The organism is Paenibacillus castaneae (assembly GCF_002884445.1).
GTDB classification, from domain to species: Bacteria; Bacillota; Bacilli; order Paenibacillales; family Paenibacillaceae; genus Pristimantibacillus; species Pristimantibacillus castaneae.
This window is the reverse complement of the sequence record NZ_KZ614144.1, coordinates 72,772-160,271: the sequence shown is the minus strand read 5'-3', so window position 1 is coordinate 160,271 and position 87,500 is coordinate 72,772. Positions and strand designations below refer to the sequence as shown.

At 44.3% G+C, this 87,500-nt stretch carries 77 protein-coding genes, 2 tRNA genes, 1 rRNA gene, 1 other RNA gene and 1 riboswitch (1 of these 82 running past the window's edge); of the genes, 27 read left to right on the top strand and 54 right to left on the bottom strand.

Going from position 1 to position 87,500, the window contains the following annotated elements; all coding sequences use genetic code 11:
• From dnaX to rpoE, 10 genes are all read right to left on the bottom strand, one after another.
• Positions 1-1,698 carry the 5' portion of a DNA polymerase III subunit gamma/tau gene (gene dnaX, locus CEF13_RS00760; RefSeq protein WP_102716133.1) on the bottom strand. 81 nt of this gene lie to the left of the window's left edge, so the window shows 1,698 of its 1,779 coding nt (coding positions 1-1,698); its start codon is at positions 1,696-1,698; its stop codon lies beyond the left edge, outside the window.
• A gap of 226 nt (positions 1,699-1,924) precedes the next feature.
• An RNA gene (gene ffs / locus CEF13_RS00755) (signal recognition particle sRNA large type) lies at positions 1,925-2,193 on the bottom strand.
• Between the two features lie 70 nt (positions 2,194-2,263).
• Positions 2,264-2,677, bottom strand: a complete 414-nt coding sequence (locus tag CEF13_RS00750) for a hypothetical protein (RefSeq protein WP_102708974.1) — start codon at positions 2,675-2,677, stop codon at positions 2,264-2,266.
• A gap of 83 nt (positions 2,678-2,760) precedes the next feature.
• Positions 2,761-2,958 carry a 50S ribosomal protein L31 gene (gene rpmE, locus CEF13_RS00745; protein ID WP_102708973.1) on the bottom strand — a complete coding sequence of 66 codons (198 nt, stop codon included), beginning with the start codon at positions 2,956-2,958 and terminating at the stop codon, positions 2,761-2,763.
• Positions 2,959-3,083: 125 nt separating this feature from the next.
• Positions 3,084-4,346, bottom strand: a complete 1,263-nt coding sequence (locus tag CEF13_RS00740) for a radical SAM family protein (RefSeq protein ID WP_102708972.1) — start codon at positions 4,344-4,346, stop codon at positions 3,084-3,086.
• Between the two features lie 21 nt (positions 4,347-4,367).
• Positions 4,368-5,702 (bottom strand): transcription termination factor Rho, encoded by a 1,335-nt coding sequence (gene rho / locus CEF13_RS00735; protein WP_102708971.1) that lies wholly within the window; start codon positions 5,700-5,702, stop codon positions 4,368-4,370.
• Positions 5,703-5,833: 131 nt separating this feature from the next.
• On the bottom strand, positions 5,834-7,084 hold the full coding sequence (locus CEF13_RS00730) for a UDP-N-acetylglucosamine 1-carboxyvinyltransferase (RefSeq protein ID WP_102708970.1): 1,251 nt from the start codon (positions 7,082-7,084) through the stop codon (positions 5,834-5,836).
• Between the two features lie 391 nt (positions 7,085-7,475).
• Positions 7,476-7,874 (bottom strand): response regulator, encoded by a 399-nt coding sequence (locus CEF13_RS00725; protein ID WP_102708969.1) that lies wholly within the window; start codon positions 7,872-7,874, stop codon positions 7,476-7,478.
• 154 nt (positions 7,875-8,028) lie between these two features.
• On the bottom strand, positions 8,029-9,633 hold the full coding sequence (locus tag CEF13_RS00720; protein WP_102708968.1) for a CTP synthase: 1,605 nt from the start codon (positions 9,631-9,633) through the stop codon (positions 8,029-8,031).
• Positions 9,634-10,060: 427 nt separating this feature from the next.
• Positions 10,061-10,636, bottom strand: a complete 576-nt coding sequence (rpoE, locus tag CEF13_RS00715) for a DNA-directed RNA polymerase subunit delta (protein ID WP_102708967.1) — start codon at positions 10,634-10,636, stop codon at positions 10,061-10,063.
• A gap of 459 nt (positions 10,637-11,095) precedes the next feature.
• Between rpoE and CEF13_RS00710 the strand changes: the two genes are divergently transcribed.
• On the top strand, positions 11,096-12,241 hold the full coding sequence (locus tag CEF13_RS00710; protein ID WP_102708966.1) for a S8 family peptidase: 1,146 nt from the start codon (positions 11,096-11,098) through the stop codon (positions 12,239-12,241).
• 33 nt (positions 12,242-12,274) lie between these two features.
• Here the strand turns inward: CEF13_RS00710 and argS are convergent, their stop codons facing one another.
• The 5 genes from argS to speE form a co-directional block, all read right to left on the bottom strand.
• Positions 12,275-13,954: an arginine--tRNA ligase gene (argS, locus tag CEF13_RS00705; protein ID WP_102708965.1), complete on the bottom strand. Its 1,680-nt coding sequence runs from the start codon at positions 13,952-13,954 to the stop codon at positions 12,275-12,277.
• Entirely contained in the window at positions 13,954-14,418 is a 465-nt protein-coding gene (locus CEF13_RS00700; protein ID WP_102708964.1) for a YwiB family protein, read from the bottom strand. The genes argS and CEF13_RS00700 overlap by 1 nt, the downstream gene beginning before the upstream one ends.
• A 79-nt stretch (positions 14,419-14,497) precedes the next feature.
• Positions 14,498-15,010, bottom strand: a complete 513-nt coding sequence (locus CEF13_RS00695) for a DNA-deoxyinosine glycosylase (RefSeq protein WP_244917030.1) — start codon at positions 15,008-15,010, stop codon at positions 14,498-14,500.
• A 173-nt stretch (positions 15,011-15,183) separates the two neighbouring features.
• Positions 15,184-16,053: an agmatinase gene (gene speB, locus CEF13_RS00690; protein WP_102708963.1), complete on the bottom strand. Its 870-nt coding sequence runs from the start codon at positions 16,051-16,053 to the stop codon at positions 15,184-15,186.
• Positions 16,054-16,089: 36 nt separating this feature from the next.
• Entirely contained in the window at positions 16,090-16,917 is an 828-nt protein-coding gene (speE, locus tag CEF13_RS00685; RefSeq protein WP_102708962.1) for a polyamine aminopropyltransferase, read from the bottom strand.
• 1,250 nt (positions 16,918-18,167) lie between these two features.
• Here speE and CEF13_RS00675 point away from each other — a divergent pair.
• The 6 genes from CEF13_RS00675 (at position 18,168) to cyoD (ending at position 25,132) form a co-directional block, all read left to right on the top strand.
• Positions 18,168-20,267: a transglycosylase domain-containing protein gene (locus CEF13_RS00675; RefSeq protein ID WP_102708960.1), complete on the top strand. Its 2,100-nt coding sequence runs from the start codon at positions 18,168-18,170 to the stop codon at positions 20,265-20,267.
• Between the two features lie 180 nt (positions 20,268-20,447).
• Entirely contained in the window at positions 20,448-20,735 is a 288-nt protein-coding gene (locus CEF13_RS00670) for a hypothetical protein (RefSeq protein WP_102708959.1), read from the top strand.
• Positions 20,736-21,074: 339 nt separating this feature from the next.
• Positions 21,075-22,067 carry a ubiquinol oxidase subunit II gene (gene cyoA / locus CEF13_RS00665; protein WP_102708958.1) on the top strand — a complete coding sequence of 331 codons (993 nt, stop codon included), beginning with the start codon at positions 21,075-21,077 and terminating at the stop codon, positions 22,065-22,067.
• Between the two features lie 122 nt (positions 22,068-22,189).
• Positions 22,190-24,160, top strand: coding sequence for a cbb3-type cytochrome c oxidase subunit I (locus CEF13_RS00660; protein ID WP_102708957.1), 1,971 nt, complete (start codon positions 22,190-22,192; stop codon positions 24,158-24,160).
• Positions 24,160-24,801 (top strand): cytochrome o ubiquinol oxidase subunit III, encoded by a 642-nt coding sequence (gene cyoC, locus CEF13_RS00655; protein WP_102708956.1) that lies wholly within the window; start codon positions 24,160-24,162, stop codon positions 24,799-24,801. The genes CEF13_RS00660 and cyoC overlap by 1 nt, the downstream gene beginning before the upstream one ends.
• A 1-nt stretch (position 24,802) precedes the next feature.
• Positions 24,803-25,132, top strand: coding sequence for a cytochrome o ubiquinol oxidase subunit IV (gene cyoD, locus CEF13_RS00650; RefSeq protein WP_102708955.1), 330 nt, complete (start codon positions 24,803-24,805; stop codon positions 25,130-25,132).
• Positions 25,133-25,295: 163 nt separating this feature from the next.
• Here the strand turns inward: cyoD and CEF13_RS00645 are convergent, their stop codons facing one another.
• From CEF13_RS00645 to CEF13_RS00625, 5 genes are all read right to left on the bottom strand, one after another.
• Positions 25,296-25,961: a hypothetical protein gene (locus CEF13_RS00645; protein WP_102708954.1), complete on the bottom strand. Its 666-nt coding sequence runs from the start codon at positions 25,959-25,961 to the stop codon at positions 25,296-25,298.
• Entirely contained in the window at positions 25,958-27,124 is a 1,167-nt protein-coding gene (locus tag CEF13_RS00640) for a hypothetical protein (protein ID WP_102708953.1), read from the bottom strand. Before CEF13_RS00640 ends, CEF13_RS00645 begins: the two co-directional genes overlap by 4 nt.
• A 43-nt stretch (positions 27,125-27,167) precedes the next feature.
• Positions 27,168-27,773, bottom strand: coding sequence for a hypothetical protein (locus CEF13_RS00635; protein ID WP_102708952.1), 606 nt, complete (start codon positions 27,771-27,773; stop codon positions 27,168-27,170).
• Positions 27,770-28,222: a sigma-70 family RNA polymerase sigma factor gene (locus tag CEF13_RS00630; RefSeq protein WP_244917029.1), complete on the bottom strand. Its 453-nt coding sequence runs from the start codon at positions 28,220-28,222 to the stop codon at positions 27,770-27,772. Before CEF13_RS00630 ends, CEF13_RS00635 begins: the two co-directional genes overlap by 4 nt.
• 301 nt (positions 28,223-28,523) lie before the next feature.
• Positions 28,524-29,048: a YwhD family protein gene (locus CEF13_RS00625; RefSeq protein WP_102708950.1), complete on the bottom strand. Its 525-nt coding sequence runs from the start codon at positions 29,046-29,048 to the stop codon at positions 28,524-28,526.
• 105 nt (positions 29,049-29,153) lie between these two features.
• Between CEF13_RS00625 and CEF13_RS00620 the strand changes: the two genes are divergently transcribed.
• Positions 29,154-31,169: a M1 family metallopeptidase gene (locus CEF13_RS00620; protein ID WP_102708949.1), complete on the top strand. Its 2,016-nt coding sequence runs from the start codon at positions 29,154-29,156 to the stop codon at positions 31,167-31,169.
• Between the two features lie 27 nt (positions 31,170-31,196).
• Complete coding sequence (locus CEF13_RS00615; RefSeq protein WP_102708948.1) at positions 31,197-32,009, top strand: hypothetical protein; 813 nt, start codon at positions 31,197-31,199, stop codon at positions 32,007-32,009.
• Here CEF13_RS00615 and CEF13_RS00610 read toward each other — a convergent pair.
• Entirely contained in the window at positions 32,004-32,213 is a 210-nt protein-coding gene (locus CEF13_RS00610; RefSeq protein WP_102708947.1) for a hypothetical protein, read from the bottom strand. The genes CEF13_RS00615 and CEF13_RS00610 overlap by 6 nt on opposite strands.
• Before the next feature lie 613 nt (positions 32,214-32,826).
• Positions 32,827-32,978: riboswitch (cyclic di-AMP (ydaO/yuaA leader) on the top strand.
• Positions 32,979-32,981: 3 nt separating this feature from the next.
• Here CEF13_RS00610 and CEF13_RS00605 point away from each other — a divergent pair.
• A complete protein-coding gene (locus tag CEF13_RS00605) occupies positions 32,982-33,458 on the top strand; it encodes a C40 family peptidase (RefSeq protein ID WP_424991996.1) in 477 nt (158 codons plus the stop codon).
• Positions 33,459-33,710: 252 nt separating this feature from the next.
• Here the strand turns inward: CEF13_RS00605 and CEF13_RS00600 are convergent, their stop codons facing one another.
• On the bottom strand, positions 33,711-34,943 hold the full coding sequence (locus tag CEF13_RS00600) for an MFS transporter (RefSeq protein WP_102708946.1): 1,233 nt from the start codon (positions 34,941-34,943) through the stop codon (positions 33,711-33,713).
• Between the two features lie 117 nt (positions 34,944-35,060).
• Here CEF13_RS00600 and CEF13_RS00595 point away from each other — a divergent pair, with 117 nt between their 5' ends.
• A complete protein-coding gene (locus CEF13_RS00595; protein WP_243864886.1) occupies positions 35,061-35,588 on the top strand; it encodes a GNAT family N-acetyltransferase in 528 nt (175 codons plus the stop codon).
• 88 nt (positions 35,589-35,676) lie between these two features.
• Here CEF13_RS00595 and CEF13_RS00590 read toward each other — a convergent pair whose 3' ends face one another.
• A complete protein-coding gene (locus CEF13_RS00590; protein ID WP_102708945.1) occupies positions 35,677-35,970 on the bottom strand; it encodes a hypothetical protein in 294 nt (97 codons plus the stop codon).
• Positions 35,971-36,151: 181 nt separating this feature from the next.
• On the opposite strand from CEF13_RS00590, the gene motA reads away from it, so the two are divergent.
• Positions 36,152-36,952 (top strand): flagellar motor stator protein MotA, encoded by an 801-nt coding sequence (motA, locus tag CEF13_RS00585; RefSeq protein WP_102716129.1) that lies wholly within the window; start codon positions 36,152-36,154, stop codon positions 36,950-36,952.
• A complete protein-coding gene (locus CEF13_RS00580) occupies positions 36,936-37,781 on the top strand; it encodes a flagellar motor protein MotB (RefSeq protein WP_102708944.1) in 846 nt (281 codons plus the stop codon). Before motA ends, CEF13_RS00580 begins: the two co-directional genes overlap by 17 nt.
• Positions 37,782-37,861: 80 nt before the next feature.
• On the opposite strand, the gene rluF is transcribed toward CEF13_RS00580, so the two are convergent.
• The 3 genes from rluF to CEF13_RS00565 all read right to left on the bottom strand — a co-directional run bounded on the left by rluF (position 37,862) and on the right by CEF13_RS00565 (position 41,232).
• Positions 37,862-38,563, bottom strand: coding sequence for a 23S rRNA pseudouridine(2604) synthase RluF (gene rluF / locus CEF13_RS00575; protein WP_102708943.1), 702 nt, complete (start codon positions 38,561-38,563; stop codon positions 37,862-37,864).
• 7 nt (positions 38,564-38,570) lie between these two features.
• Entirely contained in the window at positions 38,571-39,281 is a 711-nt protein-coding gene (locus CEF13_RS00570; protein ID WP_279589022.1) for an NAD(P)H-binding protein, read from the bottom strand.
• Positions 39,282-39,405: 124 nt separating this feature from the next.
• A complete protein-coding gene (locus tag CEF13_RS00565; protein WP_243864884.1) occupies positions 39,406-41,232 on the bottom strand; it encodes an ATP-binding protein in 1,827 nt (608 codons plus the stop codon).
• A gap of 254 nt (positions 41,233-41,486) precedes the next feature.
• On the opposite strand from CEF13_RS00565, the gene tadA reads away from it, so the two are divergent.
• The gene (gene tadA, locus CEF13_RS00560; RefSeq protein ID WP_102708941.1) at positions 41,487-41,951 is read left to right on the top strand and encodes a tRNA adenosine(34) deaminase TadA; all 465 of its coding nucleotides are present in this window, start codon (positions 41,487-41,489) and stop codon (positions 41,949-41,951) included.
• On the opposite strand, the gene CEF13_RS00555 is transcribed toward tadA, so the two are convergent.
• Positions 41,952-42,146 (bottom strand): aspartyl-phosphate phosphatase Spo0E family protein, encoded by a 195-nt coding sequence (locus tag CEF13_RS00555; protein WP_102708940.1) that lies wholly within the window; start codon positions 42,144-42,146, stop codon positions 41,952-41,954.
• Between the two features lie 601 nt (positions 42,147-42,747).
• Here CEF13_RS00555 and CEF13_RS00550 point away from each other — a divergent pair.
• From CEF13_RS00550 to CEF13_RS00525, 6 genes are read left to right on the top strand one after another with little or no spacing between them, the layout of a single operon-like run.
• On the top strand, positions 42,748-43,932 hold the full coding sequence (locus tag CEF13_RS00550; protein ID WP_102708939.1) for a carboxylate--amine ligase: 1,185 nt from the start codon (positions 42,748-42,750) through the stop codon (positions 43,930-43,932).
• A 42-nt stretch (positions 43,933-43,974) separates the two neighbouring features.
• The gene (locus CEF13_RS00545; RefSeq protein ID WP_102708938.1) at positions 43,975-45,459 is read left to right on the top strand and encodes a UDP-N-acetylmuramoyl-L-alanyl-D-glutamate--2,6-diaminopimelate ligase; all 1,485 of its coding nucleotides are present in this window, start codon (positions 43,975-43,977) and stop codon (positions 45,457-45,459) included.
• A gap of 28 nt (positions 45,460-45,487) precedes the next feature.
• Positions 45,488-47,329 (top strand): asparagine synthase (glutamine-hydrolyzing), encoded by a 1,842-nt coding sequence (gene asnB, locus CEF13_RS00540; protein WP_102708937.1) that lies wholly within the window; start codon positions 45,488-45,490, stop codon positions 47,327-47,329.
• A gap of 43 nt (positions 47,330-47,372) precedes the next feature.
• Entirely contained in the window at positions 47,373-48,452 is a 1,080-nt protein-coding gene (locus tag CEF13_RS00535; protein ID WP_102708936.1) for a C39 family peptidase, read from the top strand.
• Positions 48,453-48,488: 36 nt separating this feature from the next.
• Complete coding sequence (locus CEF13_RS00530; protein ID WP_102708935.1) at positions 48,489-49,202, top strand: aspartate/glutamate racemase family protein; 714 nt, start codon at positions 48,489-48,491, stop codon at positions 49,200-49,202.
• A 25-nt stretch (positions 49,203-49,227) separates the two neighbouring features.
• Positions 49,228-49,428 carry a hypothetical protein gene (locus CEF13_RS00525; RefSeq protein WP_102708934.1) on the top strand — a complete coding sequence of 67 codons (201 nt, stop codon included), beginning with the start codon at positions 49,228-49,230 and terminating at the stop codon, positions 49,426-49,428.
• Between the two features lie 64 nt (positions 49,429-49,492).
• On the opposite strand, the gene CEF13_RS00520 is transcribed toward CEF13_RS00525, so the two are convergent.
• The 9 genes from CEF13_RS00520 to deoB form a co-directional block, all read right to left on the bottom strand.
• Positions 49,493-50,587, bottom strand: a complete 1,095-nt coding sequence (locus CEF13_RS00520; RefSeq protein WP_102708933.1) for a tetratricopeptide repeat-containing glycosyltransferase family 2 protein — start codon at positions 50,585-50,587, stop codon at positions 49,493-49,495.
• 69 nt (positions 50,588-50,656) lie between these two features.
• Positions 50,657-53,548: a BclA C-terminal domain-containing protein gene (locus CEF13_RS29415; protein ID WP_208414801.1), complete on the bottom strand. Its 2,892-nt coding sequence runs from the start codon at positions 53,546-53,548 to the stop codon at positions 50,657-50,659.
• Between the two features lie 438 nt (positions 53,549-53,986).
• On the bottom strand, positions 53,987-55,147 hold the full coding sequence (locus tag CEF13_RS00505; RefSeq protein WP_244917028.1) for an HD domain-containing phosphohydrolase: 1,161 nt from the start codon (positions 55,145-55,147) through the stop codon (positions 53,987-53,989).
• A gap of 138 nt (positions 55,148-55,285) precedes the next feature.
• A complete protein-coding gene (locus tag CEF13_RS00500; protein WP_102708930.1) occupies positions 55,286-56,572 on the bottom strand; it encodes an NCS2 family permease in 1,287 nt (428 codons plus the stop codon).
• 99 nt (positions 56,573-56,671) lie between these two features.
• A complete protein-coding gene (locus tag CEF13_RS00495; RefSeq protein ID WP_102708929.1) occupies positions 56,672-57,625 on the bottom strand; it encodes an ABC transporter permease in 954 nt (317 codons plus the stop codon).
• Positions 57,626-57,628: 3 nt separating this feature from the next.
• A complete protein-coding gene (locus CEF13_RS00490) occupies positions 57,629-58,699 on the bottom strand; it encodes an ABC transporter permease (RefSeq protein ID WP_102708928.1) in 1,071 nt (356 codons plus the stop codon).
• Positions 58,692-60,227: an ABC transporter ATP-binding protein gene (locus CEF13_RS00485; RefSeq protein ID WP_102708927.1), complete on the bottom strand. Its 1,536-nt coding sequence runs from the start codon at positions 60,225-60,227 to the stop codon at positions 58,692-58,694. The genes CEF13_RS00490 and CEF13_RS00485 overlap by 8 nt, the downstream gene beginning before the upstream one ends.
• Positions 60,228-60,289: 62 nt before the next feature.
• Entirely contained in the window at positions 60,290-61,345 is a 1,056-nt protein-coding gene (locus CEF13_RS00480; RefSeq protein WP_102708926.1) for a BMP family lipoprotein, read from the bottom strand.
• A gap of 56 nt (positions 61,346-61,401) precedes the next feature.
• Positions 61,402-62,586: a phosphopentomutase gene (gene deoB, locus CEF13_RS00475; RefSeq protein WP_102708925.1), complete on the bottom strand. Its 1,185-nt coding sequence runs from the start codon at positions 62,584-62,586 to the stop codon at positions 61,402-61,404.
• A 140-nt stretch (positions 62,587-62,726) separates the two neighbouring features.
• Here deoB and CEF13_RS00470 point away from each other — a divergent pair, with 140 nt between their 5' ends.
• The 5 genes from CEF13_RS00470 to CEF13_RS00445 all read left to right on the top strand — a co-directional run bounded on the left by CEF13_RS00470 (position 62,727) and on the right by CEF13_RS00445 (position 69,114).
• Positions 62,727-63,443 carry a Crp/Fnr family transcriptional regulator gene (locus CEF13_RS00470; RefSeq protein ID WP_102708924.1) on the top strand — a complete coding sequence of 239 codons (717 nt, stop codon included), beginning with the start codon at positions 62,727-62,729 and terminating at the stop codon, positions 63,441-63,443.
• Positions 63,444-63,627: 184 nt separating this feature from the next.
• Positions 63,628-64,332 (top strand): purine-nucleoside phosphorylase, encoded by a 705-nt coding sequence (gene deoD, locus CEF13_RS00465; protein WP_102708923.1) that lies wholly within the window; start codon positions 63,628-63,630, stop codon positions 64,330-64,332.
• 1,326 nt (positions 64,333-65,658) lie between these two features.
• The gene (locus CEF13_RS00455; protein ID WP_102708922.1) at positions 65,659-66,612 is read left to right on the top strand and encodes a helix-turn-helix transcriptional regulator; all 954 of its coding nucleotides are present in this window, start codon (positions 65,659-65,661) and stop codon (positions 66,610-66,612) included.
• 28 nt (positions 66,613-66,640) lie between these two features.
• The gene (locus CEF13_RS00450; protein WP_102708921.1) at positions 66,641-67,510 is read left to right on the top strand and encodes a DNA polymerase III subunit gamma/tau; all 870 of its coding nucleotides are present in this window, start codon (positions 66,641-66,643) and stop codon (positions 67,508-67,510) included.
• Between the two features lie 11 nt (positions 67,511-67,521).
• Positions 67,522-69,114: an ECF transporter S component gene (locus tag CEF13_RS00445; RefSeq protein ID WP_102708920.1), complete on the top strand. Its 1,593-nt coding sequence runs from the start codon at positions 67,522-67,524 to the stop codon at positions 69,112-69,114.
• 524 nt (positions 69,115-69,638) lie between these two features.
• On the opposite strand, the gene CEF13_RS00440 is transcribed toward CEF13_RS00445, so the two are convergent.
• The 6 genes from CEF13_RS00440 to CEF13_RS00415 all read right to left on the bottom strand — a co-directional run bounded on the left by CEF13_RS00440 (position 69,639) and on the right by CEF13_RS00415 (position 75,497).
• Complete coding sequence (locus CEF13_RS00440; RefSeq protein ID WP_102708919.1) at positions 69,639-69,854, bottom strand: hypothetical protein; 216 nt, start codon at positions 69,852-69,854, stop codon at positions 69,639-69,641.
• Positions 69,855-69,998: 144 nt separating this feature from the next.
• Positions 69,999-70,547 (bottom strand): hypothetical protein, encoded by a 549-nt coding sequence (locus CEF13_RS00435; protein WP_102708918.1) that lies wholly within the window; start codon positions 70,545-70,547, stop codon positions 69,999-70,001.
• A gap of 330 nt (positions 70,548-70,877) precedes the next feature.
• Positions 70,878-71,936 (bottom strand): hypothetical protein, encoded by a 1,059-nt coding sequence (locus CEF13_RS00430; RefSeq protein ID WP_102708917.1) that lies wholly within the window; start codon positions 71,934-71,936, stop codon positions 70,878-70,880.
• Positions 71,937-72,017: 81 nt separating this feature from the next.
• Positions 72,018-73,808 carry an ATP-dependent nuclease gene (locus tag CEF13_RS00425; RefSeq protein ID WP_102708916.1) on the bottom strand — a complete coding sequence of 597 codons (1,791 nt, stop codon included), beginning with the start codon at positions 73,806-73,808 and terminating at the stop codon, positions 72,018-72,020.
• 597 nt (positions 73,809-74,405) lie between these two features.
• Positions 74,406-75,110, bottom strand: coding sequence for a hypothetical protein (locus CEF13_RS00420; protein ID WP_102708915.1), 705 nt, complete (start codon positions 75,108-75,110; stop codon positions 74,406-74,408).
• A gap of 312 nt (positions 75,111-75,422) precedes the next feature.
• Positions 75,423-75,497: transfer RNA gene (locus CEF13_RS00415), tRNA-Arg, on the bottom strand.
• 630 nt (positions 75,498-76,127) lie between these two features.
• Here CEF13_RS00415 and CEF13_RS00410 point away from each other — a divergent pair.
• Together CEF13_RS00410 and CEF13_RS00405 are read left to right on the top strand one after the other, a co-directional pair.
• Entirely contained in the window at positions 76,128-76,514 is a 387-nt protein-coding gene (locus CEF13_RS00410) for a YhjD family protein (protein WP_481850194.1), read from the top strand.
• A gap of 207 nt (positions 76,515-76,721) precedes the next feature.
• Positions 76,722-77,081 carry a DUF4870 domain-containing protein gene (locus CEF13_RS00405; RefSeq protein WP_244917027.1) on the top strand — a complete coding sequence of 120 codons (360 nt, stop codon included), beginning with the start codon at positions 76,722-76,724 and terminating at the stop codon, positions 77,079-77,081.
• A 55-nt stretch (positions 77,082-77,136) separates the two neighbouring features.
• On the opposite strand, the gene CEF13_RS00400 is transcribed toward CEF13_RS00405, so the two are convergent.
• From CEF13_RS00400 to rrf, 12 genes are all read right to left on the bottom strand, one after another.
• Entirely contained in the window at positions 77,137-78,192 is a 1,056-nt protein-coding gene (locus tag CEF13_RS00400) for a hypothetical protein (protein ID WP_102708913.1), read from the bottom strand.
• Between the two features lie 147 nt (positions 78,193-78,339).
• Entirely contained in the window at positions 78,340-78,492 is a 153-nt protein-coding gene (locus tag CEF13_RS00395; protein ID WP_102708912.1) for a small acid-soluble spore protein P, read from the bottom strand.
• A gap of 30 nt (positions 78,493-78,522) precedes the next feature.
• Positions 78,523-78,699, bottom strand: a complete 177-nt coding sequence (locus CEF13_RS28645) for a hypothetical protein (RefSeq protein WP_166742958.1) — start codon at positions 78,697-78,699, stop codon at positions 78,523-78,525.
• A 15-nt stretch (positions 78,700-78,714) separates the two neighbouring features.
• A complete protein-coding gene (locus CEF13_RS00390) occupies positions 78,715-79,062 on the bottom strand; it encodes a hypothetical protein (RefSeq protein WP_102708911.1) in 348 nt (115 codons plus the stop codon).
• A 122-nt stretch (positions 79,063-79,184) separates the two neighbouring features.
• Positions 79,185-79,273 (bottom strand) — tRNA-Ser (locus CEF13_RS00385).
• Positions 79,274-79,352: 79 nt separating this feature from the next.
• The gene (serS, locus tag CEF13_RS00380; RefSeq protein WP_102708910.1) at positions 79,353-80,636 is read right to left on the bottom strand and encodes a serine--tRNA ligase; all 1,284 of its coding nucleotides are present in this window, start codon (positions 80,634-80,636) and stop codon (positions 79,353-79,355) included.
• A 60-nt stretch (positions 80,637-80,696) separates the two neighbouring features.
• Positions 80,697-81,281, bottom strand: a complete 585-nt coding sequence (gene pdxT, locus CEF13_RS00375) for a pyridoxal 5'-phosphate synthase glutaminase subunit PdxT (RefSeq protein WP_102708909.1) — start codon at positions 81,279-81,281, stop codon at positions 80,697-80,699.
• A gap of 77 nt (positions 81,282-81,358) precedes the next feature.
• A complete protein-coding gene (pdxS, locus tag CEF13_RS00370) occupies positions 81,359-82,240 on the bottom strand; it encodes a pyridoxal 5'-phosphate synthase lyase subunit PdxS (RefSeq protein ID WP_102708908.1) in 882 nt (293 codons plus the stop codon).
• Between the two features lie 128 nt (positions 82,241-82,368).
• On the bottom strand, positions 82,369-83,658 hold the full coding sequence (locus CEF13_RS00365; protein WP_102716125.1) for a D-alanyl-D-alanine carboxypeptidase family protein: 1,290 nt from the start codon (positions 83,656-83,658) through the stop codon (positions 82,369-82,371).
• Positions 83,659-83,854: 196 nt separating this feature from the next.
• The gene (guaB, locus tag CEF13_RS00360) at positions 83,855-85,312 is read right to left on the bottom strand and encodes an IMP dehydrogenase (RefSeq protein ID WP_102708907.1); all 1,458 of its coding nucleotides are present in this window, start codon (positions 85,310-85,312) and stop codon (positions 83,855-83,857) included.
• A 144-nt stretch (positions 85,313-85,456) separates the two neighbouring features.
• The gene (locus CEF13_RS00355) at positions 85,457-86,650 is read right to left on the bottom strand and encodes a GNAT family N-acetyltransferase (protein ID WP_244917026.1); all 1,194 of its coding nucleotides are present in this window, start codon (positions 86,648-86,650) and stop codon (positions 85,457-85,459) included.
• A 100-nt stretch (positions 86,651-86,750) separates the two neighbouring features.
• Positions 86,751-86,867, bottom strand: a 5S ribosomal RNA gene (rrf, locus tag CEF13_RS00350).
• Positions 86,868-87,500 lie beyond the last annotated feature (633 nt).

The window sequence follows — 87,500 nt, the reverse complement described above, 5'->3', positions numbered from 1 at the left end:
TTGCGAAACTTCTGCAGACTCAGGCTCTAGCTGAAGAGTTTCCGTTTGCTGCGTACTGGCGCCTGCTGCTGCTGCTTGCCAATCCTTCAGCATAACGGTAACAAGTCGTATTGGACTGCCAAGCACAGACTGCATGACCTTCTCTATAATATCACGATTTGCCTGTTTCTCGGTTGTTTCTCGATGCATTGTATTTTTGAAACCAACGAGAATCGAATCATTGGCAGCTGCAACAGGTTCTCCATCCTTCAACCATGCATGAACGGTTATTTTGGCTTCTTTCACGCCCTGAAGCACATCATTCCATTTCATTCGATACTGATTGAATTCCGGACTTCCTGCCGCCGCCAGATAGGCGTCAAGCTTAACAGCTGATCGCGCTATTCCTCCTGAACTGCCTCCAAAGGAGCTGCGAACGGCATTAGAACGAGCAGCCGGTTGACGAGCAGAGCTCTCAGCCGAAGCCGGGTTGGCAGAGGCTGCAAGCCCATTCTGCATAGCCTGCTCCAATTTGCGTTCCAATGCTTCTATCTGCTGTCGCAAAAGATTAACCTCGGCCGGTGCCGCTGAAGCAGCGGCACTATTCGATGAGGTTCCACCAGCAGCCTGATCCTCGCTTAATGTACAAAGCTTCATTAATGCGACTTCAAATAGCGTTTGAGGCTGTGAAGCATGCTTGAGCTCAACCTGATAACGATTAAGCGTGTCGATCATCGCAAATAGCCGCTCGGAAGAGAAGGAGTCCGCCATCTGGCGGAATCTTTCCGGGTCAACCACACGTTCCGTAACGGCCCCGCCCTGCGGCGCCAGCTTCAGAACGAGCAAATCACGGAAATAATAAATTAGGTTTTCCATACATTTATCTGCGCTCTTGCCAGCCTGCATCAAGTTTTCGACTAACGGCATGACCGCTGCTACATTACGATCCTTAACAGCCTCGGCTAAGGAATAGAAATGATCAGCCGCCATTCCTCCCGTTACATCTACAGCCGCTTCAAGAGTAATACTGCCTCCGGCGAACGCAGAAACCTGCTCGAGCAAGCTGATGGCATCACGCATACCACCTTCTGACAGTCTCGCAATATAAGCTATTGCATCCTCATCAGCTTGAATGCCTTCTTCAGTACAAATCTTTAACAAATGCTCCGTTTGCTCTTCAAGAGAAACCTGGCGAAAGTCAAATCGCTGACAGCGTGAAATAATCGTCGCAGGGAGCTTATGAGGTTCAGTAGTCGCCAAGATAAAGATCACATGCCCCGGTGGCTCCTCCAATGTCTTGAGCAAGGCATTAAACGCCTCAGCCGTAAGCATATGTACCTCATCTATAATATAAACCTTGAACCGCACTTCAGAAGGGGCATACCGGACTTTATCACGAATATCACGAATTTCATCGATACCTCGATTGGAAGCAGCATCAATTTCAATTACATCCATAATATGTCCCGCGGTAATTCCTATGCAAGCATCACATTCATTACAAGGCTCCTCTGCCGGGCCTCTTTCACAGTTAACCGCTTTCGCTAAAATTTTCGCTGCACTTGTTTTCCCTGTTCCCCGAGGACCGTTGAAAAGATAAGCATGGGATACGCGCTGCTCTCGAATGGAATTTTGGAGTGTTTGTATAATATGTCGTTGACCAACCATGTCCTGAAACGTCTGCGGACGCCAGGCTCGGTATAAAGCGATATGTGACACGCAGACCTTTCCTTTCATGTTGCCATTTAATTGCATTAATTTTATTTTCTAATCCTTATTATACAACAACTATGAGGCAAGCAAAACTTCTTTTGCCCTTCTTTCCCCAATAAGATCGAAAGATTTGCAAACAAAAACACCTGCATTCGCTAATTCCGACTAAAAAATCGAACAGCGTACACAGGTGCTACGTTTGTTGTTGGTTATTAAAATGAAAATTTTAGTACCGTGCACCTACTCCTGATAAATGCGACCCAGGCGACATCCTTGTACTACAGCTCGAGTCAGGCACTCCCCCGGCACATGAACTAATTTGCTTATGGCTGCTTCCTTCCGGACCTGACCGGGTTCACAAACGTCCATTGCGGAGGACCCAACTGTCAACACTGCTCACAAGTGCCAAGACCCTACATCGGCATAACCTCAAGTAGGAATTCAACCTCGCTACAGCGGATTGCGAGTTACAGGGCACCGCTACCTCCCCATCTAGCACGGCAAAAATAAGTATAGCCGATTCCGCTAGAAAGCGCAACTTCAGGTTATTGGAATTTATATATTTAACTCATTACTTTTTTGTTTTTACATGCACTTTGTATCTTTGCATATTATGTTGAACAATGTTTTCCGCTTTCGTCCGAAGCTCTTTGACCTGAGCAGCGGAAAGGTTTTTATTAACCTTCAACGTCACATACATCGTTGTGCCGTTGAAATAAACTTGCGTGCGCTCAATGCCACTAAGCGGCTTCAGCACCGTATTAACCATATTTCCATCTGATTCATAATTCAAGGCCATATGCCGTCCAGGTAAGTTAGGGTTGCTGTTCGAGTAGCCCATATATCCATCATGACCATACGTCCTCGTATGCTCGTCTTTGCTGCTGCCGCAGCCCCCTGCAATTAATGCAAATAAGCAAAGCAATAGAAGCGGCATCCATTTTAAGTGCCAAGCATTTCTTTGCTTCAATCCTTTGTCATGCAATCAAAAAACCTCCCTTCTATCCAATAGGATGGCTGAGGGAGGCTCTTGTATTCTGCCAAATAAAGGCGGAATGATTTGTAGGATTAGATACCGTATTTCTTCTTGAAACGGTCGACGCGGCCGCCGGCATCCAGGAACTTTTGCTTACCCGTGTAGAATGGGTGGCATTGGGAGCAAACCTCTACGCGAAGGCTCGGTTTAATCGAACCTGTCTCAAAGGAATTTCCACAAGCGCAAGTTGCTGTAATGACGTGGTATGTCGGATGAATAGCTTGTTTCATCTCGTTCACCTCTTTCTGCCCTGAATCGCATGCGGACCCAGAGTTAAATCGCACATATCGGATTATAGCACGAACTGTTTTGCTGTTGCAATGAATAATCTCTCATATGTTGCTATTTACGAAATTTACCTTAAAGTGCGAAGCATGGATGCAGGCGGGACATGTGTGTACGAACCAATCACTACATCAGGCAGCTCATCACGGAAAATCTCAAGCATTTGCTTCATTCCATAAATTTCTCCCTGTGCCTTTGGTATGATCGCCAAGTAGCTTTCAGGATCAATATTCAAATTCCGCATCTGGATGAGTTTAAGGCCCGTACGTTTCACAAACCCAATCATAGCTTCAATTTCTTCCTCGCGGTCTGTAACCCCTGGGAATATCAAATAGTTAATCGAGGTATATACACCATTATCAGTTGCATATTTAAGCGACTTCTCAACATTTTTCAGTGTGTATCCACGCGGCTTGTAATATGCATTATAGTGATCATCAAGCGCACTTATCGTACTAACACGCATCAGGTTGAGACCGGCATCAACGATCGCCCGCATGAAATCAGTTAATCCAGCATTGGTATTTATATTGATATAACCAAGGGAAGTCTGACTGCGCACGCGCTGTATCGCTTCAACGATGATTTTCGCTTGGGTCGAGGGCTCGCCTTCACAGCCTTGGCCGAAGCTGATGATCGATTCCGGCTTGCGTAAATGCTCCAGCATAATCTCAACCACTTCATCCACCGTCGGCTTGAAGTTCATCCTTGTCTGAGGAGCTACGAAACCACTATCATCCGGCTGTTCAGAAATACAACCAAAGCAGCCTGCATTACAAGAATACGACACAGGCACAGCGCCTTCCCAGCGTCCAAGAAACGTGTTGGAAGATGTAAGACATTCATACCCAAGCGCACAATTGGACAGATGCTTGTACAAGCGATTTTCTGGATATTTGGCAAGCAAACGCTCCACCTGTATGCCAAGTTCGCCGCGATCGCAATTAAGCGGATCCCATCTTTCAGGATCATCTGATTGCTCAGCCGTCACATAAAAGCCGCCATCCTTCCAGACAACAGCCGTATAGCCAAATAACGGAAGCTTTTCGTTCTTATCCGCTTTGACATATCCCGGCAAGCATAGACGCGTGAAGCCTTGCGGCAGCAAGGCACCAACTGCCTGCGCGCCGCCTTGTATGACCTGCATCTCACCTGTATCTGGATTCAGACCGATTGGTCTTGTGAATGGCAGACTGACTAACGTTGCTCCATTAGGCAGAGGAATCAATTCATCATCCATAATTTCGACGATCATATCGCCGCTTCTTCCCAAAGCAACAAAATTAGGATGATCAAATACATTTCCGTGTTCATCCGCATATACGAGATTCATGTTGTTCTCCTTCCAGCGGTCTTACGACCCTTGCGTCGTTCTAGGCGCAGGTCGTCTGCTCGCCGTTGAAGTATTGCTTTTCATAGCGGACCGCTCTGGTTTCACTTCTGGCGTTGTATCAAGGGACATAAGAAACTGCTCGTTGTTCTCGCTGTCCTTTAGTTTCTTCAAGAAATTATCAACATAATCAGGTGTATCTGTCATGTTTCTGCGAATGGCCCAAACTTTATCAAGCTCTTCCTTCGTCAGCAGCATTTCCTCGCGTCTCGTTCCCGATCTGCGCAGATCAAGAGCAGGGAAAATACGGCGTTCAGACAGCTTGCGGTCAAGATGAAGCTCCATATTGCCCGTACCTTTAAATTCTTCATATATAATATCATCCATACGCGAACCTGTTTCAATTAATGCAGTTGCCAGTATGGTTAAGCTTCCGCCCTCTTCCACGTTGCGCGCAGACCCAAAAAACCGTTTCGGGCGATGGAACGCAGCTGGATCAATACCGCCGCTGAGTGTCCGGCCAGATGGAGGAATAACCAAGTTATACGCTCTCGCAAGACGCGTAATACTATCCATCAAGATGACAACATCTTTCTTATGCTCTACAAGGCGAAGCGCTCTCTCCAGTACAAGCTCAGCAACCTTAATATGATTTTCCGGCAGCTCATCGAATGTCGAGGCAATAACCTCTCCTTTAACAGAGCGCTGCATATCCGTAACTTCCTCGGGGCGTTCATCAATGAGCAGAACAAACAATTTGATATCAGGCCGGTTTTCTGAAATGCTGTGGGCGATTTCCTTGAGAAGCAAGGTTTTACCTGTTTTGGGAGGCGCAACGATCAATCCGCGTTGTCCAAGCCCGACGGGTGCAAGCAAGTCCATCATACGAGTGGAAAGCTTCGACTGCGTCGTCTCAAGCACCAGCTTCTTTTCTGGATAAAGAGGAGTAAGCGCAGGGAAATGTAGACGTTCAGATGCCGTTTCAGGGTTTTCGCCATTGACGGCATTTACCTGGAGCAATCCGAAATAACGCTCATTTTCTTTCGGCGGCCGGCATTTGCCTGATACGAGATCACCGCTCCGTAGGTCAAATCTGCGAATTTGTGAAGCCGAGATATAAATATCTTCTTTGCTTGGCAAATAGTTAATAGGCCGTAGAAATCCGAAGCCCTCTGACAAAATATCAAGCACGCCTTCCATAAACATAAGGCCGCTTTTCTCCGCTTGCGCACGCAAAATAGCGAATATTAGTTCTTTTTTCTTAAGTGTGCCGTAGTAGGGAACTTGAAATTGCTTCGCTAGTTTGTACAACTCGGTCAATTTCAATTCTTCTAAATCGGCGATTTGAAGATCTGTCATATTCTCACCACTTTATTCAGTTTTCATTATGAGTTTTTAATAGTTTTAAATGCCTGATATCCATCATTGCCGAATTAGACGCCGTCTATTCCACAGCGTCTGCATCGCCAAATCCATTTTCCTAAGAAAACTTATGTCTCACGCCATACATCTGCGCCTAGCAGGCGAAGATTTTCCACTAGATTATCATAACCGCGGTCAATATATTCCACACCCGTAATTTCGGTTACGCCATCCTCAACGGTCAAAGCAGCTACTACAAGTGCTGCTCCTGCACGCAAATCAGCCGCGCGAACCTTAGCAGCATTAAGCTTGCCGCCTTCAATGATAGCCGAGCGTCCCTCAACGCGAATATTGGCTCCCATTCGCATGAGCTCCGGTACATGCTTAAATCTTGTCCCATATACATAATCGGCTAAAATGCTGACCCCTTCTGCTTGCGTAAGCAAGGTTGTCATTGGGGATTGCAAATCGGTTGGAAAACCGGGGTAGACCAAAGCTTTCACATCGATGGGAGTGTAATTAGAACGTCCGATTATTCGAATCGATTCATCCATCTCAATTACTTCTACACCCATTTCTTCAAGCTTCGCCGTCATAGCTTCCAAGTGCTTCGGTATAACATTGTCAATGAGGACATTGCCGCGAGTTGCGGCTGCTATAATCATATACGTACCTGCTTGAATTCGATCGGGAATAATGGAATGGCGGCAGCCGTGCATCCTGTCGACCCCTTCAATCCGAATCGTCTCTGTTCCGGCACCTTTAATTTTTGCGCCCATGGCATTTAGAAGAGTAGCTACATCTATAATTTCAGGCTCTTTTGCCGCATTTTCGATAATGGTTAACCCTTGGGCCCGAGAAGCCGCCAGCATAATGTTTATCGTTGCTCCGACACTTGCCACGTCCAAATAAATTTTCGCGCCGCGCAGCTGCTTGGCGGAAATCCGAATAGCTCCATGTTCATTCGTTACCGTTGCGCCCAATGCCTCAAAGCCTTTAATGTGCTGGTCAATCGGTCTTGGCTCAAAATTACAGCCGCCAGGCAGCCCAATCATCGCCTCACCGAATCTGCCGAGCATCGCGCCCATCAAATAATAAGAAGCGCGCAATAGCTTCACTTTTCCGTTAGGCATCGGTCTCGAGGTAAGATCCGCAGGATCAATTCGCATCATATCGCCATCGCGAGTAACGACAGCACCGAGCTCTTGCAGAATCTCGCTATAAACAGCCACATCACTAATCGAAGGCAAATTGTCCAAAATAACTTCTGATTCTGCTAATATAGCAGCAGGTACAAGTGCGACTGCACTATTTTTTGCTCCGCTGATTTGAACGGAACCGCTAAGCGGCCGTCCTCCGCGTATCATTAATTTTTCCATCTAATTATATTTCCTCCCGTAGATTGGAAGAGAATAAAGGAAAAACCGCCAAAGCAAGTGATTCTTATACCCACTTGCCCTTACGAGGCGGTTTATGATCCCTTGCTCCTGTTGTTACGCTTGGTTGTTACTTCCGAACAAGCGGATTTTCTCTTGGATTTAAAGCTTTTATCGACAAATGAATCTTCTTGTTTACACATTACAGCATCGGCTTTATCAGCACTCAAGCTATCCTATATTTCAAGATGCTAGTCTTAAGCACGTCCGACAAGTCATTCTGAGTCATTATAACATATCATGCCTTGAAATAGTAAAGCTTGTTTTGACTACACGATTTCAAACAAAAACGACACCGTCTTTATTAAAGCGACGATGCCGTTTCTAACCCGAGTTAAGAACCTATTGCAAAACGACTTGTTGAATTGCCGCCGTGGAGCTGCATATTTACTGCTATTCGCATCTCATCAATATCGAACGGCTTCGTAAAATGCATTAATGCGCCAAGGTCGGTTGCTTCTTTTATCATATCTAATTCACCATATGCTGTCATCATGATGACTTTAATGTTTCGGTCAATGGCTTTCACATGCTTCAAAATTTCCAAACCGTCCATGCCAGGTATTTTCATATCCAGCAGCACCAGATCAGGAGCGTCCTTCTTGACAATTTCCAAAGCCAGTTTGCCATTAGAAGCTTGAAACGTGTTATAACCCTCACTGCTAAATACTTCCATCAACAGCACGCGGATACCGTTCTGATCATCCACGATCAATACCTTTTTCTTCTCCAACTTCATATACCTCCCGCGACTGAGTTTAACCAACAAAATTGGCCAACTCTTCCATAATCGTTAATATATTCGCTTAGGTGGGTATATAATCCTTCTCGTCCAAAAAAAACTTATCAGATGTTGTCAAAGAATGTGTCATCAATTAAAACAACTCTTATTTCTCCGAATAGTTAAGCGCCGCTTGAACAAATCCGCGGAATAATGGTTGCGGACGATTCGGTCTAGAAGTAAATTCTGGATGGAATTGAACGGCCAGGAACCATGGATGCTCAGCAAGCTCCACCATTTCGACAAGGCGGCCATCCGGCGATGTTCCGGAAACTGTTAAACCAGCAGCTTCAATTGCTTCGCGGTATTCATTGTTGAATTCATACCGGTGGCGATGACGTTCATATACAAGCTCGTCGTCATATTCCTTAGCGGCAAGCGTGCCTGGAATAAGCTTACAAGGGTATAGGCCAAGGCGCATCGTTCCGCCCATATCTTCAACGTCCTTCTGATCCGGCAGCAGATCGATAACCGGGTACGGAGTAGACGGATTAATTTCCGAACTATTTGCATTCGCAAGTCCAACAATATTGCGAGCATATTCAATAACAGCAACTTGCATGCCAAGACATATTCCGAAGAACGGAATGTTATTCTCGCGAGCGTATTTGATTGCAGTAATCTTGCCTTCAATACCGCGATCGCCAAAACCGCCTGGTACGAGAATACCGTGAATGCCTTGCAATTGGTCACCAATATTTTCCTCAGTAAGCTCTTCCGCATTGACCCAGCGCAGCTTCACTTCAGAGTCCGCCGCAATACCGGCATGTCCTAATGATTCTACAATACTGAGGTATGCGTCATGCAGTGCTACATATTTGCCGACAATGGCAATTTCAGTCGTTTTGTGAAGCGACTTCACACGTTTAACGAGTTCTTCCCACTCGCGCATATCCGGCTGATCTACGTTTAGCTTCAGGTGGTTGACAACAATCTCGTCAAGTCCTTCTTCGCGAAGCATTAACGGTACTTCGTATAGTGTCGAAGCATCACGGCATTCCACAACTGCGTTCGCATCAATATCACAGAATAATCCGATTTTCCGCTTCAATTCTTCAGCAAGCGGATATTCTGTGCGGCATACGATTACGTTTGGCTGGATACCGATACTGCGCAATTCTTTAACGCTATGCTGCGTCGGCTTTGTTTTCACTTCGCCTGCAGCTTTAATATAAGGAATGAGCGTAACATGGATATACATCACATTGTCACGTCCGATATCGCTCTTAATTTGACGAATGGCTTCTAGGAAGGGCAAGCTCTCGATATCTCCAACCGTGCCGCCGATTTCCGTAATGACAACGTCAGAACCCGCTTCTTTGCCTGCACGGAAGACACGCTCTTTAATTTCATTCGTAATATGGGGAATAACTTGTACCGTGCCACCCAGATAGTCGCCGCGGCGTTCTTTGGTAATGACGTTGGAATATATTTTGCCTGATGTTACGTTGTTGTTCTTTGATAGATTGATATCGATGAAGCGTTCATAGTGACCAAGATCCAAATCTGTTTCTGCGCCGTCATCTGTGACGAATACTTCGCCGTGCTGATAAGGACTCATCGTTCCCGGGTCCACGTTGATGTAGGGATCAAATTTCTGAATCGTTACTTTGAGGCCCCTGTTCTTCAGTAATCGGCCGAGTGAAGCTGCCGTTATCCCTTTGCCCAAGGACGACACTACGCCGCCGGTTACAAATATATATTTAGTCACTGTGCTGATACCCTCCAAGCTCTTATGATTATATTTAGGTTTGCCCATTTACTCGATAAACATGGATGCAGATACACTCTGCTTATCCATCCAGATTATGGGGATGTGTCCTACAGACCAATCCCGCACAAACAAAAAAAGTGACACCCGTAGCAACGGGGCACTTTTTTATTTTTTGGCATATACAAAATATAAGACAGCATAAGGGTTTGAAGTTTATACTTTGCTTATATTTCAACACGAAACGATCCTTTGCCGCTAAAACTCTGCAACAACCGTTTACGCTTGTATGCGTTATTTGTTAACCGAATCTTAAGCCCATGAGATAGTTTACTCTGCGCTTGTAGGCCCTGTCAAGCGAAAACGATAGGATAATCCATAAGCTGCATGAAGGGTTGTGACCACTTAATGGAAGCTTAGGTTATTACTACTTATCGTCGTCCTCATCTTCATCATCAAATTCATCATCATCTTCAGAATCGTCATCATCGGATTCCAGATCGGCATCAACTTCTCCATCGATCTCTTCGTCCTCGATGACAGCATCCTCATCGACTTCCGCTTCTTCTTCGGCTTCTTCGAAGTCTTCGCGATCCTCATCGAATACGTCGTAGTCCTCTTCCTGCTCTGCGTACGTTTCCTCTTCCTCGTCCGCAAATGCATCGTCATCCTCAAGATCATCATCATCATTGATGATACGAGTACGCTTCGCATTGCCAACAGGATCTTCTGAACGCTCAACCGGATACCAGCGCTTCAGTCCCCACATATTGCTGCCTACGCAAGCAAAGCGGCCGTCAATGTTGATTTCTGTATAAACTTGAGCGATAAACTGGTTGATTCCATCCGCGGAAAGACCGCGTATTTTAGCGATCTCCATCATTAGATCGCGATAATAATAAGGTGTATTAGCCGCTTTCAGCACTTCAAAGGCCAAATCGACCATAGGCATTTCCTTAATACGTTCAGGATCCAGCTTCAAGGTGAAATTGCTGCTGCTCATATGGACACATCCTCTCTTGCCAATCAAATTAAGTACGTAATCGTTCTTTTGAAATTTAAGATTATATACGTTTTTCCCTCGTACTCCGCTTACATCTCATCGCGCAGCATACGATTGCCGCCAGTGGCTGGCATCCGTTGATTACGCTAGTCAAAGTATAGTAAAACCTATTTCTTGCAAAAAAGCAAGCCGCCTATGCGGTTGCCAATATAGCTTGGACATAAATGCAAAAAACGAAGGGAATATCCCTTCGCTCTGACTGTATCCATCCGGCCTCATACTCACTTACGTATGATGGACGTAAGAGCCCCTGAGAACTCTTTGTTCATCCTATGTCCTTCCTAGATTTTTGACACGGTTCAGCGCCTATTTATACGAAAAAAGGCAAGTTGCTCATACGGCTTGAGTTCCCCCTTCATACAATACTTCAGCATGGTCCGTCAGGAGGGGAATCCAAATTTGGACACCGCCGCTTTAATCCGATTAGTGGAGGATACGATGGCTTGTACGGACACATCGGCAGTAAAGCGAATCATTCGCTTTCAGCATGTCAGCGACTATCGATACTTCCTAAAGCAATTGTCTGTTCGCCCTTCATCATCACTGCCTAAACAAAGCATAAGAAAGATGCCTATTATTCACGGCATATCCTGCCTTCTGCCGGAACAGGAAACGCTTGAGCGCTTCGGAGGCAGTGTATGGATTGAGCAGGACAGCAAAATCAGCGTACACGCAACTCCACAGAAGTCTGTTATTTGGGAGAAGGGGATTCCGGGGATTCCTTGGGGCGTCAATCAAATTAAAGCGCCGCAAGCATGGAGCACAACAACTGGTCACCGAGTCAGGGTCGGTGTTATTGATACCGGAATTGATTTCAGCCATCCTGATCTTCGCCAGTCGGTGATCAGAGGTATTAATTTGCTTAATCGAAGCATGCTCCCTCACGATGATAACGGTCACGGAACCCATATCGCCGGTACAATTGCGGCTGCCAATCAGCTGCAAGGCATGATCGGTGTTGCTCCGCGTTCATTAATCGCTCCCGTCAAAGCTTTCGATCACAACGGGAGTGCCTATGTGTCTGATATTATTCTTGGCATCGAATGGTGCATTCGCAATCGAATTCACATCATTAACATGAGCTTTGGGATGAAGAACCGAAGCAAAGCACTGCTCGGCGCCGTCATAAACGCACATAATGCTGGTGTCATTATCGTGGCTTCATCTGGAAATGATGGAAAGCGGCGTGCTGTCGATTATCCTGCTCGATATCCTCAAACGATTTCCGTAGGGGCAACGACGAAGCTCCGTCGTCCGGCTCCATTCAGTAACCGCGGTTCATATATTGATATATATGCGCCCGGGGACAAAATCATTTCTGCATGGCTTCGCGGTAAATATAACGAAATGAGCGGCACTTCAATGGCTACCTCGCATGTCAGCGGCGCTGTTGCTCTTCTGCTTGCTTATAAACCGGGGCTCACGCCAACCGAAATCAAAGCCATTATCAAAAAGTCTATTCAACCCCTAAGGGGCAGCAAAGCCCGCCGAACCATCGGCGAGCTTGATATCCAGCGTATGATGCAAGCCGCGGATAAAGTATGAATCCTCGGCTTGTTTGCTTTTGTTTTCCTGAGACTACATCCGATCCGGCGCCGATACGCCGACAAGGCGCAGTACATTCGCAATCGTTAGACGGAGGGCGCCCAGCAATGCAAGACGTGCTTGCGTCTGCTCAGAATCCTCTGTAATGACACGCTCAGCTCTGTAATAGCTGTGGAATTGGGATGCTAAATCATATACATATCGAATGAGGCGGTGCGGCGCATATTGTGCGGCAGCCTCGGATACCTCCTGAGGAAGCTCTCCAATTTTGCGTAACAGGTCAAATTCCGTATCAGCGGTCAGCTTGGTGAAATCGATCTCGGATGTTTTCTTGAGAACAACCCCTTGCTCCTCCGCTTGTCTGAATATGCTGCAAATACGCGCGTGCGCATACTGTACATAGAAGACCGGATTTTCATTGGATGTAGAAATCGCAAGGTCCATATCGAAATCCAGATGCGAATCCATGCTCCGCATCGAGAAGAAGTAACGAATAGCATCTATGCCTACCTCGTCCATCAAATCCTGCATCGTAACCGCTTTGCCCGTCCGTTTCGACATTTTCATCTTTTCGCCATTCTGGAACAAGCTAACCATCTGAGCAATAAGCACGGTTAGTTTCTTAGGATCATTGCCAAGCGCCTCCATCGCCGCTTTAACACGCGGAATGTAGCCATGGTGATCAGCTCCCCAAATGTTGATCATTTGGTCGAAGCCGCGGCCGTATTTATTACGGTGATAGGCGATATCCGGTGTCAAATACGTATATGATCCGTCATTTTTTACAAGAACGCGATTTTTGTCGTCGCCAAATTCCATGGTATTCAGCCAAGTTGCGCCTTCTTCTTCATACACATGACCGGTCGCTTTAAGTGCTTCTAAGCCCTGCTCGACTTGCCCGCTTTCATAAAGCGCGGTTTCACTGTACCAGACGTCAAAACCAACACGGAAACGGCCTAAGTCGCGCTTAATTTTCTCAAGCTCTCGCTCTAAACCAAACTCACGGAAAAACGTATAGCGTTCCTTATCTGATAGCGCGAGGAGCTTATCTCCCTCTTGTTCCACAAGCAGCTTCGCGAAACCGATAATATCTTCACCATAATAACCGTCCTCTGGCATTTCCGCTGCTTGTCCAAGCGCTTGACGATAGCGTGCTTCAATCGATACAGCGAGATTCTCAACCTGCTTGCCTGCGTCATTAATGTAGTATTCACGCGTTACTTCATATCCCGCGAAATCAAGCACATTGCACAAAGAATCGCCTACAGCCGCTCCGCGCGCATGTCCAAGATGCAGGCTGCCTGTGGGATTCGCGCTTACAAACTCTACTTGAACCCGTTTGCCGCTGCCTTCCGCAATCCGTCCATAATTGTCACCAGCTTCAAGCGCTGCGCTTACTACCGGATAAAGGTAGCTGTTGTCCATACGGAAATTAATAAAGCCCGGGCCTGCGATCTCAGCCGATTGAATCGATGCCTGCTTGGTATCAAGGTGAGCGATAATCGCTTCAGCAATTTGGCGCGGGTTTTTCTTCGCCAGCTTCGTGAGCTGCATAGCTGCATTAGTTGCTAAGTCACCATGCGATTTATCCTTCGGCACTTCCAGCACGAATGCGGGAAGCTCTTCACGTGCTGCAAGGCCAGCCGCTACTGCTGCATCGGTGATTGCTGCCTTGACCTGCTCATACATGTTCTCAAGTACATTTGCGTTCATTAATTCATTTCCTCCTGTATATGGAGCCGAATATGGAAAAGGCCCGACATTTGATCACTGACATACATCTCGTACTGCCATTCTATCGAAAAAGGCAGCTGCAACGGCAGCTGATCCGCGCCCCCGGCGGTCGCCTGAGAACCATGCAGCGCTAGCTGCTTCGTATCCGTCTCAAGAGAAAACGACGTCACTGGCGAGCGGTAAAAGCCTTTCTGCCTATGGCCAAGCATGAAAAGCTGCTCCGATTGAATGGCACCCCGCCGGACGATGGATAGTTCATTCGGCCGATAACGCACAAGCGTACGTACCTCACCCGCATTCGGATCGCCTTCTATTGCGGGCTCGCTATAACGTATAAATACGGACTTTTCCTTGCGGAACCATTCGCCCTCGTAAGAATGGCTTTGCGAGTTTCCGTCAAGCGCGCTCTCCAAAGTAATGGTTACTTTCCTGCTTTCAGTCATAGCCTTGCTCCTGTTATCAGTGTAATCTTATGTAACTACTATATACAGGAAGCCTGTTAATTTCAACGCTAGAGCGCGGTTAAGTTACGGTAAATGGTACAATAACGCTCCATGCCTCTACCCGATCCTCCAGCGTTCGCATGCGCGGGGTCGGAATTGGACTTGATGAAGGAAGCTTAAGCAGCGTAATATTTCGAAAGCATTCATGCCCGCGATAAAACTTTTGAAAAGTATCATAAGCCTTTGCGCCGTTAAAGGCGAAGCAGCGCAGCTGTGGGTATTGGGCAATTAGGTCCGGCAGCTTCTGAGGAACGATATCCCGTATATTCACATCAAGACTGCCTTCCCGCTCGCAAGATTCAATCACATCCCACAAAGCTAGACGGTGCTTATGCAAGTATGAGAGTCGATTCTCATAAACGGGATCAACTTCTGACTCGCTGAACAAACGATAAAGGATACGCCACATGAAGTTTTGCGGATGTCCATAAAATTGTCCATGCTCAAGCGATTTCACGCTTGGCGCTGTCCCTAGGATCAATACGCGAGCCTGTTCATCAATGACCGGCGGGAAAGAATAGATACGCATCATAACATCCTCCTCAATCAGCTTCATTCAAAAATGGATCACATACATAGGCTAAGTCTAACCTTTATTGTAGGGAGGCATCCTTGAACCGAAGGAGCGGACGCTTCCTGTATAGGATACAAAAAAACCGCAAGGCATACCCCGGCGGTTATTGTGATTGAATTGTATTCTACCCTTTATTTCAAGAAACCAAGCAGCATTTCGCGAATTACTTTCGCCGCTACGATCTGTGTTTGCTCCGTTGGATCATAAGCAGGCGCAACCTCGACAAGGTCAAAGCCTACAATATTAACGCCGGAACGCGCAATCGCATGAACGGATTCGATAAGCTCCTTCGATGTAATGCCGCCTGCTTCCGCTGTGCCTGTACCTGGCGCTGCGGATGGATCAAGCACGTCAATGTCGATTGTCAAATAAACTGGACGGCCTTCCAGCTCAGGAAGCACCTTCTTAAGCGGCTCAAGTACTTCAAATGGATGGAAATTAATGTTCTCGCGTGCATACTGCCATTCCTCGCGGGAGCCTGAACGAATACCGAATTGGTAAATATTTTGTCCGCCCATTAGACCAGCTGCTTTGCGCAGCGGCGTAGAGTGGGACAACGGCTCGCCTTCATACGATTCGCGCAAATCAGCGTGAGCGTCGAAGTGAATGATCGCAAGATCAGGATATTTCTTGTACACCTCTTGGAATATCGGCCAAGAAACGAGATGCTCGCCGCCTAGACCTACAGGTATTTTCCCATCATCTAGAACGCCGCGAACAAATTCACCGATAATTTCCAGGCTGCGTGCTGCATTGCCGAACGGCAGTAGCAGATCGCCAGCATCGAAATATTCGATATCTTCTAGGCTGCGGTCTAAATAGGGGCTGTATTCTTCGAGCCCGATTGACACCTCGCGTATGCGTGGAGGGCCAAAGCGTGAGCCTGGACGGAAGCTAACAGTGAAATCCATTGGCATGCCGTAGATAACTGCCTTGGAAGCTTCATAGTTCTCAGAACTCAGAATGAAGACATTGCCGGAATATTTTTGATCCAATTTCATGAGGCTTGTCCTCTCTTTCCTGTAGCGTAACGTATATTACTTCACAAGGTCTTCAACGAATTTCGGCAGCACAAATGCTGCTTTATGAAGACGCGGTGTGTAATATTTGGTGTCGATTTCTGGGATTGCTGTTTCGTCAACCGCAAGTGGATCATGCTTTTTGCTGCCCATAGTGAACGTCCATAGACCGCTTGGATATGTTGGGATGTTCGCACCGTATACACGAACGATTGGGAATACTTCCTTCACGTCTTTGTTTACGCTTTGAATCAGATCAGCCTTAAACCATGGATTGTCCGTTTGTGCAACAAAAATTCCGTCTTCCTTCAATGATTCGTAAATCCCTTGATAGAAGCCTTTAGTGAATAGGTTGGCAGCAGGACCAACTGGTTCTGTAGAGTCAACCATAATAACGTCATAGCTGTTTTTATGATCATGAATATGCATAAAGCCGTCGTTTACAAGCACTTCAACCCGCGGGTTGTCGAGCTCGCCAGCGATGGTTGGCAAGTATTTTTTGGAGTATTCAATAACTTTCCCGTCAATATCGACAAGAACAGCCTTTTTCACCTTTGGATGCTTCATCACTTCGCGAATAACGCCGCCGTCGCCGCCGCCAACTACCAATACGTTCTCTGGATTCGGATGCGTGAAAAGGACTGGATGCGCAACCATCTCATGGTATACGAACTCATCCTTAACCGTAGTCATTACCATGCCGTCAAGTACGAGCATTGTTCCGAACTCTTCCGTTTCAATCATATCAAGCTGTTGAAAATCCGTTTGTTCATTTACATAAGTTTTAGTAATCTTCGCCGTAATGCCGAAGCTGTCTGTTTGTTTTTCTGTATACCACAATTCCATGTCGTAAATCCCTTCTTTCCTTCATTGGTTCAACCTGTATTATATTCAAATTATCCAATGACTACAAGTATTCTATTCCGTGCGTAATATTAAGGTTTTTAGAATAATCTAATATAAAGATTCTATTGTATACCCCATTATTCTGTACAGTATGTGTGAGCAAATATTTGAGCAATTAGTTATTATATGAGCTGTCGTTTAGTCGAACAAGATATTCATTTATGTGTTATATTCTTATTTCATGTGTAATAAAATTATTACATATGAAAAACCACTTATCAGGTGATGAATTATGAAATGTTCTAGATGCGCTGTCAAATCCTTATCGGCTTACATATTGATTACCCAAACGGCAAATAGTTTACCCATAAAAAAATTAACTATTTTCCTTACTGAAAATAGATACAGTTGACGGATAGCATTATTACGAAGTTCCCAGGATAAAGCATTTTGCATATAGAAAGAGGGAAATCACAAATGAATCCAGCAAGTCCAATCGCCATGCTAATTCAAATCATTCTCCCAATGGGTCTGGCCTTTCTATTTGTATACAAGTACATTGATATCCGTACAAAAACTACACATTTTGTTTGTCCGGTATGTAGTTGTAGTTTTAAGCTATCTAAACTTAATTTCGCATTTGCACTAAAGACAGGATTATTAAACGAACGTATAGTTACTTGTCCTGTTTGTGGATACAGAGGCAGGATGCCCGTAGTAAAAGATTAGGCAGAAATTCTTAAATTCAAAAAGGGTGTCCCTAAAGCCATAGGCTTTAGAGGCACCCTCTTCTTTTTATTTGTCTGCAAAAGTTAATGGACACAGGAACCCTTATTTGCTGCAAAAATCACTTTTTCGAGCTGCTTACGGACCTCAGAGCCTTTATTGGCCCGAAAAGTCCCAATTATGACCAGTTCCAAGGGCAATAACGGCTCTCATGTCCGTAAACTTTGCTTTTACAGCTAATTCACTGATACAACGTACCTCATGTCCGTAACTACTCGGAACAGTTCAACATTTCGGTTCGAAGTGAGCTATCTCTCCAGCGAAGTTCATGCTTTTGGGACACCCTCTTTTCCCATGGTGGGGTTGATAGAACTTAATGTTTTTTTAATATCATACATTAATAGCAAATATACCAACCAAACCGCACAAAATTTTTCCATTTGCCAACTAATCATGAATAGGGTGTTCCTCATTCTTCCATACTAAGGAAAAGTGCAGCTTTAGCACGGAAGGGAGCATGTTTTATGAATAAGCCTTCCAAAAAAATGGGGAAACCCCGGCTACGTCCCTATTTTCCCATTCTAACGGAGAAATTTCTCCACCCTATTCTTAAAATAAAGAAATGGCTGCGCTATACTGCTGCCGTATTCATGGTGTTCGCTCTCATCGTCGGCGGCATGATTATTTATTTGCGCACCCAATCGCTTCCCGTTGCTGCCATTAGCCAAACCTCGCAGATGCTGGATCTGCAGGGCCATGTAATAGACACCTTTCATGCAGGGGAGAATCGCCGATCTGTACCTCTTGCGGAAATTTCCCACTACGTTATTGATGCGACCTTGGCAATTGAGGATCGTCGCTTCTACGACCATCGCGGCTTTGATATGAAGGGAATGGCGCGTGCCGTGATGGTTAACGTTCAAAGCTTATCCACAAGGCAAGGCGCCAGTACGCTGACGCAGCAGCTCGCACGAAATTTATATTTGACGCATGAGCGAACTTGGCAGCGCAAGATGAAGGAAGCCATGTACACCGCTCAACTGGAGATGCGCTATTCAAAAGACGAAATTTTGGGTATGTATTTAAATCAAATTTATTATGGCCACGGCTCTTATGGAATAGAAGCCGCAGCCATGATGTACTTCAACAAGCATGCTTCCGAGCTATCGCTCGCGGAGAGCGCCATGTTGGCCGGTATTCCGAAAGGACCCAAATATTATTCTCCTTATTTGGACATGAAGAATGCAAAGGATCGGCAGCTCACGATTTTGCAAGCTATGCTTGAAGGCGGCTCTATCACATCCGAGCAGGCGGACGCCGCTTATGCGGAGGTGCTGAACTTTCAAGCGCTCGGTTCTGGCGAACAAGAAGGATTCGCACCTTACTTCCGCGACTATATCAGATATATAGCAGTAGATAAGCTGGGCATTAACGAGCAGATGCTTAATGAAGGCGGAATTACCATTTATACGACGCTGGATTCCGTTGCACAGGCCGCCGCTGAGGAGGTTATCGCCAAAGGGATTCCCGAAAGCTCGGAGCAGCAGGCCGCTTTAATCGCCATTGACCCGCGCAGCGGGTACATTAAAGCGATGGTCGGCGGACGAAGCTATAAGAAGAACCAATTCAATCGCGTGTTTGCCAACACGCGCCAGCCCGGCTCGTCGTTCAAGCCGCTCTTGTACTTAACAGCTCTGCAAAGCCGGTTCATGACGCCTGCTACCCGCTTCAAGAGTGAGCCGACCATATTCTCCTATGATGAAGGACGCAAAACATATGAGCCGCATAATTACGGCGATAAATATGCAAACGACCTCATTGATATGCGGAAAGCAATTGCGAGTTCAGACAATATTTACGCGGTGAATACGATTATGACCATCGGCGCCGACAAAGTAATCGATACTGCGCGAAAGCTTGGCATTAAGAGCAGCATGCAGCCGGTTCCCTCCTTGGCACTTGGAACGTTTCCAGTTAGCCCATTCGAAATGGCTTCTGCGTTCGGAACATTTGCGAATGGAGGCACTCATGTCGAACCCATCGCTATTTTGCGAATCGAAGATCGCAAGGGACAGGTATTATATGAAGCGAAACACAATGCCGTACAAGCCATCGCCCCGGCCGAGGCTTATGTAATGACCAGCTTAATGGAAAGTGTGTTCGAGGAAGGCGGTACCGGCTCCCGTGTCTCTTCTATTATTAAACGGCCAGTCGCAGGCAAGACCGGCACGACTCCGACGGATGCTTGGATGGTAGGATATACACCGGAGCTGGCGACCGCTGTATGGGTTGGCTATGACAAGGACCGTAAGCTGACGGTTGCGGAGGCCTACCGGGCAGCGCCTATGTTTGCCAAGTTTACGGAACAGACACTCGCTTCAGTACCGCCCAAAATATTCCCTATCCCTGAGGGAGTAGTCAATGTGTACATTGACCCTGAGAGCGGGAAGCTGGCAGCAGCCAGCTGTGCGAATAGGCGGCTGGAGGCTTTCCTTAGCGGAACGGAGCCTACTGAGGTATGCGGCGAACCCGCTGCGGTCGACGATAGGAATGAGAAGGACGATGTAAAAGCAGAAAAAAGTCGTTCCTGGTGGTCTGATTTGAAACGCTGGTGGACAGACTAAGGTGCACGCTCTCCTCTATTTCCAATCCATAGTGAGCTTCTTCTGCTCATAGCTTGGAGGTGACCTTCGCACATTTTTGTCTGAATTATGATCAAAAAGTGAAATTTCTTTGAACAAACGTAGATTGTTGTGTTATAGTAAACATAAGGAAAACACTTACAATAAGCAGAGGTGTTCATTATGATAACCAAAACAGCAATAATCAACCAAACGAAGCCAACCAAATCGGATGTCAAGCGTTTAGTCAAAGTAATGACTGCAATTGCTTGGGGCGTACTCGGTATCGGCGTTCTGCTTTGCTTAATAAATTTAAGTCACTTCAGTGATAAAAATGTCGGATTAATGGTCGGCATCGGCTTCCTAATCGGCAGTGTTCATATTTATGTTATTGGAACCGCGATTGGACTTGTTCATGCGAGACGCAACGAAGAGCAGACTTTCATTGACGCAAGCGAACAACAGATATAGACTACGGAACTAATGAAGAGGCTGTCCTTCAGGTAGATCATTCTACTTGTGGGGCAGCCTCTTTTCTATTCCGCTTCGTCTTTATGGGACAAAACAGGATTTAGTGGGTACTAATGGATATGAAAATAAAGCCAGAATAATAGGAAGAGCCAAGAAAAATGTCATATTTTCGGCTGAAATTCACTTGAAAAAATGAAGCCTGAATCAATGTTGTCTAAGCAGTGAACTTTCTATTACAGAATAAAGACGAATTCTTGACGTAATTGTTAACCCCGCAGTCATTGCGGTTTATATCTGCTATTGTAATCTTAAGCAGTAATTTTGAGGAGTTGAACCGAAATGAGACCGTTTATTCGCATGCTTACCCCCGTACTCTTTTTGCTGATGGCCTTTACGCTTTCTGGCTGCGGCGAGCAATTTATCGTGCTCGATCCAAAAGGACCTATCGGCGAGTCTCAGAAAGACCTTATTTATATTTCCACCATTATTTGCTCGGTTATTATTATTCCCACACTAATACTGACTGCCATTATCGTCTGGCGCTACCGGGATAAGAAAGGAAGAAAAGCTTCATACACTCCAAACTGGGAGCATAGTACGAAGCTGGAAGTTACATGGTGGTCTATACCGATCATTGCCATCATCATTCTAGCAATTATCACGGTCAGATATACTTATGCGCTTGAGCCTTCTAAAGCTATTGTTTCGGAGAAGGAGCCGATTACGATCCAAGTAACGTCCCTTGATTGGAAATGGCTGTTTAAATATCCTGACGAGGGCATTGCTACCGTCAACTATATTAAAATCCCTGCTGATGTTCCGGTTAAATTCCAGCTTACATCAGATACGGCGATGAACTCCTTCTGGGTACCGCAGCTTGGTGGACAGATCTATACCATGTCAGGCATGGCGATGACGCTCTTCCTGCAAGCTGATGAGCAAGGCAGTTATTTTGGCTCGGGAGCCAACTTTAACGGGCAGGACTTTGCACAAATGCGGTTTAAGGTCGATGCGACGACAGAAGAAGAGTATCATTCTTGGATCAAACAAGTGAAAGATACGTCTCCTGCTCTTACTATGGAAGGCTTCGAAAAACTGAGAGAGCCTGGCTCTTCTGAGAAACAGCTGTTCTCAAGCTTCCCAGCCGGATTATTCGATAAGATTGCTATGCAATATGTAAATGGCGATGGCGGCGGTCATCATCACGGCGGCGCAGCGTCTGAGCCTGCGGCTAATAAGGATGAGTCCCATCCAGACAGCAGCACCGATGCTCATAGTCATATGGATATGGATATGGGTGACATGGGCATGGATATGGACATGGGCAAATAATCTCAAGCCAACCATTCTTTTTGAGCATCTTCACTTCACCAAACTAATCGTATGCTTTCGATATAAGTTTGCTTATGCTTTCGGAGCAAGTTTTGCTTCACAAAACTTTTAGGAGGTCCCTTATGTTAGACAAAATTAAAGACTTCGCTTCCGAATTTTTTGTTACTGGCGATCCGCTTATTTTAGGGGCTCAAGTATCTATCGGATTATCGGTAGTTGCCATTATATTTACGCTAACCTTTTTCAAAAAATGGCGCTGGTTATGGACGGAATGGCTGACTACGGTCGATCACAAAAAAATCGGGATTATGTACGTTATCGCTTCTTTACTCATGTTGTTCCGCGGCGGTGTTGATGCGCTGCTCATGCGGGTGCAGCTCGCTGCGCCGCAATTAGATTTCCTGCAAGCAGAGCATTACAATCAGATATTTACTACTCATGGCGTTATTATGATTTTGTTCATGGCCATGCCGCTCATGTTCGGTTTGTTCAACCTTGTCGTGCCATTACAGATCGGTGCACGTGACGTTGCCTTTCCGTTCCTGAACTCACTAAGCTTCTGGATGTTCTTCTTTGGAGCTATGCTGTTTAACGTATCATTCATTATCGGCGGCTCGCCGGATGCGGGATGGCTTGCTTATCCGCCACTTTCCGAGCTGTCAGGCAGTCCAGGTCTTGGACAGGACTTCTATATCTGGGGTATTCAGATTTCTGGTATCGGCTCCTTAGCAACAGGGATCAACTTTGTTGTCACGATATTGAAAATGCGTGCGCCAGGCATGAAGCTAATGAAAATGCCGATGTTCGTATGGTCGGTTCTCTCATCATGTATTACGATTATGTTCGCATTCCCAATTCTTACCGTAACATTATTCCTGCTGTTCATTGACCGTTACTTGGGCGCGCACTTCTTCACGCTTGACGGCGCAGGTAATCCAATGATGTACATCAACCTCATTTGGATGTGGGGACATCCCGAGGTATATATCATTGTTTTGCCGGCATTCGGTATATTCTCAGAAGTTGTATCAACTTTCTCGAAGAAAAAACTTTTCGGCTACAAGTCCATGGTATTTGCACTTATGTCGATCAGCTTCCTCTCATTCTTCACATGGGCGCATCACTTCTTCACGATGGGCTCCGGTGCAAACGTCAATGCGTTCTTTGCCTTAACGACTATGCTTATAGCCATCCCGACGGGGGTGAAGGTCTTTAACTGGCTGTTCACGATGTTCCGAGGGCGTATTACCTTTACAACTCCGATGATGTGGGCGGTCGCATTCATACCGTGCTTTGTCATCGGGGGTATGACTGGTGTTCTTCTTTCTGTTGCGCCAGCCGACTTCCAGTTCCACAACAGCTACTTCCTGATTGCGCATTTCCATCAGGTGATTATCGGCGGCGTTGTGTTCGGTTTTTTCGCAGGCCTCTATTATTGGTGGCCGAAGGTGTTCGGCTTCCGCTTGCATGAAGGCCTTGGCAAATGGGCATTCTGGTTCTGGAACATTGGTTTCTATGTCTGCTTCATGCCGCAGTATGCGCTTGGTTTAATGGGCATGACTCGTCGTGTCAACACATACGACTTCGATATGGGCTGGCAGCCGCTTAACGTGGTTTCTACAGTCGGCGGATTCTTGATGGGTATCGCATTCCTATTCCAAGTATGGCAAATTGCTCATAGCATTCGGTTTTATAAGAAAGAGCAGAATGGCGATGCATGGGATGGCCGTACGCTGGAATGGTCGATACCATCACCTGCGCCGCTTTATAACTTTGCTCGTCTTCCACAGGTTACGGATCAGGATGATTGGTGGGAAGAGAAGCAGCGCATCGCCAGAGGCGAGCCTGTCAAGCCTCTTACACCGCTCGAGCCGATTCATATGCCAAAAAACTCAGGCATCCCTTTCATTATGTCGTTATGCTGGTTCACCGCCGGCTTCGGCTTCGTATGGGATTGGCTGTGGATGGCTATACCGGGTCTGATCGGCGTAGCTATTTGTATGCTTGTTCGTTCATTCTCCTATGACACCGATTATTATATTTCGGTACAAGAGATTGAGCGCACGGAAGCAGCTTTAAGGGGGTCAAAATAATGGCACATGCAGTTTCCAGAACAGCAAACGCGCATGGCGGACACGGAGCTGGTCACGGCGGCGGTCACCATGACGAGCACCATGATCAAGAATCGTTGAAAACATTTGGCTTCTGGCTGTTTCTTATCACAGACGTTATCTTGTTCGGTACCTTGTTCGCTACCTACGTCGTCCTCCGTTTCAGTACGGATGGGGGCCCTACAGGTGCGGAGTTAATTGAAATAAACGGCATTATCGTTTCGACATTTATCCTGCTGACAAGCAGCTTTACGAGCGGAATAGCCGTACTCGAGATGAACAAAGGCAATAAACGCGGCCTCATCGGCTGGCTGGCGATAACTGCCTTGCTCGGAGCATCCTTCGTTTTCTTGGAAGTAAACGAATTTATGCACTTGGTGCATGAGGGAGCAACGATTGGTACGAGCGCGTATTGGTCCGCCTTCTTCACCTTAGTAGGCATACATGGTCTTCACGTTTCGCTTGGACTTGTCTGGATGATCTCCATTATGCTTCAGCTTGGTCGCCGGGGCATCACGCCGGTAACAAAGCGTAAAGTCAGCATTATTAGCTTATACTGGCATTTCCTTGACGTTGTATGGATCTTCGTATTTACGATCGTTTACTTGATGGGGGTGATGTAGGATGGAGAACCATAACACGCATGCACAGGATGCGCACGGCTCTCATGGCGGATCGATGAAGTCATATGTCATCGGCTTTCTGTTCTCAATTATCCTTACGATTATTCCACTCGTTGTCGTGTTGAATGATATGCTGAGCAAAAAGGCTACGACGGTACTCATCCTCGTGATGGCGATCCTGCAGTTTGCCGTACAGCTCCTCTTCTTCATGCATATTCGCGACGAGGAGAAACCGCGCTTCAACCTTATGGCGCTAATATTCGGTCTCGTCATTCTGTTGACCATCGTTGCAGGCTCAATCTGGATTATGACCTACAATACGGTTGGATAAGTAAAACGACTTAAAAATAAAGCTTTTTCATTAGAAAACAGCCGAGCAGGGTTTATACCTGCTCGGCTGTTTTGCTTCTTTGGTCTATTGCTGCCTGATCCCAGCCTAATACGATTTAACATCAGAATATGAAATAATTTAAACAATTCGGCCTGCGACCGTGCTATAAGCCTCGCTGAACGATCTCTATATCCTTAGGCAGCACTAACGTCAACTGCGGGTCTACCGTATCGGATACAAAACCGCCATCCCTTCGCTCCAGAGCGCCGATCATGACATACATCGTTGTGCCAATCGTCTTGGTTTGCAGCATGTCCATTTTGTCGAGCTTCTCTGCCGACCAATAGCGGACCTGACCGATAAGCTGAACCTCATGTGTATCCGTCTCGCCTAGCTCTATCCTGTTCAATGAATGAACAACAATCTTCTGAATAGATGCCGGTACTTCGACAGCATTGGTCTCGATAAATGCCGAGCGCTGCGTCATGTTCAATCCCCTTTGCAGCTCATCGAACAAGCCAGTTGACATAAGCAGCGCAAGACCAATACTTGCTGTTCCAATAACTCCAACAAAGAATACGCTGATCCAGTCGTAGCGTACAATCGTGCGTTCACTTCCCGAAAATTTCAAGTAAAGCAGCAACTCGGCGCCCAGCATAACAAATACGATGGGCGCTATCCACATCAGCACTTCGTACGCCTCGAGATTTTGCCAAAGCGATACAGCAAGTGCCGTCCCCATCAGTACGAGTGTCACGCCCATTGATAACGAGCCTACGCGCCAAGTGCGGATTGTTGCCGGTTCATGAATAAGGTCTGCTTGGTTCATTTGCTTCCCTCCTCCTTGCGTTTATAAACTGGAGGCGCGAGCGGCGGCGGCACTGCCCGCTTCGAATCCGCAGTTTTGCTGCCAAATGTTAAACGCAAACCGATAAATATGAGCACAAAGGAAACGACAACTGTAGGAATTACATAGATGACGCTCATATAAGCTTCATACATTTGTCTGGTGAAATTTTTCATAACCATATCGGCAACCACACGATTTAACAAATAATAGACACCAAAGCCCATCAAGGCGATGCCAAACCAGCGCTGATAAGGAACAAATTGCTTCAAAATTGGCTCATCTGTCAGCTCATTGCGCTCATAACGTGTCGTTTGCTGCAGCGCATCAAAGAATGCGAAGCACCAGAACAGCGGCAGCAGGAAGAAGAACAGCGACAAACGCATATTATCCATAATGTAAATCGCCAGCAGGAAGCCTCCCATTAATTGCAGCCCCCGCTTCTGCAGCCCTAAGTAAAGGTGGCCCGCTCCTGGAAAAATAGATAACGCGATAGCAAGCACTTTGTTCTTGCGTCCTGAGGAGATATGAGCCTCCAAATCTTCAAATATAGCATGATCCACGAGCTGTTCGCCCCGTTGCTTCGCATGCAGATGCTGGATCGTGTCGAACATGCTGTACACCCATATCACAGGCAGAATAAATAAGAAAATAAGCAAAGCTCCTGTATTCATAATGATGCTGAGAAACACGATAATCGCGAATAACCCTACAAATGATATAAGAAACGTAATGCCGCGCTGCATAAGTCCAAGACTCATATGCCCTAGTCCCGGAAGGAAGGAGAGCATGATTGTGCGCGACTTCTCCCTCTGCTGCTCATACGACAACGGCATATAGCCAGCCGTTGAATCCGAATACGCACCATAGTTGGGATTTGAAGCGTGCAAGCCCGGGGTTTTACCTGAAACAAGAGAAATGATCATATCGATCATATTAATTAGCCAGCTGAATGCAGCAACGAACACGAAGAAAAAAACAAATTCTTCTTTACGTGAATGGGATATTAATATAAGAAATGCTATTAAAGACGATCCAAAGAAAGCTCCTCCATACAATACGGTGCGGAAAGGCCTTCCCAGATACGCATGTCCTGCGCCGGGTATAAACGCAAGCATTAACGCGATTAACGGACTTTTGTTCATTGATCATTCATTCCTTTCATTCATTGATTCTTTCTAGCTTTCATTATTTAAAACGGATCGCTTGCAGTCCATCAAGCCACGAGCCGGTCTGATCGACTATTTTGTCCGACCACGATTCCGTTTGTACATCTGCCGGGGCTGATATTGGCGGAATCGACTTGTGCGCATTTGCATCTAGATCAAGCTGCGCGAGCTTCTGCGAGAATGAAACAAAGGTACCGCTGCCAAGCAGAAGCAGCGTAATCGACGCAGCAACCGTGTAATGCGTAGCCGGATGCTGCATCCAGGAGCTTCTGCGGAAGGATTTCTCCTGCTCGACAATCGTCGGAACCGGACGTATCCCGTCTGCTCGATCCAGCTTCTGTTGTTGCTGCTCAGCCATTAGCTGCGATACGACTCGCTCTTCGAGCAGTTCCATATCAGGCAATAGCATCTTTGGATTCTGGACCGTCTGGGCAGCGTCTGCCCCCTCCGACTCAACGGCTGCTATGAACAGCTCCAAGCAAGCATCGCTTGCTTCTATTTGCTGCTCTACCTGTATGCGCTCATCTTCAGGCAATAGACCGCGCACATAAAGTTTCATTTGTTCCGCAGTGATTCTATCATTCGCGTTCACGTGTTCATCTTTCCGGTCGATCTCGTCATTCATTCGAAATCCTCCTTTCGCCAGTGGCGCTTCATCCAATTTCTTGCTCGGTAAAGTCTGGACTCCACGCTTTTGCGTTCCAGCCCTGTTTCCGCGGCAATCTGTTCATAGGATTTGTCTTCCATATAATAAGCCGTTACAACTTCGCGATAGTTATCCGGCAGCCTGTCCACCTGTACTTGTACGTGCCGCTTATCCTCTTGCTCGATAGCCAGCGTTTCCGCCGCGGGGTTTGCAGACACGCCCTCTTGTTTCCTCTGCGGCGCAGCTTCATCGCCTATCAGTTCTTCAGGTCTGCGTGCTTGGCTTCGCTTGAAATCAATGGCCCGGTTGACGGCAATGCGGGTTATCCATGTCTTCAGCCCGTCCAATCGGCAATCCGGGAGGGAGCGATAAATTTGCAGCAGCACTTCCTGTGTAATATCCTCCGCATCATGCTGCGAATGAAGCACTGCAAAGATTGTTCTATATATATAAGGACCATAGGCTTGTACGAACGGTCGATAATGCTCGGGCCCGCCGCTTTGTACCGCTTTGATCCAATCCTCGTCTTGAATGTCGCTCCCCTCCTTCCCAATCTAATAGACGACAACCAATCTCTTTTACCCTGCACTTTTTCAAAAAAATATTTTTGCTGTCCCCTATAACAAGAAAAACCTCATCATTCGCAGAAAAAGCTTCACGAATGATGAGGTTCTCATCATTGAAATTGAACTTTCTTATAGTTAAGCCGTGTACCTTGGGAAGCTTCCGTTATACATCAAGCGATTGCTTCAGCTCGTCAGGCGAGCGGTCCCACCACTCCAGATTATGCTCCATAAGCAGCTTGCGAAGCGCTGCTCTGTCTACATCGCCCAGCTCCGTCAAATTATAACGGCGTTTAAGTGATTGATCGAGCTTATTTACATGATCGGCAAGAATTTTCCAGCCGCGGCGCGCTTCCGTATCAATTAGCATCTCGCAAGCCGTTGCTCCTGCATAGTAAGAGCCCTCTTCATTTCGATCAACTGCAACCCATACAATCCAGCATTGACGGCCATTTGGCGTATCTTCTTTATTTGGCGTGAACTTAATGCCGCGCTCGACCTTGCTCTTTGCGTGCATAGCGCCTACGTCGATATAGGCAACGCCATCATCAATGATAATGCAGGATACCGCGCTTAAATCGATAGCTCCTGCCCCAAAGCCTTTATGTTTTTTGCTGCTCACTACATTGAGCGACAGTGATTTCTTTTCCTTTTTTTCCGGCTGTACCGGCTGTTCTTGTTCTTCGGTCACGTTTATTCACACCTTCCCCATACATTAATTCCATTTTAGCTAATATTCCTCGAAAAGCAAACATATACATGCTGTAGATGCTTGTCAACGGGAGGGAAACGTTCAATGACTCCACGCTATTTCAAACGATTCATATTCGTAATACTCGCAGTCGTCACGCTCGGCATATCTGTGCAGTACGGTTTCGGAGCAGCCTGGCAATCGCAATATACTTATGCCTTCGCCCCTGCCGGCAAAGCTCCGCAAGCACCAGTTGCTGCCCAGAATTCGTCCAAGCCGCCTGCCGTTCAGGAACCGAATACGGTGTTAACTCCGAAGCCGCAGTCCCTTAGCAAGCGAATTGTTGAATATCATATCGATGTTCAATTGCGCGAGGATGCAAAGCATCTCGACGGGGAGCAAACCGTAACCTGGATCAACCCAGGCAAAAAAACAGTGTCCGAGCTCTATTTCAACTTGTATCCTAATGCGTTCCAGTCCGGCAAAACAACGTTTATGCAAGAGTCCGGCGGCAAGCTGCGTCAGGATAAAGCAACATCAAACAGTATTGGTTATATGAAGCTGCTAACGCTGCAAACCGAAGGCGGAGAGAGCCTTCTGCCGCGCCTGCAATATGCGCAGCCGGATGACGGCAATGAGAATGACTTCACCTTAGCTAGAATCCGGCTGCCTGAGCCAGTTGCCCCTGGTGAATCGGTCACCCTCCGCATGAGCTTTGAAGTCAAGCTCCCTGAGGTTTTTGCAAGAATGGGCTACTCTGGCGACTTTGTGATGGCTGGTCAATGGTTCCCGAAAGTAGCTGTATATGAAACGGTTGGAACACGCGGCCGCGCAGAAGAAGGCTGGAATGCGCATCAATATCATGGCAATTCTGAGTTTTACAGCGACTTCGGTATTTACAGCGTTCGCATCCATGTACCCGAGTCCTATACGGTCGCCGCAACCGGCTTTCAGACTAAAGCCATTGAAATGAAGGATCAAACGAAGATCTATCAATTTTATGCTGATGACGTCCATGATTTTGCATGGTCGGCATCGCCGGATTTCGTCTACGAGGAAACCGCCTATTCGGATACTGGCATCCCTGGCGTAAGAATCAAGCTTTATCTCGATCCTTCCCATGCTGCGCTTAAGGACCGTTATATGCATGCAGCGAAATCTGCCCTGTCGAGCTACGCGAAGTGGTATGGCGAATACCCTTATAGCACACTGTCTATCGTTGTGCCTCCTAAAGGCGCAGGCGGTGCGGGAGGAATGGAGTATCCTACGCTCGTAACGGCGTTTGCAGCGGAGAGTACGAACCCCGGCTATGATCTTGAAAGAACGGTCGTGCATGAAATCGGCCATCAATTCTGGTATGGCATGGTTGCCTCCAACGAGTTCGAAGAAGCATGGCTGGACGAAGGCTTTACTTCCTATGCCGAGGACAAAGTGATGGAAACGGCCTATGGTCTTTCATCCAACCTGCGCGTTGAAGCCAGTTATATGACAGATCCAGCGCCGCTCAAGCAGCTTTCTTGGTCCTATCGAAGCCACACCCAATATGCTGAAAATGTATATATGAGAGCAAAGCTCGTACTCATCGGCATCGAGAATCAGGTTGGATCAAGAACGATGCAAAAAATCATGCGCACGTATTTCCAAAAATATAAATTCAAACATCCTTCAACAGCCGATTTCCAGCGTGTAGTGGAGCAGGTAACCAAAACAAAATGGAATGATTATTTTAGGCATTATGTGTACGACGATCAAATGGCAGACTTCTCCGTAGATTCCATACAGGTCAAGCCAGTCATGCAAAACGGCATCCAAATGTACGAGTCAGTTGTGCTCATTAGCAAAAACGGCGGAAGCAACGGAGTCATTCCAATTGTACTCCAGTTCACAGATGGCACAAAAATTACGAAACGTTGGAACGCGGAAGATATGCACATTCAGTACAAGCAGCTGCATTCTGCCCCTCTATCATGGGTGTACATCGATCCCGATCACAGCAACGTGCTCGATAATAAGCTCATCAACAACTATATGCAGGCTCAGCTTCCAGAAGAAACACGCACACGTTGGAGCTTAGGTATAGTAACGATCATTGAGGGGCTGATCGGGACGCTTGGCTGGTAAGTAATTGTGTTCAAGGAGCGATAAAATATGAAGATACATATGAAGCAAGGCTGGCAGCTCGCGGTCAAGCATTTCCACCTCGTGGTTCTACTATTCCTTTACCAGCTAATCTGGGGGTTCTTCTTATACCGATTCATTGATTCGGTTGTCTCACCACTGCTTCGGCGATACCCGAGCGCCTATCCTTCTGACGTTGCCAGAGAGGTCTTCGTGACAGAAGCTCAGTTCCAGCTGTTCAAAACAGATCTCATCACACCGTATGTATGGACACTTGGCGGTCTGCTCGTCATTAGAATGCTGCTCACGCCTTTGTTTAATGCCGGGTTGTTCTATTCTCTGAATCAAGCGAGGAATCATTCCGGCACTCGCTTCTTGGAAGGCATTCGCAAAGCTTGGAAGCCCGTCATGCTGCTCTATTGGATCGAATCCATATTGACGCTCGCTCCCGCCTGGTGGCTGCTGCCTCGCGCACTTAACACTTTGCTGTCGAGCCACTCCATTCCGGAGATGCTGCAGGCGACGCTCCCTGGGGCCGCTATATGGCTCCTATGGGGGACCGTGCTTCATCTGCTCTCACTAGCCATGCAGTTCGGCGCGGCAACAGGTGAAGGCATTCTGAGCAGCCTGTGGCGCGCTTTAAGAAACTTTCTTTCTTTTGCAGCAGTTTCACTGCTCATGTGGGGCATCGGTGTTGCGTTAGGCCTGGTTGTCTCCGGCTTGTCGATGATCTGGGCCGGTTTGTTCGCCCTTATCCTACACCAGAGCTACCATTTCATCCGAACCTTGATGAAAATATGGACGATTACGACTCAGTACGAATGCTTACAAACCAAATTATAATCGTAAAAAAAGCTTCCGGTTCCTCGATTTCAGAGGATTACGGAAGCTTTTTGCTTTATTTTGATCTCTAAGATCATCATCATATAAACCTTCCGGCCCGCCCGGCTGCCGCTCCGAGCTCCATGTACTGCACTTCTGCATCACTTCTGCATCACATTCGCCGCTCGGCTGCCGCTCTGAGCTCCATGTGCTGCACTTCTGCATCACATTCGCCGCTCGACTGCCGCTCCGAGCTCTATGTGCTGCACTTCTGCATCACATTCGCCGCCCGACTGCCGCTCCGAGCTCCATGTGCTGCACTTCTGCATCACATTCGCCGCCCGACTGCCGCTCCGAGCTCCATGTGCTGCACTTCTGCATCACATTCGCCGCTCGGCTACCACTCCGAGCTCCATGTGCTACACTTCTGCATCACATTCGCCGCTCGGCTACCGCTTCGAGATCTATGTGCTGCACTTCTGCATCACATTCGCCGCTCGACTGCCGCTCCGAGCTCTATGTGTTTCTATGGAGGTTTTTTTAGATGAGATATTTTTAATTTTTCGTAAATAAAATAGGAAACTCCCGCTATTTACTAGGCTTTCAACTAGTCCCATAGCAATAGGGGCATTAGGACGTATCGGAATATTTTGAAACACATATACATAATTAATGAAAATGAGTTATTCATATAGTTAGAAAGCACCATTACATTTTTAGTTATATTACAAGAAAGATGATGAAACGAAGCTATTAGTCAAAAGGTTACATGAGAATTATTAGAATTAGATTATAAAGGCAGGAGATTAACGAAAATAAGCGAATATTTCCAAGAGTAATAAAAAAACAGCCTAATTCCCTTCGGGGATACGGGGGAACCACTCTGGGTGAATTGATTCCGACGTCTGATTTTTTGCAGCGCCTGAGGAATCATAGGGAGCCTTCAACCGAACCCCACAGCTAACCTCGTCGGCATTGGAAGGAGCTCCACAATTGAAAAAGGTTACAATACTACTTTTGGGTCTCGTTATTATGCTCGCCTCTCAGGCGGGAAGCGCTTTCGCAGACTCCAAACTAAACGGATTTATCGATGATGTTATGGGTAGTCCGTACAAAAGCGGTGGAACGACGTCGAAAGGCTTTGATTGCTCCGGTTTTACGAGCTATGTGTTCGAAAAAATGGGCATTGAACTTCCGCGCACATCCGCTGCTCAAGCGAAATCAGGCACGAAAGTTGCTAAGGATGAACTCGTACCCGGAGATCTCGTATTCTTCGATACAGTCGGCAGCAACAACAGCACCGTTTCCCATGTAGGCATCTATATTGGTGATGGCAAGTTTGCACATTCATCCTCCAGCAGAGGCGTGGTAACAGACAAACTTAGCTCTTCCTATTATGAGAGCCGTTACGTAACTGCGCGTCGTGTTATGGATTCGGAATCTTTCGTGAATTATGCAGAAGTCAAATAGAGCTTAATGATTGCCCTTCAGTGGACAATTGCGTAAGCTCAGCCAACAAAGCCGCATGAGGTTGTCTTTCAAAGACAAGCCAAATGCGGCTTTGTTGATTCATCCTGAACTGATTTGGTATGAAACAGTAAGAACGCTATGGCCCAGCTTATTTGTATACTATTAAATAAACCTTTGCATCCGTTTTGAAACAACGAATGCAAAGGTTTTTTGTTTTATGGATCAAGAAGATTATTCAAATTTTAATTTCTATTACTCCCCAAGCGGCTTGTGTGCGGTTTGTCCTCTGCCAAGCACGAGCATTATTCCGAGCAGAAGCAGCATTAGCACGACTAGAATACTTATATACCATAAGGTCGACTGAACGCTGTATTGATCCATAAACCAACCTGTTACACGAGGGAAAATGGCTCCGCCTAGGCCACCGCATGCGACGAGCAAACTCGTCGTTCTTTCTGTCATGCCAGGTATGAGTACATTCGCATATACGAGTGCAATACCAAAAATTCCAGAGAAGAATAAACCGCTCAGCCCTACAAATATGAGCATCCAGCTAAGCTGACCCATCAATGCCATTAAGATGAATACACCTGAAGCTCCGATTGTTGCTATGAGCAAGTAGCGTGAATAGCCTATTCGATCCGCTAACACGCCGGCAAATAAACGACCTACCACCATCGTACCCCAGAATAAACCAAGTACGGCTGCCGCACTAGCCTCTGCTACTCCTGAACGGCCGATCAGAATGGCAGGCAAATAATTGGAAAAGCTCATCTCCATACCAACGTAAATCATAAAAAACAATGCCGACAGCAGTAGAAACGGCAAAGCCTTGCGCTGATATCCAAAGAAAGCGGACTTTCCAGACACGGCCATACCATCTGTCTTATGGTGTTCATTTGATTCTTTTGAAGTACGAGGAATAATGCCCAGCTGGTCATCCAACTCGCCAAATGATAATGTCATCCAAAGTACGAATGTTATGCCAGACATCGCCGCGAGAATGGGGAAAGAAAGCTGCCAGACGTGGTGCTGGATTAAATAAGCTGCCGCAATAGGAATAAGCAGCGCTCCGACACCAAAAAATGTTTCAAGGCGGCTCATAGCCGATGCTTTGCCATTCTTCCACAAATCGATTATCATAGCACCTACGACGGCCTCTGTCATACCGAAGCCAAGTCCAGCCAGCGGCGCAATTGTCAACATCCAGCCCCAAGGTAATAGTAGACTATAGGCTGCTTCGCTTACGGTCAATATACCGATCGCAATGAGTACAGCTCCTCTTTTCCCTATTCTAGCTGTTATGGATGGTGCAAACAAAACACCGACCAGAAAGCCGAGAAACTGATTCATAATCCATTGTCCGCCGTCTTTGTAGGTCAAGCCATAGTGCTCGATTAATTGTTCCATAATTGCGCCGCCCACAACATGGGCAACTCCAATAATTAAATATGACAAGCAGCCGAGCCATAATAATTTTTTCATGCTAATGCTTCTCCTTATGTACACACACATAGCCCATTTTGCCTAGCTGATATAATAATCCTGTTTGAACCATTTTACACGCTGTAAGGCAGAATAAGTAATGGAGGTATCTCACTTATGAACTATTCACAAAGCTCCCCTTATTATAAACGAGAATCAATTGCCATGACTATACATCCACTTGAAATAGAACATGTCGAGAATATTTGTAAATGGAGCTACGAGGCACCCTTCGACATTTATAATTGGCCTTCTTGGGAAAAAATGAAAAGGGACGGAACCGAGTTTGGCGATTCCGTCCTACGAGCTGCGCAGTATGTAGCAGTTCTCGGCAATCAGCTTGAATTAATTGGTTATGCGCAGTTTTTTCCTATTGCCGGCGTGACTAGGCTCGGCCTCGGTCTGCGGCCGGACCTATGCAGCCAAGGCCTCGGCCCAGCCTTTGCCCATTGCATAGCCTTAGAGGCGCGCAGACGCGAACCCGAGCATGAAATCGATTTGGAAGTGCTAGTATGGAATAAACGTGCTATACGAGCATATGAGCAAGCAGGCTTCTGCATTACGGATACGTATGTCATCACTAAACAAGAAGGTGTGTCCGAATGCCATTGCATGGTGTTCGAGCCTGTTGATCCAAAGATGTAGCATCTAATATTAAATGACATTCTAATCGAGTCCTTCCTAATTGTAAAGAACCGATAAGAAATTCATTTGTTGCTTGAAGTTATTGAATTTAGATCAATCTGATCATTTGCGTGACCTTATCGCCCTGAGACACCTCAATGATGTGGTGCTTGCTATTGTAGGTAATGGTGCCATTGCCTACTGCAATAACTGGGTCTTCACCCAAGCCAAAAAAAACATCATCTGCCAACGCTTCCATTACTTCGTGACGATCCTCTTCCGGAAGAACCACCCATTCATCTTCTTCCATTTCAAAAAAAGTATAGCTTCCTTCAATATTCCCTACCGCTGCTGTCAAATCCTTCAATATATCTGCATATTCTCTTGCATGTCTAACTCCCATTTCCGTAAACCACCTTTATCATCGTCATAGTTTTTTCACTTCTTCCTATTATTCTACCGCATTTTATCAAATTTTAACGTATTCTCTTCAAATCGTTTCAATTACTCTAACTTCAGAATACCTATTTGACGATAATAAAAGAAGTAGAGAAATGTCGAAAATGATTTGGACGGGGTGTATGATGAAAAATTCAACAATTATTGGACTTGTATTAGGTTTGGTTGCTGTGCTTGGAGGCATGGTATTAAAAGGGGCACACCTGTCGGCTCTCCTAAATCCGGCTGCGTTTATGATCATTATATTAGGTACAATCGCATCGGTTATGATTGCTTTTCCGATGGCCGAGCTGGCTAAGCTTGGAAAGCTGTTCAAAATGGTATTTTCCGAGCAAAAACTGACTCCGCGCGAAGAGCTTATTGGAAAATTTATGGAGTGGGCATCTATTACTCGCCGTGAAGGCTTGCTCGCCCTGGAAGCTAAAGTAGATGAAATAGAAGACGCCTTCCTACGCAACGGCATGCGGATGATTATTGACGGAAATGATCAGGACCTCGTTCGCGATGTTCTGCTTGAAGATATAGCGGCTACAGAAGACCGTCATAAAGCGGGAGCTCTCATATTCACTCAAGCGGGGACTTACGCGCCTACACTCGGGGTACTCGGTGCGGTTGTCGGCTTGATTGCCGCACTTGCGGATATGAGTGATATGGGCAAGCTTGCGCATGCCATCGCCGGGGCGTTTATGGCCACATTGCTCGGTATATTTACAGGATATGTACTTTGGCATCCCATTGCCAATAAGCTGAAGCGTATGTCGAAGCAAGAAATTCAAATCCGTCTTATGATGGTTGAAGGCCTGCTTTCCATTCAATCCGGCGTATCGACCATTGCCATCAATCAGAAGCTATCGGTATTCCTAACACCTACGGAAAGATTGAAGATGAAAGAGAAGGAGGAAGGAGCCGTTGAGCAAAAAGCATAGGAAGCACGAAGAACACGAGGAGCATGTTGACGAATCCTGGCTCATTCCATATGCTGACTTGCTCACCCTGCTGCTCGCCCTCTTTATCGTGTTATATTCGATGAACTCTGTTGACGTCAAAAAGTTCGAAGAGATGTCGCATGCATTCAATATTGTCCTTAGCAGCGGCAGCGGCGTTCTTAGCGAGACCTCTGTCATAAGACAAGGTGACGATGACGGCAAAAAGAGTGATGTGATTGGAAATAAAAAAAATCAGTCCGACAAAACCAAGGATTCGGCGAACGAGCAGGACGCTGAAGATAAAGCACGTGAAGAGCTTATAAAGCAGGAACAAGCCGAGCTTGAGGATCTCAAGAAGAAAGTTGACGATTATATTGAGAAGAACGGTCTAACCTCTGATCTTGAAACAAAGCTTAATTTCTCACAGCTTATGATTACGATTAGCGACAGTGCGCTGTTTGCACCCGCACAAGCAAACGTCAAGCCGGAATCCAAGGAACTGGCTATAGCGATCGGTAAATTGCTGCAGCTGTATCCCAACTATGAGGTTGTCGTTTCCGGACATACGGACGATAAACCGATTTCTACTGTATTTTTCAAATCCAACTGGGATTTAAGCTCCATGCGTGCTATTCGGTTTATGGATATTTTGCTTGAAAATAAACAATTAAAGCCCGAGCGCTTCAGCGCTATGGGATTTGGAGAATATCGCCCTGTTGGTGATAACAAAACAGTGGAAGGCCGAGCCAAAAATCGCCGCGTTGAAGTATCCATTATTCATACTTATGCCGATCCAAAATTGACTCAAAAGCTTTCCGTTACGGAATAATCCTATTTACGTATCGTCAAAAACCCCTGATTAACCCGCTTAGCCGGGTTAAATCAGGGGTTCTTTGTTTTTGATGCTACTTACACAGGCTCATAGCTTAACGTTTGAAATAGTGTATTCTTCTCCGCTTCCGTCAAATCCCGCCACTTGCCAACGGGAAGGCCAGCAAGATGGATGTTCATGATTCGCTGCCGCTGCAGCCTTCTCACATGAAAGCCGAAAGCCTCACACATTCTGCGAATTTGCCGATTACGCCCTTCTGTCAATATAATGCGGAATACACGGTCAGTAACTCTCGTAACTTCACATGGCAGCGTCATGCTCCCAAGAATATGCACGCCGCTCGACATTCCCTGCAAGAATGCAGCCGTTAGCGGCCGATCTACTGTAACCAAATACTCCTTCTCATGCTTTCCTTCCGAACGAAGAATCGGATTAACGACATCACCGTCGTTGGTCAACAGAATGAGCCCTTCTGAATCCTTGTCCAATCTACCGATTGGAAAGATACGTTCGCTATGACCGACAAAATCAACAATATTTCCTTTAATATGCGGTTCAGTTGTGCTTGTGATGCCAACTGGTTTATTGAGCGCTATATATACATGACGCTTCTGTTCACCAATTTTTCGCCCATCCACACGGACATCATCGCCTTGCTCTGCTTGGCTGCCAAGCTGTGCTGGCGCTCCGTTAATGGTGACACGGCCGCTGTCTACCAGCTTGTCCGCCTCACGTCTAGAGCAATAACCCGTTTCACTAATAAATTTATTAATCCTCAAAGCTGCTTCACCCCGTTGTATGTAATGCCAGCTTGGCTATTTTCTCCGATGTATAATACTGAATAGCTGTTTCTGTTATCGTAACATGCTTGCTGCTTATCAGCATAGCCTCGCCTGCTGCTCGCTTCATAGCCCTAGCGACATCCTCGCCTTTAATCGCCCTGTATTTTCGCAGTGGGCCAACCATCATAAATTGCAATGATTTCGAGAACCATGCACCGATGGATTCTCCTCTTCTAGCGGTTTTCCTTTCTCCAAGCAGAAGGGATGGCTGAAACACATGAACAATCGGCTGCTCCAGCTTGGCCAGCTTCTCCTGAAGCTCTCCCTTCACTCTGCTATAAAAAAACATAGAGCTCGAAGATGCGCCGAGTGCGGTTACGACTAAATAATGAGCGGCTCCCTTGCTCTTAGCCCACTCAGCCAATGCAAGCGGATATTCATAATCGACTTTGCGAAACGCTTCCTGTGTTTTTGCTGCTTTCATGGTTGTGCCGAGTGTACAGAATACCACATCCACACTCACATTTTGCAAAGCAGATTCAAGATCGTCTAAAGGAGCTACAATTACACGCAGCTTAGAGATTGTATTTAAATTTCCTAATCCTAAGACCTCTAATTCACTTCTTGAGAGAACTGTTATTTTCTTAACTAAAGGGTCATGAACGAGCTGCTTGAGCAGTGCAGAGCCTACAAGACCCGATGCTCCAACTACCAGACATGTATAGCTGGACGCTTCACTCTGCGGCGAAAAAGCTTTCTGGCGCAGTTTCTTCTTATCTGCTTGCTTACCCAGCGCTGATCTCTCCCTTCGTTATCCCTCTAGAAGCTCCCGTCCGTGCTTATGTTTCTAGTATACTGCTCTCGCTTCCTTCTTTCAAAGCTGGAAGCATTAATTGTACCGTTGTACCTACATGAAGCTGACTCTTTATATCCATTGTGCCGCGATGTGTATTAATAATACGCTGGCTGACCATAATACCGAGACCCGTTCCTGTTTCCTTGCCTGTGAAGAAAGGATCACCAATCTTCGCAATCATATCCTCAGGAATGCCCATTCCCTCGTCTGTTATTGAAATGGAAATAAACTCTCGTTTGCGAGTAATATTAATGTGAATCAAGCCGCCGCTCGGCATGGCTTCGATAGCATTCTTCAGCAGGTTGATAAATACCTGCTTGAGCTGGTTTTCTTCACATGATATTCGACAGTCCTCCTCTGTGAAGGAAACACGAAATTCAATATCATGAAGTATGGCCTCACTGTTCATTAGTGCTATTACGTCATGAAGCACATCTCTGATGTCTTTCGTAATAAACCTTGTAGCTTGAGGTTTAGCCAATATTAGAAATTCGCCAACAATAAGATTGATGCGATCAAGTTCAGAGAGCATAAGACTTACATGGGATAAAGTGAACTTCTTGCTCTCCTGTTGAAGCTGCAGAAAGCCGCGAAGCGTTGTAAGCGGATTGCGAATTTCATGAGCAACGCCTGCTGCAAGCTGACCTACTGTCGTCAATTTCTCCGATCTTCGAAGCAGCTCCTCCATCTTGTTGCGGCTTCGCATATCTCTTGAAATACTGGCAAATGCGCGAATCGTTCCATCCGAATCACGAATTGGCGAAATGGTTACGCTAACCGGAATCATTTCACCTGTCTTTGTCACTCTCGTCGTTTCCAGCGCGGGAAGCACCTTGCCCGCTAACAGCTGGTCCAGCATATGTCTCTTCTCCGATTTATGGGAGTCTGGCAAGGTCGGATAGATGAGGCCTATCGCCTCCTCCTCTTCATAGCCGAATAATAGCTCGAAGGCACGATTAACTTGAATGACCTTTCCATCTAAATCAATCAAATGAATGGCATCGCTCGTATTATTAATAAATGACTCTAAATGCTCCTTCATGCGCCGGTTTTCCTCGAATGCTCTTCGCAGCTTATTCATATATATGCTTAAATTTTGCGACATCGCATTGACCTTCAGTGCAAGCAAACCAAATTCGTCCTTACTCTTGATTTGAATTGGCTGATGAAACCGTGCGGATGAAACCTCATTTACCTTCCACAAAATGTCCTTCAAAGGCCTTATCATTGCTCCAACCAGCCAATAGCTGATAAATAACACAAATACTAACGAAATACCTGTATAAACCAGTGTTTCATTGCGTCTTTGGCTGACTAGCTTTGTAATGCCAACGCCATCATATACAATACTTATAATATGATTGCCTATTTGATCGGCCGCATAGTAGCTGCGGAAATAAGGCACACCATTAATTTTCATTTTTCGCAGTACAAATTTATTTTTTTCTAAACCATTAATAATGGAGTAATCACTAGTAGAGTCCAGATAGGTATAGGTTCCATAGGAAACCACTAATGATCCTTGCTCAAATACGGATACTTCCTTTATATTTGGATTTAATGACTTTACGATGTCAAAAATATGTTCTGGGCCCGATTCATTCTCTTTCATATAATAGGAATCGCCTTGAAGCTGCTTCTCATAATAAGCAAATGAACTGGCCACATGCGTGGAGGTATCCTGCATCGTCTGCTGTGCATGTTCTCGCATACCATGAATCATGGCATACTCGTTCAAAATGTGGTTAAAAATGAAAAATATTAATACGATAAGCATAATTAACACGGAAAATTTCATTTTAATCGACAATGAACGACACATCCTTTGAAAAGGTAAGCATGTAGTTACGATCAAATGATCATAACTTTCGAGATCTGTATCCATTTACAATTAACTATCCACAACTTATTCACATTATCAACATATATTATCCACATACCTTAATAAATTGTGTGTAGTTATGTGTATATCAGTATAGTTATCCACAATGTTATCCACCACATGTTAACAACAGAATATTTGTTCGTTGTATAATGAATGATTTGTAAAGGAGTACTCACCTAATGATAAGAGAACAAGAAGATCAGAAATGGATGCTGGAAGCAATCGCCGAAGCGAACAAAGCTGAGCAAATCGGGGAAGTTCCCATCGGAGCTGTAGTTGTACGCAACAATGAAATTATTGGACGGGGCTACAACCTTAGAGAAACGCGGTTTGATCCGACCGCGCATGCCGAAATGGTTGCCATTCGGGACGCCTGCGAACGCATTGGCGCTTGGAGATTGTTAGACTGTACGTTATACGTCACATTGGAGCCTTGTCCCATGTGCGCCGGAGCCATCGTGCAGGCCCGAGTTAAACGAGTCGTATACGGTACTTCCGATCCTAAGGCCGGCTGTGCCGGAACACTTATGAACTTGCTGCAAGAGCCCCGTTTCAACCATGAAACGGAGCTCACAAGTAATATATTACAGCCTGAATGCGCAGCTTTATTAACTCAGTTTTTCCGTAAGCTTCGTAAACGTTAATTATAGATCGTCACGACGTATCGAGATATCGGTTAGCTCATCTCGTTGAATATGCTGCAATGCAACAATAAGTTGATCGGCCTCTTCACTGATCGCTAGAACTTCGGGATCTGTCAAACTGCCGCGTGCCTCGGCTATTTCATGAAGCTTTTGCCGCAGCGACTGCAATTGTATAAGTAAACGATTTTTGTCCATAGGTCGCTTTGGGGCACGCTCCTTATCAAGCACTCGTGTAGGTCATAAATCTATTATACTCTCGACTTATTGAAGAGTTTGTAAAAACATGTCGACGAATGAAGATAATTTTCGGGCATCATTCGACAATTCGATGCTATTTATTCCATTTTATAGGTCTTTTTTACTAGTAAATTAATCCAGCATTTAATCCATTATGGCCATTTATCGTACTCTTTTTCCTGCTCGTTAAACCCATATGAGGCTTACGATTCATGCTATTACGCGCACTCTGGCATTGTTCGGTACTTTATCCCATTATCGTGATAAGCCATCTGTCGTATGCTGTGTCGTTTTAATAATAAATTTGCAAAAAACAGTCAACGAGCCTTGATCGTTATTGTATGCATTATGAGAGAGCTGAAGTGAGAAAAACGGGTTAAATTGATGAGGCTGCAAATCCATTTATATGCTTCTATTCACAGCGGAAATATCCCTTTCTGCCTATAATTATGAGGATAAATCCATTTGTAATATAAGAAGGTATGAAGTAAAATTGTTTAAAACATGACTAGAATTTATAACAAAATGAACTTCATTCGGGAAAGCGAGATGTGCTTTAGTGAATAATAAGGCAGTTATTTTAGGTTGTAATTATTATATAGGCTTAAGCACGATTCGCTGCTTGGGTATTAACGGCGTCCATACGGTAGCTGTTGATTATTCGGACAAGCATAACTATGGTGCAGATTCCAAATACACTTCAGAGCGTCTTCTCGCTCCTCATTATAAAGATGACACGACAGCATTCATTTCTTTCTTAAAAGAATACGCAAGCAAGCAAAGCGCGCCTCCCGTTCTTATTCCATGCCATGATTCCTATTTAGAGGTTATCGATGAGCATCTAACCGAGCTGCGGGAGTATTATCTCATTCCGCAAAATGAACCCGGCATATATACGAATATGATGAATAAAGAAGTACTACAGCGTTTATCTCTCGAGAATGGTGTAGCCGTTCCCGAAACGGTTCGCGTTGATGAAGAGAACTTTTTCGAGAAAATAGATGAGACGATCAAGTATCCTTGTATCGTTAAGCCGACTGACTCCCCTTCCTTCGTAGCCAAATTTAGAAGGAAACTGTTTAAAGTCAATAACAAAGCCGAGCTTGAGCAGGCGCTGAATCAAGCGAGCGAAGCAAATCTAGAGGTCATTGTTCAACGTATTATCCCAGGCTTTGATGATCATATGTATACATTTGACGCATATTTGAATCAAGAATCCAAGGTGACGCACTGGGTTACCTGCCAGAAGTTCCGCCAATATCCAATCAACTTTGGCGCGTCTGTCTATACAGGCCAGAAGTACGTTCAGGAGCTGTACGATATCGGAGCGCCATTCTTAGAAAAGATGAAGTGGAAGGGCTTTGCGGAAATTGAGTTCAAGAAAGATTCCGAAACCGGTAAATTTTATTTAATCGAGGTCAATTGCCGTATTACGAATTTGAATAATTTGCTCTATAAGGTTGGAGTGAACATTCCTTGGATTACGTATCAAGAGCTGACTGGAAACATTGTGCCGCCCAAAGCCGTCAAAGAGAATACCAATCGTGTATTCTGGTACGGGTACGAGGATATGCTGGCGATTCGCGATTATATTAAAACGGGGCAGCTTACATTTAAACAAGTGCTTGTATCGTTATTCAAGCCCAAGGCTTATGCAATTTGGGATTGGAAGGACCCTAAGCCTGCATTCTCATATGCCTCTATTATCGGGGGAAAGATCGCAAAGAAGTTTTTTAGAAGATAAGCATACCGAACACGGATAGGTCACAAGAATGGAGTTGATCGTATGTTATTAACCGCTTTAGTCAAAGATCTTCAATATGTGCTCGTGAAAGGTGATTTGCATATTGAAGCAGCCGCTGTTGCATATGACTCCAGGGATGTTGTGCATAATGGCGTTTTCGTCGCAATTTCTGGGTTTACAGTAGATGGCCATCGATTTATCGATAAGGCGATCTCTCTCGGAGCGACCACGATTATTGTGGAAAAGGATGTTACGATCGATGCCGGCGTTACTGTGCTGAAGGTTGCTGATACACGAGAGGCGCTTGCACGAGTTGCGGCTAATTTCTATCAGCGCCCTACAGAGCAATTAAATTTGATTGGTATAACCGGTACAAACGGGAAGACATCAACAACCTATTTTTTGAAGTCGATCTTCGAGCAAACTGGTACCTCCATCGGCATCATTGGAACGATCGGGACCGTTATCGGAGATAAGTTGACCAAAAATAAAAATACAACGCCGGAGTCGCTTAATCTGCAGCACATCTTCGCAGATATGATTGATTCCCATACGAAGCATTGCGTTATGGAGGTTTCCTCTCATGCATTGAATTTAAATCGCGTTGCGCACTCCAGCTTTAATACCGGATTGTTCACGAACCTGACGCCGGATCATCTGGAGCTTCACAACACGATGTCAGAATATTTCGAAGCGAAAGCAAAATTATTCGACATGACGACGGACTATAACATTATCAATGCCGATGATAAATATGGCCGCCTCCTAATCGACAGGCTGGCAAACCGAAAAGTGAAGCTGCTTACATACGGAATTGAGCAGGACGCGGACATCTATGCGTCAGACATTCACTATTTTGCCGATTACACGACCTACACGGCACACACGCCCAAAGGCAGCATAATGATACAGGTGAATTTACCTGGTACCATTTATGTTTATAACAGCTTAGCGGCGATAGCAACCGCTTATTGCAATCAGTTCAGTCTGCAGCAGATAGCAGATGGCATTGCGGCTGTGGACGGCATTAAAGGAAGGCTCGAGGTTGTCTATCAGGATGAGGACACCAAAATCATTGTAGATTTTGCTCATACGGAGGATAGCTTGGAGAAGGCATTGCTCACGATTAGACCGTTTACGAAAGGCCGAATTATTCTCGTGTTTGGCGTATATGCAGCTGACGGCGAGTCAGGGCAGGAGAAACGCAGAGCAATGGCTAAAGTTGCCGCTTCATTTGCCGACTTCGCTGTTGTTACTTCGGATAACCCGAAAGAGCAGGATAATAATCTAATCATTAGGGAAATCGTAGAAGGTATCGAGGCCTATGAGGGGAAATATGAGGCTATCGTTGATCGTAGAGATGCTATTGCGTTCGCTATTGATATAAGCAAGAAAGATGATGTTATACTAATAGCAGGCAAGGGCCACGAAACATCACAAATTGTCGGAAAAACAGAAATCCCGTTCAATGAAGCTGAGATCGTAAGAGAAATTAAAGGAAATCAAAATAAACTTAAGATGCATTAAACAATAAGGTTAATGGAAGGTATCATTTATGTGCGGTTTTGTAGGCTTTGCTAATAGTCGATTAGACGTTGATCAAGTATCCATCATTAAAGCGATGATGGATACTATCGTTCATAGAGGTCCGGATAGCGGCGGTATTTATTCAGACGAGGTCGTTACTCTAGGCTTTAGACGCCTGAAAATTATCGATATGTCGGAAGAAGCCAGCCAGCCGATGTATAATGAAGACAAGAGCTGTGTCCTGGTTTTCAACGGGGAGATCTATAACTATCAAGAGCTTCGCCAGGAATTGCTTGAGAAGGGACATACCTTCGTCAGTCATACAGACAGCGAGGTTATTATTCACGCTTACGAAGAATACGGCGTCGGTGTCCTTCAGAAGCTTCGAGGCATGTTCGCTTTTGCCATCTGGGATACAAATAAGGAATCGTTGTTTCTTGCCAGAGACTTTTTCGGTATTAAGCCGCTTTATTATACTCAGAACACGTTGGACGGCTCTTTCCTATTCGGTTCGGAGATCAAAGCATTCCTGCAGCAGCCTTCATTTCGCAAAGAACTGAATAAGGATGCACTGAAGCCCTATCTGACCTTTCAATACTCCGTGCTTGATGAAACCTTCTTCAAGGGCGTATATAAGCTAAAGCCTGGTCACTACATGCTTTATGAACATGGCAAATTGGAGATTAATTCTTATTGGGATGCTGCCTTTGCTGCGGAAGAAAATAGTCTGGCGTATTATGTGGATCAAATAAAAAGCACCGTTAAGGAATCTGTCGATTACCACGCAATCAGCGATGTGAAGGTGGGGTCATTCTTATCAGGCGGTATTGATTCCAGCTATATAACGGCTTTGCTAAAACCAAACAAAACGTTCTCCGTTGGCTTCCAGGACTACGAGGGGAATTTCAACGAAACGAATCTTGCCAAAGAATTATCGGACATTTTGGGAATTGAGAATCACAAAAAGCTCGTTACTGCGGATGAGTGCTTCGAGCTGTTGCCGACTATTCAGTATCATATGGATGAGCCGCAATCCAATCCATCTTCTGTCCCTTTATACTTTCTCGCTGAGCTTGCAAGCCAGCATGTCACAGTCGTCCTATCGGGAGAAGGCGCAGACGAAATTTTTGGCGGTTATGATTGGTATGATACGACCCCAGCCATGAAGAAATATAAGAAGCTCCCGTTTGTCATAAGGAGATCATTATCTCTCGTGACAGGCAAGCTGCCGAAAAACCGAATCACCTCCTTTGTCGTTAAAGGCGGGCAGCGGGTAGAGGAGCGCTTTATTGGACAGGCCAAAGTATTTGACGAGGCAGATGCATTAGCTCTATTGAAGGATGAGTACAAGAGCAGCCCATCCTCACGAAGCATTACGAAGGATGTATATGATAAGGTTCGAGGCAAGGATGACATTACAAAAATGCAGTATGTCGATCTGAAGCTCTGGCTTCCAGGCGACATTCTTCTCAAGGCAGACAAAATGAGCCTCGCGCATTCCATTGAACTGCGAGTACCTTTTTTAGATAAAATGGTTATGGAATTAGCGGCAAAGCTTCCGACGCCTCTTCGTGTGCATGACAATAATACGAAGTATGCGCTGCGTACGGCTGCAAAGGAAGTGCTTCCCGATGAATGGGCAAACAGGCCGAAGGTCGGCTTTCCCGTACCTATCCGGCACTGGCTCCGGGAAGAGAAATATTATTTGCTAGTGAAGAGCAGCTTCCAATCCCAAGCTGCCGAGCAATTTTTCCACACAGAACAATTAACTCACTATCTGGATGCGCATTACTCAGGAAAACAAAATTATGCCAGGTACATCTGGACCGTATATGTATTCCTTGTCTGGCATAAGAGATTTTTTGAATAGGCTAGAGCGGCTGACAACGTCTTAGGACGGAAGGAGCTTCATCATGAAGAAAATCATATCGCTTGTCGTGCTGGCAGGCATTTTATTTTTTATTTATACTTTGGTTAGTAAGGATTCATCGAAAGTGCTAACAACGATAGCACCTCCTGACGAGGGCAAACAGGCGGAAGCTGTCACTCCTGCTCCAAAGAGCAAGCAGGGAAAGATCACAATCATCAATACCGATTCCCAGACGCAGCTTCCAATTGCAAATAGCAGCTATTTGATTATGGATATTGAATCAGGCAAAGCAATCGAAACGGTTATGACCGATGCGCAAGGCAAGGCAACGTCCGGTAAGCTTGATTATGGAACATATTCAATAAAGCAGGAAAGCGTCAACGCACCTTTCCAGTTGACTGAGAACGAGGAGCAGGTCAAGATAACCTCTCCTTCTCAGGAAATCGCATTAACCAACCCAATGCTGGATTATGTGAAGGAAATCACCAGTACAGGAAATGGTCAATTTGAAATTAAAAAAGTCTATTTAAATGTCGACACCATTATGCAAAATCCTGAGCTGCCGAACGGCTGTGAGATTACCTCATTAACAGCGGTGCTCCAATATTATGGCTATGATGCAACGAAGACAGAAATGGCTGATAACTATTTACCGAAGCAGGCTTTTTACTCCAAGAACAATAAATTATACGGACCTGATCCTTATGAAGCCTATGCTGGCGATCCTCGGGAGCTTAAGGGCGGGTTTTTCAGCTTTGCGCCGCCTATTGTGAAGGCAGCTGAGTTATATTTTGATGCTGTAGGCCACAGCAATCCTACTAAAGATATAAGCGGCAGCACCAAAGAACAAATCATAGAACAGCTAAATCACGGAATACCTGTCGTCACTTGGATCACACTGGATCTATCTAAGCCGAAAATGAACTACTCCTGGTACTTGAGTGATTCGAGTGAATATTTTCCCGCGCCTATTAATCTACATGTCGTTGTTTTGAATGGCTACGAGAATGGCAAGGTCCACGTGATGAATCCTTTAGTGGGGCAAGTAACCTATGACATGGATAAATTTTTTAATAGTTATGTAGAAATGGGAAGTCATGCAATGATTGTCGGTAATAATTGATGTTCAGTATACACTTCAGCAAAAGTAGGTCGAACTATGGAATATAAAAGCTTAGGCGTCATCGGCGGAATGGGTCCAAAGGCGACCTCCGTTTTTTTTGATAAAGTTATTGAGCATACCGTCGCGGATCGCGATCAGGATCATATTGATATGATTATTCTTAATCATGCAACATTGCCGGATCGAACAGAAGTTATTCTGGCTAATCAGGGTGAGCTTTTTCTTAATGCGGTTGCTAAGGATCTGCAGCTTCTTGAAGCAGCGGGTGTGTCTAATATCGCAATACCTTGTAATACTTCGCATTACTTTCATGCCGCAATGCAGCGGATGACTAGCATTAACATCATTAATATGGTTGATGAAACATTGAAAGAGATATACAGCCTTCACGGCGAGCATTGCAAAATCGGAATTTTGGCCACAAACGGGACCGTAAGCAGCGGTGTGTATCGCAGCGGCTGTGAGAAGTACGGCATGCAGCTCCATGAACCTAACGACTCTATACAAGAGCATGTCATGGATATTATTTACAATAAGGTTAAGCGTAATTTGCCTGTGGAGTCCGGTGAATTCGAAGGTATTATTAATGAACTCTTGGTGAATTATAATTGCAACTGTGTGATCATCGCTTGTACGGAGCTTTCTTGTATCCCGATCCGAAATGAGATTTCGAAATATTGTGTAGATGCAATGGCTGTACTTGTCCAGAAATCGATTGAATTATCAGGGAAACATTCTGATTCTGAATAATAGCGGTAAACTCAGGAGGCACATCATGACAATGCTTAATATAGAAGCATTTGATTTATTTCTAGAACAATCCTTCTCCGCAGACCGCAAACATAGAGAACTAAGGCTTTCCGAAGCCGAAGCGGCCTATATAGCCGTGAAATATGCTCATGCCCGAATCCAATGCACCTCGCCTTCGATTGCAGAATACCCAGATGGCAAGGTTTGGTATGAAATTGATATGTAACCTATAAAAGGCGAGTGCTTCCCTTTATTATATCGGGAAACACTCGCCTTTTTGTTGATTACACTTAGAGTGCCTCTTCTCCAACTTTTTTCCCCAGACGTTTGACAAGATACGCTCTATTGGCCACAATGCGTTCATCTGTCGGCCTGAATGTTCTCGCTAATTCATTATGGGCATATGCCGTTTCAAATTCACCAATCCGGTCATAACAAACGCAAAGCTGGAGATGCGGAAGCCATGTGGAACACGCTAGATTTTCAAAGCCCCAGTTTTGCTCCGGCTTCTCCACTGCAAGTGCCAGCTTATACCAATAAATAGCCAGCTTAAATTCCTCTCGCTCCAAGAAATAAAAGCCCAATCGGCAGCAAAACTCTGGTCGCGGCTTATCATAATGAAAGGAGCGGAAGATAGAATCAACCATTTTCCGTGTTTCCTTCAGTTCGCTGTAGCAATCAGCAAGTCGACTGCAGGAAGCCACATTGTCTTCAATCCATCCTTTGCCCGTATCAAGAAATTGATTATAATAACGAATCGCTGCTTTAAATTTACTATGATCCTTGAGCTCATTAGCGTAATAAAACAAATCCCGCGGAGAAAACACTTCTCCTTTCGCTAATCTTTGTTCATATATTTTTAAATTTCGATCACTGTCATGATGGATGCTGCTGTGGGTAACCGCGATGTCGCTATGAAAAATATTACCGTACACTTCAAGATATTCATGTACCGGTCCAATCCATTTAAAACCACGCTCTCGCTTCACAATTCGATTCCGTTTTAATTTTGACGTGACATTGCCAAACTCATCGAATGCTAAGTGATAATCCATTGTGACTGAATCAACAGCAGGGTCAAGATTTCGCTTAAGCTCCCGTAACTTCAGTTGATCTGACTCCTTAAGAACATCATCGGCATCAAGCCACATAATATAAGATTTGGTCGCTAATGAAAAAGCATAATTGCGGGCAGCAGCGAAATCATTAATCCATGTAAAATGTTCAACTCGATCCGTAAACTTACCCGCAACCTGCTTTGTTAAATCAGTAGAGCCCGTGTCCACGATGATGATTTCGTCGGCGATGTCCTTCATAGAAGAAAGACATCGACCGAGCGTTTTTTCTTCATTTTTGACAATTAAACACAAGCTGATGGAAATCAACGAAATCACACCCCTACGAGTCAATTAGATTGATTCATCATATTCTCGTACTATTTGTCCTTGTTTCTCCTAGCTAACACGAATAATTGTTAACGCGGCTCCTGCGCCCCCTGTTATTAAGGTGGCCGCACCTAATAATCCAAATAATTGCAGCGTCACTGTGCTAGCAGCACCCAATGTGACAATAATGTCATTGGTAAAACTTGAAATGCTTAGCGCAGGTGCTACGACAGATGCAGTATTCTGAGTACCATTGATGATTAGACGTGTACTGAGCAGGAGAGCAGCCGTCGTGTTGACCTGATAGCTAATATAATATCTACCTGCATTTGCGACCGTAAACGTATCATTAGCTCCATTCACCGTAATATTCGGGCTTAAGTTCTGCGAGCTTGGAAGCGGTACATTCGTACCTCCGATAACAACAGTAATTAATGCACCTGTTGTATTGGCTGCATAAGCAGAGTCAGATGTTACACTCGTTCCGGTTGCTCCTGTCGCTCCGGTTGCGCCCGCTGTGCCTGTGGCTCCCGTTGCTCCTGCTACTCCTGTCGCTCCCGTTGCTCCTGCTGTACCTGTCGCTCCCGTTGGTCCAGTATCTCCTGCCACACCCGTAGCTCCAGTTGCACCCACTGCGCCTGTCGCTCCCGTAGCGCCACTTGCTGCGAGCAGCGTATAATCTGGCGATGTGCCTGGTGTGCCTGTTGGTTGTGCTGTGTTCACCACATACGTGCTTCCGTCAAACGTCACCACTTGGCCTACTGGATACGTCGGAGATACAAGCGGATCAAACGTTACTATGCCGTCCAAGCCTGTTCCTGTTGCTCCCGTTGGTCCAGTATCTCCTGCCACACCTGTAGCTCCAGTTGCACCCACTGCGCCTGTTGCTCCCGTAGCGCCGCTTGCTGCGAGCAGCGTGTAATCCGGCGATGTGCCTGGTGTGCCTGTTGGTTGTGCCGTGTTCACCACATACGTGCTTCCGTCAAACGTCACCACTTGGCCCACTGGGTAAGTCGGTGCCACAAGCGGATCAAACGCTACTATACCGTCCAAGCCTGTTCCTGTTTCACCTGTTGCTCCAGTATCTCCTGCCACACCCGTAGCTCCAGTTGCACCCACTGCGCCTGTTGCACCTGTAGCCCCGCCTGCTGCTAGCAGCGTGTAATCCGGTGATGTGCCTGGTGTTCCTGTTGGTTGTTCTGTGTTCACCACATACGTGCTTCCGTCAAACGTCACCACTTGGCCTACTGGATACGTTGGAGATACAAGCGGATCAAACGCTACTATACCGTCCAAGCCTGTTCCTGTTGCACCTGTTGTTCCTACTGCTCCCGTGGCTCCGGTTGCTCCCGCTACGCCTGTTGCTCCCGTTGGTCCAGTATCTCCTGCTACACCCGTAGCTCCAGTTGCACCCACTGCGCCTGTTGCTCCCATAGCGCCGCTTGCTGCGAGCAGCGTATAATCCGGCGATGTGCCCGGTGTACCTGTTGGTGGTGCCGTGTTCACCACATACGTGCTTCCGTCAAACGTCACCACTTGGCCCACTGGGTAAGTCGGTGCCACAAGCGGATCAAACGCTACTATACCGTCCAAGCCTGCTCCTGTTGCACCTGTTGTTCCTACTGCTCCCGTGGCTCCGGTTGCTCCCGCTACGCCTGTTGCTCCGGTTGCACCAACATCACCTGTCACACCCGTTGCTCCAGTATCTCCTGCCACACCCGTAGCTCCAGTTACACCCACTGCGCCTGTTGCACCTGTAGCCCCGCTTGCTGCCAGCAGCGTGTAATCCGGCGATGTGCTCGGTGTGCCTGTTGGTGGTGCTGTGTTCACCACATACGTGCTTCCATCAAACGTCACCACTTGGCCCACTGGATACGTCGGAGATACAAGCGGATCAAACGTTACTATGCCGTCCAAGCCTGTTCCTGTTGCTCCCGTTATTCCTGCTGCTCCCGTGGCCCCGGTTGCTCCCGCTTCGCCTGTTGCTCCGGTTGCACCAACATCACCTGTCACACCTGTTGCTCCTGCTGCTCCCGTGGTCCCAGTTGCACCCGCTGCTCCTGTCGCTCCCGTAGCACCAGTTCCCCCTGTCGCACCGGTAACACCTGCCACTCCTGCCACTCCTGTTGCTCCAGTAACTCCTGCCACACCCGTAGCCCCAGTTGCACCTACTGCGCCTGTTGCACCTGTAGAACCGCCTGCTGCGAGCAGCGTATAATCTGGCGATGTGCCCGGTATGCCTGTTGGTGGTGTCGTGTTCACCACATACGTGCTTCCGTCAAATGTCACCACTTGGCCTACTGGATACATCGGAGATACAAGCGGATCAAACGCTACTAGCCCGCCAAGGCCTGTTCCTGTCGCTCCTGTTGCACCTGTTGCACCCTTTGTTCCTGCCCCAGTAGCTCCCGTGGCTCCGGTTGCACCGCTTGCTGCAAGCAAGGTGTAATCCGGTGATGTGCCTGGTGTTCCTACTGGTCCCGTTATATTCACAACGTACGTGCTGCCATTATATGTTACGACTTGACCTGCCCGGTAGCCAGGAGCTGCCAACGGGTCAAACAAGACTACGCCGTCCATCCCTATCCCGGTTGCCCCTCTTACTCCCGCTGCGCCTGTTACCCCCGCTGCCCCTCGAGCACCCGTCCGGCCGGTCGGCCCGCTAGAGCCCTTAAAGCCTCTTAATCCCCTAAAGCCCCGCGGTCCTCTTGGTCCTACCGGACCTCTTCTGCATCTGTGTTTCGGTTTTGGCGTTGGCTTTGGCTTCGGTTTAGGTCTAGGCTTCGGCCTTGGCTTCGGACCCTCTAAGCAATGAATGGTTCGATTTAGAATACCGATGGTATCAATGACATCGATTCGAGCTGACCTTATTTTGTTTTTGCGAGTAAGCTTCTTTGCCTTACGCAATTCAACAATCGCTAAGTTTTTTTTTCTAAGGCATCTCGCCCGAATTTTTGCCAAGATTGCTCACTCCTATCATTTGCTGCTTTTGCGCTTTTGAATTACCTTTTTGTTAAAAATACTGCCGCAGTTTGAAACAACCTCATGTATTTGGTACTTAGCGTGCTTTAGTTGCTTGTTTTGAATAAAAATCTTCGCTGTTTGCAGTTTTTTTATCGCTGCATTCAACTTCTCCGTTTGAACCTTCCTGCTCATGGCATCTCTTCTCTTTCTCATAGATTTATAGATTAGCTGCGATTGGTAATATGCTATTTACAACAGCTAAATCAGTCTATGATCAAAACATTTTTTGAACACGGTAAATACCTAGTGCCATCTTTGAAAGACAAGCAAAACCTTAAATGTATGAGCCGTGCTATAGGCGTTCAACATTATCGCTATAAAAAAAAGACCTCAAGGAATGAGTCCATGAGGTCTTTCTATCTACTTTTTCTTCGTTTATTTTTGTGTGATTGTCATATCTATATCTCCATCACGATCTCTTATTTCAAGAAGCTGCGGCAGCCGCTCAAAAAAGACATCGACCACCCGAGGATCGAAGTGTTTGCCCCGCTCCTCTTCCATTAATAGCAAAATCCGATCCAGCTCCCAGGCCGCTTTATATACTCTAGCACTTCCTAATGCATCAAAAACGTCTGCGATTGCCGTAATCCGTCCGTAAATATGAATCTCTTCACCTTTCAGGCCTTGCGGATAGCCTGAGCCATCCCACTTCTCATGATGCTGCATCGCAACAATTGCTGCGGCTTGCATAAGTGGCCGCTTTGAGCTGTGCAGTAAATGAAAGCCAATTTCGGAGTGAGTTTTCATTAACTCGAATTCCTCTGATGTTAATTTACCTGGCTTTTGCAGAATAGAATCCGGTATCGCTACCTTTCCAATATCATGCATCGGGGAAGCGCTTCGCAGCCTTTCTGCTTCAATCTCGCTAAGACCGAGTCCTAACGCCAAAATATACGAATATTGCGCAACACGTCTTACATGATTTCCAGTTTCCTTCGAACGATTCTCTCCGATTTCACCCATTTTATAAATAATTTCTTTTTGCGTTTCAATGATTTCTTCATACAGCATAATAGATTCCAACGATTTCCCTGAATAAGATGCTGCTAAAGTTAAGTACTCCATGTCCTTGGTCGAAAAGGTTTGCGCTTCTGTCATTTTGTTTATCGCTTGATAAGCCCCGATAATTTCCCCCTGATTATTGCGGAAAGGGATCGTTAGTATCGACTTGGTCCTATATCCCGTCTTCTTGTCCGTTTCCGGATTATGTCTGGAATCCGCATAGGCATCATCAATAATGATAGGCTCGCCGGTGCTGATGGCATTGCCGACCAACCCGCTTCCATATGGAATCCGGATCTCCCCGATACCATGTGCTACAACGGTAAACAGCTCGTTGCGAGCGATATCGATTAACCATACCGTGCAGCGATCAGCGACAATCATTTCTCGCCCCATATTAGCCATCAAGATAAGCACGGAATCCAGCTTTTTCTCATTCGAGATTTTGGCTGTATATTTGAATATAACCTTAAGCATTTGCTCCGGCGATAAATCTGTCTGGTATAAGCTCATTTCTCGGGTCTCATCATGCACAAAACTTCACTCCTCAGCGATTCAAGCTCATGGTCTTAATAGCCATTCGCTTTAACAATCGCTAAATCCTGCTCTTTCGACCCTTCACACAATGGTTTCTCGACAAAAAATGATAAAATGCATCATTTAATAAGCTCTTTATATCGAACCTAATATAAAATAAAGCAGGAAGAAAAATGCAATGACATACATCGTAAGCGACACTTCTTGTCTCCGGCCTGTAACCAGCTTCAGAATAGGGTACGCAATGAATCCAAATGCAATCCCATTCGCAATGCTGAAAGAAAGCGGCATAATGGCCATCATCAAGTATGCCGGGAAAGCTTCTGTAAAGTCGCCAAACGGAATTTCCTTCACACTCAGTACCATCAGACAGCCAACAATGATAAGTAAAGGAGCAATTGCACTATTGGGAATAATCTTAAACAGCGGAATGAGAAATAACGCCGGAATAAATAGAAGGCCCGTTGTTAACGACGTCAGCCCGGTTCTCCCTCCTTGGGCAATACCTGTTGCTGACTCAGCAGCTGTCGTCGTAGGACTGCAGCCCAATAGTCCCGCACTGATCACCGAGATGGAATTGGCCTGAAACGACTTTCTAAACTTCGATTTATTAGGAAGCATGCCAAGTTGTGCTCCCATGTTCTGAAAAATAATGACCATAGACAATGAAAAAACAGCAGTCCAAAAATTAAGCTTGCCCATGCCGCTGAAATCCAAAGCGAAAAACAAATCACCATAACCATTAAAGGAAAGACTGAAATCGCGTAAAGTCGAGAAATCGACAATACCGAGCAGCGCACCTATACAAGTGCCAGCAATAATCGCAATTAAGAAGCTCCCCTTCACATTCCGCATGAATAACGGCAGCACAATCAACAAGGTAAGTATAGTCGTTAAAGCATAAGGATCACTGAATTTCGCTAAAGTAACGAATGTACCCTCACTCGCAACGATGATTCCCCCATTTTTTAATCCTAGAAAAGCAATAAACAAACCAATTCCAGCTGTCATTGCATGGATCATAGATTTTGGAATCGAGCGTGATAAATAATCGGCCCCTTTGGTTACTGTTGTTAACATAAATACGACACCTGCCAAGAACACGGCAGCAAGTGCTTGCTGCCACGTAAGTCCTAGCGAGAATACTAATGTAAAAACAAAAAAAGCGTTATCCCCCATACCCGGAACAATAATTAATGGCGAATTCGCCCAAAGCGCCATGAGCATACAGCCGACAAAAGAACAGATAACTGTGACAATCGTTGCCGCCTCATAAGGCATGCCAGTTGTACTTAAGATGGCGCCATTCACCGCAATAATATAAGCCACTGTCATAAACGAGGTTAATCCCGCAACAAATTCGGTTCGTATCGTCGAATTCTCTTCTTGAATATGAAAGAGCCTTTGCAATCGGTTAATCAATTTAGAGTCCTCCATTCTTCAACCTAACCATTCATTCCATGAAAAAGCTGGAGGTCTTGAAGACATCCAGCTTACTGAAAGATTAAATCCGTTTTCTCCTCATCGTTTCCCAACCTCATAGGGTTCACCTAATGCTTTGGGTGCACGAGCTTTCCCTACTGCCCCAATTAATACGATTAACGTTAATACATAAGGCAGCATATAGAAAAATTCATTCGGAATGCGTGCTGCGAATTCAAAGATCTGTAATTGATCCTTTACTGCTTGGGCTAAACCGAAGAATAAGGATGCCAGCATCACACCTACTGGATTCCATTTGCCAAAAATAAGTGCTGCGAGCGCAATATACCCCTGTCCCGAAATAGTATTAAATGCAAAATTACCGTTCGAGGTCAGAACAATAGTTGCTCCACCGAGTGCCGCAATCGATCCGCTTAATATAACGGCGATGTAGCGAGTTCGATTTACTTTGACCCCGACTGTATCCGCGGCGCTTGGATGCTCGCCAACTGCACGAAGCCTTAAACCGGTTGAGGTTTTAAATAAAACAAAATAAAGGAGGATGACTAATGCAATCGCTATATACGTCGTTGGATATGCATTAAAGAATACATTACCGATAAATGGAATATTACTCAAGTAAGGAATGGTCAGCTTATGAAATACCGACGCAAGCAGAGGCGTTTCTGCTGAGCCATCAAATATCATTTTGACCAAAAAGAACGTCGAGCTTGCAGCAAGAATATTAATCACAACACCACTTACTACCTGATTCGCTTTAAACGTAATCGTGGCAATCGCATGAATGCTAGAGAAGATAGCTGTAAATACGACGGCTCCGATTAATCCCAGCCATGGAGAAAAGCTTCCAAACCCCGCCATTTCTGCGTAATAAGCCGTTATCGCGGAGAAGAAGGCTCCCGATATCATAAATCCTTCAAGGCCAATATTAATGACGCCCGAGCGTTCTGACATGAGTCCACCGAGTGCAGCGAAGATAAATGCCGTAGAGAATACGAGCGTACCATTAAGAAGATTGCCGATAATCTCCATAAATCACACCTTCTTCTTTAATTTTTGTTGGAGTGGTTTGAGGAACAGCCTTACAATTCCGGGTGCGGCAACAAAGAAGATGATGAATGCAATAACCATACGAATGATCTCACCAGGCACTTCTGCGCCAAAGCTCATGCCTTGTGAACCATAGGTAAGCCCCCCAATTAAGGCTGCCGAGAGCAATACACCAAGCGCAGTGTTTCCACCAAGCAAAGAAACGGCAATTCCGTCAAAACCAAGACCCGATGTAACAGAGTTGATCGCGATATACTTAAACACCCCTAATACTTCAAAGGTTCCAACTAAGCCGCCGAACACGCCTGAGATGAACATTGTACGAACCATCACATTTGGAACCTTCATCCCCGCATATTTGGCAGCATGAGGATTAAGTCCGACCGCGCGCAGCTCATAGCCCCATTTCGTTTTGTTTAAATAAATATGGTAGAAAATAACCGCAAGGATGGCAATGAGGAAACCCCAATGGATGCGCGCGCCGCCCATTAATTCAGAGAGCCAGCCAATTTGAATGCTTGCAGAGCTGTGAATCATTTCAGACCGCTGCGTGCCAGCCTGCGGCATATATGTGCGTATCACGATATGACTAATATAAAGGGCGATAAAATTAAGCATAATGCAGGTAATAACCTCATTGATACCCCTTTTTGCCTTAATATAGCCTACAAGCGCTCCCCACATTCCCCCAAGTAAAGCGCCAAAGATAATCGCAGTAAGTGCATGTAGAAGCGGCGGGAGACTAAGCTGTGTACCGACAATCAGCGCACCTAATGAACCCATAATAATTTGGCCGTCTACTCCGATATTGAACATACCTGATCGAAATGCGATTGCTACGGCCAAGCCACTCATAATGAGAGGTACGATCGTGCGCAAAGCTTCACCAAAATCATAGCTGCTTCCAAAAATTTTTATAATTAATGATTCATAAGCCAGAATCGGATCATATCCGCCAATCAACATAATAATTGCGCCTAATAACAAGCCGATAATGATGGCAACAAATGGGGTCACCACAGCAGTATTTTTGAAAATGCTCATTACTTTATTCATTCGAGTCATTCCCTTCATGCTTACCAGCCATCATTAATCCTAATTCCTGATCATTTGTTGTTTCAGGCGTCGTTTCACCGACGATTTGTCCACCGAAGAGAACTAGAATACGATCAGCCACATTTAAAATTTCTTCCAGCTCAAATGATACAAGCAGTACTGCCTTTCCTTGATCTCGCTGCGCTATTAATTGTTGATGAACAAACTCAATCGCACCTACATCAAGGCCTCGTGTGGGTTGAGCTGCGATCATAACCTGCGGATTTTTATCGATTTCGCGTGCAATAATAACTTTTTGTTGGTTTCCTCCGGACATGGAGCGAACCTTCGCATCAATCCCTGAAGTACGCACATCAAATTCCTGTACTAAACGAGTCGCCATCGCATCCCTAGCCTTTGTATTGATGAAGCCATGCTGATTAATTTCTGGATGATAGTAGGTTTGTAACACCGTATTTTCACTGACAGTAAAGTCCAGAACGAGTCCATGTTTATGGCGATCCTGAGGAATATGGGACATGCCCGATTCAGAGATCATACGCGGCGATTGATTCGTAATACGTTTGCCTTTTAACAAAATTTCTCCTGAATGAATCGTACACATACCGGTTATAGCTTCAATTAGCTCCGTCTGGCCATTCCCGTCTACCCCTGCAATACCGACAATCTCACCAGCTCGAACGGAGAAGGAGAGCTTATCAATCGCATGAGTTCCACCAGCGCCCTTAACTACCAAATCATTTACTTCCAGTAATGCTTCTTGAGGCTTAGCCTTTTGTTTCTCTGTCTTGAAGTTGACTGCCTTCCCTACCATCTTCTCTGCTAACTGCTGTGGATTGGTCTTAGCCACTTCGACCGTTTCAATGACCTTGCCCCGACGAATAATGGTGCAGCTATCTGCGATCTCCATAATCTCTTTCAGCTTATGGGTAATCAGAACGATCGACTTGCCTTCTGCAACTAAGCGCTTCATAATCTCCAGCAGCTCACTGATCTCTTGCGGCGTTAGAACCGCAGTTGGCTCATCAAAGATCAGAATGTCAGCGCCGCGGTAGAGCGTCTTAATAATTTCTACGCGCTGCTGCATGCCTACACTAATCGATTCAATCGTTGCCATTGGATCGACATCCAGCTTATATTGTTCCGATAGTTCCTTTACCTTTCTGCTGGCCCCTTTAATATCGATTCTTACACCCTTCTTCGGTTCCATTCCAAGAATGATATTTTCTGTTACCGTGAAAGGCTCTACCAATTTGAAATGCTGATGCACCATTCCAATTCCAAGATCTATCGCCTTGTTTGGGCTATCCATCCATACTGGATTCCCGTTTACATAAATCTCACCTTCATCAGGCTGATATAATCCGAAAACGATACTCATCAAGGTGGACTTTCCCGCTCCATTCTCTCCAAGCAAAGCATGAATTTCTCCGCGTTTTAATTGAAAACTAATCGAATCGTTGGCCACTACCCCAGAGAATCTCTTAGTGATTCCTTTCAGCTCCAACGCAATATCTGCCTTAGTCACACGGACCCCTCCTTAAATTCCTATCCCCCGTCATATTCAAATGACAGGGGACGAAATTGCCTTTATTTCTCTGGTACGACAATATCACCTTTAATAATTTTTTCACGATATTCTTCTACTTTGGCAAGTACTTCTGGCGCGACATTCTTATTCGAAGTTGGTGCAATATCAACGCCTTTTTCTTTCAGACCCATTAATGTCACTTTACCAGCTGGGAATTGGCCTTCAGCTAAGCTTTTGGAAATTTGATATACCGCTTCATCCACTTTTTTGATCATGGAGGTTAATGTCACATCGTCGCCAAAGGTCAAGGATTGGTCCTTATCGACTCCAATCACCCATACTTTTCCTCCTTTGCTATTGCGCTCTTTAGCTTCATTAAACACGCCATTACCAGTTAAGCCTGCTGCGTGGAAAATGATATCTGCCCCGTCGTTATACATTGTAGAAGCTGCAGATTTACCCATGTCTACACGGTTGAATAGCCCTGTGTAGTTAACAATCAATTTCGCATCTGGGTTTACAGCTGTAATGCCTGCACGGAATCCAGCCTCAAATCGTTTAATAACGGGAATATCCATACCGCCAATAAAGCCAATTTTGTTTGTTTTGGTCGTTAAACCTGCGATCACGCCTACTAGATATGCGCCTTCTTGCTCCTTAAAAGAAACCGCTGCCACATTCGGCAATACGAGATCGGAATCTACAATCCCAAACATTGAATTCGGATTTTCTTTGGACAGCTGTGTTACCGCATCTGCTAATGTAAAAGCAGTTGCCCACGTTAAATCATAGTTAGCTTTAACGAATTGATTAAGGTTCGGCTCAACGTCCGCGTCTGTTTTCGGTTCTAAATATTTCACATCAAAACCATAATCTTTTTTCAATTGCTGCAAGGCTTCCCATGCGCTTTGGTTAAAAGATTTATCATTAACGCTTCCAAGGTCAGTTACCATACCGACTCTAAGCTTCTTAAGTTTATTGGCATTACCCGCAGCTTCGTTGGCATTGTTGCCTTGATCCGGCTCGCTTTTATTGCTGCCGGATTGCCCACATGCAGTTAGAGCGATTGTACATATGAGTAATAAAGGAAATACTGCTTTCATCCATCTTTTCATCGTGAATACCTCCCAGAATGTGCTTGCTTAATAGTGTGCCTTGCTTGTTCAACCTGCTACTTCCTCTCTAACAACGCTAAGAAGCTAGTGCCGATATGAGGTTCAGTAACTTGGAAATTGTCTGCAATAGTAGCAGCTAAATCAGCAAATGTATTTCTTGTACCGATAGAAACCGTTTCTTTCGCAAGAAGAGGGTTATAAATCAAGATCGGAACGTATTCCCGAGTATGGTCGGTTCCCGGCCAGGTCGGGTCATTGCCATGATCAGCCGTAATAATGAGTAAGTCCCTCTCCCCTGTATGCTTCATGAGTTCAGGTAAATAGTGATCGAACTCTTCCAGACATGCAGCATACCCTTCCGGGTCACGACGATGACCGTATAACGAGTCAAAATCTACAAGGTTCGTAAATAACATTCCTTTAAACGAACGCTTCAGCAGTTTAAGGGTTGTCTCAATACCATCTAAATTGCTCTTTGTTGGATAGGATTCATTAATGCCATGTCCAGTGAAAATATCATTTATTTTCCCAACGGAGATGACAGCGTAACCATCATGCTTGAGATGATCAAGCACCGTTTCTCCAAAAGGTTCAAGCGCATAGTCATGTCGATTTGGCGTACGTTTGTAATTGCCTGGCTCACCGACGTAAGGTCTCGCGATGATACGTCCAACTACATAGGGATCGTTCAAGGTTAACTCACGTGCTATTTCACATGCACGATACAGCTCTTCTAACGGAATTACAGCCTCGTGTGCTGCGATTTGGAATACGCTGTCAGCCGAAGTATAAACAATCCACGCCCCCGTTCGGAGCTGCTCTTCTCCGTACTGTTCCAGTATGTCTGTTCCCGAGGAAGCCTTGTTCCCAATCACCTTACGGCCTGTCATTTCCTCGAATCTCTCAATCAATTCCGCAGGGAATCCACCCGGATATACTTGAAAAGGCACTTCTACCTTTAATCCCATCAGCTCCCAATGGCCCGTCATTGTATCCTTCCCTACTGAAACCTCTCCCATCTTGCCATAACAAGCTAGAGGCTTGTCTACTGCTGGGATCGTTTCAAGCGGTGCAATGCAGCCAAGACCCAGAGCAGCAAGATGGGGTAATTTCATGGTCGGTACTTGCTCGCATATATGGCCCAAAGTATGACTGCCTACATCTCCATAGACGTGGGCGTCCGGTAATGCACCGATGCCAACACTATCTAATACAATCACGCTAATACGATCGTATTTCATCCCGCTTCCTCGATTCTAAATAAATTGTCACACAGCTTTGCTAAATTCCCCTCAAATCATGTTAGAATAATCCTCTAGTTACTTCACCATCCTATAACTAAAGGATGCTTAGCTATTGAAATGTGAAAGGAAGCGTGCTCATGATTAACAAAATCTCCGACATCTCAATCTTCTCCGATATTCCTGAGGATGAACTTCAACATATAACCCCTTTACTCAAGGAACGCCATTTCAAAAAGAATCATATTTTCATGTTTGAGAATGATTTGAGTGATGAGGTTTTTCTCCTGCGTTCAGGCATGGTTAAGGTTTATCGCATGTATGAAGGAAAAGAAGTCGTCCTTAGTATTACGACCGCCGGCGATATCTTAGGAGAAGTAGAAGCCTTATCCAGCGATAAACATCGGATTTCTTCCATTGAGGCGCTCGAGAACGTATCCGTTTGGATTTTGTCTAAGCAAGACTTCCTGAACATTATTGATAAACATCCATCGGTGTTAAGAAAAGCTTACAAAATACTCGTTGATCGAACCCGTATGCTTAATCGTATGATTCGTTATTTAACCTTCTATGACGTTAGAGGCAAAGTCGCTAATCTTCTAATGGATCTCTACTATAACTTTGGAACATCTTCTGATAACGGTTACAAAATCGAAATTAAAATTAATCAATCCCTACTCGCCAACATGCTTGGAGTCACTAGAGAATCGATCTCCAAAACACTTGGTGATTTTCAGAATGAAGGACTGATCGATATTCGCGGAAAATATTTTTACCTCCTTGATATGAAATTGTTAGAAGTGATTTGCAATGAAACCGAAGAATTCCCAACGCTTCGCAAGTGGTATCATAGTTAAATTTGTTGTGCACCCAATATATCAAATGGCAGCGCTATACTTCCGTAACCACGCTAACGGTTATTTTGTGAACTAGTTCACACAAATCGGGTTATCTCATTAACATCATGGAAATTTATAACGTGATATTCTAATGGGGAAATCATATGTGTGGAAAACTATACAACTATCGGAGGACATTGACATGAGTTTTCATATCGAAGCGCAAGTTGGAGAAATTGCAGAATCAGTTTTGTTGCCTGGTGATCCATTACGTGCAAAATATATTGCCGAGACCTTCCTAGAAGGTGCTGTTTGTTACAATAATGTTCGTGGTATGCTCGGTTTCACTGGAACGTACAAAGGAAACCGCGTATCGATTCAAGGCACAGGAATGGGCATGCCTTCTGCTTCGATTTATATTCATGAATTAATTAAAGATTATGGCGCCAAAAATTTGGTTCGCATTGGAACATGCGGTGCGATCCAACATGACGTGAAGATCCGCGATGTCATTATTGCACAAGCAGCGGCTACGAATTCTGCTATTATTCGCAACCAGTTCCCTGGTTACGACTTCCCGCAGATCGGAGACTTTAATCTCATCAAAAAAGCGCATGACATTGGAACAACAAAGGGACTTAATCTGGTTGTAGGAAATGTCCTATCTTCTGATATTTTTTATACTGACGATAACGATGAATTCACCAAGCTTGGACAGCATGGTGTACTAGCAGTAGAGATGGAAACAGCAGCACTTTATTATTTAACTAACAAATTCAGAGTTAAAGGCTTAAGCCTGCTCACGGTTAGTGACCATATTCTTACCGGTGAACAAACTTCTGCGCAAGAGAGACAAACCACATTCCATGATATGATCGAAGTCGCATTAGAAGCCGTCGCTAAATAGACCGTTCCATGAAGTAAAGCTTATACGGCAAAAAATAAAGCCAGTGCGGATATTATCCGGCACTGGCTTTTGCTTTTAAAAATTCATGATTTATTAGTGTCATTTAGTGGCGGCCTCGAGAGGAATTGAACCTCCGACCTGCGGTTTAGGAAACCGTAATTTATGTAAATTGTTTTGTGGAATTCAAAAATGCTTCGAGCCTTTCCCTGACGCGGTCGAGCCGACATGTGGGAATGGACTTCTTGTTTTTCGGGCATATCATCTGCTGTCACGCTGTTGTCACGATACATAAAGTAAGTACTTACAATAGCTTATTTACGTGGGAAATTAAGTAGAGAGCGTGACCGCCTCTTGTGGTGATTTCCATTTTTCAATCCCATCGCTAGGTGAGAACGGGAGGGGGAGATAAGCCTCGTTCTAGCATACATTGCAGACGAATAAGTCGTATGATGAAATCAGGTTCTTTTGTTAAGTAGGGATCAGAGAAGCAACAATCTGAATATTAAGGAGTAAATCGGGCCATCGTTCCGCTAAGTGGGAGCCACGTCTCCGGCGTTGAGGAGCTACTATGACCCAATATCGTGAAATCCAGTGGCTACATAGCCAGGAAATCAGCAAACGTATCTTTGCCCTCAGTTGCACCTGCTCGCGAAACACCGTATCGCAATCATGCAGCGAGCAGAAGAACTTTGTTTCTCCTGGCCGTTAGAAACAGAGCTGACGGATGGCGACTTACGCCAGCATCTCTTTACTAAATCTGCTCAAGTCTCGCGCAGCAAGCAATCGTGAATACGGACTACATCCACAAAGAGATGGCTAGAAGCGGCGTAAGACTTAGTTTGCTAAGATGATTTGGAAGAAGTAATGGACGGCTGCGTCCTCCATCTTACGGTACCCGATCTCATCGATCACAAGGAGGTTCTTCTTTCTGAAATAATAAGAAAAGCAACAAAAGATAATCAGGTTGATCATTCTCCATTTCAGCTGTTATCCCAGCCTTCTTGCGGGTTTTCTTTCAAGGGAATCGTCGAGAGGGCTTTTTGGTTTGATCATGCATCCAAGCCGGAATATGCAAGCACAAAATTGCACATTTTTCCACATGTACAGGATATGTCCATTGCGGCTGATATGCTTTTATTATCCATAAAGCGGCGGGTCGAAAAGTTAGGAAGTATGCTTCTTGGATAAGGGAATCGAGTGTAAGGCTGTTTATTTACATATTTTATATCGGGACTTTAGGAGAGTGGTTCAGGGAATTAATCTAATCACACGTCTTTAGTCATGGTATAATATACCTATTACAATTAAAGGTAGCGAGGACTTATCATGCTGGATGACAGAAAAGCAAGCCGCGTTCTTTCCTTGTATGACAGACTCAGGAAAGGCTTTGTATTGAAAAAAGAACAATTGGCGACCGAATTTGGAGTGACCCCGAAAACCGTTCAAAGGGATTTAGATGAAATCAGAGCATACATCGCAGATTATTGTATAGGCGAGTCAGTTGTGTACGACTATGGACAAAAAGGTTACTTGCTTGAAAACAATAGCAGTAATATGATTTCAGCTGTTGAAGTTTTTGCACTGGTAAAAATCCTTCTCGAAAGCAGGGCATTTAACAAAGCGGAATTGGACAGGGTGTTGGAAGCGGTATGTTCTATTGTATCTAAGCCGGAGCAGCATGCATTCAAGGATCTTGTTCTGAACGAAAAATATCATTATCAGCCTGTGACGCACGGAAAGCCTCTTCTGAGCATGATCTGGGACTTGGGACAGTTCATTATGAAGAAGGAGATTATCAAGATTACATACAAGAAAATGGATAAAGGGGACAGAGAGCGTACTGTATACCCTCTAGCTATTGTATTCTCGGAGTTTTATTTTTATTTAATTGCAAAAATTGAGAATAGCGAATATGAAACTCCCGCTTTCTACAGAATTGACAGAATTGCAGCATTAAAATCAATAGGCAGGAAGTTTTCCTATCAACGTTATGAAGACGGGGAACTGAAGAAACGTGTCCAATTTATGTATGGCGGACAATTATTAACATTGAAATTCAAGTACAGCGGTCCTTCAATTGAATCCATTATGGATCGATTTCCAACTGCCCAAATCACGGAACAATCTGAACAGGAGACAGTTATTAAGGCGGAAGTATTCGGTAAAGGCTGCTTAATGTGGATTTTAAGTCAAGGGGAACAGATTGAATTACTTGAACCTATTGAATTTAGAGAAGAACTGAGAAAAAGATCCGCTGTATTGCTTAATAGATATTTATGAAATGAAAATGAAGATGGAGATGATGAACATGTTTAACGGAAAGTTGAAGAAGGAAGCGATTGCCGAATATGAATACGCTTATCACATGCACGAGTTAGCTATGAAATCTGTAGTAATAGGATCCGAATCTCTTCAAAATACTAAGGAGAATCTGAAAACTACAATTAATCATTCGTGGTCTTATTTGAACAGCATGAAAAACAAGCCTGAGGATATTGTTGTGAAGATTGAAAAAATTAAAATCGAATTTAAAAAGTTTGAAAATGCAATCTTCCAAATTAAAGCTGAATTCGATAAAACGGCAAAAACGTCGACCGGTTTAGGAGCAGCAGGTGTAGCGGCTGGTGCTGGAGTAGCTGCATTTGGTCCAACGGCGGCAATGGCTGTAGCCATGACCTTCGGGACAGCCTCGACAGGTACAGCAATTTCTGCATTAAGTGGTGCGGCTGCAACGAACGCTGCATTAGCATGGATTGGTGGAGGGGCAGTTGTAGCTGGTGGCGGAGGCATGACAGCTGGTTCAGCCTTTCTTGCGCTTGCAGGGCCAGTGGGCTGGGCCATTGGTGGAACAGCCCTTTTAGGCGCCGGTTTATTTGCGCGTAGTAAAAATAAAAAGGCTGCGGAGGAAGCATTTAGTAAAGCAACAGAGATCAAGGCCCATACACAGATGTTAAAAGCTACAGTTGAGGAAATTAAAAAAACGAATTCTTTAATCGTGAGAACGAAAAAAGAGTTGGATAGCATGTGTTATCAAGTAGTGGATCAAACAGCTGCATACAATCATGATATGAAACAAATTGCCAAAGATACGGCATTGCTATCTACGCTTATGGTGTTAATTAATAACACGCATTCGGCAGGTAAATTATTAAATAGGCCGATTGGCGCTCAAGAATAAGGAGGGAGCAAATGTCTTCTTTTGCAGAGTTTATAGATGTAAAGTATGGGCCGGATTTGAACGTAATTAATCAAAATAAAGATCAAAATTATATTAGTGAATTGCTTATTCAATACAAGGGAGTTGTATTGACGAATATCATTCAGCAATTCGGCCTAGGGCCAATATTCGATATTTACAAAAGAGGGGGGAATGTGACTACACTTCATAATGCGAAAAGTGCTGTTTTTGCTAATGAAGCAGAAGAGCAGCGGTTTACGAAAAACTACTCGCAAGAGATGCGAAAAAAAGTGTATGAACAAGATTTCCCGAAAAACAGAAAGAAGGCCTTTCAACAAAATGAGGTCATCAAAGACGATTATACAGGTAAAATACTTCCTAAGGATGGTCGAGCACATCGCGATCACATTGTTTCCGCAAGTGAGATTCAGCACAACGATAGAGCAAGATTATACATGTCCGATCAAGAAAGAGGGACAATGGCTGTTGACCAAAAAAATTTAGCATGGGCAGACGGTAGCCTGAATCAGTCGAAAGGCGAACATGACCTTATCACATGGATGAACAAAGATAACAAAAAAGATTCGTCGGTTACAAATGCAGAATATTACGGGATCGATGATGAAAGAGCAAGAAAGAAGCATGATGAGGCTCGTAAGTATGTCGATTCCAGTATTAATAAAGCCGAAACTAAATATTATATTAAAAATGTGACCTCGACTGGCGTAACACAAGGCTTTGCAATGGCGCAAAAGCAGGTAATTGGTTTATTTATTTACGAACTCCAAGAGGCATTAATAATAGAGATGAAGGCATATTTTCAACGTTATAAAACGTTAAATTCTATAGAATCTAAAATTGTTGGCTTCAAAGAAGCCTGTAAAAAAATTTCGGAACATATGCTAGCCAAGTCAAAGACCATATTAATATCTTTTGCGGACGGATTTATTAGCGGTTTTATCGGCAATCTCCTGACTGTATTCATTAATACGTTCGCAACAACAGCTAAGAACGTAGTACGTGTATTAAATGAAGGGGTTCATGCCTTAATAAAGGCTGTGAAGCTTTTAATTAATCCGTCGAAAGGGATTTCAAAAAAAGAAGCATTAGTAGAGGCGTCTAAAGTCATCGCTGTATCGGTAACTACTACTTTAGGCGTTATACTGACTGAATCGTTTGTTATATATTTGAAAACGACCCCTTTTGCCCCTTTTGCTAATCTAATCGGGGGGGTGCTGGGAGGAATTGTCACAGGAATTGTGTCTGTTACCGTGGCATATGCCATTGACCACTACGCAGAAATCGTATCAAAACTGTCTGTATTTATGTCTGAACTGACATACGATTTGAAAGTTTCCACCGCTGAAATTCGCGAAAAATACTACTTGGCGATTACAACGCTAGATGTGCAGTATCAAGGGGTTTTAGCAAAAATATATGATGAGTATGAGGAATTAAATCTTCTGATAAGTAATGCCTACGACAAGAAGCTTGCTGGCGAGAATCTGGCAGTTAACAGCGTTGTTCTGGCCAGAAAAATGAAGGTAGAGGAACATAAAATACTGAAGACAACCGATGATGTCTTGAGGTTTTTCAATAACTAAGTTTACGGTACTGAGTCAGCCGTGTATTCATTTGAAATGAATACACGGCTGTTTTATGGTCCAGAATGCTCAACTCTTGAAATAAAGATTATATTGGGTATTTTACCATCGGCGTTCACAGCATTGTGCATTCCTCTTATACAATAAAGATTAAAGGCACGGATTACATATGCAAACGCAAAGGATTCATTAGGTGATTGACGGGAGCCACCTTGCGCAAGTGGATCCCACCACCGGAAGAGTGGCTCATTTTTTTCGGAGGCTTGATTCACTCATTCACTCATAACCGGAATAATGGCTCTATTTCATCGAAATATTCACAATCGTGTTGGTACGTATTAAAACGTTGTGCGTGTTATCCTAAGGTCAAGGTCATGATACACTAAATGCAAATAATGCCCATACAAACTTAACCCATCGAAATGAATAAGTAATTTATCGTACACATGAGCAACGCATTATCATATTATTAGGTCAAATACGGGGAGCATGCCGAATGAAGGAACAATTTAGAACATATTTAATCAATAAAGGATATGCACTGGTAACACCGAGTGGGAAGCCCAGTACGGTGTATTTTCTCTGTACCGTTCTTCGTTGCGGACCGCAAAACCGATGGGCAACAAGTCGTTGCGCATACCAAGTGTTAGCATGTTTGGAGATATGCCCAGATAATCCGCAGCAATTTTAATCGTGATTTTGGGCATATTTCTGATTTCTTCATCCGAATACTTCGTCATACGTTTCACCTCCTTGATCCGGTTCCGCCGTCACACGAAAATCAGGTTGGCGACAATCTATAGCAATCTTCTAAGAGTGTCCTAGAAAAAGGGGAAATCCTGGCTTAGTTCTTTACTATAAATCAGTTGGATTAGTTGAAACTTTTAGGTATACCAGAGAACAGAATTAACTTTTATTGCACTCAAAAGCAATTGACAATTAATTGCTTGATATTCAAAATTAATAATTCTGTAATTTTTATCTTCTTTAAATTCCAAGTTTAATAAATTGCTGATTCGTTCCAGATATTGATTCCAACGCTTGTCTCCTGAAGGAAATGGAAAAAAGACAAAAACCAGTATGCCAATATCGTTTGTCCCTTGAAGTTTATATCCATCATCAATAATTGAGTCGATGTTCTTTGTTATTGTTTTGATCTTTGAGTCAATACCCGGTACTACCCAATTTGAATTTGGGGTTTTAAGCTCAAGTAAATATCTCTGATTATTGTGAATAAAGGATATGTCCGCACTTTTCCCTTGAGCATACATATACTCAACACTCAGATCTTGAACATTGTGCTTTATTAATTCTTGAGCTAGTTCAAACTTCAACCATCCCTCAAACTTGGCTTTTTGTTTCAAAACAATGTGCATCAGTTTAGGATGGGAGTTAATCACTTCTTCAATCATTTTAAGTATTGAAGATTCCATTTTTCACTTTCACATCCCTATGGGGTTTCAATAAATGCAGATAACGTTCTTGTGATCACGACGTCCCACCGACTTAAGGCGACGAATGTCGCCGGGCGCGATGCGCTTAGTCGGTGCGGATGTGTCCGGCTGCTACTGCTTCCCCGAACACTGAAATTCATCTCCGAATCAACCTCTTACTCCGGCCGGACCGAGGGCGAATGGCCCGATGCGTGAATATTATGTTATTGGGATGTACACCGATTCGTGAATATAATGTTACCGATGTTGCTGACTCTTTCGAAATAGCTTTCGTATTCTGGAACATAAATACTCTTCCTTTGTTTATGATTATAAATATCTCTTTATGTCTGTATCAACTGGATATATCATTTCATATCCTTTTCTTCCTTCTGAGGATGTTTCAATATAATCGAAATGATCATGCTCAATAATCGCGTCTATGAATTCAATCCAAACTTCATCTATAACACTATTAATTATCTTGCTATTTATCTCCTGAATAATTTCCTCATACCCATCGTTAATTTCAGACTTCAACCTAATAAAATCATTGTTGAAGAAGAGAACCTTTTTGTATTCGTTATTATAACTATTAAATTTTTCTTCGGCTGACTTAATCAATTTTTCAATATGATTTATAGAGGCAATAAATGTTGAATCAAGAGCAGCACTCGAAAATGTTATTTCACTACTTTCATCAACAAAATTAATTAAAATATTTAACTTCTTGATATCATTTCGAATATATTCCTCGGTCCTAAATGAATGCTTTAACCAATCTGGATCAGTATTCTCAAATCCACTAATCGCAGCTCTTTCGTATAAATTTTTCTTTACAGTTTTCAAGTCTTTCATACGGAGTTTTTTATATTTTGAGATATCCAAACATATACTGCCAACCCATTCACCTCTTTTTTTCATGGATTTTAGTTTGTTATACGTACTATTAATAATTCTATAGATTAAATCTTTTTGTTCTGATATATTACTTTTATTATTTAATATGGGTGCTAAACTTAGTATCGTTTCGTCGAAAGCCAAATTGACACCCATTATTTCTGAAGTTCTTTTGATAAGTTTACCATTGGTTTTGTTTTCTTTACAAAAGTCAATTAGTAGTTCACCAATTTTATTAGTAAATGAATTCAGTATATTGATTTCCTCATAATGCAGTGTCTTTGCTTCAATAACAATTTTTTGTCCTTTGTGAACGAAAGAAATTTCGGGCCGTTTTCCGTCTGAACCTGAAATATCTAAGCACTCAAATCCTATATCTTTTAAACTGACATCGTATCTTTTTTTTACAAATTCATTTAAAAACAAATTTACTTCGCATTTCTTCTTTACACATGTTCCGGTTTCGATGAAATTACATTTTTGCACCATAAACCCAATCCCTTCGTGTGTCTGCTAGTTCTCATTAAAAACTTATAGAAAATCGACTATGCCCGATGCGTGAATATTTTGTTAAACGAAGTTATCTTTGTCTTGGATATTATTTAATTCAAGGAATTGTTTGAGATTTTTAGGGAAAATAGACTCCCCAAATTCAGAGGTTTCTTTGATTTTTCTCCAGATCTTCGCGCTATTTTTATCGTTTGAGGCATAACCTAAGACAGACTCTAGCTTAGGGATATTAAAATGTATCTTCTCAAAAGAGGCTTCTTTAAGTAAGTTCCAATTTGTAGTTATCATTCCCTTTTTAGTTCTTTCACTTAATGGCTCACCTTTTGAATTGAAAATCGTGATATTTTTTAGTTCAGCATTATAGATATCACTTTCTTTTAGTTCTTCAATTGTTTCAAAAGAGAGCTTTGCCACAAAATCTTCTTCGAAGTCAAAATCGTTTATAGCAAAATAATCTATCCCAAAATGTTTGCATAACCTAATTAAAATTAAAGCAGTTATTTTCCCATGATGTGGAACTATAGCAATGTTATTGAAATTTAAATAGGTTTCTGAATATTTGTTATCGCCAGTGAGTTCCAATACTTTTCTTCTAATTATTTCTTTATAGGTCATCAGATCATTCGGACCTTCTACAAGTAGAACTTTTTTACTGAATATAATTTTATTTAAATTCGGTTCGATTAATTTAATGTAATTGTTATAATCTTCAATTTCAGAAAGCAATTCATCAAAAATTTCTTCATTCTCTTCGATTTCAAGAAACTCATCACTTGGTTTGTTGTATTTAAGTACTGTTTGTTTATTATCTTCATCAAATTCAAAACGAATCAGTCCTCTTGTATCAAAAACATCTAACATTTTGTCAGAATGAGTAGTATAAATAACTTGGTGTCCTTTCTCAGCCAATCCACAAAGAACAGTTTTGTAAAAATATTCTTGATGATTCTCATGTAAAAAACTCTCAGGCTCTTCAAATAAGAAAAGACACTTATCAGTCTCATTGCTCTCTGCAATTGCTTGAATTACAGCCATAACAAACATAGAAATGTAACCATCTCCAAAATGGCTGATCGGTACAAGGTTTTCCATGTCACCATTAAGACCAATTTTGAACATCATCTCTAAAAATATATCCTCGTATTCAGGCAACCCAAATTCAATATGACACTGATTTTGTCTCAGATTAGTCGAATAATTAATTTGTATTCTTTTTAAAAATTCATTTAAACTGGAGTCAGCCATTACCTTATCAGTTGAGGCTTTTACCTCTTCTTTAAAGATATCTTTTTTCCCCGTCATATTATCGTCTCTATTAACTATACTTTTGATATGTTTCGCCAGAAATGAAGAAAGATTTCCCCAACTTGTCTTTTTGGTTGATATTTCTTTTTTAATTTCGTGAAAGTTTATGTAGAATATTTTGAAATATTTAGATGCGCCATATGAGGTGTAAATTTGTCTTGTTTTTTTCCAATCCTCGTAAGAATTAATCTTAGCGCTCTCTATTTCATTTCCATCAAGTTCAATGTCTAAAAAATGATATCCCGAAAGATCTGCCCTTTTTCCATCCACTTTAAGTTCATTACTACTACTCATTTTGGTTATTATCACAGGTATATTGTCATAGTTTCGGTTATGAAAATCATTAACTGTAAAACTATCTTTAGTGACATACCTTTCTGTTATTCCATATAAAATTGAATTCAAAAAATTAGTTTTGCCTGCATTGTTGTAGCCTACTATCGCTACAGGCTTTTTATAATCTTCTTTAGGAAAATTAACTGTAACTGTGTCTCCAAAAGATCTGTAATTCTCGATTTTTATACCTTCTATGCGGATATAGCTCATATAGTTCTACTCCTTAGTTATATTGCCTCTTCGCTACTCGAAATGGGTAGGTTGATTTCGATTTTATATGGAGAGGCTGTAAACGCTAATCTAAACATGTTAAATCGCTCTATCAGTCTATCAAAGGTTACTTTAGCCACGCAGTATAGCGAAGAGTCGTTATATTTTCAAAGGATAATTTCGTCAAACGTTGCTTGACTCACGAACTTGCATAGCAAGTTGTCAGACAGTAATAGCATACTGAATCCCTTCTGCTGACCAAGGCGTAGCCTCTGCGTGAATCTTATGTTAGGCGATGGAATCGACATCTTCGAAATGCTGCATCAATCATCGCATATGCTTCTTTGCTGTGACTTCGTCAATGAACTTTTCAAGGATTATAATATTCAAATCAATATGGAATTCCACCTGCTTCATACTCTCGCTTTTTTCAGTAGGGGGATTCTGTATTGATGTATACTCATCTTAATTGAGTTTCTTTCAACGGAGGACGAATGTTTAATACATGAAAATTCTGTAGCCGATGGAATAAATGAAACTTTCACACACCAAAATAAATATCATTTTGGTAAACTTTCGGTTTATATGTAAGTGATTTTAATCAAACAATTGGACATATTGTGTATCACTCACTTTGTAAACATCTTCTAATATAATTTCCATAAGTCTCACCTCTAACTTAACCACTGTTTTAAACATCTTTATACATTCCCGTATTCTATAAATATCATATGTAGGATCTAACAATGAATTGTACCCTTCATTGTCGATTTGTAGTGCGTTATTTCGTCCTATACTGGTATGTACATATTCACATAATTTTTTAAAAACATTATTGTACACTGACTCCCAATCTTGATATCCACTGTTTTGAAAAACTTGTTTCCCATAGCTACTTCTTAAATCTTTATTTGCATCATCAATCATTGTATTAAATTTTTCTTCTACCGTCATATTATGAAATTCAATTTGATTGTCATACTTAAAATGATAAAATGCATTTTCAAGTGTAGTTCTTAATTCCCTCATAGCTACGTCATATTGTCCTGAAAATATAGAAAATATAGTCCATTCTAATTGATAGGACTGGCTTTGTAATAAACAAAAAAGTATTGAATTATACCGTTTTATATCCTTGAAACTGTGATATGCACTATGCAAAAAAACACCCGTCCAAGTAACTAACCAATTTCCTAATAACTCTACATCATTATATAATTCTTCACTATCCAGTATTTTTTCATGTATTCTTTTTATCATAGGGTATGATTCAGGTTCTAGATCTCTGATTATTCTATGCATATAATTATTATCACTCTTTTAATATATAGTTTTAAAGTCATTTTGATTCTTTCGCATAACGTCTTATCTAAGAACTTTGTAAATATCACTGGATAAAATTTCAAAACCTTCAAATTGACTATACCATGCCATTTGTCTTATGCATAGAAAATAGCGCCTCCTAACGCATACTGCAACGAGCCATTATAGCTCTGCTGTTTTCCTGTTATTCTGCAGGACAGTAAAGGACAATCTCCCACAAGCGGCTCCCGCAAACACACCCACAAAATAAAAAGAACCGCACAACAGTACGGTTCTAAAATGTTTGGAATATGGCGGCCCCGGCCAGAATCGAACTGACATCTACCCTTTAGGAGAGGGTTGCTCTATCCGTTGAGCTACGGAGCCGTAATTGTGAAAATTATTACAATAGTTGAATGAAAATTGAAAAGTTATGTATCCATTTTCAACCTACAGAGCGGTTCCAACCCAATCGTTGTTGTCCTAATGACAGCCGAAGGACAAGATTGTCAACAAGCGCCTCGCACAAGCCTATCCTCAAAATTACAAAAAGTCGCGTTACAGTACGGTTTCTCGATGCTTTAGTGAAGCGTACCGCGACAGAAATCGAAGGCGTGATCTGCAGTTTAGGAAACCGTCGCTCTCTCCCCTGAGCTACGAGGCCACAGTAATTAATATTATAACACAAATTTTCCTTAGGGCAAAAAGAAATATCAGATGAATCAATACGACTATGTTTTGACTGAAGTGACGCCCATTAGGAGCAGCTAAGTAAATGACTTGGCTGCTCTATCTTTACCATTAAATATGGAAATCGTGTTTCAAATTATACATATTGATTTAATAAACCTTATGAAATACTTTAATTACATTAATTACACCAACTTTTATCCCAAAATACGGGATCATCTTAAGCAATCACCTATAGATATGCGCCGAATTTCTTTTTCAAGAAAGAAGGATTGACCAGAGAACATATGTTCCCTATAATAAGCGTGAGGTGATTTACGCGTGGCTATGAACCTATACGAAGTAAATGAATGGAATTCGTATTCCCCCACTAGTGAAGAAATGCGACTTATTCATGATTGTATTTTTCTTCCTCTGACACTTATTGTTATCGAACAAAACCGCCTTCTATTGGATAAGAACGCCAGATCATTACGTTCCGTCTTCATCAAAGCCGCGAATGTGATCGGCTCCAAGATTGAAGCCGATTTAGCGAAGGCCAAGGGGCTGCTGCTCCGGCAAAATATTATCGTTCACAACGGAGACCATCGCTGTTACAGCTATCATTGTCGTGGCTATGAGGAGCAGCTAACCTTCTCGCGAGAGTTTATACTTGGGGAGATTAATGCGCGGATAACAGCCTATACGAAGCGTATTTTCAACCACCAGACCTAAGAGTGCTCTATTGCTTCTTAACGCCTGAGCGGTTAAAGCCTTAACGCGTTATTTAAGGCTTTTTTGTTTGACTGCTTCCCCTATTTTAAAGAGATCGTTTTCAAAAAAAAGGGAATCACTAATATATTTATGCATATCTATGGGCTATATTAACGTACATATGGTAGTGGAATTGATTTGCTAATAGGAAGGAGGAGGGAATTAAACGTGGAACAACCAAATCTCGGTCTTCACAAAGAGGAGAAAACATACGGAATGTTATGTCATTTGCTCGCTTTCAGCGGCTTTATCATTCCGTTTGGCAACATAATAGGACCACTTGTTATTTGGCTTATGAAGAAAGACCAGTCTTACTTTGTGGACATGCACGGTAAAGAATCATTAAATTTTCAAATCAGCATTGCGATTTACGGCATAATATCCGGTCTACTCGCATTTATTATAATTGGTATTGTGACTGGTATCGCTCTGTTTATATTTTGGATTGTACTCACCATTATCGCTTCTATTCGGGCGTCTGAGGGCAATGGCTACCGTTATCCGCTAACCATTCGTTTCTTGAAATAAAGATGAATGCAAACAACAAGAAGCAGCCTCTTATTCAGAGGCTGCTTCTTGTTGTTTATAGTCCAGCAGGAAGTTGGAACTGCTGCATAATTTCATCAAGCGTAATCGCATCTGACGGAATTTCAGGGAATTCCATTTTCTTGTTAATATCAGAATAGATCGCATTAACATCCAGACCTAACTTCATCTTCTGACCGCTGTCTTTATCCGTTGCTTCAACGTTTACTTTGCTATCTTGATAGACAAGGTAACCATCGGAAATAGCGCCTGTAAGCTTCAGTGTCTTGACCTTCACATCATTTTGAAGCGTTTTGAGCATTTCTGCTTTGTTTGTTTCAAGGTCCGTCTTCCATTTCTCTACATCAGACTTCCCTAGCTGCATAGCTTTCAATGAATCTTCATTTTTAAGAAGCACATCAATGATTTCTGGAAGCACTTTATTCATAACTGTTTCTACTGTTTTCGCATAGTTGCCTTCATTAATTTCGAAGACAATCACTTGATCTGCCTTCACGTCAGCTGGCAAGCCAGCATCTGCAGCTTTAATGTCACTGAAATAAGTTTTCTCGTCAAAGTGCTTAAGCAGTACCTGTCCAAGATCTTTCCCCAGCTTCTGCTGTGCTTCTAAATTGATACCAGCGCTCCCCTGCTGCGCAGCAAGCTCCTTGAGATCAATTTTAATATATTTGCCCGTGATCGTGCCAGGAAGCGGCAGCATCGGAATCTCAGGCACCTTAACATATAGGGTATCTTCCGTCATAATCATAGGTATTTTGAGCTTCATTTCCATGTCGCCTGGCAGAACGATTTCCATATTCATATCTGTACGCATGGGATTCTTCTGATATATAGCGTCGACTGTAATCGTTGCATCTTTGAGCAATCCGACCATTGCTGCTGTTTGAGCGGCGCTGCTTTGCTCTGTAACACTAGGCGGTACCTCCAGCTCATTCAAACCTAATGTCATTTTTATGGAATAGGAATTCGCCTGTCCAATCTTGAGCATAGCCGATTGCAATGCTTCCTTAGGCGGCTTAGCCGAGCTGCAACCTGCAATAATGACTAGAATAACGGCCAAAAAAAGAACCGCTATTTTTTGTACTTTCTTCATGTAATATGTTCCTCCTATCTTTGTATAAGCACCTCCATTCTATACTAATTAATCGACATTTAGAAGTTACATCCAAAAAATCCCGCTTCAGCAAGCTGAAACGGGATTTTTGATCTATGTTTATTCAGGACTAAAGACCCTCAACGATCAACCTTCTGTATTATGGTGACTCACATGATTGCGCTGTTTTGTTTTTTTCGATCCTGATAACGGCTCCTGCTGGCCGCCCCCGCGGTCACGCTTCTGCTTACTATTCTGAGGATTACCCTCCGGTACTGGGACACTATCTGGCTTACTCAATTTAAACCCCTCCTTACAGCAAATATTAATTTAGCTTTTTTGATGCTCCAAATTCGCTGGCTGATCATGGTTTAACGCATCCTGATGGCGGCGATCATTGCTATCCTGCTGCAGCTGCTGTGCATGATGGCTATTAACCGGCTCGATCTCAAGATCCTCTACGACATTCGACAAATTTTTATCAGCCGTTCCTTTTGCTTTGGTCATAGCAAGACCACTCCTCTACGCATGTGTCAATTGCTGAAGTGCTTGAGCGCATTCATGCAAATGTCTTGAATAATCATGAACGAGCTGCTGAATCATATCACCTCGTTCATCGATTGAAATTTTATCTCTTTCCACATCCACAAGCTCAATTTTTACTTCACGGCTATCTACATAAGTGATTTTGAAATCGAACGAATACATTTGATGACCCGCTGTTTCAATTGTTACGCGCAGCGACTTCGAATCGGCTTCATCCGGCAGCACCTTGCATCGATCAGCAGTATTGAGTGTTTGGGGCAGAGTCTGACGCCAAGCATCCGCTAAGCTTTCTTGATCGATTTGCAGCTCATCTTGTTTACCCATTTATAAAGCACCTCCACACCATTAACATGTGACAGCAGGCCGCTTTTTATACGATAAGGAAGCATACAAAAAAAGCCCAGACGCTAAGCGTCCAGACTTGTATGTATGCATTAAGGAAAATATGGAGGAGAGAGTGGGACTCGAACCCACGTGAGCTTGCGCTCTAACAGTTTTCAAGACTGCCCCGTTATGACCGCTTCGGTATCTCTCCATCATTTAATTGTCACAAGAAATATTGTACCACAGGCCAAAACAACATGCAACTATATTTTGGCCTTGTGGTAAAAAAATTATTCGCGTACTGGAATGGAACTAATTCCGCCCATATATGGACGCAATATCTCAGGAATCGTAACGGAGCCATCCGCTTGCTGATAGTTTTCTATAATCGCAGCAAACGTACGACCAATCGCCAGACCAGACCCATTTAATGTATGCACGAACTCAGGCTTGCTTTTTGTATCTCTGCGGAACCGGATGCCTGCACGTCGAGCCTGGAAATCCTCCACGTTCGAGCATGATGAAATTTCACGATACGTATCAGCGCTAGGCAGCCATACTTCGAGATCATACGTTTTGGCCGCTGTGAAGCCCATATCGCCCGTACAAAGCGTCAGAACGCGATAAGGAAGACCTAGCAGCTGCAGCACTTTCTCCGCATTAGCCGTCATTTTCTCGAGCTCGTCATAGGAATCCTCTGGTTTGGTCAGCTTAATCAGCTCAACCTTATTGAATTGATGCTGACGGATCAAGCCTCGTGTATCACGGCCTGCCGAACCCGCCTCAGAGCGGAAGCAAGAGCTGTAAGCTACAAAATATTTCGGCAGCTCCTCAGCTGGTAATATTTCTTCTCGGTGCAGATTCGTTACTGGAACCTCTGCAGTCGGAATTAAGTAGTAATCGGAATCTGAAATTTTGAACAGGTCTTCTTCAAACTTAGGAAGCTGGCCTGTGCCGATTAAGCTGTCGCGGTTGACGATATAAGGCGGCAGTATCTCTTCATATCCATGTTTATCGCTATGCAAATCCATCATGAAGCTTATAAGCGCTCGCTCGAGGCGTGCTCCCAGCCCACGATAGAAGGTGAAGCGTGAACCAGTAACCTTAGCAGCGCGCTCAAAGTCCAAAATTCCAAGTGATTGAGCGATTTCCCAATGCGGCTTAGGCTCGAAATTAAAGCTAGGCAATTCACCGTTTCTGCGAAGCTCTACGTTATCTTCCTCTGACTTGCCGATCGGAACGCTATCACTCGGAATATTCGGAATCGCTTGTGTAAGCTCTACTACTTGAACCTCAAGCTCACGCAGCTCGTCGTCAAGCTCCTTGATCCGGTCGCCAACCTCTCTCATCTCAACGATAAGCGATTCTGCATCGCCGCCCGTTCTTTTGAGCTTAGCCACTTCCTGCGAGACCGTATTTCGGCGGCTCTTAAGGAGCTCCGTCTCTCCAATTAAATCGCGGCGCTTTGTATCCAGCTCCGGGAAATTGGCAATAAGATCAAGTGAAGCTCCCCGGTTAAGGAGTGCTTGCTCAACCTTCTCAAACTCATTTCTTAACAATTTTACATCCAGCACGTTCCATGAGCCCCTCTCTGAAGGGAGTAATTTTTATTAGTTAGTTCTGTTTACGAAAATTTAGCCTTTGTTCGCTGCTGCTTCTTTCACCATATCAACGAAATAAGCATGAAGCCGGTAATCATCTGTCAGCTCAGGATGATAAGATACCGCCAGCAGATGACCCTGCCTTGCAGTAACAATCTCATCCTTATACGTTGATAATACATCAACGTCAGCTCCAACTTTTTTTATTAACGGTGCCCGAATGAATACGGCACGTACAGGCTCGTCAATGCCTTTCACATCCAGATCCGTTTCAAAGCTTTCTTGTTGGCGGCCAAATGCATTTCTAGCCACGGTCATGTCCATGAGACGCAAGTGTGCTTCTTCTTGTCCTTCAATCTCATCTGCAAGCACAATTAGACCTGCGCAAGTTCCAAACAACGGTTTCCCTTGTGCAGAGAATTCAGCAATAGCTTCCATAAAACCGTATTTACGCATCAGCCTGCCAATTGTCGTGCTTTCTCCGCCCGGAATGACAAGCCCTTGAAGCTCATCAAGCTGCTCTACCCGTTTAACAGCGACTGTTTCTGCGCCTGCTGCCTCTAGGCTTCTTATATGCTCCGCTACAGCGCCTTGCAGCGCTAATACGCCTATTTTCATCGCTCTACACGCCTTCCTCTACAAGCAAGAGCCGGCGGCGCTTGTCGCGCTGAGCCGGCACCCCTATATGACATCTATTAGATTCCGCGATCTTGCATACGCTGTGCAGCGTCCAGCTTGGAAATTTCGATACCTTTCATCGGTGCTCCCAAGTTTTTCGATACTTCAGCAATTAGCTTGTAATCTTGATAATGAGTCGTTGCTTCAACGATTGCACGAGCGAATTTCTCTGGGTTTTCCGATGTGAAAATACCAGAACCAACGAATACGCCGTCTGCTCCCAGATGCATCATCAAAGCTGCATCGGATGGTGTAGCTACTCCGCCTGCTGCAAAGTTAACTACTGGAAGCTTGCCAGTCTCATGTACGTTAAGAAGCAAGTCATAAGCTACGCCAAGAAGCTTTGCTTCATGATAAAGCTCGTCCTTCGACAAGCCTTGAATTTTACGAATTTGACCATTAATCAAGCGAAGGTGACGAACAGCCTCTACGATATTTCCTGTTCCTGGCTCACCCTTCGTACGAAGCATTGCTGCTCCTTCTTGAATACGGCGCAAAGCTTCTCCAAGATCTTTCGCTCCGCATACGAATGGAATGGTAAACTCATGCTTGCTGATGTGGAACACTTCATCTGCTGGCGTAAGCACTTCACTCTCATCGATATAGTCAACGCCCATGGATTCGAGCACTTTAGCTTCTACATAATGCCCGATACGAGCCTTAGCCATAACAGGAATCGAAACGACTTTCATTACTTCTTCTACAATTGTCGGATCAGCCATACGAGCTACTCCGCCTGCTGCACGAATTTCGGAAGGGACACGTTCAAGAGCCATTACCGCTGTTGCCCCTGCTGCTTCTGCTACTTTCGCTTGCTCGGCGCTCATAACGTCCATAATGACGCCGCCTTTTTGCATTTCTGCCATGCCGCGTTTTACGCGTGATGTTCCTGTTTCCATCCTACGAAACCTCCTATTATCATCCATTAAAATGTCTATTACCGCAGTTGCTCTAACCATTGATTTTACAGGAAGCCTGTTTAATCGACAACCCTTGTTTTGCTTTATTCCCTTGTTTTCTGCTCGGATTAGAACAAATTGACGATTCCATTAAATAATCCGGTGAAAAAACCGCCAATACCACGGAACATCAAGCGGAACCAGCCTGCTTTGTCAGCTTCTTCTGTCGTGATTAAGTTTACCGTATGCTCCAGTTCTTGCTTTGAATCTGCATCGGTATATTTATAAGTAACGGTTCCAACAACCGTACCTGCTGGAATTGGTGCTACAAGATCGGCTTCTTTCTTCACGTCGCTTTTGACAAGCTCAATCTTCGGTTCTACGCCCTTCTTAACCATGAACGTAATGTCCTTGTCTGTAACAACCGGTACTGTTTTTTTCTTGCCCTTCTTAATCTTAACCGTTTCAATCGTTTCTACCACGGATTTTGGCGCCAGCACCGTTTTCTTCTCAAAAGTACTGAAGCCGTAGTCATACAACTTAGCCGTTTCGTTGAAACGAGCGGATTTTGTTGCGGTATCCATTACAACGCTAATAAACCGCTGATCGTTACGCATAACCGTTCCTGTGAAGTTATAGCCAGCAGCGTCAATAAATCCGGTCTTCATCCCGTCAACGCCTTCATAGGCCAAATGCTTAAGTCCTGTTTTGTTCGTATTCGTGCCTAACATCCAGTTAATATTTACAATGGGGTCCTTGTCCCGTTCACGAAACTTATAATCTTGCAGCTTGGAATAATCCAGAAATTCGGGATGCTCGGTCAATATAACTCGTGCGAGCTTTGCCATTTCTCCTGCCGAGATTACCGTTGTTTCCGACAAGCCTGTCGCGCTTGTGAAGATAGCTGTCTTTAAGCCTAGCTGAGCTGCTACCTCATTCATTTTCGTTACAAAGTTTTGCTCACTGCCTGATATCTTGGATGCCAGTGCAATTGTTGCGTCATTTGCTGATCCTACAGCCATAGCCTTGTACAACTCTTTAACTGTATGTTGATCGCCCTGAGCTAGAAATACCGATGAGCCGTCAGGTGGTGTAGATGCTGCTTCCGCGCTAGTCGTAACAACCTCATCCCATGATAACCGCCCGTTTGAGATTTCCTCAAGAACGATATATTCCGTCATTAATTTGGTCATGCTTGCCGCAGGGAGCGGTGTATCGGAATTTACCTCATATAATACTTGACCGGATGCTGCATCAATTAAAATAGCTGCTTTCACTTGTAATCCTAATTCGTTCTCAGTACTTGGCCTGCCATCATAACCCATAGCTAACGCTGCAGTAGAACCAAGCGTCATCATCATCAACAATACCGCCATACTCGCAGCGATTAATACTTTTAACCTTACCGGTCTTACCATTACCTTCAACGTCGTCTCCCCTTTTCCCACTTGATTTGTCCGTTGTTAATTGTAACATATCAGGACATAACAATTAAACCTCTTTCCGCAGTTACAAGAATGAGTATTCCCTCATTAGTGAAAAAATCCAGATTAGGAGAAGCGCTAATTCGCTTTCCCGATCTGGATTCATTTTCACGGTTATAAATATTTATACTTATAAAGAGTAGTTAGGCGCTTCTTTCGTAATTTGCACATCATGTGGATGGCTCTCACGAAGGCCTGAGCCTGTTATTCTAACAAATTGTGTATCATTCTTGAGCTCTTCAAGCGAAGCAGTACCACAGTAACCCATACCAGAACGCAATCCGCCAAGTAGTTGATGAACCGTATCAGCAAGCGGCCCTTTGTAAGGAACGCGGCCTTCAATACCTTCTGGAACTAGTTTGCTCTCGTTTTCTTGGAAGTAACGATCCTTACTGCCTTCCTTCATTGCGCCCATCGAGCCCATGCCGCGGTAGACTTTGAAGCTGCGTCCTTGGAAGATTTCAGTTTCGCCCGGGCTCTCTGCCGTCCCTGCAAACAAGCTTCCGATCATAATGGCACTTGCGCCGGATGCGATTGCTTTCGTAATATCTCCAGAATATTTGATCCCGCCGTCCGCAATAATGGGAATATTATATTCACGAGCTACGGATGCGCAATCAAAGATTGCTGTAATTTGCGGTACGCCGATACCTGCGATTATACGAGTTGTACAAATTGACCCCGGACCAATACCAACTTTAACAACAGATGCGCCAGCTTCGATCAGATCACGTGTAGCGTCGCCAGTTGCAACGTTACCTGCGATAATCGTCAAGTCCGGATATGCATCGCGAAGCTTGCGTACTGCATCAATTATGTTAATATGATGGCCATGAGCGGAATCGACCACAAGTACGTCAACACCGGATTGAACAAGTGCTTCTGCCCGATCCATTGTATCCTTCGAAATGCCTATAGCACCTCCGCAAAGCAATCTTCCTTGCTTATCCTTTGCTGCATTAGGGAACTGAATCGCCTTCTCAATATCTTTGATGGTGATTAAGCCTTTAAGCGTGTTCGATTCATCGATCAATGGAAGCTTCTCGATCTTGTGCTTCTGCAGGAGTCCTTCCGCTTCTTGAAGCGTTGTTCCTACCGGTGCGGTTACTAGATTATCGCGAGTCATAACTTCATTTATTTTGATTGAGTAATCATGTACGAAGCGCAAATCACGGTTTGTCAAAATACCGACTAGTTTCTTATCTTGGTCAACAATCGGTACACCTGATATGCGATATTTACCCATTAATTCTTCTGCGTCGTAAACATGGTGATCAGGCGTTAGCGAAAACGGATTGGTAATTACACCGCTCTCCGATCGTTTAACACGGTCTACTTCCTCCGCTTGCTGTGCAATTGACATATTCTTGTGAATAATGCCGATACCGCCCTCACGCGCTATTGCAATCGCCAAAGCAGCCTCTGTAACGGTGTCCATGCCTGCGCTTATGAGCGGAATGTTTAGCTTAATGCTCTCGCTCAATCGAATCGAGATGTCAACTTCTCTTGGTAGCACTTCTGATTTCCGCGGAATAAGCAGGACGTCATCAAACGTTAGCCCTTCTTTGGCGAATTTCGTTTCCCACACGAGTAAATTCCTCCCCATATTTTTAGTACGACTCACTTTTATTATTAGCAATATTAGCAGAGGGGGTATAGGCTGTCAAGGCTAGGCCAACGCATGATTGTATCGGTTTTCCATCTTTTTTATAGACCTAAATTTCTCAAAACATTAGAAAAAGTCAGGTAAATATGTTGTTCGTTCGGGAATACGTGAATGTAAGCGTTTAATGGCTGTCGATTGACCCTCAATTCGTTCCATTTGCGCCAACTGAAGCGGACGAAGATACCCAAGCAGCACCGCAGTTAATGTTCCAATATCCATTTTTATAGTCATTTCTTTGCCTTCATTTTTTTCTAAGCGGTGAAGTCTTGCTCGACCTGATGGCTCTATGTGAAGAAGATAATATCCTGTATTCCACGGAGCGCAGCTATCTGTCAGGTCTATATAGAGTTTGTCTTCTTCCATTTGGTTATCAAATGTATATTTTTCTATAAATGCTTCCGCATCCACAATCCGCGCCATAAAATAGGGGGTAATTTCCTGGTGAATTCTAGGATTTGGAAGCAAATAAGCGAGATTATCATTGGAAGGTACTGTAATCTTAACTTCATTGATCATGGAATCATGCTGGGAGATAAAAGACCACAAAGCCTTTCTCGATTCTTCACTCAATGAAACAAACTCATGAACGAATAGTTGGGAATTTTTGACTTCGTAAATGATATAACCCAATGCTTGGTTGTTTTGATCAAAATAAACAGAAATCTGTCCCGGTTTTCGTTTGCTTATGTAATATTTCCACCACAGCTCTGATCTGACCAGCGAGCCATTAAATTGGGCCGCATAGGCTTCATAAATGTGATAGAGCAGCTCATAATTGTTGCTATATCGTTCGATTCGTCCCTTATATGGCACTCGAGCTGGGAGGAAATCAGATTTAATTGTATATATCTTGTTATCTGTATAGGTTTCCCAACCAAATTTACGATAAAATCCGAAGGCAAAAGGATGAAGGAAGGAAAGGGTCTGACCATTAGCCTTCATTTCCTTCAATGAATGAACGAGCAACTTGGCAACTAATCCCTGACGTCTGTATTCCGGCCATGTGGCAACCGCTGCAACTCCGCCCATTGCAAAACGCTGCCCGCCAATATAGGTTTCAAGCTGGAGTACAGTAGCTTGCGCAGCATACTTTCCATCGACGTAAACGGCCCATCGATCAGCAGGTAAACTTAAGAATTGTTCCTTGCCTTGCTCAAGCTCTTCTTCTGTTTTCTTATATTGAAAAGCAAACTGAGACAAGGCCATGCTTTCATCATAATGCTCCGCACCCATTTTTATAATTTCTATTGTATTTTCCACCTTCAAATCGCCTCCTCATTATCTTATTCATTTATCATACCGTATATAAGAGCAAAAACAACAAAAAAACCTATCGCATAACATGCGATAGGTCTCTCGTGCTTGGCGACGTCCTACTCTCCCAAGACCCTGCGGTCTAAGTACCATCGGCGCTGGAGGGCTTAACGGTCGTGTTCGGTATGGGAACGCGTGGTTCCCCTCCGCCATCGCCACCAAACGGTGTTGCTCGATGAAGATTAGCCAGTCTGAATACATTCAGATGACCAAATCAAAGGGTGCGCAAGGCTTACGCCCTGAAAACTGGATACGAAAGGTAGGTTTGCTGAAACCTTATTGCTGTTGTCTGCTGGATGTATGGGTCCATGCAAACTGTTTTAGGATAAGCCCTCGACCGATTAGTATTCGTCAGCTCCACACATTGCTGTGCTTCCACCCCGAACCTATCAACCTCGTCGTCTTCAAGGGGTCTTACATACTGGGAAATCTCATCTTGAGGGGGGCTTCACGCTTAGATGCTTTCAGCGCTTATCCCGTCCGTACTTGGCTACCCAGCGGTGCTCCTGGCGGAACAACTGGTACACCAGCGGTACGTCCATCCCGGTCCTCTCGTACTAAGGACAGCTCCTCTCAAATTTCCTGCGCCCGCGACAGATAGGGACCGAACTGTCTCACGACGTTCTGAACCCAGCTCGCGTACCGCTTTAATGGGCGAACAGCCCAACCCTTGGGACCTACTTCAGCCCCAGGATGCGATGAGCCGACATCGAGGTGCCAAACCTCCCCGTCGATGTGGACTCTTGGGGGAGATAAGCCTGTTATCCCCAGGGTAGCTTTTATCCGTTGAGCGATG

Bases quoted from the DNA above. Each gene is read 5' to 3' on its own strand.
- rpmE (WP_102708973.1), bottom strand. From the start codon at position 2,958: ATGAAACAAGCTATTCATCCGACATACCACGTCATTACAGCAACTTGC.
- CEF13_RS00740 (WP_102708972.1), bottom strand. From the start codon at position 4,346: ATGAATCTCGTATATGCGGATGAACACGGAAATGTATTTGATCATCCT.
- rho (WP_102708971.1), bottom strand. From the start codon at position 5,702: ATGACAGATCTTCAAATCGCCGATTTAGAAGAATTGAAATTGACCGAG.
- CEF13_RS00730 (WP_102708970.1), bottom strand. From the start codon at position 7,084: ATGGAAAAATTAATGATACGCGGAGGACGGCCGCTTAGCGGTTCCGTT.
- rpoE (WP_102708967.1), bottom strand. From the start codon at position 10,636: ATGAGCAGCAGCAATTTCACCTTGAAGCTGGATCCTGAACGTATTAAG.
- argS (WP_102708965.1), bottom strand. From the start codon at position 13,954: ATGAACGCAAATGTACTTGAGAACATGTATGAGCAGGTCAAGGCAGCA.
- CEF13_RS00700 (WP_102708964.1), bottom strand. From the start codon at position 14,418: ATGACTGAAAGCAGGAAAGTAACCATTACTTTGGAGAGCGCGCTTGAC.
- CEF13_RS00695 (WP_244917030.1), bottom strand. From the start codon at position 15,010: ATGATGCGTATCTATTCTTTCCCGCCGGTCATTGATGAACAGGCTCGC.
- speB (WP_102708963.1), bottom strand. From the start codon at position 16,053: ATGAAATTGGATCAAAAATATTCCGGCAATGTCTTCATTCTGAGTTCT.
- speE (WP_102708962.1), bottom strand. From the start codon at position 16,917: ATGGAATTGTGGTATACAGAAAAACAAACAGACAGCTTCGGCATTACG.
- CEF13_RS00675 (WP_102708960.1), top strand. From the start codon at position 18,168: ATGAATAAGCCTTCCAAAAAAATGGGGAAACCCCGGCTACGTCCCTAT.
- CEF13_RS00670 (WP_102708959.1), top strand. From the start codon at position 20,448: ATGATAACCAAAACAGCAATAATCAACCAAACGAAGCCAACCAAATCG.
- cyoA (WP_102708958.1), top strand. From the start codon at position 21,075: ATGAGACCGTTTATTCGCATGCTTACCCCCGTACTCTTTTTGCTGATG.
- CEF13_RS00660 (WP_102708957.1), top strand. From the start codon at position 22,190: ATGTTAGACAAAATTAAAGACTTCGCTTCCGAATTTTTTGTTACTGGC.
- cyoC (WP_102708956.1), top strand. From the start codon at position 24,160: ATGGCACATGCAGTTTCCAGAACAGCAAACGCGCATGGCGGACACGGA.
- cyoD (WP_102708955.1), top strand. From the start codon at position 24,803: ATGGAGAACCATAACACGCATGCACAGGATGCGCACGGCTCTCATGGC.
- CEF13_RS00645 (WP_102708954.1), bottom strand. From the start codon at position 25,961: ATGAACCAAGCAGACCTTATTCATGAACCGGCAACAATCCGCACTTGG.
- CEF13_RS00640 (WP_102708953.1), bottom strand. From the start codon at position 27,124: ATGAACAAAAGTCCGTTAATCGCGTTAATGCTTGCGTTTATACCCGGC.
- CEF13_RS00635 (WP_102708952.1), bottom strand. From the start codon at position 27,773: ATGAATGACGAGATCGACCGGAAAGATGAACACGTGAACGCGAATGAT.
- CEF13_RS00620 (WP_102708949.1), top strand. From the start codon at position 29,154: ATGACTCCACGCTATTTCAAACGATTCATATTCGTAATACTCGCAGTC.
- CEF13_RS00615 (WP_102708948.1), top strand. From the start codon at position 31,197: ATGAAGATACATATGAAGCAAGGCTGGCAGCTCGCGGTCAAGCATTTC.
- CEF13_RS00610 (WP_102708947.1), bottom strand. From the start codon at position 32,213: ATGCAGAAGTGCAGCACATGGAGCTCAGAGCGGCAGCCGAGCGGCGAA.
- CEF13_RS00600 (WP_102708946.1), bottom strand. From the start codon at position 34,943: ATGAAAAAATTATTATGGCTCGGCTGCTTGTCATATTTAATTATTGGA.
- CEF13_RS00595 (WP_243864886.1), top strand. From the start codon at position 35,061: ATGAACTATTCACAAAGCTCCCCTTATTATAAACGAGAATCAATTGCC.
- CEF13_RS00590 (WP_102708945.1), bottom strand. From the start codon at position 35,970: ATGGGAGTTAGACATGCAAGAGAATATGCAGATATATTGAAGGATTTG.
- motA (WP_102716129.1), top strand. From the start codon at position 36,152: ATGAAAAATTCAACAATTATTGGACTTGTATTAGGTTTGGTTGCTGTG.
- tadA (WP_102708941.1), top strand. From the start codon at position 41,487: ATGATAAGAGAACAAGAAGATCAGAAATGGATGCTGGAAGCAATCGCC.
- CEF13_RS00555 (WP_102708940.1), bottom strand. From the start codon at position 42,146: ATGGACAAAAATCGTTTACTTATACAATTGCAGTCGCTGCGGCAAAAG.
- CEF13_RS00545 (WP_102708938.1), top strand. From the start codon at position 43,975: ATGTTATTAACCGCTTTAGTCAAAGATCTTCAATATGTGCTCGTGAAA.
- asnB (WP_102708937.1), top strand. From the start codon at position 45,488: ATGTGCGGTTTTGTAGGCTTTGCTAATAGTCGATTAGACGTTGATCAA.
- CEF13_RS00535 (WP_102708936.1), top strand. From the start codon at position 47,373: ATGAAGAAAATCATATCGCTTGTCGTGCTGGCAGGCATTTTATTTTTT.
- CEF13_RS00530 (WP_102708935.1), top strand. From the start codon at position 48,489: ATGGAATATAAAAGCTTAGGCGTCATCGGCGGAATGGGTCCAAAGGCG.
- CEF13_RS00525 (WP_102708934.1), top strand. From the start codon at position 49,228: ATGACAATGCTTAATATAGAAGCATTTGATTTATTTCTAGAACAATCC.
- CEF13_RS00495 (WP_102708929.1), bottom strand. From the start codon at position 57,625: ATGGAGATTATCGGCAATCTTCTTAATGGTACGCTCGTATTCTCTACG.
- CEF13_RS00490 (WP_102708928.1), bottom strand. From the start codon at position 58,699: ATGAATAAAGTAATGAGCATTTTCAAAAATACTGCTGTGGTGACCCCA.
- CEF13_RS00480 (WP_102708926.1), bottom strand. From the start codon at position 61,345: ATGAAAAGATGGATGAAAGCAGTATTTCCTTTATTACTCATATGTACA.
- deoB (WP_102708925.1), bottom strand. From the start codon at position 62,586: ATGAAATACGATCGTATTAGCGTGATTGTATTAGATAGTGTTGGCATC.
- CEF13_RS00470 (WP_102708924.1), top strand. From the start codon at position 62,727: ATGATTAACAAAATCTCCGACATCTCAATCTTCTCCGATATTCCTGAG.
- deoD (WP_102708923.1), top strand. From the start codon at position 63,628: ATGAGTTTTCATATCGAAGCGCAAGTTGGAGAAATTGCAGAATCAGTT.
- CEF13_RS00455 (WP_102708922.1), top strand. From the start codon at position 65,659: ATGCTGGATGACAGAAAAGCAAGCCGCGTTCTTTCCTTGTATGACAGA.
- CEF13_RS00450 (WP_102708921.1), top strand. From the start codon at position 66,641: ATGTTTAACGGAAAGTTGAAGAAGGAAGCGATTGCCGAATATGAATAC.
- CEF13_RS00445 (WP_102708920.1), top strand. From the start codon at position 67,522: ATGTCTTCTTTTGCAGAGTTTATAGATGTAAAGTATGGGCCGGATTTG.
- CEF13_RS00440 (WP_102708919.1), bottom strand. From the start codon at position 69,854: ATGACGAAGTATTCGGATGAAGAAATCAGAAATATGCCCAAAATCACG.
- CEF13_RS00435 (WP_102708918.1), bottom strand. From the start codon at position 70,547: ATGGAATCTTCAATACTTAAAATGATTGAAGAAGTGATTAACTCCCAT.
- CEF13_RS00430 (WP_102708917.1), bottom strand. From the start codon at position 71,936: ATGGTGCAAAAATGTAATTTCATCGAAACCGGAACATGTGTAAAGAAG.
- CEF13_RS00425 (WP_102708916.1), bottom strand. From the start codon at position 73,808: ATGAGCTATATCCGCATAGAAGGTATAAAAATCGAGAATTACAGATCT.
- CEF13_RS00420 (WP_102708915.1), bottom strand. From the start codon at position 75,110: ATGCATAGAATAATCAGAGATCTAGAACCTGAATCATACCCTATGATA.
- CEF13_RS00410 (WP_481850194.1), top strand. From the start codon at position 76,128: ATGAACCTATACGAAGTAAATGAATGGAATTCGTATTCCCCCACTAGT.
- CEF13_RS00400 (WP_102708913.1), bottom strand. From the start codon at position 78,192: ATGAAGAAAGTACAAAAAATAGCGGTTCTTTTTTTGGCCGTTATTCTA.
- CEF13_RS28645 (WP_166742958.1), bottom strand. From the start codon at position 78,699: ATGACCAAAGCAAAAGGAACGGCTGATAAAAATTTGTCGAATGTCGTA.
- CEF13_RS00390 (WP_102708911.1), bottom strand. From the start codon at position 79,062: ATGGGTAAACAAGATGAGCTGCAAATCGATCAAGAAAGCTTAGCGGAT.
- pdxT (WP_102708909.1), bottom strand. From the start codon at position 81,281: ATGAAAATAGGCGTATTAGCGCTGCAAGGCGCTGTAGCGGAGCATATA.
- pdxS (WP_102708908.1), bottom strand. From the start codon at position 82,240: ATGGAAACAGGAACATCACGCGTAAAACGCGGCATGGCAGAAATGCAA.
- CEF13_RS00365 (WP_102716125.1), bottom strand. From the start codon at position 83,658: ATGGTAAGACCGGTAAGGTTAAAAGTATTAATCGCTGCGAGTATGGCG.